General features: G+C 62.0%; 70 protein-coding genes, 1 tRNA gene and 1 other RNA gene. 27 read left to right on the forward strand and 45 right to left on the reverse strand.

Annotated features, from left to right (window positions below; genetic code table 11):
• Positions 1-56: 56 nt before the first annotated feature.
• Entirely contained in the window at positions 57-1,361 is a 1,305-nt protein-coding gene (locus AC1Q61_RS26465; RefSeq protein ID WP_492651245.1) for an HNH endonuclease signature motif containing protein, read from the forward strand.
• An 88-nt stretch (positions 1,362-1,449) separates the two neighbouring features.
• Here the strand turns inward: AC1Q61_RS26465 and AC1Q61_RS26470 are convergent, their stop codons facing one another.
• Together AC1Q61_RS26470 and AC1Q61_RS26475 are read right to left on the reverse strand one after the other, a co-directional pair.
• On the reverse strand, positions 1,450-2,382 hold the full coding sequence (locus tag AC1Q61_RS26470; RefSeq protein ID WP_080961232.1) for an oxygenase MpaB family protein: 933 nt from the start codon (positions 2,380-2,382) through the stop codon (positions 1,450-1,452).
• Between the two features lies 1 nt (position 2,383).
• Positions 2,384-4,165 (reverse strand): acyl-CoA dehydrogenase family protein, encoded by a 1,782-nt coding sequence (locus AC1Q61_RS26475; RefSeq protein ID WP_215515606.1) that lies wholly within the window; start codon positions 4,163-4,165, stop codon positions 2,384-2,386.
• 149 nt (positions 4,166-4,314) lie between these two features.
• Here AC1Q61_RS26475 and AC1Q61_RS26480 point away from each other — a divergent pair, with 149 nt between their 5' ends.
• Both AC1Q61_RS26480 and AC1Q61_RS26485 read left to right on the forward strand, forming a co-directional pair.
• Positions 4,315-4,965: a TetR/AcrR family transcriptional regulator gene (locus AC1Q61_RS26480; protein WP_007731498.1), complete on the forward strand. Its 651-nt coding sequence runs from the start codon at positions 4,315-4,317 to the stop codon at positions 4,963-4,965.
• Between the two features lie 43 nt (positions 4,966-5,008).
• Positions 5,009-5,350 (forward strand): Imm51 family immunity protein, encoded by a 342-nt coding sequence (locus AC1Q61_RS26485; protein ID WP_003943507.1) that lies wholly within the window; start codon positions 5,009-5,011, stop codon positions 5,348-5,350.
• Positions 5,351-5,412: 62 nt separating this feature from the next.
• On the opposite strand, the gene AC1Q61_RS26490 is transcribed toward AC1Q61_RS26485, so the two are convergent.
• Genes AC1Q61_RS26490 through AC1Q61_RS26505 form a run of 4 tightly spaced genes read right to left on the reverse strand, consistent with a single transcriptional unit; the run spans position 5,413 to position 9,087 of the window.
• Positions 5,413-6,447: an aspartate-semialdehyde dehydrogenase gene (locus AC1Q61_RS26490; RefSeq protein WP_042447794.1), complete on the reverse strand. Its 1,035-nt coding sequence runs from the start codon at positions 6,445-6,447 to the stop codon at positions 5,413-5,415.
• Positions 6,448-6,453: 6 nt separating this feature from the next.
• Complete coding sequence (locus AC1Q61_RS26495) at positions 6,454-7,719, reverse strand: aspartate kinase (protein ID WP_003943494.1); 1,266 nt, start codon at positions 7,717-7,719, stop codon at positions 6,454-6,456.
• Between the two features lie 49 nt (positions 7,720-7,768).
• Positions 7,769-8,722: a hypothetical protein gene (locus AC1Q61_RS26500; protein WP_042922811.1), complete on the reverse strand. Its 954-nt coding sequence runs from the start codon at positions 8,720-8,722 to the stop codon at positions 7,769-7,771.
• A complete protein-coding gene (locus tag AC1Q61_RS26505; protein WP_042922809.1) occupies positions 8,722-9,087 on the reverse strand; it encodes a DUF8021 domain-containing protein in 366 nt (121 codons plus the stop codon). The genes AC1Q61_RS26500 and AC1Q61_RS26505 overlap by 1 nt, the downstream gene beginning before the upstream one ends.
• Before the next feature lie 270 nt (positions 9,088-9,357).
• Between AC1Q61_RS26505 and leuA the strand changes: the two genes are divergently transcribed.
• Entirely contained in the window at positions 9,358-11,166 is a 1,809-nt protein-coding gene (leuA, locus tag AC1Q61_RS26510; RefSeq protein ID WP_003943488.1) for a 2-isopropylmalate synthase, read from the forward strand.
• A 240-nt stretch (positions 11,167-11,406) separates the two neighbouring features.
• Positions 11,407-11,784, forward strand: coding sequence for a PLDc N-terminal domain-containing protein (locus AC1Q61_RS26515; RefSeq protein ID WP_003943489.1), 378 nt, complete (start codon positions 11,407-11,409; stop codon positions 11,782-11,784).
• Between the two features lie 162 nt (positions 11,785-11,946).
• Here AC1Q61_RS26515 and AC1Q61_RS26520 read toward each other — a convergent pair whose 3' ends face one another.
• A complete protein-coding gene (locus AC1Q61_RS26520) occupies positions 11,947-12,840 on the reverse strand; it encodes a LysR family transcriptional regulator (protein WP_003943476.1) in 894 nt (297 codons plus the stop codon).
• Positions 12,841-12,929: 89 nt separating this feature from the next.
• On the opposite strand from AC1Q61_RS26520, the gene AC1Q61_RS26525 reads away from it, so the two are divergent.
• Genes AC1Q61_RS26525 through AC1Q61_RS26535 form a run of 3 tightly spaced genes read left to right on the forward strand, consistent with a single transcriptional unit; the run spans position 12,930 to position 15,856 of the window.
• Complete coding sequence (locus AC1Q61_RS26525) at positions 12,930-13,871, forward strand: EamA family transporter (protein ID WP_003943484.1); 942 nt, start codon at positions 12,930-12,932, stop codon at positions 13,869-13,871.
• A 25-nt stretch (positions 13,872-13,896) separates the two neighbouring features.
• Positions 13,897-15,150, forward strand: coding sequence for a Mur ligase family protein (locus AC1Q61_RS26530; protein ID WP_003943457.1), 1,254 nt, complete (start codon positions 13,897-13,899; stop codon positions 15,148-15,150).
• On the forward strand, positions 15,143-15,856 hold the full coding sequence (locus tag AC1Q61_RS26535) for a type 1 glutamine amidotransferase (protein ID WP_007731510.1): 714 nt from the start codon (positions 15,143-15,145) through the stop codon (positions 15,854-15,856). The genes AC1Q61_RS26530 and AC1Q61_RS26535 overlap by 8 nt, the downstream gene beginning before the upstream one ends.
• A gap of 6 nt (positions 15,857-15,862) precedes the next feature.
• Here the strand turns inward: AC1Q61_RS26535 and AC1Q61_RS26540 are convergent, their stop codons facing one another.
• The 11 genes from AC1Q61_RS26540 to AC1Q61_RS26590 all read right to left on the reverse strand — a co-directional run bounded on the left by AC1Q61_RS26540 (position 15,863) and on the right by AC1Q61_RS26590 (position 27,498).
• Positions 15,863-17,026 carry a low temperature requirement protein A gene (locus AC1Q61_RS26540; protein WP_030535704.1) on the reverse strand — a complete coding sequence of 388 codons (1,164 nt, stop codon included), beginning with the start codon at positions 17,024-17,026 and terminating at the stop codon, positions 15,863-15,865.
• Positions 17,027-17,092: 66 nt separating this feature from the next.
• Positions 17,093-18,220 carry an acyl-CoA dehydrogenase family protein gene (locus AC1Q61_RS26545; protein WP_215515605.1) on the reverse strand — a complete coding sequence of 376 codons (1,128 nt, stop codon included), beginning with the start codon at positions 18,218-18,220 and terminating at the stop codon, positions 17,093-17,095.
• A 1-nt stretch (position 18,221) separates the two neighbouring features.
• On the reverse strand, positions 18,222-19,427 hold the full coding sequence (locus AC1Q61_RS26550; protein ID WP_042922806.1) for an acyl-CoA dehydrogenase family protein: 1,206 nt from the start codon (positions 19,425-19,427) through the stop codon (positions 18,222-18,224).
• Between the two features lie 17 nt (positions 19,428-19,444).
• A complete protein-coding gene (locus AC1Q61_RS26555; RefSeq protein ID WP_215515604.1) occupies positions 19,445-21,655 on the reverse strand; it encodes an acyl-CoA dehydrogenase family protein in 2,211 nt (736 codons plus the stop codon).
• 27 nt (positions 21,656-21,682) lie between these two features.
• The gene (locus tag AC1Q61_RS26560; protein WP_042922803.1) at positions 21,683-22,813 is read right to left on the reverse strand and encodes a steroid 3-ketoacyl-CoA thiolase; all 1,131 of its coding nucleotides are present in this window, start codon (positions 22,811-22,813) and stop codon (positions 21,683-21,685) included.
• A complete protein-coding gene (locus AC1Q61_RS26565) occupies positions 22,810-23,664 on the reverse strand; it encodes an SDR family NAD(P)-dependent oxidoreductase (protein ID WP_042922802.1) in 855 nt (284 codons plus the stop codon). Before AC1Q61_RS26565 ends, AC1Q61_RS26560 begins: the two co-directional genes overlap by 4 nt.
• A gap of 1 nt (position 23,665) precedes the next feature.
• Complete coding sequence (locus tag AC1Q61_RS26570) at positions 23,666-24,874, reverse strand: DegT/DnrJ/EryC1/StrS family aminotransferase (RefSeq protein ID WP_042922800.1); 1,209 nt, start codon at positions 24,872-24,874, stop codon at positions 23,666-23,668.
• 32 nt (positions 24,875-24,906) lie between these two features.
• On the reverse strand, positions 24,907-26,088 hold the full coding sequence (locus tag AC1Q61_RS26575) for a lipid-transfer protein (RefSeq protein WP_030535711.1): 1,182 nt from the start codon (positions 26,086-26,088) through the stop codon (positions 24,907-24,909).
• Positions 26,085-26,498, reverse strand: a complete 414-nt coding sequence (locus AC1Q61_RS26580; protein WP_492651246.1) for a hotdog family protein — start codon at positions 26,496-26,498, stop codon at positions 26,085-26,087. Before AC1Q61_RS26580 ends, AC1Q61_RS26575 begins: the two co-directional genes overlap by 4 nt.
• Complete coding sequence (locus AC1Q61_RS26585; protein WP_030535713.1) at positions 26,495-26,923, reverse strand: Zn-ribbon domain-containing OB-fold protein; 429 nt, start codon at positions 26,921-26,923, stop codon at positions 26,495-26,497. The genes AC1Q61_RS26580 and AC1Q61_RS26585 overlap by 4 nt, the downstream gene beginning before the upstream one ends.
• Positions 26,920-27,498: an FAS1-like dehydratase domain-containing protein gene (locus AC1Q61_RS26590; RefSeq protein WP_030535714.1), complete on the reverse strand. Its 579-nt coding sequence runs from the start codon at positions 27,496-27,498 to the stop codon at positions 26,920-26,922. Before AC1Q61_RS26590 ends, AC1Q61_RS26585 begins: the two co-directional genes overlap by 4 nt.
• Before the next feature lie 65 nt (positions 27,499-27,563).
• Between AC1Q61_RS26590 and AC1Q61_RS26595 the strand changes: the two genes are divergently transcribed.
• On the forward strand, positions 27,564-28,277 hold the full coding sequence (locus AC1Q61_RS26595; protein ID WP_181991975.1) for a TetR/AcrR family transcriptional regulator: 714 nt from the start codon (positions 27,564-27,566) through the stop codon (positions 28,275-28,277).
• On the opposite strand, the gene AC1Q61_RS26600 is transcribed toward AC1Q61_RS26595, so the two are convergent.
• From AC1Q61_RS26600 to AC1Q61_RS26615, 4 genes are all read right to left on the reverse strand, one after another.
• Positions 28,264-29,736 carry an MFS transporter gene (locus AC1Q61_RS26600; RefSeq protein ID WP_007731537.1) on the reverse strand — a complete coding sequence of 491 codons (1,473 nt, stop codon included), beginning with the start codon at positions 29,734-29,736 and terminating at the stop codon, positions 28,264-28,266. The genes AC1Q61_RS26595 and AC1Q61_RS26600 overlap by 14 nt on opposite strands.
• An 86-nt stretch (positions 29,737-29,822) precedes the next feature.
• Positions 29,823-30,392, reverse strand: a complete 570-nt coding sequence (locus AC1Q61_RS26605) for a TetR/AcrR family transcriptional regulator (RefSeq protein ID WP_042447770.1) — start codon at positions 30,390-30,392, stop codon at positions 29,823-29,825.
• Positions 30,392-31,012 (reverse strand): recombination mediator RecR, encoded by a 621-nt coding sequence (gene recR, locus AC1Q61_RS26610; protein WP_003943917.1) that lies wholly within the window; start codon positions 31,010-31,012, stop codon positions 30,392-30,394. Before recR ends, AC1Q61_RS26605 begins: the two co-directional genes overlap by 1 nt.
• A 12-nt stretch (positions 31,013-31,024) precedes the next feature.
• Entirely contained in the window at positions 31,025-31,363 is a 339-nt protein-coding gene (locus AC1Q61_RS26615) for a YbaB/EbfC family nucleoid-associated protein (protein ID WP_003943929.1), read from the reverse strand.
• 109 nt (positions 31,364-31,472) lie between these two features.
• Between AC1Q61_RS26615 and AC1Q61_RS26620 the strand changes: the two genes are divergently transcribed.
• The 3 genes from AC1Q61_RS26620 (at position 31,473) to AC1Q61_RS26630 (ending at position 34,165) form a co-directional block, all read left to right on the forward strand.
• The gene (locus tag AC1Q61_RS26620; protein ID WP_030535716.1) at positions 31,473-32,273 is read left to right on the forward strand and encodes an Rv3717 family N-acetylmuramoyl-L-alanine amidase; all 801 of its coding nucleotides are present in this window, start codon (positions 31,473-31,475) and stop codon (positions 32,271-32,273) included.
• A gap of 84 nt (positions 32,274-32,357) precedes the next feature.
• A complete protein-coding gene (locus AC1Q61_RS26625) occupies positions 32,358-32,654 on the forward strand; it encodes a hypothetical protein (protein WP_030535717.1) in 297 nt (98 codons plus the stop codon).
• A complete protein-coding gene (locus tag AC1Q61_RS26630; protein WP_215515602.1) occupies positions 32,654-34,165 on the forward strand; it encodes an alpha/beta hydrolase in 1,512 nt (503 codons plus the stop codon). Before AC1Q61_RS26625 ends, AC1Q61_RS26630 begins: the two co-directional genes overlap by 1 nt.
• Before the next feature lie 54 nt (positions 34,166-34,219).
• Here AC1Q61_RS26630 and AC1Q61_RS26635 read toward each other — a convergent pair whose 3' ends face one another.
• Positions 34,220-34,654 carry an SRPBCC family protein gene (locus AC1Q61_RS26635; protein WP_003943959.1) on the reverse strand — a complete coding sequence of 145 codons (435 nt, stop codon included), beginning with the start codon at positions 34,652-34,654 and terminating at the stop codon, positions 34,220-34,222.
• Between the two features lie 338 nt (positions 34,655-34,992).
• Between AC1Q61_RS26635 and AC1Q61_RS26640 the strand changes: the two genes are divergently transcribed.
• Complete coding sequence (locus AC1Q61_RS26640) at positions 34,993-36,396, forward strand: FAD-binding oxidoreductase (protein ID WP_042447764.1); 1,404 nt, start codon at positions 34,993-34,995, stop codon at positions 36,394-36,396.
• Complete coding sequence (locus AC1Q61_RS26645; RefSeq protein WP_003943932.1) at positions 36,393-37,694, forward strand: class I SAM-dependent methyltransferase; 1,302 nt, start codon at positions 36,393-36,395, stop codon at positions 37,692-37,694. The genes AC1Q61_RS26640 and AC1Q61_RS26645 overlap by 4 nt, the downstream gene beginning before the upstream one ends.
• Before the next feature lie 36 nt (positions 37,695-37,730).
• Here the strand turns inward: AC1Q61_RS26645 and AC1Q61_RS26650 are convergent, their stop codons facing one another.
• The 7 genes from AC1Q61_RS26650 to AC1Q61_RS26680 all read right to left on the reverse strand — a co-directional run bounded on the left by AC1Q61_RS26650 (position 37,731) and on the right by AC1Q61_RS26680 (position 54,993).
• Entirely contained in the window at positions 37,731-38,768 is a 1,038-nt protein-coding gene (locus AC1Q61_RS26650; protein WP_064111960.1) for a type IV toxin-antitoxin system AbiEi family antitoxin domain-containing protein, read from the reverse strand.
• A 140-nt stretch (positions 38,769-38,908) separates the two neighbouring features.
• Positions 38,909-41,050, reverse strand: a complete 2,142-nt coding sequence (locus AC1Q61_RS26655; RefSeq protein WP_003943799.1) for a 3-hydroxyacyl-CoA dehydrogenase NAD-binding domain-containing protein — start codon at positions 41,048-41,050, stop codon at positions 38,909-38,911.
• Positions 41,051-41,095: 45 nt separating this feature from the next.
• Complete coding sequence (locus AC1Q61_RS26660; protein ID WP_007731553.1) at positions 41,096-42,310, reverse strand: acetyl-CoA C-acetyltransferase; 1,215 nt, start codon at positions 42,308-42,310, stop codon at positions 41,096-41,098.
• 222 nt (positions 42,311-42,532) lie between these two features.
• Positions 42,533-44,344: a multicopper oxidase family protein gene (locus AC1Q61_RS26665; protein WP_073512838.1), complete on the reverse strand. Its 1,812-nt coding sequence runs from the start codon at positions 44,342-44,344 to the stop codon at positions 42,533-42,535.
• An 88-nt stretch (positions 44,345-44,432) separates the two neighbouring features.
• Positions 44,433-45,989 carry a hypothetical protein gene (locus tag AC1Q61_RS26670; RefSeq protein WP_042922793.1) on the reverse strand — a complete coding sequence of 519 codons (1,557 nt, stop codon included), beginning with the start codon at positions 45,987-45,989 and terminating at the stop codon, positions 44,433-44,435.
• On the reverse strand, positions 45,986-52,096 hold the full coding sequence (locus AC1Q61_RS26675) for an SDR family NAD(P)-dependent oxidoreductase (protein ID WP_492651247.1): 6,111 nt from the start codon (positions 52,094-52,096) through the stop codon (positions 45,986-45,988). Before AC1Q61_RS26675 ends, AC1Q61_RS26670 begins: the two co-directional genes overlap by 4 nt.
• 677 nt (positions 52,097-52,773) lie before the next feature.
• Positions 52,774-54,993 (reverse strand): DNA polymerase III subunit gamma and tau, encoded by a 2,220-nt coding sequence (locus AC1Q61_RS26680; RefSeq protein ID WP_042926501.1) that lies wholly within the window; start codon positions 54,991-54,993, stop codon positions 52,774-52,776.
• A gap of 162 nt (positions 54,994-55,155) precedes the next feature.
• On the opposite strand from AC1Q61_RS26680, the gene AC1Q61_RS26685 reads away from it, so the two are divergent.
• Positions 55,156-56,469 carry an ammonium transporter gene (locus AC1Q61_RS26685; RefSeq protein ID WP_003943791.1) on the forward strand — a complete coding sequence of 438 codons (1,314 nt, stop codon included), beginning with the start codon at positions 55,156-55,158 and terminating at the stop codon, positions 56,467-56,469.
• A 6-nt stretch (positions 56,470-56,475) separates the two neighbouring features.
• Here the strand turns inward: AC1Q61_RS26685 and AC1Q61_RS26690 are convergent, their stop codons facing one another.
• The 7 genes from AC1Q61_RS26690 to AC1Q61_RS26720 form a co-directional block, all read right to left on the reverse strand.
• Positions 56,476-56,847 (reverse strand): carboxymuconolactone decarboxylase family protein, encoded by a 372-nt coding sequence (locus tag AC1Q61_RS26690; protein WP_020905896.1) that lies wholly within the window; start codon positions 56,845-56,847, stop codon positions 56,476-56,478.
• Between the two features lie 8 nt (positions 56,848-56,855).
• Positions 56,856-58,445 (reverse strand): long-chain-fatty-acid--CoA ligase, encoded by a 1,590-nt coding sequence (locus AC1Q61_RS26695; RefSeq protein ID WP_042447746.1) that lies wholly within the window; start codon positions 58,443-58,445, stop codon positions 56,856-56,858.
• On the reverse strand, positions 58,438-59,061 hold the full coding sequence (locus AC1Q61_RS26700; RefSeq protein ID WP_042926504.1) for an RBBP9/YdeN family alpha/beta hydrolase: 624 nt from the start codon (positions 59,059-59,061) through the stop codon (positions 58,438-58,440). Before AC1Q61_RS26700 ends, AC1Q61_RS26695 begins: the two co-directional genes overlap by 8 nt.
• A complete protein-coding gene (locus AC1Q61_RS26705; RefSeq protein ID WP_007731563.1) occupies positions 59,061-60,422 on the reverse strand; it encodes an MFS transporter in 1,362 nt (453 codons plus the stop codon). Before AC1Q61_RS26705 ends, AC1Q61_RS26700 begins: the two co-directional genes overlap by 1 nt.
• 97 nt (positions 60,423-60,519) lie before the next feature.
• The gene (locus tag AC1Q61_RS26710; protein WP_042926507.1) at positions 60,520-61,572 is read right to left on the reverse strand and encodes a beta-keto acid cleavage family enzyme; all 1,053 of its coding nucleotides are present in this window, start codon (positions 61,570-61,572) and stop codon (positions 60,520-60,522) included.
• 52 nt (positions 61,573-61,624) lie between these two features.
• Positions 61,625-62,524 carry a TauD/TfdA dioxygenase family protein gene (locus AC1Q61_RS26715; RefSeq protein WP_007731564.1) on the reverse strand — a complete coding sequence of 300 codons (900 nt, stop codon included), beginning with the start codon at positions 62,522-62,524 and terminating at the stop codon, positions 61,625-61,627.
• A gap of 30 nt (positions 62,525-62,554) precedes the next feature.
• Positions 62,555-63,529, reverse strand: a complete 975-nt coding sequence (locus AC1Q61_RS26720) for a quinone oxidoreductase family protein (RefSeq protein ID WP_003943928.1) — start codon at positions 63,527-63,529, stop codon at positions 62,555-62,557.
• A 200-nt stretch (positions 63,530-63,729) separates the two neighbouring features.
• On the opposite strand from AC1Q61_RS26720, the gene AC1Q61_RS26725 reads away from it, so the two are divergent.
• Positions 63,730-64,734 (forward strand): AraC family transcriptional regulator, encoded by a 1,005-nt coding sequence (locus AC1Q61_RS26725; RefSeq protein WP_007731570.1) that lies wholly within the window; start codon positions 63,730-63,732, stop codon positions 64,732-64,734.
• Here AC1Q61_RS26725 and AC1Q61_RS26730 read toward each other — a convergent pair.
• On the reverse strand, positions 64,727-65,773 hold the full coding sequence (locus AC1Q61_RS26730; RefSeq protein WP_128637875.1) for a YeiH family protein: 1,047 nt from the start codon (positions 65,771-65,773) through the stop codon (positions 64,727-64,729). The genes AC1Q61_RS26725 and AC1Q61_RS26730 overlap by 8 nt on opposite strands.
• Positions 65,774-65,874: 101 nt before the next feature.
• On the opposite strand from AC1Q61_RS26730, the gene AC1Q61_RS26735 reads away from it, so the two are divergent.
• Positions 65,875-66,783 carry a LysR family transcriptional regulator gene (locus tag AC1Q61_RS26735; protein ID WP_042921100.1) on the forward strand — a complete coding sequence of 303 codons (909 nt, stop codon included), beginning with the start codon at positions 65,875-65,877 and terminating at the stop codon, positions 66,781-66,783.
• A gap of 7 nt (positions 66,784-66,790) precedes the next feature.
• On the opposite strand, the gene AC1Q61_RS26740 is transcribed toward AC1Q61_RS26735, so the two are convergent.
• From AC1Q61_RS26740 to ffs, 4 genes are all read right to left on the reverse strand, one after another.
• Positions 66,791-67,372, reverse strand: a complete 582-nt coding sequence (locus AC1Q61_RS26740; protein WP_003943868.1) for an HhH-GPD-type base excision DNA repair protein — start codon at positions 67,370-67,372, stop codon at positions 66,791-66,793.
• A gap of 18 nt (positions 67,373-67,390) precedes the next feature.
• Positions 67,391-68,746: a glycosyltransferase 87 family protein gene (locus AC1Q61_RS26745; protein ID WP_125050222.1), complete on the reverse strand. Its 1,356-nt coding sequence runs from the start codon at positions 68,744-68,746 to the stop codon at positions 67,391-67,393.
• A 98-nt stretch (positions 68,747-68,844) separates the two neighbouring features.
• Positions 68,845-70,137 carry an aspartate aminotransferase type Ic gene (locus AC1Q61_RS26750; protein WP_003943985.1) on the reverse strand — a complete coding sequence of 431 codons (1,293 nt, stop codon included), beginning with the start codon at positions 70,135-70,137 and terminating at the stop codon, positions 68,845-68,847.
• Positions 70,138-70,178: 41 nt separating this feature from the next.
• Positions 70,179-70,278, reverse strand: an RNA gene (ffs, locus tag AC1Q61_RS26755) — signal recognition particle sRNA small type.
• A gap of 136 nt (positions 70,279-70,414) precedes the next feature.
• Between ffs and AC1Q61_RS26760 the strand changes: the two genes are divergently transcribed.
• From AC1Q61_RS26760 to AC1Q61_RS26770, 3 genes are all read left to right on the forward strand, one after another.
• Positions 70,415-70,502: transfer RNA gene (locus AC1Q61_RS26760), tRNA-Ser, on the forward strand.
• Between the two features lie 358 nt (positions 70,503-70,860).
• Positions 70,861-72,126: a Fic family protein gene (locus tag AC1Q61_RS26765; RefSeq protein WP_042921104.1), complete on the forward strand. Its 1,266-nt coding sequence runs from the start codon at positions 70,861-70,863 to the stop codon at positions 72,124-72,126.
• Positions 72,127-72,354: 228 nt separating this feature from the next.
• Positions 72,355-73,173 (forward strand): pentapeptide repeat-containing protein, encoded by an 819-nt coding sequence (locus AC1Q61_RS26770; protein WP_042921106.1) that lies wholly within the window; start codon positions 72,355-72,357, stop codon positions 73,171-73,173.
• A 61-nt stretch (positions 73,174-73,234) separates the two neighbouring features.
• On the opposite strand, the gene AC1Q61_RS26775 is transcribed toward AC1Q61_RS26770, so the two are convergent.
• Positions 73,235-73,543 carry a DUF6191 domain-containing protein gene (locus tag AC1Q61_RS26775; protein ID WP_007731580.1) on the reverse strand — a complete coding sequence of 103 codons (309 nt, stop codon included), beginning with the start codon at positions 73,541-73,543 and terminating at the stop codon, positions 73,235-73,237.
• A 134-nt stretch (positions 73,544-73,677) separates the two neighbouring features.
• Between AC1Q61_RS26775 and AC1Q61_RS26780 the strand changes: the two genes are divergently transcribed.
• Both AC1Q61_RS26780 and AC1Q61_RS26785 read left to right on the forward strand, forming a co-directional pair.
• On the forward strand, positions 73,678-74,349 hold the full coding sequence (locus tag AC1Q61_RS26780; RefSeq protein WP_042921108.1) for a response regulator transcription factor: 672 nt from the start codon (positions 73,678-73,680) through the stop codon (positions 74,347-74,349).
• Between the two features lie 39 nt (positions 74,350-74,388).
• Positions 74,389-75,168 carry a helix-turn-helix domain-containing protein gene (locus tag AC1Q61_RS26785; protein ID WP_042921109.1) on the forward strand — a complete coding sequence of 260 codons (780 nt, stop codon included), beginning with the start codon at positions 74,389-74,391 and terminating at the stop codon, positions 75,166-75,168.
• Positions 75,169-75,190: 22 nt separating this feature from the next.
• Here the strand turns inward: AC1Q61_RS26785 and AC1Q61_RS26790 are convergent, their stop codons facing one another.
• The gene (locus tag AC1Q61_RS26790; RefSeq protein WP_003943831.1) at positions 75,191-76,480 is read right to left on the reverse strand and encodes an MFS transporter; all 1,290 of its coding nucleotides are present in this window, start codon (positions 76,478-76,480) and stop codon (positions 75,191-75,193) included.
• A gap of 27 nt (positions 76,481-76,507) precedes the next feature.
• A complete protein-coding gene (gene argE, locus AC1Q61_RS26795) occupies positions 76,508-77,695 on the reverse strand; it encodes an acetylornithine deacetylase (protein WP_215515599.1) in 1,188 nt (395 codons plus the stop codon).
• A 111-nt stretch (positions 77,696-77,806) separates the two neighbouring features.
• On the opposite strand from argE, the gene AC1Q61_RS26800 reads away from it, so the two are divergent.
• From AC1Q61_RS26800 to AC1Q61_RS26820, 5 genes are all read left to right on the forward strand, one after another.
• Positions 77,807-78,874: an Lrp/AsnC family transcriptional regulator gene (locus tag AC1Q61_RS26800; protein WP_064073653.1), complete on the forward strand. Its 1,068-nt coding sequence runs from the start codon at positions 77,807-77,809 to the stop codon at positions 78,872-78,874.
• Positions 78,875-78,925: 51 nt separating this feature from the next.
• Positions 78,926-79,486 carry a TIGR03086 family metal-binding protein gene (locus AC1Q61_RS26805; protein WP_050656464.1) on the forward strand — a complete coding sequence of 187 codons (561 nt, stop codon included), beginning with the start codon at positions 78,926-78,928 and terminating at the stop codon, positions 79,484-79,486.
• A gap of 51 nt (positions 79,487-79,537) precedes the next feature.
• Positions 79,538-80,146 carry a TetR/AcrR family transcriptional regulator gene (locus AC1Q61_RS26810; protein ID WP_019746515.1) on the forward strand — a complete coding sequence of 203 codons (609 nt, stop codon included), beginning with the start codon at positions 79,538-79,540 and terminating at the stop codon, positions 80,144-80,146.
• A gap of 1 nt (position 80,147) precedes the next feature.
• Positions 80,148-81,044 carry a tRNA glutamyl-Q(34) synthetase GluQRS gene (gene gluQRS / locus AC1Q61_RS26815; protein WP_042921113.1) on the forward strand — a complete coding sequence of 299 codons (897 nt, stop codon included), beginning with the start codon at positions 80,148-80,150 and terminating at the stop codon, positions 81,042-81,044.
• Between the two features lie 255 nt (positions 81,045-81,299).
• Positions 81,300-81,437: an EAL domain-containing protein gene (locus tag AC1Q61_RS26820; RefSeq protein WP_492651248.1), complete on the forward strand. Its 138-nt coding sequence runs from the start codon at positions 81,300-81,302 to the stop codon at positions 81,435-81,437.
• Positions 81,438-81,496: the final 59 nt, after the last annotated feature.

Genomic DNA, 81,496 nt, shown 5'->3' on the forward strand with positions numbered 1-81,496 from the left:
CTCTTGACTCGAACGCATGTTCGAGTATGATTTGGGGAGGGGATCGGGGGGGTTCAATGAGCGTCTTGTTGTCGGATGTGGTGTCGGGTTCTGCGGTGGGGTTACGCGGACGTCTGTGGCGGTTACCTGCTTCTGAGTTACGTGCGGCTGCGGTGTCGGCGAGCGCGGAGATTCTGCGCCTGGAAGCCGTTCGAGTGGCCGTGGTCGACGAACTCTCGTTGCGTTCCGATGATCAGGTGATTGCCAGCCGCGGTGTGGGGTCCTGGTTGGCGGCCAACACGATGCTGCAGGTTCGGGACGGGAAGAAGATCGCCGCGCTGGGTGCAGCTTTGCGGCCGTTTCCGGCGGTGGCGGCTCGGTTCGATGGCGGGGACTGTTCGTTCGAGCATGCGGTGTTGATCGTGGCGTTCTGTGAGTCACCGCCGAAAGGCATGCCAGACGCCGCGCTCCCTCGTTGTATCGACCTACTGCTTGCGGCTGCGTCGGGCGTGGAAGCGACGACCACGAAAGTGCGGAACGTGATCGCGACCTTGGAGCGAATCTTCGAATCCGATGAAATTCCACCCGCCGAAGACGTCGACCGGAATGAGCTGCGGATCGCGTCGACATTGAACGGTCGAGTGGTGGTGCGCGGCGATTTCGACGCCCTCACCGGCGAAATGCTGCTGTCGGCGTTGTCGAATCTGACGATGCCCACCCCGGCACCCGATGGAACCCCGGATGCTCGGTCGGCAGCGAAACGAACTGCCGACGGGTTCACCGAACTGATCCGCCGCTATCTCGACTGCGCCAAAACAGGCACCGACGGTGGTCAACGCCCGCACGTGAACGTGCACATCAATGCTCGCGATCTCGCCGAGCACCGGGACTGCGCCGCAACACCCTCCACTGCTGATGACGGAATGGCTGTATCGGATCTCGATGTCGGGCACATGCCCTGGCTGGGCCCGCTGTCGGTGTCGCAGACCAGGCTCCTCGGGTGTGATTGTTTCCTGTCCACCGTCCTGCTCGACGATCACGGCGCACCGCTCGATGCGAAACCCGGAAAACGATTGGTCACCCCCGAACAGCGAGTGGCGTTGATCGCCCGAGACAAGGGCTGCGCCTTCCCCGGCTGCACGTGCGTACCCGCCTGGACCGATGCGCACCACATTAAGCACTGGGCCAACGGTGGCCCGACGGTGATGAACAACCTGGTCCTGCTGTGCCGTTCACACCACCGACTGATGCACCGAAAATCAGGGTTCGTCGGGAAATGGGAAATCCGAATAGGAGTCGACAACAAACCCTGGTTCATCCCGCCGCCCTCGATCGACCCCGGGCAGCAACCGCGCCCAGCGAACACCACATTCAAAACCTGAGAACGAACCTCAGGCACAACAGAACACGGCCGAGCACCGCATCGAAGGGATCCCCCCGATGCGGTGCCAACAGACCGTGGCGAACCCGTCAGACGGCCTGCGCAACCTTGGCGGCTCGCGGGAATCGCTCCCGAATCTCCGCTGGCGTGACAACTCTCGGGTCCAGGGGTTGCTCGTCACGCAGGTGGCGCTCCAACACCTTGCCCGTCATCGGCGCAATGACTTTCAGAGCAGTGGTCATGTTCTTCGGTGAACTACCCAACCGGACTGCCGTTCGCACCGCGGGCGCAATTGCTCTGTCCAACAACGCTGGCTGATCGAACCCACCCATCGTTCGCATCCAGCCGGGCAAAGTCGCGATAGTGGCCGGCGCGACCAATCGGCTGAATGTCGCGAACTTCGTCTTCCCCTGCGCTCTCGGTGTTCTCAACAAGTAGTGCATCGCCCGGTTGGCACGCTCGGAGGTACACAATCTGGGCCTGACTTCAGCGAAGTACTCACGTACCTCGTCTCGGGAGCGTGGAACGTCGGAGGTCTTGCATGTCTGTAGTTCGGCAGCGATCACGCATTCTTCCCAGTACCGCTGCTCTTCGACAGCTGAAAGCGGGCCCGGCCCATACATCTCGTAGCACTTGAGCACCGAATGCCAACCCGTCACGTGGATCCAGAGTTGTGACGCCGGATTGTTTGCGCTGTAACGAGTTCCGGTGATCGGTTCGATGCCCGTAGCCTGAGCATGAACTGTCATGAGGTGGTCGGACAGCGCCAGTGCTGTCCGCCCGTCGGCAGTGGCGACGGTCAGGAAGTACGCCAAGGTTCGGTCGAGTCGCCCGGCCGGATCGCTGTAAATCCCGCTCATGTCTGCCACTGCGGCAGCCAAGAAGGGGTCGAAGTGCTCGAGCACCACCGACCGCTGGAACCCGATCAGCGCTGTCGGCGCGGCCCAGATCTTCCAACTGGGTGATCCTGGGCCGAAGAAGCCGTAATCCTCACGCGGTCGATTCATCGTCAGTTCAGACATTTCATTCCTCCCCGTTCGTTGAGCCGGCACCGTTCATTTCGTAGGCACCAGACAAGGCGACTACTTGCTGCCAGACGTACTCGAATCGCTCCGCCGCGAACGTGGGGCGCCGAATAGATGCGAGTGCCAACCGTTGCTGATCTTCACTGGCGCTGGGTTTTCCGTACAACTCCACCGCTGCAGCACTGAAGTCGCGGACCAGGACATCGAAGATCTGATCCAGCACCCCACCGCTCCGCTGTCCCTCGTCCAATCCCAAGATCTCGGCTTGTTCGAGGATCAGCTCGCCGTAGACGACGAGGGTGAAGAGTTCGGTGATCGCAAGGCCGAAGTCCAAGTCGACCTGCTGCGCCGCATCCGGTGCAGCTTCGGCTAGAAGGGTCACGAGCGCTTCTGCCTGCTCCACGAACAGTGCAACGTTGGGAACATCCGCAAACTTCGCGTATACCGCTCGCCAGTCGTCGAATCGAACCTTGGACAACCCCCGTGCCGGGCCCTGACGGAACAGGAACTCGTCGTCGGCTGCGTCGTTACGCGTCGGAATCGCCGGAAATGACTCGGGGGCAAAGAGGTACGCCGGCATGAACTTGGCGATCAGGGCGAGATTGACGGCGACGGTCCCCTCGAGCTTGGGCAGCCCGTCGACATCCATCTTGGCCACCGCGAGGTAGCTGTCCTTCTCGAAGCCCTTTGCCGCAGCGATGTCGGAGAGCAGTCCGATCACCTTCTGTGCCTCGGTTGTCACCTTCATCTTGGTGACAGGATTGAACAAGAGGTAGCGGCGGTCCTCGGGCGATGCGGTGCGGAAATAGTCCACCGCACGATCCGAGAAGAGCCTCATCGCCAGCAGGCGCGCGTACGCGTCGACGAATTCACGTCGTACGTGTGGGAACGCCGTGACGGGATTGCCGAACAGGATTCGATTGTGCGCGTGGGTAATCGTCTCGTACAAGGCATGAGTCGACATACCGATTCCGCCGAAACACAGGTTGAATTTTCCGATGTTCACGGTGTTGAGTGCGGCACTGAATGCTGCCTCGCCGGTATGCAGGATATCCTCTGCCGCAACGGGATAGTCGACGAGTGAGAACTCCGCTACGTACATCTGGGCCGGAACGATGTTCTTCACCACGGTGAATGCCGGATGGTCCGAGTCGGCGTAAAAGAAGACGTACTGATCAGTGCCCTCCACTCCGTCGACACGGCCGAAGACAGAGACCGTGTTGGCGCAGTTGCCATTTCCGATGTAGTACTTCGAACCGCTGGCCAGGTACCCGCCGCTGCCGTTGGGCGTCAAGACCATGTCCGTGGAGTAGACGTCCGCGCCATGCTCTTTCTCGGACAGTCCGAATGCCGCAACGCCTCCGGAAGCCAAAGCGGAAGCTGCTCGCGCCCTTGCCGTCTCGTTGTCGCTCTGCCACACCGGCCCGAGACCGAGGATGGTCACCTGCCACGGGTACCAGTAGTTGAGTCCGTAGAAGCCGAGGATCTCGGACAGCGCGGCGATACGACTGGTATCCCAGCGCTTGTCAGAGTCGCCACCACTGTCGCGGGCGGGCGTCAGAAATGTGGCGAACAGACCTTCCTTCGCCGCGAAATCGAGGAAATCGGAGTAGAAGATCTTGTCGTGATAGTCGGCCAGGAGTCGGTTCTTTCCACGCGCCTCGAACCAGTCGACGGTCGCGCCCAGCAGTCTCCGCGTGGTCGCGTCGAACTCCGGCCGATCGTACGTGGAGGGATGGAGCAGCAGATCATTCGGCACTAAAGAGGTCGACGCTGTCATAGCGGTTGTTCTCCTCGAGATCTCGGCAGAGGCGCCTCACTGAGCACCATTCGAATACAACGCCACCGTAACAATTGCAGACGATGAATACAACGGTTGCGTATTATTCACGAAGAAGTGGCAGGCAGATTAGGGTGAGAGCGGAGGTGATGCACACGATGACCAGGTCACAAGCTGACGCAACGGATACACCGCGGCGCAAGTACGCCCCTCGCATGGCGCCCGAGCAACGTCGCGAGCAGCTCCTCGACGCAGCATTCGAGGTCACCGGCCGCGTTGGCCTGCACAACCTCAGCATGGAATCCGTCGCTGCCGAAGCCGGTGTCGGCAAGCCCGTCCTCTACACGATTTTCGATACCAGGACCGATCTCGTCGCTGCACTGCTGCGCCGCGAGCACGAGCGAGCCATCGCTCAGGTGCTCGAAACCATGCCGACAGATCTGAGCGAACTCGGCCCAGCGGCGTCGTACACCGGGACCGTCGGCGCCTTCGTCGACGCCGTACTGGAGAACCCGACGCGCTGGCGCCTGATTCTGACGTCTGTCGAGAACGCCCCCAGCGAGTATCACGGCTTGTTGAAGCTCTCTCGCGGAGCTGTCTTCGCCCGCGCCGAAGAACTGGCCCGCGCCGGGATTGCCCTCGAGTCGAAGCTCGAAGGCCTTGATCCGGTTCTCCTCGCACACACCATGATGTCGTTCGCCGAAATGCTCGGACGACTGGCCGTCAGTGATCCCGAAACCTATACCCGAGAACGACTTTCCAGTTTTGCCGTGGCTCTCGCACAATCGGTCGGGCGTTAGCGGCCGACTGAAACCTGTCGGTCGGATCTGCTTCAATACACGCATGACATCACCATCGATCGAACCGCTACAGCTTTTCGAAACGTCTCCGGGCAACTGGTCACTGATGCTCACCGACCAGCATTTCGGCAAGGTGGCATCGATATTCGAGCAGGTAGAGGGTTTCGAAGGCTCCGGTTACGACTGGGCGTCGGTCGCCCACGCAGTGGTAGGCCGCGATGCACCGCATCTGGAGGGCCGCTTCGGCACCGATCCCGAAGCGGGCATGTTTGTTGCGTACGGCAGCGACAACGGAGCTCTCGGTGAGCTCGGAGCGCTACTCGCCAAAGCGTATTCGGATGCCGAGTACCTCGGTGGCCTGGTCGCCATTTCCGAACTCGACTAGAGCGCCTGTCGAAACGACACCGGCCCCACACCTAGGTGCGGGGCCGGTACCGAACGAAAGATCTAGCCGACCAACAGCTCGGCAATCTGAATCGTGTTGAGCGCGGCACCCTTACGCAGGTTGTCGCCCGAAACGAAGAGCGCGAGTCCGCGTCCCTCCGGGACACCCGGATCCTGACGGATACGACCGACCAGCGACGCGTTGCCACCGGCAGCGGCCAGCGGCGTCGGAACCTCGACCAGCTCGACGCCCGGAGCGTCGGCGAGGATCTCCTTGGCGCGAGCAACCGAGAGCGGGTTGGCGAACTCTGCGTTGATCGCGAGCGAGTGCCCGGTCACGACGGGAACGCGCACGCACGTACCCGAAACCAACAGATCGGGAAGTCCGAGGATCTTGCGGCTCTCGTTGCGGAGCTTCTGATCCTCGTCGGTCTCGCCGCTTCCGTCGTCGACCAGCGAACCTGCCAGCGGCAGGACGTTGAACGCGATGGGGGCGACGTAGTTGTTCGGGGCCGGGAAGTCGACGGCACTGCCGTCGTGAACCAGCTTCTCCGCGTCTCCGACTACGGCGCGCACCTGGCCGAGGAGTTCCTCGACGCCGGCGATGCCGCTACCGGACACGGCCTGGTAGCTGGAGACGATCAGACGCTGCAGACCCGCTTCGTCGTGCAGAACCTTCAGCACCGGCATCGCTGCCATGGTGGTGCAGTTGGGGTTCGCGATAATGCCCTTGACCAGGTTCTTCGTGTCCTGCGGGTTGACCTCGCTGACCACGAGGGGAACCTCGGGATCCTTGCGCCATGCCGAAGAGTTGTCGACAACGGTCGCGCCGGCAGCAGCGAAGCGCGGAGCCTGGGCGCGCGAGAGCGTCGCACCGGCTGAGAACAGGGCGATGTCGATGCCCTTCAGGTCCTCATCCGATGTGGCGGCCGCATCCTCGACGATGATCTCTTCGCCGCGGAAGGGCAGCTTCTTACCGGCGGAGCGTGCAGATGCGAAGAACCGCACCTTGTCCGCGGGGAAGTTCCGCTCTTCGAGCAAAGTGCGCATGACGATGCCGACCTGACCGGTCGCACCGACAACAGCGATAGTCGTCATGAGAAATTACCGTCCCGTTCCAGCGTGTACTACTGCTTCTTCTTCGCCACCGAGCCCGAAAGCGTCGTGGATGACACGTACAGCGTCGTCCAATTCGGTGTCCTTGACCAGCACTGAGATGCGGATCTCAGAGGTCGAGATGAGGTCGATGTTGATGTCTGCCTTGGCCAGCGCCTCGCAGAACGTGGCGGTGACGCCCGGGTGGCTCCGCATTCCGGCGCCGACCAGGGAAACCTTGCCGATGTGGTCGTCGAACAAGATCTGCGTGAAGCCGATGTCTTCCTGACGCTTGGTCAGGATCTCGACGGCGCGGGGGCCGTCGGCCGTCGGAAGCGTGAAGGTGATGTCCGTCTTGTTGGTCTCCACCTTGGAGATGTTCTGCAGCACCATGTCGATGTTGATCTCGGCATCGGAGACTGCGCGGAACACCTTGGCAGCGTGTCCCGGTGTGTCCGGCAATCCGACAACGGTGATCTTGGCTTCGCCGCGATCGTGCGCGACTCCGGTGATCAGGGCCTCTTCCACAGGAATGTCCTCCATCGATCCGGACACGATTGTTCCGGGCTTGGTGGTGTATGACGAACGGACGTGCACAGGCACGTTGTAACGACGGGCGTACTCGACGCACCGGAGCATGAGCACCTTGGCACCACACGCTGCGAGTTCGAGCATTTCCTCGAAGGAAACCGTCTCGAGGCGGTGAGCGTCGGGGACGATGCGCGGATCGGCGGAGAAAACGCCGTCGACGTCGGTGTAGATCTCGCAGACGTCGGCGTTGAGTGCAGCTGCCAACGCCACGGCAGTGGTGTCCGAGCCACCGCGTCCGAGCGTCGTGATGTCCTTGCTGTCCTGGCTGACGCCTTGGAATCCGGCGACCAGAACGATCGAGCCTTCGTCCAGCGCAGTGCGAACACGGCCCGGCGTGACGTCGATGATCTTGGCGTTTCCGTGGCTGCCGGTCGTGATGACTCCGGCTTGTGAGCCCGAGAACGAACGAGCTTCGGCGCCGAGGGAGTGAATTGCCATCGCTACCAAGGAGTTGGAGATGCGCTCACCCGAGGTCAGCAGCATGTCCATTTCACGGGCCGGCGGGGAAGGGCACACCTGCTGAGCCAGATCGAGCAGCTCATCGGTGGTATCGCCCATCGCTGACACCACGACGACGACATCATTGCCGGCCTTCTTGGTCTCGACGATCCGTTCAGCGACTCGTCGGATGCGCTCGGCGGTTGCCACCGAGGATCCGCCGTACTTCTGGACGACGAGAGCCACGCGTTTCTACCTCCAGGTCGAAATTGTTTACAGATACCAGAGGTCGAGCTTACCGAGGTGGTCCTGGGACTTCCCGATGCGTACTGCTGTTCGCCTCAGATCCGCGCGGGATCAGTTGCGAGATCCGCGATCGCATCAACGTCGCAGAACGCGAGCCACCGGCAACGTAACCGACCACCGCGACGGCAACTCCGCAGGCGAGAAGCACGCGAATACTGCTGACCAGCGAAACTGCCAGCGCGTCGTACACCGCGACTGCCGCCTCAGATGACGGTATGTCTGAATTCTGTAAATAGACCCGCCGCACGACGGCCAACGCCACCAACAGGGCGATCATCGCCACCGCCGTCGCCAGCCCGACCAGGGACAGTGCGCGCATTCTCCTCGGCGCAACTGCGACGGCCGCGATCGCACAGGCCAGCGACACCCACGGCAGCCAGGCCGCTGCCCGGTCGAGAGTGTTCGAGAGGTCCTGGGCCCGCACCAGCTCGTCGGATTGCAGGATCTCGAACTGCGGATCGAACGTCGGAAGACGATCGACGACGGTGAATCCGCGATCGCGGAGGTTCGTCCGCAGTTCTGTCATGATCGGCTCGAGGGACAAGGTGACTGTTCCGCTGTCGTCGGACCGAACGATGCCGTCGGTGGCTCTGCCGGTCACCATCGCAGCAAGTTGCGCGTGCGCCTGACGGTTGGCCGCGGTCCAGAGCGTCGCGAACTGGTCGCTGGAGACCAACGACTGAGCCGCCTCCCGAACAAGTTTCTCGGCTTGTCTCGTCACCACCTGCGGAAACCGGTCCAACCGCTGCGTCAGTTCCTCGGTCAGCCGATCAACGACAGCCGCTTGGACAGCAGGTTCGGAAGCCAACGGGGCAACCGTCTCGACGTAACTGTCGGTGTCGTTCACCTGGGTGTGGACGAACAGCGCGAGCACCGAGCCGGCAGCACCGAGACCAGCGAGAACGATCAGCAGTGAACAGACGATCCAACGGATCGAGCGCATCACGTGTGCTTGGCGCGCGCCGGTCGAATCTTCGCGGTGATGTGGTGAATGCGGTGATCGTCAGCGGGTATCCGGAAGGTCTCGGTAACCCGAACGGTCATCAGGTTCCGCCCGAACAACCCGGCGTCGAGGAGGTAGTCAGCCGTCAGGTCGTCCCCGTCGACCGTCCACTCCACCTCACGAATGTCGCGGATCACGCGATACTGAGGACCTCCGGAAAGGCTGCGCCGCAAATGATTCCCCGAAAATCCGGTCTTGAGCCCGACCTCGTGGCGTACCGCGTCCGGAGCCAGCGGTACGGAACTGCCATCGTGACTGCGGAGCGCGTCGAGGTACGTGCGCGCCACGGCGATTCGGGGATCCATGGACGACAGTCCACCATTTTCGGGGCCGAAACGGCAGCACAATTCGGCGACAAATTGGACATGAGGGCGAACCCCACCGATTTCTCGCGAAATCCAGGAGTAGAGTGCTGTGCATGCAGCGCGCACTCCTTCTTGGTTGCCGCGACGGGGTCTGATCCAGACTGGCCTCCCGCCGCGGGGTTTTTGTGCGCCGGTCGACCAAGCCTTCCGGACTCATGGTCTTGACCAACAGGTCAACAGGCCGGGTCCACAATCCTGGAGATCACACCCATGTCCCCCGCTGACGCATTCACCACCGGCACTCGCACCATCACCCCGCCCACGAAGCCGGCACCGTCCGACCAGCCTGCGTGGAACACGCAGAAGAACTCGTCGATGCCGACGTTCCGCTACCGCCCGTTCGCCGAAGAGGTCGAGACGGTCACGCTGCCCGACCGCACCTGGCCGGACAAGATCATCGACCGAGCACCCCAGTGGTGTGCCGTTGACCTGCGCGACGGCAACCAGGCGCTGATCGATCCGATGAGCCCGGCGCGCAAGCGTCGTATGTTCGATCTCCTGGTTCGTATGGGCTACAAGGAGATCGAGGTCGGCTTCCCGTCCGCGAGCCAGACGGACTTCGATTTCGTTCGCGAGATCATCGAGGACGGCGCCATCCCGTCCGACGTCACCATCCAGGTGCTGACGCAGTCGCGTCCCGAGCTGATCAAGCGCACGTTCGAGGCCTGTGAAGGTGCCGAGAACGCGATCGTGCACTTCTACAACTCCACCTCGATTCTGCAGCGCCGCGTCGTGTTCCGCGCCGACAAGGACACGATCAAGAAGATCGCCACCGACGCCGCCGAACTGGTCCTCGCCGAGTCGAAGAAGTACCCGGACACGAACTGGCGCTGGGAATACTCGCCCGAGTCCTACACCGGCACCGAGCTCGAGTACGCCAAGGAAGTATGTGACGCCGTCACCGAAACCCTGGGTGCGACGCCGGCGAACCCGGTCATCCTGAACCTGCCCGCCACCGTCGAGATGGCTACACCCAACGTGTATGCCGACTCCATCGAGTGGATGCACCGCAACCTGGCCCGCCGCGATTCGGTCATCCTGTCGCTGCACCCCCACAACGACCGCGGCACGGGTGTCGCTGCAGCCGAGCTGGGCTACCAGGCCGGCGCGGACCGCATCGAAGGCTGCCTGTTCGGCAACGGTGAGCGCACCGGCAACGTCTGCCTGGTCACTCTCGCTCTGAACATGTTCACGCGCGGCGTCGACCCGCAGATCGATTTCTCGAACATCGACGAGATCCGTCGCACGGTCGAGTACTGCAACCAGCTGCCCGTCCACGAGCGTCATCCGTACGGCGGCGACCTGGTCTACACCGCGTTCTCCGGCAGCCACCAGGACGCGATCAACAAGGGCCTCGACGCCATGAAGGTCGACGCCGACAGCCAGAACTCCGACGTCGACGACATTCTCTGGCAGGTCCCCTACCTGCCGATCGACCCGAAGGACGTCGGCCGCAGCTACGAGGCCGTCATCCGTGTGAACTCGCAGTCCGGCAAGGGCGGCGTCGCATACATCATGAAGGCCGATCACGGTCTGGTGCTGCCGCGTCGTCTGCAGGTCGAGTTCTCGCAGTCGGTCCAGAAGATCACCGACGGCGAGGGCGGCGAGGTCTCGCCGAAGGAAATGTGGGATGTCTTCCACGAGGAGTACCTCGCTCCCATCACCCCGCTCGAGCGCATGAAGCAGAAGGTCACCGCGTCCGAGGAGGACGGCGGCACCGATGCGATCACCGCGATCGTCAAGGTGAACGGCAAGGAGCAGGAGATCTCGGGTACCGGCAACGGCCCACTCGCTGCCTTCGTCGACGCGCTGGGAAGCATCAACTTCGACGTTCGTGTCCTCGACTACTCCGAGCACGCGATGTCCGCCGGTGACGACGCCCAGGCCGCGGCCTACGTCGAGTGCGCCGTGACGGGCCCGGAGGGTCAGAGCACCGTCGTCTGGGGTGTGGGTATCGCCACGTCGATCACGACGGCCTCGCTGCGCGCTGTGGTCTCGGCAGTGAACCGCGCCAGCTGACACTCAGCTCCTGACTCGTGAACAATCCCTGGTCTCACCCGATTTTCGGGTGGGGCCAGGGTCGTTTTCAGAGCACTGAAGATTTTCGGTCGATGTTTTCGATTCGGCATGACATTGGTCCCGAAAGAGTCGGTTAGCGAAGTTAACAAAAAGAATTCACCCATCGAGGATGATGCAGACGCCACGTGCGCGTGAGATAGTCAGCTCAGACAAATCCGACTTGTGAAATGGAGCTCGACAATGGATTCCTTTTGGGACTTCCTCTGGCTGATCATCATCAGCTTCGCGTTCATCGCGTACTTGATCCTGCTCTTCTCGATCATCACCGACCTGTTCCGCGATCACAAGACCTCCGGCTGGGTGAAGGCAATCTGGATCGTCTTCCTGTTCTTCATTCCGCTGCTCACCTCGCTCGTCTACCTGATCGTTCGCAGTGACGGAATGGCACAGCGGTCCCTCGAGGCTGCGCAGCAGGTCAAGAACGCACAGGACAGCTACATCCGTGAGGTTGCCGGAAAGTCCCCGGCCGAATCCATCGCAGATGCAAAGGCACTTCTCGACGCCGGCACCATCAGTGAAGAAGAATTCGCAGCACTGAAGGCCAAGGCTCTCGCCTGATACCGGCCCTCACTAAGCGACCCTCACTAAACCGTGAGGATTGCACTACCGAAACGGGAGCGACACTAATCGTGTCGCTCCCGTTTTGTGTTCATTCACCAACAGCTGCCCATTCACCGACAGCCGTTCATTCACCAACGGCCCTTCATTCACCGACAGCCTTCATTCACCGACAGCACGCGCGACGTCACGAAAGGCGTCGAGCACGACTCCGATAGCCGGACTGCGGTTGGCGTGTAACCGAGTTGCCAATTCATAAACTCGTGCAGCGCGCACTCCCGCCACCGGTTTCCTCGACACTCCGGGATGCGTGATCGCGTATCGCGGCATCAAAGCCACGCCGTGGCCCGCCGCCACCAGTTCTTCGATGACGCGGAAATCGTTGATCCGATGAGCGACGCGAGGCTGGACGCCGGTTACCGACGCAACCGACAGCAGAACGTCGTCGACCGGAAACCCGCCGCGCACGCTTATCCAGTTCTCGTCGGCCAATTGTTCCAGCCGGACCGAATCCTGCTCGGCGAGTGGATGATCAGGCCGCAGCACCAGATCGATCGGTTCACGCATCAGCGGTTGCACGCTGACCCGGGGAAACGACGTCTCGGCTCCGCGTTCGTCACGGTGAGTGAGGATCACATCGTGATCGGCCAACAGCCCAGGGACGGCCGACGCCGGTTTGTCGACGTCGTAGGCGTCGATGTCCACGTCCGAGTTCTTCAGCGCCGTCAGGACACCGGGCAGCAGGAGCGCCGCGCCGGAGGGAAAGAACGCGACTCGCACCTTTCCCCGCGGCGAGCCTCGGTACGACGCCATCTCGTCCGCCGCCCGGTCTAGCGCCGCCACCACGTCGTCGGCGCGAAGCACCAGCGCTCTGCCCGCGTCGGTGAGGCGCAGCGTGCGCCCGTCCGGTTCGAGGAGCGAGACCCCCGCTTCTCGTCCGAGGATCTTGAGTTGTTGCGAGACGGCGGACGGCGTCATCGAGAGGGCGAGAGCAGTAGCGCCGACGGTTCCTCGGTCGGCGAGCTCGCGGAGGATTCGCAGGCGCGTGGCATCCATACGGTGACGAATATCCATGTAGCAAAACTACATGGATAGTGCATCTATATTCGCTTGTTCTGATGCTTCGTACGGCTCACGATTAACGCATGACTCCCCGCGACCGTCTCCTCGGCCTGACCGTGATCGTCTTGTGGGGTCTGAACTTCCTGGCCATTCGCGTCGGCCTGGATCATTTCCCGCCGTTCTTCTTCGCAGCGCTGCGGTTTCTGATCATCGCGATTCCGGTGGTCATCTTCGTGCCGCGTCCACAGGTGCCGCTCCGCTGGCTGCTGCTCTACGGATTCGGTTTCGGATTCGGCCAGTTCGTCTTCCTCTTCTGGGCGATGCATTCGGGGATGCCGACGGGCCTTGCATCACTTGTCCTGCAGTCGTCAGCACCGTTCACCGTCCTACTCGGCGCTTTCCTGCTCCGCGAGAAGCTCAGCGTCTGGCAGGTCTCCGGTATCGCCGTCGCCGTTGGCGGGATGTCCTTGATCGGCTGGGACCGCTCGCACCACGCGGCACTGCTGCCCGTCGTCCTCACACTCCTCGGCGGCCTGTCCTGGGCGTTCGGCAATCTCGGCAGCCGCTTGGCTGCGGCGAACACCGTCGGCGAGCCTGCACCGATGCGCTTGATGTTGTGGATGTGTGTCATCCCGCCGTTACCGATGCTCGCACTGTCAGCCGTGGTCGAAGGCCCCACAGTCGGCTGGCACGCACTCGGCACCGCATTCAGCGCCGACGCCTGGCCGTCGCTGGTCGGACTGGCCTACATCATTCTGCTCGGCACCATCGCCGGATCCGGGCTCTGGACGATGCTCATGGGCCGCTATCCCGCCGGCATGGTGGCGCCGCTCTCCTTGCTGGTGCCAGTCGTGGGAATCGGCGCGTCCTGGCTGTTCCTGCACGAGGATCCGAGCCCGTTGTCACTGGTCGGGGCGGTCATCGTGATCGCCGGAGCGAGTGCCGCACAGATGAGGCGTAAGCCCGCGAACACTGTTTTCTCGGACACACCTGCAGCCTCACCACCGGCGCGACTCGGCGTCTGACGACGCCCTGTGCCAAACTCGGGCCGTGGGAACTGGACTATCGATCACAGCGCGCGGAAAGCTCGCCATGCGAGCTGCCGCAGCAGCATCTTGGGCATCGCAGAAGGCCGGTCGCGGCAAGGGTTCGATGATCGGCGGGCTGATCGCCCTCAAGATCGACCCGACGCTCATGACTCAGCTCGGACGCGGCAAGCGCACCGTCGTGGTCACCGGCACCAACGGCAAGTCGACGACCACACGTATGACCGCCGCAGCGCTCGCGACACTCGGTGACGTCGCCACGCAGGCCGACGGCGCCAACATGGATGCCGGGATCGTGGCCGCCCTGGCCGCGCGTACCGATGCGACGCTGGCGGCACTCGAGGTCGACGAACTGCACGTCCCCCACGTAGCCGACGCCGTGAACCCGGAAGTGATCGTGCTGCTGAATCTCAGCCGCGATCAGCTCGACCGGGTCGGCGAGATCAACATGATCGAACGGAAACTGCGCGCGTGCGTCAACGCGCATCCGAATGCGGTGATCGTCGCCAACTGCGACGACGTACTGGTCACCTCCGTGGCATACGACGCCACCAACGTCGTGTGGGTTGCTGCCGGCGGCGGTTGGGCCGGCGATTCCGTCAGCTGCCCGCGCACCGGCGAACCCATCGTGTGGGAGGGAAAGCACTGGCGCAGTACCGGTTCCGACTTCGCGCGGCCCGAGCCGACCTGGTGGCTCGACGACGACAATCTCTACGGCCCCGACGGCCTGAAGATTCCGATGACGTTGACCCTCCCCGGAAAAGCCAACCGCGGCAACGCAGCTCAGGCCGTAGCGGCTGCAGCGGCTTTGGGTGCAGATCCGGTCGGGGCAGTTGCCGCCGCATCGACGGTTCAAGAAGTCGCAGGTCGATACAGCACCGTCGAGGTCGGACCGCACTCCGTTCACATGCTGCTCGCGAAGAATCCCGCCGGCTGGCAGGAAGCGCTGTCGATGATCGATCCCACGGTGGACGGTCTGGTCATCGCGGTGAACGGTCAGGTGCCGGACGGCGAGGACCTCTCCTGGCTGTGGGACGTGAAGTTCGAGCACTTCGAAGGTGTCAAGGTAGTGGCCGCCGGTGAACGCGGAACAGATCTGGCAGTTCGCCTCACGTACGCGGGCGTCGAGCACACTCTCGACCCGGACCCGTTGCGCGCCATCGCTTCCTGCCCTCCCGGACGTGTGGAGGTACTGGCGAACTACACGGCCTTCCGTGACCTCAACACTGCCATCGCGAAGGAGTCTCGCAATGTCTGACTCGACAGTTCGCATCGGTCTGGTACTCCCCGACGTCATGGGCACCTACGGCGACGGCGGCAATGCCCTGATCCTGCGTCAGCGTCTGCGGATGCGCGGCTACGACGCCGAAATCGTGGACATCACCCTCAGCGATCCGGTCCCCGATTCGCTCGACGTGTACACGTTGGGTGGCGCCGAGGATTCCGCTCAGCGCCTCGCAACGCGTCACCTCGCGAAATACCCTGGTCTGCAACGCGCCGCAGAGCGTGGCGCACCGGTTCTGGCGATCTGCGCTGCCATTCAGGTGCTCGGCAACTGGTACGAAACCTCCAGCGGCGAACGCGTCGACGGTGTCTCGATGCTCGACGTCACAACCTCGCCGCAGGAGAAGCGTTCCATCGGCGAAGTCATCACGAAGCCGCTGATCGACGGACTCACCGCGCCCCTCTCAGGTTTCGAGAATCACCGCGGCGGAACAACTCTGGGTAGCTCAGCCTCTGGATTCGCACGTGTCACCCATGGTGTCGGAAACGGCGTCGGCGACGGATTCGAAGGCGTCGTGCAGGGTTCGGTGATCGGGACGTACATGCACGGACCCGCTTTGGCTCGCAACCCCGAACTCGCGGACCTCCTGCTCATGCGCGCCTTGGGTGTGAACGAGCTTGAACCCCTGCATCTGCCCGAGGTCGACAAGCTCCGCAAGGAGCGACTCGCGATTCGCTGACCCGGTTCAGACGGTTTCGGATTTGCCCTCGGTCAGAATCAGTTCCACGGCTAACAGCGCGGCGCAGGCCAGTCCCGCGACCAGTTCGGGCACCGCGGTGTAGGTACCACCGAGCACGACGACTATCGCGACCGAGAACGGCACGAGGGTGCGTACCGAGGAGTCGTGTAGTCGAATGTGGATGAACCACAAGGCGGCAAGGATGACCGCGACCGGAACGGTGACGGCAGCACCCGTCACCAACGCGCTGCCGTCACCGTGATGAGTCCAGAAGTCGACGCGCGAGGCCAACCCCGCACCGATGGCGGCAGCGGCGGCGAAGATGAAGTAGTGACCGAACCCCCAGACGAAGGGTGAGACGTTGTCACCGCCGATCACTTCGCCTGCATTGCGTTGGAAGTACAACCACCACAGGCTGAAGACAATCAGAATGCCGCCGATCACGACGTAGGTGACCTGCGCTGCCGGATGCTCACCGTCGACCGCGTCCTGAATCGCGATGGTGGTCGAAAGGATCGTCTCGCCCAGAACGATGATGAAGAACAACGAGTACCGCTCCGCGATGTGATGCGGGTGCCACGGCGTCATGCCCGGCTTCTCCGACCAGATCGGTACCGCGAATTCGCACAGAACCAACACCAGGAACGTCGGGACGTAAACGGCGGACGGCACGAAGTAGAAACCGATCCAACCGATCTGGACCAACACTATTCCGAGAGCGTATCGACGCGCCGTGAGCGCATGCTCGGGGTCGTTCCGCGAGACCCTGAGCCATTGGATGACCAGTGCTATTCGCATGATGACGTAGCCGACGATGATCAGCAGGGCGTCGTCGTTGAAGAAGCGGACGATGCCGGCTGCAAGGACCAGCGATCCGAGGATCTGGAATATGGTCAGCAGCCGGGCGATTCCGTCGTCGTTGTCGTACGCCGAGGTGAACCACGTGAAATTCAGCCACGTCCACCAGATCGCGAAAAACGCCATCGCGAAGTGCCCGACGCCCGAAGCCACGTGCCCTTCGCTGATCGCGTGGTGCAGACCGGTGGCCGCTTGAGCGACCGCCACGACGAAGCAGAGGTCGGTGAGCAGTTCGAGCGGCGTCGCCACCCGGTGCGGCTCGTGCGGGTCCCGCGGAACCAACGGCCTGATGAACGAACTGGTGCGATTCACGAAGGGCAGAGTAGCGCGATGATTGCCGACGCGCTGCCCGTGACTGGAACCTGTCGTCTCAGATATTCACGCCGACGCCCCGATCTGGGCTCGGATCTCCAACTGATCGGCGAGTTCGGCGCCTATCGCCCCCGCGCTCCCCAAAGTGAAGGCGATCTGCCGTCCCCACAGGAAATAGCGGTGAATCGGATAGTCGACATCCGCGCCGATTCCGCCGTGCATGTGCTGGGTCGCGTGCACCACGCGCAAACCGCCGCGCGACGCCCACCATTTGGCGACCAGCGCAGCCGCTTCCGCTTCACTCTCGACTCCGCTGTCCATCAGCCAGGCAGCGCGGTGGGTGGTCAATCTTGTGCTCTCGGTGTCGAGGTACGCGTCGGCGGCCCGGACGGCAACTGCCTGGTTGGTCGAGAGTGGACGACCGAATTGCACTCGCTCGGAGGTGTATTTGGCCGTCATCCCCAGCGCTTCCTCGCACACGCCGGTAGACAGGGCCGCCAGAGCGACCCGCGCACGTCGTAACGTCCAGTCTCGAACCACCGCGCCGTCCGCGGGAAGTGCGTCAGCTGCAGTAACCGCAACCCCGTCGAACTGCACAGCGCTGTTGCTCTCGCGGTTCGTCACCGCAAGCGGTGTACGCACCAGCGCGTCCCGGTCCGTCGGCACGATCATCACGGTGACACTGCCGTCCGGCATCGTCACCGGAACCACCAGTGCGGCAGCGAACTCGGCGGCCGGTACGGAGTCGACGTGGCCCGACAGAACCCAGCCGTCAGGAGCCGGCTCGGCGCGAACTGCCGTCTCGGTGTTGTAGCCGGTGTCGAAGGCGCCGGTGACGATCACCGAGCCGTCGAGCAGTCCCGGAAGCCACGACGCTTTCTGCTCCGTACTGCCGAACTCGGCAATCGGCAGCGCTGCCGTCGAAATCACCGACCAGAGCGGCACCTGGGCGACCCGGCGGCCTTGTTGTTCGAGCACCGCTGCCAGGCCTAGCATTCCGAGTCCCGCTCCCCCGACTTCCTCTGGCAGAGGAATTCCCAGAACGTCGGAGTCGGCGAGGAGCTTCCACAGTTCGGCGTCGAAACCGCCGGCGCCCTCCACTTCCCGCAGTCGGTCCACTCCGGACTTCGCCGAGAAGATCGATTCACTCAGATCCCGCACGGCGGACAAGTTGTCGTCGAATTCGAATTCCATGTCAGCTCTTTTCGTTCTGTGCAGCGGGCCGGCGACGCGCAGCAAGCGCCATGCCCAGACATTTTGCGGCGACAATTTCACGCATCACTTCGTTGGTACCACCGCCGAAGGTGTTGTTCTGGGCGCGTCGACCCAGGTTCTCGACCCGCCCTTCCAGTACCGCTCCGGGTGTGCCGGGGCGCAGTAAGCCCTTGGCGCCCAGCACTTCCTGCAGCATGCCGTACGCACTGACGACGGCTTCGGTACCGAAGATCTTGGCCGCGGCCGAATCCCCGCCGCCCAAGGTGTTGGCGGCGACGTCCGCCACCAGTCGCAGGTTCATCAGGTCGGCAGCACTGAGCAGCGCGTAGACTTCCGCCAATTTCTCACGTACCCAGCCGATGTCGTAGACGTGGCCGTCACCGGCGGGTTCCGTCTTTGCCCACTCGACCACCTCGGCGAAGAGTTCGTTGGCGATGCCACCGCGTGCGGCCAGGGCAACACGTTCGTGGTTGAGCTGGTTGGTGATGAGCTTCCACCCTTGATTGAGCTCACCGACGACATTGGTGATCGGTACCCGAACATCTTCGTAATAGGTTGCCGAAGTGCTGATTCCACCCACGGTGTGAATTTCGGTGACCGAGAAACCCGGCGAGCTGGTCGGCACCAGGACCACGGAAATACCCTGATGCGCAGGCGCGTCAGGATCAGTACGAACGGCAAGCCAGACCCAGTCGGCAAACACACCGGCACTGGTGAAGATCTTGTTGCCGTTGATGACAAGCTCGTCACCCTCGATGCGGGCGCGTGTTTCGAGTGCCGCGAGGTCGGTGCCCGCATTGGGTTCGGTGTAGCCGATGGCAAAGATCAACTCGCCCGCCAGGATCGGACGCAGGAAGAAGTCCTTCTGAGCTTGCGTCCCGTGCTTGATCAGAGCGGGTCCGACGGTGTTCAGCGTGACCAGCGACAGCGGCGCATTGGCGCGAATCACCTCGTCGTAGAACACGTACAGAGCTTCGGGGTTCTCGCCCCGACCGCCGAATTCCTCCGGCCACCCCAAGCCCAGCCAACCGTCTTTACCCATTCGGCGCAGAATGCGATCGAAGACGGGGCCGCCTTCGGTCTGATCCACGAGAGCACGGCGGTCTTCGTCGTTGATGATCTCCGCGAAGTACGCCCGCAATTCCTTGCGCAGAGTCTTCGACTCCTCCGACAAATCCAAGTACATGGTGAAACTCCTAAGATCTACGAACGCGGCAGGCCGAGTACGCGCTGCGCGATGACGTTGAGTTGAATTTCGACGGTTCCGCCGCCGAACAGAATCGAGGGAAGTCCGATGTGGTCTATCGCGTAATTCGCCGACGGGTCGACAACGGCGGCGCGCGGTCCGAGCAGTCGCAACAGGTCCCGCGAGCCCTCGCGCTGCGCCAGGGCGTTGTACACCTTCGACACGCTGATCTCGGCGCCCGGTTCCTGACCCGCCAGCCGCGCCGACACCCCGCGCAGATTCATCGCGGACAGTGCCAACTCACGAGAGAGACTGCGGCCGAGGCCCTCCACTGCATCTTCGCGGGGGCAGTCGTGGCTCGCGTCGGCAATCACCTGACGGAACAGTCGACTCGAACCGTGGTGCAGCGTGCTGCCCATGCTCAAGCGTTCGTTGGACAGCGTTGTCGCAGCCAGTTTCCACCCTTGCCCCGGTTCGGCCACCAGGCAGTCGTCCGGGACGAAGACGTCGTCGAGGAATACCTCGTTGAATTCCGACTTGCCGGTGGCTTGTTTCAGCGGACGTACGTCGATACCTTTCGAGGTCATGTCGACCAGGAAGTACGACAGCCCACGATGTTTCGGAGCGTCGGCGTCGGAACGCGCCAGGCATACTCCCCAATCGGCCTCGTGCGCGCCCGAGTTCCACACTTTCTGACCCGACAGGACCCAGCCACCGTCGACCTTGCGCGCTTTCGTGCTCAGGCCGGCCAGGTCTGATCCCGCGCCAGGCTCACTGAACAGCTGGCACCAGATGATGTCGGCACGCAGCGAAGGCTCGACGAACCTGTCCTGCTGCTCGGCGTTGCCGTGTTCGAGAATCGTGGGCAGCACCCATTCCCCGATCACCGTGGACGGTTGAGCCCAACCTCGCATCGCGAATTCGTGTGCGATGACGGCCTGTTCTCTCGGTCCTGCTCCCAGCCCGTACGGCGCCCGATAGTGCGGGGCTACCAGTTTGGCGTCGGCAAATCGGGCGCGTCGAGCGCTCCCCTTGGCCGGCGCCCAACTGGCGCTGGTGGTTCCGTCGTCGGGCAGCAGCGCAACCTCGTCCAGAACCCTGCGAACCTGCTCTCGTAATTCAGGCAGCATGTCCGGGTCTACAAAGGAGAAATCCCGTTCCGAATCGGCGGACCGGTCTCCCAACGTGTGTGCCCACTTCACCTCGGAACCCGCCACCGCAGCGATACTGATTGCCCGGCGCCAGTACAGATGCGCGTCATGTTCCCAGGTGAATCCGATTCCGCCGAGCAACGTGACACATTCGAGGGCGTTCTCGATGCCGACCGGCAAAGCGGCCAACGCTGCTTGAGCCGAGACAAGTCTGTGCTGATCCTCGCCGTGCTCTTCGGACCGAGCCGCGTCCCACGCTGCGGCACAGGCAATCTCGGAGCGGACCAGCATCATGGCCGCCTTGTGCTGAACTGCCTGGAAGCTTCCGACCGGACGGCCGAACTGCTGCCGGGACTTCACGTAGTCGACCGCGGTGCGTAGCGCCCACCCGGCGATACCGCTCGCCTCCGCAGCCAACACCGTGTTGACGATCAGTTCGACTCGGTGCGCCTGGAGACCTTCGACGATCAGCCCAGCGTCGACCTTGTGGTCGGTCAACGTCAGTGTCCCGATCGAGCGTGTCAGATCCACTCCGTCTTCGACCTCCACCGCAGCGGAAGACGACTGCTCGAGCCGGAACCACAACTCGCCGTCTTCGCTGTTCGCTTGCACGAGAACGACATCGGCTCCGGGTAGACCTAGAGCCGGGTCGGCAGAACCGCTCACGGTCCACCCTGCATCGCTGCGAGCCGCGCGCAATCCCACGCCGGTGCAGACTGCTCCGGTTGCACCGGCAGCCAATTCGGTCAGCATTGATTCCGCAGCCGGGCCGGCAGCTTTTGCGAGGATCCCACTGGCGATGACCGTCGGAACGTACGGTCCCGGGTAAAGCGCATCACCCAATTGCTCGACTACCACCGCCAGTTCGGCAAGACCTGCCCCGTCACCGCCGTACTGCTCCGGCAGGTGCACTGCGTGCAGTCCCTGACGGACCAATCCATCCCACGAGTCCGGCCGATCACCGGCGGCGTACCGCTTGACGTTGCTGCGCGTGTCGGCGATTCCACCGAAGCGGTTCGCGAATGCGGCTACCGCTTCCGCCAGGTCACGGTGATCTTCGAGCAGGGGCAGTGCCATGGCAGGTTCCTCAATCTTCGGTTCTTGTCAGATGCGTTCGAGAATCAGGCAGGTGGTTGCGGCGGACGCGCAGATCGCGATCAGTGCGATGGACTTGTCCCGGCGCTCCAGTTCGTCGATGACATTGGCCAACAGTCTGATTCCGGTTGCACCGGCCGGATGGCCCAGTGCGATTGCACCACCGTTGACGTTCAGCAATTCGGGATCGACGCCGTGAACCTGCGCGAACGACATCGGTACCGAAGCAAATGCCTCGTTGACCTCGAACAGGTCGATGTCGTCGATCGTCAGACCGGTGCGGCCGAGCACGATGTTTGCCGCGTCCACGGGACCGTCGAGCATGAACTCGATGTCTCCGCCGATGACGCACTGCGCCAATATCTTTGCCCGCGGCCGCACGCCGAGCATCCTGGCTCGATCCTCGGACATCAGCAGAGCGGCACTCGCACCGTCCGAGACCTGCGAAGACGTTCCAGCGGTGTGCAATCCGCCCTCTTGAACGGTACGCAGTTTCGCGAGTCCTTCGAGACTCGATTCGCGCAGACCCTGATCCCGATGAACCGGAACGTCAGAGCCCGGGGCGACCACATCGATGATGTGTGAGTCGAAGCGTCCTGCCTCCCATGCTGCTGCGGCTCGCTGCTGCGAGCGCAGCCCGAAGGAGTCGAGATCCTCGCGGCTGAAACCGCGCTTGACAGCAATCCGATCGGCCGCGGTGTACTGGTCGACGGTATCGAGTGACCACGACTCCGGACGTGGTGTTCCGAGGCCGGTACCCACCTTGTACGTCAACGGAGCGCGGGACATCAGTTCCACACCGCACGCCACACCCACGTCGACTGCACCGATGGCAATCTGCCCGGCAATCAACTGCACCGATTGCTGCGCGGTTCCGCACTGCGCGTCGATCGTGGTGCAGCCCGCTTTCAACGGAAGGCCCGCATGCATCCAGGACGTACGCACGATGTTTCCGAACTGCTCACCGAGAGGCGTCACACAGCCGCCGATGACCTGGTCGACCGCGCCAGGATCCACGCCCACCCGATCCAGCACGCCTTTCTGCGCATAACCCAACAGTTCCGCCGCGTGGACTCCGGACAGCCAACCCTCACGCTTGCCGAACGGCGTTCGTGCTGCGTCCACGATGACGGGCTTCATGCCAACTCCTCGGTTCGTAATGCCGGGTTCTCCGGTAATGCCGTTCCGTCCAGACCACGCACGGTCAGGGACCACTCGTCGATCAGGTCCAAGCTGACGCTCGAGCGCGCGGTGAACTCGGTGTCGCAATCACACAGCGCTGTGACCGCTTCCACCATTTCTTCCATAGATTCGACCTGATCCGGCCGGATAGTCTCACCGACCAGGACCCTGGCGCCCTCACTGAGCACCGCTGCCCGCGGTTGAACCGTGTTGACGCGAACCCCCTGGCCGTAGAGTTCCACGCCCATGCCGTTGCTCATCCTGTTGAGCGCTGCTTTGGAGGCGCCGTACACGGTCATGGCAGTTCCCGGTTCGACCCACGTGAACGGCGGGCCATGCCACGGTTTGACGGTGCCACTGGACACGTTCACGATCCAGCCGTGTCCGTTTGCCACCATCCCCGGCACCACGGCTTGCATCAGATCGAGCGGTGCATGGACATTTGCCTCGAACATCAACCGTCGCCGCCGCAGTGGGTAATCCGAGAGCGGCTGATAGATCGCCGCTGCCGCGTTGTTCACCAGGATGTCGATCGTCCCGCCAAGCTTCTCGATCGCCAGCGGTACAACGGTGTCGCGCTGCTGCTCGTCCGTCAGATCTGCGACAACTATCTCGACTTTGTTTCCGTACTTGGCAATTCGAGCCGCAGTCTCTTCGAGACTGCCCGGCAGGGTTGCGTGTGCACCGAGCGTCCGGGCCACGAGAGCGACGTCAGCGCCTTCCGCTGCAAGCCTCTCTGCGACGCCCGCACCGATTCCGCGGCTGGAACCGGTGACAAGCGCTCGGCGTCCTTCGAAGCGATCGGTCATGCTACTTCCACTTCGCGGCGAAGCGATTGATGCTCTCCGCAATCCGAGCAACTTCGTCGTCACGCAAACCGTGGCTCATGCCGAGTGTCATGCCGCGGGCAAAAACTGCGTCCGCTTCCGGCAAACCTTCGGCCGGCTGGCGAAATTCGATGTTGTTCATCATGGGGTGACGAGTGACGTTGCCGCTCCACACGGTTCGGGTGTCGATGCCGTCGGCCTCGATGGCTTCCTGCAGGTCGCTGCGCGTGAAGGGGGCGTTCTCGTTGATCATCACCGGGTAACACAGCCACGCCGTGTCGAGACCGTCGAGTTCTACCGGCGTCGTGAAGAATTCGGGGTGGGCGCCGTATGCCGTCGTGAAGGCCGCAAATGTGGCCTTACGCGTCTTGTAGTTCTGTTCCAGCTTGTCGAGCTGCACGACGCCGTAAGCTGCGCCGAGTTCGGAGGGCTCGAAGTTCCACGACATGAGCTCGAAGATGAAGTCGTTGTCGTAGTCGACGCCGTCGAGTTCTTCACGGAAGACTCGGCCGGACTTGGTACTGCCGAACAGGTTCGGCTCGCTACGACGGCCCCAGCGGCGAAGCAGCAAAGCCTTGTCACGGCTGGCTTCGTCGTCGACGCACACCATTCCACCGGTTCCCGCGCACGTGATGATGTGTGCCATCGAGAAACTGGTGACGACGATGTCCGCCCGAGACCCGGTGGGAGTACCGCGGAGCGTGGCGCCGATCGCGTCACACGAATCCTCGATCACCTTGAGTCCATGGCGATCAGCGATATCACGAATGACGTCCCAGTCCGGGCAGTTGCCGGCGAGGTTCGGCATCAGGATGGCACCGGTCTTCTCGGTGACCATTGCCTCGATCTTGGTGACGTCGACGTTGAACGTGTTGGGTTCCACGTCCACGAACACCGGCACCAGACCGGCACGCACGATCGGTGCGATATCGGTGGAGAACGTCAACGGCGACGTGATGATCTCGCTTCCCGCAGGCAGTCCAAGCAGCTCGACTGCCAAGTACAAACCCGAGGATCCCGAGTTGCACATGACGCCGAACTTCTTGCCGGCCAAGGCCGCGATACGTTCTTCCATCTCGAAGACGTTCTTGCCGATGCGCAATCCTTGATGCCCGCTGCGCAAGACGTCGACAACAGCCTGTATTTCTTCCTCGCCGTGGGTGGCCCTGGCGTAGGTGATCCGCTCGCTCATCTTGTTCCTGCTTTCTCGAATAGGCGGCAGATTCAGCGATCTGCCGAGAGGACGAGCGCACTGTGCGGGACGGGAGAGCCGCCGGTCACGAGCACGTTGTCCAGAGTTTTGGTGGGTTGATTGGTGGAGGTGCCGCGGATCAGGCGTACACCTTCGGCAATGCCGTTGACGCCGTGGATGTATCCCTCACCGAGTTGGCCACCGTGGGTGTTGATCGGCAGGCGACCGTCCAGCTCGAGATTGCCGTCGGCGATGAAGTCTTTGGCCTCGCCCCGACCGCAGAATCCGTACTCCTCGAGTTGAAGCAGGACCATCGGGGTGAAAGCGTCGTAGAGAATTGCGGCATCGATGTCGTCCGGGCCGATACCGGCCTGGTCCCACAGTTGGCGCGCCACGAGTTCGACTTCCGGCATGCTGTCGATGTCGTCGCGGTAGTAGCTGCTCATCGAAATCTGTTGCGGACCTACACCTTGCGCAGCGCCACTGATGACCGCAGGTTTGTGCGGCAGGTCGCGGGCGCGCTCCGCACTGACGATCACCAGCGCCTGTCCGCCGTCACTTTCCTGGCAGCAGTCGAGCAGGCGGATGGGATCGGCGATCATGCGTGAGTTCTGATGGTCCTCGATAGTGATCGGGCGTTCGTAGAACCAGGCCTTGGGGTTGTTCGCCGCATGCTTGCGTGAGAGGACCGAGATCTGGCCGAAGTCGGCGCTTGTTGCCCCGTACTTGTGCATGTACAGCTTGGCGAGGAAGGCTTCCTGCTGCGCCGGGGTCAGAAGCCCGTACGGGTTGATCCAGTTCCGATACTCCTGGTCCGTCGACGCGTTGTACGCAAAAGGTGGCGGGCCGGCGCCGAATCGGTGACCTGATCTTTCGTTGAAGGCACGGTAGACGACCACAACGTCGGCAACTCCGCTGGAGACGGCAAGCGCTGCTTGTTGAACCGGTGCGCAGGCACCGCCGCCGCCGTGTGGAATTCGACTGAAGAACGTCAATTCCGGGATCCCGAGGGCGCGTGCGACCGCAATCTCAGGATTGTTCTCCATGGTGAACAGCGCAAATCCGTTCACCTCTTCTGCCTCGATGTGAGCGTCGTCGAGTGCGGCGATCACGGATTCGCACGCCAACTGCCATTCGCTACGGCCGGAGTTCTTGGAGAACTCGGTTGCGCCGATTCCGGCGATGGCTGCTTGCCTCGAAAATCCTCGTGTCATGCGATTACCCTTTCCACCGGTTCGAGAGTCACGTCGGCCGTCACGTGTGTTCCACGGGCGTTTTTCCCGAGAACCGTCACGGTGAGCGCCCGGCCGTCTGTGGCGGTGACCTTGCCGGTGAATGTCATGGTGTCTCCGGGGAAGTTCGGAACACCAAGCCGTAGTGATGTTTTGACGATCCGTGACGCCGGGCCGGACCAGTCGGTGATGTAGCGGTCGATGAGCCCGTTGGTGGTGTTGATGCTCATGAAGATGTCGGGAGTTCCGCGATCCTGTGACTTGCCCGGATCGTGATGCACGTCCTCGAAATCCTGAGAAGAGATCGCGGTGGCGACGATCAGCGTTCGATCCAACGGCAATTCGAGGCTGGGGAGGACCGAACCCACTTCGCAGTCAATCAATTTCGTCATTGCACCGAACCCCGTCGCCTCAGTTGCGGCAGCATCTCGCCGTGAGCGTGCTCGGAGAAGGTCACTTCGAGTTCCATGCCGAAGTCGAGTTCCTCGTGATCGATCCCCGCGATGTCGGCAACCAGACGCGTGCCTTCTTCGAGATCGACGAGTCCGACGGCGAGTGGGTACTCGAAAGCAGGATCCTTCGGGTGATGGATGACCGTGAAGCTGTGCAGCGTGCATCGTCGCGTGGATTCGACTGTGTCCCAACTGAACGAGCGGCATTCCGGGCACGCGGGTGCGGGTGGGTGGCGCAGTGTCTTGCAATCCGCACACCGTTGGATCTCGAGGCGACCCTCTTTGGCCGCAGAGAAGAAGAAATCGTTGTCGTCGGTGACGGTCAGTCTCGGAACAGCGGTGTTGCGGGAGCCAGTCTCGCTCATGCGATTACCTCCTGGACTTCGAGTTGAGTATCTGTCTGGGCATCTGGTTTGAACCTGAGCAATCGAAAACGCTCTTCGACCAGCGTCTTTCCGCCCTGGTCGACGTACTTCTTGAACAGAGTGATGAAGCACCCGTGACCGAGAGCCGTCTGTTTGAACGGCGAGATCGCTTCGATGATGAAATGCGCGGTGACGTGGTCACCGGGGCTCAGCTCCGCGAAATACTCCTGCTCGACGTTGGTCGCGACAACGGAGGTGTATCCGGCCTCGTCCAACAGCGCCAGCAGTCGTGAATAGGCGAAGTCCTCGGAGACTCCGTCGGCACGAAGTTGCTGGACCTGCCGATAACGTCGGTAACCCGCCATCACCCAGGTCGAGATCATGGCGGGCGGACAGACGACGTCTCGACGACCGGTACTGCGGGCGGCCTCGGCGTCGACGTAGATCGGGTTGCGGTCGTCGTGCGCCTCGACCCAGTTGCGGATCATCGCCTCGTTGACGGCGTAGCGGGCGACGCGGGGTGGTTCGGCCTCTGTGCCGATGAAATTCGGAAACTGCGTCTGCAGGCTCTGCACTGAAATCCTCCGTGAACGAAAGTTGAGCAAGCGCTTGATTCTGAAGCTAGCATAGGAATCCGGAAGTGGAAACACGCGATCTCACCGACGAATTGGTTCGAGCCGGAGCTATCGGGCAGGATTGCGCTACGTTCGACGCCGGCAGCCCGGCACCCCCGAAACCCTGCCCTGAGCAGGACCGACAACCAGTGGAGATTTCAGTGGCATCACCAGATCGTCGGGAGAAGATCCTGGAGAGCTCAGCCGAGCTGTTTGCCAGAAAGGGTGTCGCCACCACGACCGTTCGCGAGATCGGCGACGCCGCCGGTGTGTTCTCGGGCAGCCTCTACCACTACTTCAAGTCGAAGAATGCGATAGTTGCCGAGCTCATGCGCGGCTTCATCACCGACATTCAGCTCCGCTTCGATCAGGTGGAGAAGACGGCAAACGACCCCGAGGAAGTCCTGCGCGGCTTGATCCGCGAGACGCTGGTCGTCATCGAACTACACCCGCACCCGACGGCGATCTACCAGAACGATCGGGCTTATCTTCGCGACAACGATCTCCTGCAATCCGTCGACGGGCCTTCCCGCCAAGTCCGCGAGCATTGGATGAAAGCGATTGCCGAAGGCGTCGATCAGGGAATCTTCCGCAAAGACGTGGCACCGGAAATTTTCTATCGATCGGTACGAGACACCTTGTGGTCGACAACGCATTGGCCGGATCGCCAGAAGTACACCACCGACGAGTTCGCGGATCTGATGATCATGCTCTTCCTCTCGGGATTCAGGGTCGCCTGACCAGATCCGGCAAATCCAGATGTTTCGGGGTTCGTCCCTGCGGCAACAGGATCGACACCGCGAACACGACCACCGCGCAGCCCGCGCACACCAGGTAGGCGACGGAGAATCCGGTCCACGATGTGGAATGTTCCGAACCGCTGATCACGAATGCAGCGAGAATGGTTGCCACCGTCGCACTGCAGATCGTGCTTCCGGACGTCCGCAGAAGTGAGTTCACCCCGTTGGCAGCCGCCAGTCGCTGACGAGGCACGGCAACCAGAATCAGCAGCGAGAGCGTGCTGTACACGATGGCAGTCCCGACCGCTGTGATACCCAGTGCTGCAACCACTCCCCACAGCGGCTTACCGGCAACGGCGTGAATCCCGTACCCGCCGGCGAGGAACACGGCGCCGGTCAACATCGCGGTCCGTGAACCGAAGCGGTCGGTGATACGCACCGCAACCGGTGAGAACAGCACCATCGCGATACTCGCCGGAATCTGGCAGAGCGCTGCCGCGATGATCGACAGGCCGTACCCGGCACCCGGCCCCTTCATCCCCTGCAGCAGTTGTGTGGTGATCAGTGTGTTCCCGAAAAACGCGAACCCGACCAGCAGAGCCGCCAGATGCGGGATCAACACCGCACGTTTCACGAGAGCACGGACGTCGACCAGCGGATTGACGTTGCGCCGCTGTTGAATTACCCAGAGCGTGAACAGCACCGCCGACGCGGCCAGCATGGAGATCACCGCTCCACTGGTCCACCCCCAACTCGACCCCTGAGTGATCGGCACAAGCAGAGCAATCATCGCGGCGCTCAGACCAACCGCCCCGACGCCGTCGAATCTTCCCGACGGATTCGGCTCGGACTCTCGAATGAACAGCACCGCAGCAAGAGTCACGGACAGCCCGATGGCGGTGGTTACCCAGAACAGGACGTGCCAGTTCGAGTACTGCGCGATCATCGCGGAAAACGGTATGCCCAAAGCGGTTCCGACGCCGAGCGTCGAACTCATCATGGCCACTGCGCCGTTGACCTTGTTGCGTGGCAATTCGTCACGGAGCATGGAGATTCCGATGGGGATGACTGCCGACCCGGCCCCCTGCAACGCTCTCGCGAAGATGAGGACAGCGATGTCCGACGACAGCGCACACAACATCGAGCCGAGAGTCATCATCGAGAAAGCAACCAGAAGCATCTTCTTCTTGCCGAACATGTCGGCGAGTCGACCGAAGATGGGAGTGACGACAGCGCCGACCAGCAGCGTGACGGTCACCAGCCAGGACACGGCCGTGCGTCCAGCGCCGGTGAAGTGCGGCAACTCCGGCAGCAGTGGAACGATGACCGTCTGCAGAACAGCCTGGAACACTGCGGCGGCGACAACGATGGGGAACAGGAAGCGGGAGCGCGGCTGCGCGAGTCCCGCATCGGAGGTGGTGACTGCAGGCGTGCCCGGCGGACGGTCGAGCGTCGTCACCCCACACCGCCTGTTCTCACTAGGTAAATATCCGTTCACCTACATTAGGTGAACGGATATTTACCTAGCAAGAATTGTGACGCCGCTCACCCGTCGAGCAGCTTTTGCACCAGCGGTGCGTACAGCGCAACCACCTCGTCCTGGGTGCCGGTGGCATGGCCGGCCATCATCCGTCGGCGCATGATCGCCACTCCGACCACCATCGACATCGCCAGTTCCGCGCGCAATCTCGCGTCGGGGCCGGACAGGCGACCGGCGAGGGTGTCGATCATCTGCGTCGAATAGTTCTCGCGCAGCTTGCGGTTGCTCTCTTCACTGACGCCGCTCATGAACAACAAGCTCATGGACAGCGGCTTGTACGACTCCAGCGGCTTGGTGAACAGCGAGACCATGCGCTCGCCGAGCGAGTCGTTCGGGGCGTCGAAGACCGTGACCGCCGCTGCCCGGAAGTCGACCAACTCGTCGTACAACTGCTCTTTGGAACCGAAGTACTTGATGATCAGAGGCGCGCTGACGCCTGCGTCTTCGGCGATGTCCTTGAGCGTGATTTCGCGGTACGGCCGAGTCGCGAATGCTTTCCCGGCCGACGCGATGATCTGCGCACGCGTCTGCTCGGACGTACGACGCACCTGCTGACCTTGCTCCGTGCCGCTCATCAAGCGTTCCGCGACAATTCACGACGGCCGGACAATGCCCGACCCAGCGTCAACTCGTCTGCGAATTCGAGATCGCCACCCATCGGAAGACCCGAAGCCAACCGAGACACCGTCAGCCCCGGAATGTCTCGCATCATGCGAACGAGATAGGTAGCTGTCGCCTCACCCTCCGTGTTGGGGTCGGTGGCGATGATGACCTCGGACACGTCGACGCCGTCCTCCTGATTTGCGATGCGAGCCAACAACTCCCGGATACGCAACTGGTCAGGCCCGATCCCCGAGAGCGGATTGAGCGCACCGCCGAGCACGTGATAGCGACCCTTGAACTCACGGGTGCGCTCGACGGCCTGGACGTCCTTCGGTTCCTCCACGACGCAGATCACCGTGCGATCGCGACGTGCGTCGGCGCAGATGCGGCACTTCTCCTGATCGGAGACAGTTCCGCACACCGTGCAGAACTGAACGCCGTCACGGATGCGCTGCAATGCATTTTTCAAACGGTCGATCTCGGGAGGCTCCACGGAGAGCAGGTGAAAAGCGATGCGTTGAGCGCTCTTCGGCCCGACTCCGGGAAGCTTCCCGAGTTCGTCGATCAGATCCTGAACCGGACCTTCGTACACGCGTTCTCGTTTCTAGAAGCCGGGGAGACCGGGAAGGCCTCCGCCGAGTCCGCCGGCCAACGGGCCGAGCTTCTCAGCAGCGACTTCCTGTGCCTTGCGCGAAGCGTCCTCGATCGCGCCGATCACCAGATCCTGCAGCGTCTCGACATCTTCGGGGTCGACGACCTTGGGATCGATCTGCAGACCGACAACCTCGCCGGTGCCCTTGACAGTGGCGACAACCAGTCCGCCACCGGCCTGACCGGTCACTTCGGCCTGAGCCATTTCCTGCTGCGCCGCCATCAATTGCTGCTGCATCTGCTGAGCCTGAGCCAACAGAGCAGACATGTCGGGTGCTCCACCTGGTTGCACGAGCGGTCCTTTCTACAGAGTTATCCCCACCAGCGTAGTCGGTGCGCGCTACCGTGAGCGGGTGCGCCGGAACCAGTCAGACACCGTAAAACCATCAAGAGGGTCAAACATGGCATCACGTGTGTTCCGCTCCACTGCCCTGATCGCCGTGGTCGGGGCCGGGCTTCTGAGCGCTGCGTGCACGATTCCGACCGAGACTGCCGAGGCCACGACTTCGGTCGAGGTGTCTCCGCTGAGCACTGTCGCCGCTGACGTCCCCGCTGCGCTCACCGGCAAGGTCGTCTTCCTCGATCCCGGGCACAGCGGGGCGAACGACGACAGCATCAACACCCAGGTCCCCACGGGCCGCGGCGGCACCAAGAACTGCCAGACCACCGGCACCAACACCGATGCCGGGTTCCCCGAGCACACCTTCAACTGGGAAGTCGCGAGCCTGGTCAAGAGCGAACTCGAAGGCCAAGGCGCCACAGTGGTCCTGAGTCGACCGGACGACATCAGCGTCGGATCTTGCGTCGACGCACGCGCCGAAGCTGCCAATTCCTCCGGCGCCGACGTAGTGGTGAGCATTCACGCGGACGGCGCAGCAGCCGGAGCCGAGGGCTTCCACGTCTGCTACTCCGCGCCCCCGCTGAACACGGTGCAGGCCGGCCCGTCCGTCGCCTTTGCCGAAACCATGCGCGACTCACTCGTCACCGCCGGGCTCACCCCGTCGACCTACATCGGTGACGACGGGCTGGCACCACGCGCCGATCTGACGGGACTCAATCTGTCGCAGCGGCCGTCGATTCTGGTCGAACTCGGCAACATGCGAAATGCCGACGAGGCAGCGCGCATGACGAGCCCGGACGGTCAGCAGGAATATGCGTCCGCCGTCACCAGCGGAGTCACCGCCTTCCTCACAACCCCCTGACCTGTCTTCTGTGGAGAAATTCCACTTGTCCACAGGTATGTCGGCACCGCCGAGGTAGCCCGCTCACCTGGATACGGTTCTGCCATGGGGCCGATACTTCAGGTAGATTTCGCTGCTCTGCAGCAACTTTCAGCTGATCTGTCTCGAATTGCGGATCAGATCTCGGGGATCGATTCCGCCGGCCCGATTTTCGAAGCCGCGGCGGCCCTGAACTCGTCCGCTGTCGCGGCTGTGTCGACTGGGAATGCCGGCATCATCGCCGACGCGTACCGGCACCTGGCTACGCAATTGGGACTCATGGCGTCGGGAACCGCTGCCGCAGCACGTCTGTACGACGCTGCCGAGGGCGAAGTGGTGTCCGAACTGCGCGGAGCCTACTGATGCAGCCCACCGTCTCTCAGCTTCGAACGTGGTCACCGGAGAAATTGCGCACAAGCGCTTCGGAACTGATCGACATCGACCGGCAGATCGAAGTCCTCGGCAATGACGCCGGACGCAGCATCGACGCCGTCCGCGAATTCTGGCAGGGACAAGCGTCGAGCGCAGCCGCAGTGCAGTGGTCTGGCATCTCGCTTTCCTCGTCGCGGCTGTCGATTGCAGTTCGCGTAGTTGCGGATCTGTATGCCGGAGCGTCCAATACGATCGGTGCGGCGCGAAAATCAGTTCTGGACCTGGTCGAGGAGGCGACTCTCGAACACGGCTTGACGGTGTCAGACAGTGGAGCGGTATCGGCACCTGAGACGAAGCAGCCGTGGAATCTGGCCGACGCCATGCAAGATTCCGAAAACGACACGGCTGCAAAGGTTTTTCAGCAGAAGATCTCCACTGCATTGACGGCACTCGACGACGAAGACAACCGGGCCGCGACTGCTCTGGGTGCGGCATTCCGAGAGATCGGATCACTCCTTGGCAATCAGCCTGATCGCCTCGACCGCACTGTCCTCGACATCCTCGACGGGAGGTCGACACTCCCCGGGACACCAACGGAGCTACACCGACTCTGGGAATCGCTCACGCCCAACGAGAAAGACGCGTTGGCGAGGTGGGATCCGTCCATCGGTAGCCGGGACGGCCTTCCCGCTCTGGACCGGGACTACTACAACCGGCGGTACCTCTCTGCGCTCGAGCAGTTGCCGGATCGAACGGTAGCTGCCGGATACACGGCCGTGCGCGGCGAACTTCGACCGGACACGTTCCTTCTCTCGGTCACGGATGGGCATGCCGTCGTGGCAGTCGGTAATCCCGATGCCGCCGGCAACGTCGCAACACTGGTTCCCGGAACCGGCTCCGGGCTGTCGGGCGTCGGCGGAGACCTGCAACGAACCAAGGCCATGTACGACGCGGCGGTCAGGGCGGCGCCAACGGAAGCCACATCAGTGATCCTGTGGTCCGGATACGACGCTCCCCCAGGCATTCCCGACGCAGCCTCGGATCGGTACGCCACCTCCGCAGCGCCGAGGCTCGACAGCTTCCAGGACGGGTTACGAACCTCGCATGACGGCCCGCCTTCGCACAACGTGGTGATCGGTCATTCCTACGGCAGCACCGTCATCGGTGCTGCGACTACCCGTGGCGCTTCTCTCGACGTCGACGAACTGGTTTTTGTCGCAAGCCCCGGCGTCGATGCCGAGCGCGTGAACGAACTGAGCCTGGACGGCGTCGACTCGGACGAGGTGGCTCACCATGTTCATTCGACGACGGCCTTCTGGGATCCGGTCCAATTGATCCCCAAGATCCTCGGAGTCCACGGGTTCGACCCGTCGGATCCGGAATTCGGCGCGCAGGTATTCACCGGATCTCCCGGGGAGCCTGGGTTCGGAGTTCACAGCGATTACTGGGAAAGCGGAAACCCCGCACTCACCGAATTGGGGCGGATCATTACCGGCCCGTGAAAGAAGGCGCCGTACCGGTGAAGGTACGACGCCATCTCGGTGATGCAGGATCGGTTAGACGAGTTCGCGCTTGAGGTTGTCCAGGACCTGGGCCTGGATGCGCTGCAGACCCTTCGGAGCGAACGTGCGCTCGAAGAAGCCGCCGATACCGGTGGCACCCTGCCACTGGGTGAGCGTCGTCACCGTCGTTCCGGTGCCGTTGGGGGCAACGGTCCAGGTGGTGACGAGGCTGGAGTTCGCGTCCTTCTCGGTGATGACGTTGCCGTCGACCGTCACTGTCGCCTTGACGTTGCGCGAGCGCTTTTCCGTCGCCTTGAGCGTCCACTGCGCGACGGTTCCGTCACCCTGGCCACCTTCGACGACCTTGTAGTCGAGGTACTGCTCGGACAGGATTCGCGGGCGAACCGTCTCGTAGTCCGAGAGCGCCGCGAGCACCTTGTCGGGTGCTGCTGTGACGACTGTCGAACTCATTGCATTGACCTGACCCATATGCCCTACGTCTCCTTGCTCGACCAACGCGGCTCGATACCGCGAATGACTACCCGAATCCGCACCTCGAACTGCGCAGATATTCCTTTCCATACTGCCTGCTGCGCCCGGGTATCTCGACCATCTACCCATTCCGTGTGAGCTGGTTCACCACTCGGAGCATTTACCGAGTTCGATTGCAACAACTCGATCAAATTCGGGCATTAATACCCCTCCGGATAGCTTGCACACGCAACTACCGATAGCGTCAGGGTGTGACTCTCTCGTTCAATGGGGTAGTTCAGAAGTTAGATCGAATCCGGACAAAGCAAGGCCCGGGTTCCGATGCTGCGCGTGAAATGGGGTTCGAGCAGCACAGAGAAGGCGTCGAACGCCTACTCGCGTCATACCGCGCCATTCCCGCCGATGCTTCTGTACGCCTGGCAAAGAAGACATCCAATCTGTTCCGCGCTCGCGCCAAGACGTCGGCCCCCGGCCTCGACGTCAGCGGTCTGGCAGGTGTCATCGCCGTCGATGCGCAGGCGCGCACAGCCGACGTCGCCGGCATGTGCACGTACGAGGACCTCGTCGACGCGACGCTGCCCTACGGGCTGGCGCCCCTGGTCGTGCCTCAACTCAAGACCATCACCCTGGGCGGTGCGGTGACCGGCCTGGGCATCGAGTCCACCTCGTTCCGCAACGGCCTGCCGCACGAGTCGGTACTCGAAATCGACGTACTGACCGGAAGCGGCGAGATCATCACCGCAACACCGGACGGCGAACACGCCGAACTGTTCTTCGGTTTCCCCAATTCCTACGGCACCCTTGGCTATTCGACGCGATTGAAGATCGCACTCGAACCCGTCAAGAAGTACGTCGCCTTGCGCCACGTGCGCTTCGATTCGTTGAAGAAACTCGAAGAAACGATGGATCGCATCGTCACCGAGCGCGAGTACGACGGGATCGCCGTCGACTATCTCGACGGGGTGGTCTTCACCGATTCCGAGAGCTACCTCACACTCGGCGCGCAAACCGACGAGGAAGGCCCGGTCAGCGATTACACCGACCAGGACATCTTCTACCGGTCGATCCAGCATTCGTCACTCACCCAGCCCAAGACGGATCGCTTGACCATTCGCGACTACCTGTGGCGCTGGGACACCGACTGGTTCTGGTGCTCACGAGCTTTCGGTGCACAGAACCCGAAGATCCGGCGCTTCTGGCCCAAGCAGTACCTGCGCAGCAGCTTCTACTGGAAGCTGATCGCCCTCGACCACAAGTACGACATCGGAGATCGCCTCGAAAAGCGCAAGGGCAAGCCCCCGCGCGAACGCGTCGTCCAGGACGTCGAGGTACCCATCGAACGAACCGCGGACTTCGTCTCGTGGTTCCTCGAGGAAATCCCGATCGAACCACTGTGGTTGTGCCCGTTGCGTCTTCGCGAGCCAAGCCCTGCCGCCGCTTCTGCATCACGGCCGTGGCCCCTCTACCCCCTCGAACCCAAGCGCACCTACGTCAACATCGGCTTCTGGTCTTCGGTGCCGATCGTTCCCGGTGAGCGCGAGGGGGCAGCAAATCGACTGATCGAAGAAAAGGTCAGCGATTTCGACGGACACAAATCGCTCTACTCCGACTCCTACTACTCGAAGGAAGACTTCGAGGAGCTGTACTACGGCGGCGACCGGTACATCGGACTCAAGGAACGCTACGACCCGAAATCCCGTTTATTGGATCTATTCTCTAAGGCGGTGCAACGTAAATGACCACGTTCAAAGACTCCAAAAGCCAGGACAAGCTCTCTATTGCCGAGATTCTCGAGACGCTTTCCGACGGCATGCTGCCGCTTCGATTCACCGCGTACGACGGCAGCACCGCCGGCCCCGAAGATGCCGACTACGGACTGCACCTCAAGTCGACTCGCGGAACCACTTATCTCGCAACAGCTCCCGGCGACCTCGGCATGGCCCGCGCGTACGTCTCCGGCGATCTCGAAGCCGAGGGCGTCCACCCCGGTGATCCGTACGAGATCCTGCGCATCATGGGTGACGAACTCCACCTCAAGCGCCCGTCCGCACTGACGCTCGCCAGCATCACGCGCTCCCTGGGCTGGGATCTGTTGCGGCCCATCGCCCCGCCGCCCCAGGAACATCTCCCTCGGTGGCGTCGCGTCGCAGAAGGACTGCGTCACTCCAAGACTCGTGACGCCGAAGTCATCCATCACCACTACGACGTCTCCAACACCTTCTACGAGTACGTCCTCGGCCCGTCCATGACGTACACCTGTGCCGCTTACGACAATGCGGAACAGACGCTCGAAGAAGCCCAGGAGAACAAGTACCGCCTGGTGTTCGAGAAGCTCGGACTCCAGAAGGGCGATCGACTTCTCGACATCGGCTGTGGCTGGGGCTCGATGGTCCGCTACGCGGCCAGGCGCGGCGTCAAGGTGATCGGCGTGACTCTCTCTCGCGAGCAAGCGGATTGGGCACAGAAGGCCATCGAGGACGAGGGCCTCGCCGATCTCGCCCAGGTCCGTTTCTCCGACTACCGCGACGTGGCCGAGACCGGATTCGACGCAGTGTCCTCCATCGGCCTGACCGAGCACATCGGCGTCGGAAACTACCCGGCGTACTTCGAGTTCCTCAAGGGCAAGCTGCGTGAGGGTGGGCGTCTGCTCAACCACTGCATCACCCGTCCGGACAACCGAAGCAGCGCCAAAGCAGGCGGATTCATCGACCGGTACGTCTTCCCTGACGGGGAGCTCACCGGTTCGGGTCGCATCATCTCCGAGATCCAGAACGTCGGCCTCGAGGTGCGTCACGAAGAGAACCTTCGCGAGCATTACGCACTGACGCTCGCCGGATGGTGCCAGAATCTCGTCGACAACTGGGACGCGTGCGTCGCCGAGGTCGGCGAAGGAACCGCCCGCGTCTGGGGCCTGTACATGGCCGGCTCACGACTCGGGTTCGAGCGCAATGTCGTTCAGCTGCACCAGGTTCTGGCCGTGAAGCTCGGCCCCAAGGGTGAGGCGCATGTGCCGCTTCGCCCGTGGTGGAAGGCCTAGGGGCAAAGCCCCTGTGCGCCTTTTTGGTAGTCGGCACTACCAAAAAGGCGCACAGGTGCCGCAGGCACCCGACTGCGTCCTCACCCAGCCTCCGCGCCGCAAGACCGTCTCCACTTCATGTGCAACCTGGCACGGGGTCTTCATCACCTCGTCGAATCCGTAGACCAACCGCGGACGACCTGCCAGCTCTGCCGCATTGTCACGGCGGCGATCACGAAATGCCACTTCTGCCATGGAATGCGCCCACCGACCGTCGAGACGCACGATCAGCGGCACATTGACTTCGCTGTAATCGCAGTCCTCGTACAGCGTGCGGCCGTCGACGCGGACCGGAGACTGGCGTCTGGCCGACGGCAACCCGTGCGCCTGCTCCACGTCGACCGCATAGTGGTATTCGAGCGTTGACTGCACCCCGTCTGCCAGGAGTCGTACCGCATCGGAAAGCGCGCCCTTGAATCGATGTGGTGTTCGTTCGTCAATCCGACGACGCACATCGTTCAACGGAATTCGCGCATTTGTCACCGTGGTGATGAGTGAAACGTAGGCGCTTCGCGCTGTGGATTCGGCGGTCGCAAGATCAATCGCGGTATCCGCCCGCGACGTTCGAGGTATGACTGACGGCACGCCGATGTATCGGTGGGCTCGGGAGCGGTGGACGACTACCCCGGGGTGAACCACGCCACCCACTCTGACAAGTGCACCCGACGTTCGCGCTGGAACTCGGCGGATTGTCGCGGACTGACAGCGAGCGGACTTGCCGTAGGGCACGGTGACATGGACTGGCTTGTCTGCGTCGATGCGACGCATTCCCCATTCCTCAGCTGCAGTGTCGTGGCTCAGAATCGCTTGCGCGCCACCATAAAGCCAAGCGGCGTTCAAGATCATTTCTCTGGTGAGCGGGCCAGCGGTCACTGCATACACGCCTTGTAGAACGCGCTGCCATTCGCCGCGGTCCAGAAAGTTCCGCAGCATCCCTCGGTTGTATCCGAATGACGAGAGTTGCTGTTGCCGTACCAGACCGGATTGCGCATCGAGAATCCGGAGAAACTCGCTTCCACCATGAGACGTAGTCATGGCACCAAGCGTCAGGCCGAACTCCGACAGGACTGACGTGAAATTCGCTGTCGGAGTTCGTCTGTGGATATCTCACAAGCTGGGGATAAACCCCTGTGCGCCTTTTTGGTAGCCGTAACTACCAAAAAGGCCCACGGGGGCTATGCCCCTAGCGAAGCCGGCGGGGTGAACCGCGGGCCGTACTGCGCAGCGAGTTCCTTTGCACGAGCGACGAAGCCGGCCGTGCCGCCCTCGTAACCGACGATGAACTGGTGAACGCCACCGGTCCAGGCCGGGAATCCGATGCCCATGATGGAGCCGATGTTGGCGTCCGCCGTGGTGATCAGGACGTTCTCGTCGAAGCACTTCTGCGTCTCGATCGCCTCGATGAACAGCATGCGGTCGATGAGGTCCTGGATCGGGGCGTCGGAGGTTCCGGAGTTGAAGTTCTCGCGGAGTCCGGACCACAGGCCGGTGCGCTTGCCCTCGGCGTAATCGTAGAAGCCGGCTCCACCGAGCTTGCCCTTACGATCGAACTTCTCGACGAGGGTGTTGATGACCTCGCCGGCCGGATCTGCCGGCAGTTCCTTGCCTTCGGCCTTGGCGGCGTCGGCAGATTCCTTGCGGATCTTTTGCATGAGGGTGAGGTTGAGCTCGTCCGAAAGCTGAAGCGGCGCAGCCGGGTAACCAGCCTGCATACCGGCCTGCTCGATGGTGGCAGGCTCGACGCCCTCGGCGAGCATGCCGATGGCCTCGTTGATGAAGGTGCCGATGACACGCGAGGTGAAGAAGCCACGCGAGTCGTTGACCACGATCGGCGTCTTGCGGATCGCCTGGACGTAGTCGAACACGCGAGCCAGAGTCTCGTCGGAAGTCTTCTCACCGCGGATGATCTCCACCAGCGGCATCTTGTCGACGGGCGAGAAGAAGTGGATCCCGATGAAGTCTTCCTGACGCTTCACGCCGGTGGCGAGACCCGTGATGGGCAGCGTCGAGGTGTTCGAGCCCAGCAGTGCCTTGGGATCGACGATGTCCTCGATCTCCTGGAACACCTTGTGCTTGAGTTCCTGGCTCTCGAAGACTGCTTCGATGACGAAGTCGACGCCGGCGAAATCTGCCGGGTCAGCCGTCGGGGTGATCTTGGCGAGGAGTGCGTCGGACTTCTCCTGCGTGGTCTTGCCGCGCGAGAGTGCCTTGGCCTCAATGCCTTCGGCGTACGCCTTGCCCTTGTTGGCAGCCTCGATGCTGACGTCCTTGAGGACGACGTCGAAGCCGGCCTTCGCGGAGACGTACGCGATGCCCGCGCCCATCATGCCTGCGCCGAGGACGCCGACCTTCTTGATGGTGGACTTCTCGATGCCTGCCGGACGTGAACCGCCGCCGTTGATCGACTGCAGGTCGAAGAAGAACGCCTGGATCATGTTCTTCGCGACGCGGCCGGTCACCAGCGAGGTGAAGTAGCGAGCCTCGATGAGCAGCGCGTTGTCGATGTCGACCTGCGAGCCTTCGACGGCTGCGGCCATGATGGCGCGCGGAGCCGGCATCGGAGCGCCCTTGAGCTGCTTACGCAGGTTCGCGGGGAACGCCGGAAGGTTGGCAGCGAATGCCGGAGTGGACGGAGTTCCGCCAGGGATCTTGTAGCCCTTGACATCCCACGGCTGAACGCCGCCTTCGGGGTTGGCCTTGATCCATGCCTTCGCAGCCGGAACCAGTTCTTCTACCGAGCCGACGACCTCGTCGATGAGGCCGACTTCCTTGGCCTGAACGGGTCCACGCTGCTGCCCCTGGAGCAGGACGCCCATGAGCGCGTTCTGCAGGCCGAGCATCCGCACGGTGCGCACGACGCCGCCGCCGCCGGGCAGCAGGCCGAGGGTGACCTCGGGCAGGCCGATCTTGACTCCCTTGACGTCTGCCGCGATGCGGTGGTGGGTCGCGAGAGCGATCTCGAGGCCGCCGCCGAGTGCCGCGCCGTTGATGGCGGCGACGACCGGCTTGCCGAGAGTTTCGAGGCGACGCAGGTCTGCCTTGATCTCGACGCTGTGGTTGTAGATCTCCTCGGCCTGCTCGGGGCCGACCTTGATCATGTTCTTGAGGTCGCCACCGGCGAAGAAGGTCTTCTTGCCGGAAGTGATGACGGCACCGGTGATGGAGTCCTTCTCGGCGACCAGACGGTCGACGGTGGCCTTCATCGACGCGATGTACGCGTCGTTCATGGTGTTTGCGCCCTGGTTGGGATCATTGATGGTGAGCACGACGATGCCGTCGGCGTCCTGGTCCCAGTTGATGATGTTCTGATCAGTCACTTTGCTTGACTCCTGGTAAGCCTCGTTGGAAGGACGGACGCCGCGTCAGACGCGCTCGATGATGGTGGCAACGCCCATACCGCCGCCGATGCACAGGGTGATGAGGGCGCGCTTGCCGCCACGACGCTCGAGCTCGTCGACCATCGTTCCGGTGATCATCGCGCCGGTTGCACCGAGGGGGTGGCCCATGGCGATAGCGCCGCCGTTGACGTTGAGCTTCTCGTCCGGGATGTTCAGGTCCTTCTGGAACTTCAGGACGACGGAAGCGAATGCCTCGTTGATCTCGAAGAGGTCGATGTCGTCGACCGTCAGGCCGGCAGCTGCCAGAACCTTCTTCGACGCCGGCGTCGGGCCGGTGAGCATGATGGTGGAGTCGGCGCCGCTGGTGGCGGTGGCGACGACGCGAGCGCGCGGCGTCAGACCCATGTCCTTGCCGGCCTGCTCGCTACCGACGAGCACGAGGGCAGCGCCGTCGACGATTCCCGAGCTGTTGCCGCCGTGGTGAACGTGGTTGATCTTCTCGACCCAGTGGTACTTCTGCAGCGACACGGCGTCGAATCCGCCGATTTCACCGATCACACCGAACGCGGGAGCCAAGCCGGCGAGGTTCTCTGCCGTGGTGCCCGGACGCATGTGCTCGTCGTTGTCGAGGATGGTGATGCCGTTGATGTCCTTGACCGGCACTACCGACTTGGCGAAGTATCCGCCGGTCCACGCCTTGGCGGCGAGGTCCTGCGAGCGCACGGCGTATGCGTCGACGTCGTCACGCGAGAAGCCCTCGATGGTGGCGATGAGGTCTGCGCCGACGCCCTGCGGCACGAAGTAGTTGTCGTAGTTGGTGGCGGGGTCGAGTGCCCACGGTCCACCGTCGGATCCCATCGGAACGCGGGACATCGACTCGACGCCACCGGCAATCACCAGTTCGTCCCAGCCGGACCGAACCTTCTGAGCAGCCATGTTCACGGCCTCGAGGCCGGAAGCGCAGAAACGGTTGAGCTGAACGCCACCGACGGTGTCGGGCAGTCCTGCATCGTTGACTGCAACGCGGGCGATGTCCATTCCCTGATCGCCAACGGGGGTGACGACGCCCAGGATGAGGTCGGAGATCCGGTCCTCGTCGAGGTCGGGAAAGCGCACGCGCAGTTCCTGGATCAGACCCGTGACCAGCGAGATCGGCTTGACCGAGTGCAACGACCCGGTCTTCTTGCCGCGGCCTCGCGGGGTACGGATGGCTTCATAAATGAATGCCTCTGTGGTCACTGTGAGGTGTTCCTTCCGTGTAATTCGTCGAACCGGTCTGCAGATCGTCCGCGCCACCTTCGGTGGTGACGCATGGCCGAGGTACAGACCTCAGCCCTTTCACTGTAGAACGTGTTCCAAATTCATGGGAAGGACCGAAGCGATCCTGCTAGGTGACCGAGGTGATCAGGTGCGCGAACGCCTGCCCGCTTCGGTTCATTTCGGGTGCGCCCCCGGAAGCACTCACGGCACGATGCGATACGGCAACATCATGTCGTGATCTTCGTGATCGAGTAGATGGCAATGCCACACGTATCCCTGGAGTCGACCAGAATCAGCCATATCGTGGCGCCCACCGCCCGTCATCCCACTACCCGTCATCACACCGCTCGGAAGACGATCGAACATCGCGTCGGGATCGAAACCCAGCTCATCCGCGGTGGGGAATCGCACGATGATCCGGGTGACAGTGCCGCCGTCCACCCTCACGGTGTCCTTCATCCCCGCTTCCCACGGCGCCGGCGCGATCATCGGCCCCGCCTCGAACCCGTCGGGCGACGGAGTCCACTTGTTGCCGATCACCGGCTGCGGATGGCGGATCAAGTACTCCAGCGTCCGCATCGGTGTTCTGCCGAGAATCCGGAAATTCACCAGGTGCAGGTGTATCGGATGCGGGTCCGGCGTGGTGTTGACGATGTTCCACTGCTCGACGGTGCCTTGCCGCGGCCTCTCGACGTCCGTGGTGCTGAACGTCAGGTTGTTCAGCGTCATCTGAGCCGGTGGATTCCGCAGTTCCAGTTGCTGGCTCACCGTCACCGTGCGAATTACCGTCGGCTGCTCCAACGGGGCGAGAACGTCACGTTGCCGGCGCCCACCGCGCAGTTGCGACGGAACACCACCGGTGAATCCGCGCCTGGCGTCACCGCGGAACCGGCAGAACAGCGGCATCGTCACTTCACCGATGACAGCGGCGGGTAGCGGGGGCGCCTCGTCGTTGCGAAGCTCCACCGTCGAACCCTCCGACAGTCCGGTGAAATCGACGAGGAGGTCGTACCGCTCCCCCGGTGCGCAGCGGAAGGCATTGACCGCGACGGGCGCGTCGAGCATTCCGGCGTCGTTGCCGATGACCCAGAACGTCATCATGTTCGAGAAGTGAAGATTCCACACACTTGCCGACGACGCATTGACGATGCGGAAGCGGTAAAGGCCCCGAGCCACAGCCAGTTCCGGCCACACCTTGCCGTTGACCAAGCCGACGTCGCCCACCGCGCCGCCTTCCCACGATCCTTCCGGGATCAAGATGGTGGATCGGCCGTTCTGGGCGCCTGTCGGCGTGAAGATCTTCTCCTGCAGGATCAACGGGATCTCGAATTCCTCGGCCGGCAACCCCAACGGATTTCCCAGTTTGCCGGTGTCGAATTCATCCCTGATCAGATAGTTGCCGATCAGACCGGCGTAGACGTTGAGCCGGGTGATGCCCATCGCGTGATCGTGATACCAGAGGTGGGCGGCTTCCTGACCGTGCAAAAAGTGATGCATCGCAGCCTGTCCCGGCATCACCAGCAGCTCCGGATGGCCGTCGCTCTCAGGTGAAGTGACTCCTCCGTGCAAGTGCAACGACGTCGGCGGGTTAGCGCGAAAGTCTGCCTGCATTCCATGCAGCGTCATATCCATGTCCGCTGCCAACGGATGTCCGGTCAGATCGTTCTCGAACGTCAACATGATCGGCTCGCCGGAATGCGCCTCGACGGTAGGGCCCAGATAACCGCCACCGATCTCTCCGCTGCGGTACGACAGTGCTGGGGACGAGGGAAAATCCCGATGAAAGGCATGTTGCCCCACTTGCGCTGTCAGTGTGATCTCGTTTCCGGAAAGCGTTGACAACGAATGTAGTTCGTCACAGAACGGCTCGAACTCCGGCGAATGAAAAATCAACGGAGACTCGATATCCACACTCCCCGCCGGAGCAGCACCTGCCTTTGCACCCAAAGCAACAGCCGCTGTGCCGACTACCGACCCTTTCAGAACCGATCTTCTGGAAACCCCGATACCCATACATTCCCCTCCCCATCGAAACGGGTTGCGTTCTCCCGCAAGGAAAACGCAACCCGTCTCTCCACTTCGATCTCGGAAAATCCCCCGCCTACTTTCCGTCGATCGCCTCCAGCACCGAATCGATCAGCGACTGTGGAAGTTTCGACGGCGGAGAGATTTCCAGTTCTCCCGGAGCGCCCGGCATCGTCCAGACAGTTCTGTGCCGAGCGATCGCGAGCTTCTCCCGTGATCCGTCCTCATTGACCTTGAAGTACTCGAACTCGAGGTCGATCCCCCTCTCGTAGAGGGCAGACAAGGACATCGTGACCAGGACGTCGTCGAACGGCATGACCTCGCGCAGATGCTCAACCCTGGTGTGCACACAACGAAGTTCCCCGAGAGCGCCTCTGGCCGCCATGGCCTCACGCTGAGAACGGACCAGGAACTTGTCCCGAACCCTCGACTGCCAGATGTAATAGTTGCCGAAGTAGATGTTGCCCACGACGTTTCCGTCCTGCAACGTCGTCGAGAACACCTCGGATTCGAGCAGGTACGGATTGCGCGGCACCATCGGAGCCGAGCGGATCACGGAACCACGATCGACGTTCTTCGGTTCGGTGGGAACAGCGATGTTCTTCGTCCCCGTCGGAATCGTCATCGGCTCGATGAAATCGTGGAAGTACTGCGGCATCGGCCGTGCCGCCACCACACCGTGGGAGAGGATTTCCACCCACGTCGTCTGCATCGCACTCCACCCGATGTGAGTGCGCGTCTCGCCGTCGACCCGGCACCATTCGACATGCAGATTGGTGGTTGCCCGATCCGGACCGGTGAGCTCGGTGATCCAGATCGTCCCCTCGACAATGTCGTCGGTGTACAGGTTCGCATCGATGAACACCTCGGAGTTGTTGGTCACCATGCCCCAACGACCCGTCGCCATGTCCTCCACGATCTGCTTCGAGATCGGTCCGGTTCCCCTCTCTCGCAAAGCGCCCAACCACAGCGCGAAGCTCGCGAACCCCACTGATCCACCGACGTTGCACGCGTCCCGGAACCCGACGGGGAACCGGATCGACACCGCCGGATAGCCGCTCCGGGCCACCACATGCACGTCGGAGCCGTAGGCCATCGGATCGAACTGCGCGAGAGACTTCGCCGACAACGGTCCGGAGTCGAACTGCGGTGCCGGGTCCTGCGCCGGTTCCTCCGCATCCTCCTCATGAGTCACAAACGCGAGAATCCGCTCCTCGTTGTCCGTCAACAGAGCTGGAAAAGTCAGAACCACCACGCTTCCCTCTGCGCCGCCGCGGAAGGTCACTGCGTCGTCCTCCCTGGCGCCCATCGCCAGAGAAACCGACATCTGCCCCGTGGCCTTTCGGATCGCCTCGGCCGCCGCCCACAGCCTGGTTCCCGCACGATCGAGTGATTCGCCGCCTGCGATCAACTCGTCCAGCAGCGGAATCCGCGCCGAACCCAGAAGCGCCTTCCACTGCACGGCGGTTCGGGAGCGAATCGGTTCGATGTCACACCCCTGAGGCCAGTCGCCGGCCGAACTGAGTGACTTGCTGCCGTCGTGCGAGAGCGAGACATCCACAGAGGGCGGAATATCACCGACGACGACGGGCTTTCCGGTTTCCTGCCATTCGATGGCAAAGGCATTACTCATTTGATCACCACATCCTCATCGAGATGAATGTTCACGGCCGCCTCGGCGATCGGTTTCTCCTGCTCGTGGCGTTCCGACTTGGTCAACTCGTGAATCCCCGGGGTATGCGCGACCACAACCCGCGGGCTCTTCACTCCCAACGCCCGGCTGTGTTGCGCGAGCTTGTCGAGAATGATCTGTGCGTCGCGCGCAGTCGGATCCGCGATTTCCTCAGCCGTAGGACGGCTTTCGTCGTGGGAGAGAATCTGGGAGCGATATCCCTCGAGCTGCATCACCACTCGTCCGTCCTTCACCACCGCCACGTCGGCTTGCATGTGGGTCTCTGTCTGCACCTTGTCGTAGGCGTACGCGGTGAACGAACGAGCCTCGAATCGTCCGTCGTACATGTCGATTCGCGCAATGTTGACCGGAAGGCAGATCTCCCGCGGAACCATGATCTGACCCGATTGGAGCAGGGAATCGAGGAAGTAGGGATCACCGAGGAGGTGCTGCTTACGGTCGGCTCGCGAAATAGCGCTGAAGAGAATGTGCTCGGAATCGAGGCTCGAGATCTCTTCGAGTCGGCGGAAATCGCCCTCCTGGAACAGCAACCACGAGTAGAGATCGTCCAACGGATCGATGTCGAGCACCGGTCGCGGCAACTCCTTCTCGAACTCCGGCAGTGTTTCGTCCAGCCCGAAGATGAAGTCGGCCGAGAAATGGGGCCGTCCGTACCCGGTCCGTTCGGTGCCGATCGTGACATGCACCCGCGTTCCTGCAGCATCACGATCCTGCTCCACGACGCTTGCCTTGATCTCGACTCTGGTGCCCTCGACCGTGTCGACGACGATCGGTCGATCCAGCTTGATGTCGTCGATGCGGACGCGGCCCAGAGTCACGCGTCCGGTGACATAGGCCGCCGCCTGCGACATCGCCTCGAGTCCGAACACCGTCGGAAGCAGCGCCGATCCTTTCCAGACATGGTCGAGGACAAAAGGATCTGCCGAGGTGGACAACGTCGTCCGGGTAACCAGTTCTACCTGCGGCTCGAAGGTCACCACTTGGTCGATGTACCGCGACACCGCCGGCAGAGCCGGTGCTGCCGGCGCCCAGGTGTCCAGACCGCCGAGTCGACTGGTCACGACGATACGACTTGTCTCGGGTCCGCTGTCGACCAGGCGAAGGAAATGATCCACTCCCGCAGCCGTGGAAATCGGCATGACACCCATCTTCGCGAGGTGGTTGACACTGCCCATGCGGGCGCCCATGCCGATCTCCCCCCACACGCTGTACGCGAGCGAGAACGTCCGAGTCTTCGGGTGCCCGGCGGCATACCGCATCACCATTTCGTCGAGAAGCTCGTTTCCGTATGCATACCAGCTGTTTCCGGGCATACCTGTGAATCCGATGATGGAGGAGAAGCCCACGAACAGCTTCAAGTCGCGATCAGCGAGCGCTTCGACAAAGTTGGCTGCGCCCAGGACCTTAGGTGCGACCTCCTTGAAAGCCGCAGCGCTGTCGACTCTCTCGAACCGCCGCGGAACATTCGCCCCCGCACCGTGGACAAACCCGGTGATCGGCCCAACCTCGACCTCGATCTGGGCGACGACGCCGGCCACCGCCGCAGCATCCGTGACGTTGCAGCGATAGTAGTGAGCGCTCAATCCGGCAGACGTGAAGTCCGCAAGAGTGGAAGCGATTTCGTCACCCGCTTGTCGCTGAGAGCTTCCGATCAGCACTAGTTCGGCGCCTGTCTTTCGGCCGAGAGCCAGAGCGCATTGCGCCATGATGCCTTTCGCGCCACCGGTCACGACCACTACATCCGAACTTCCCAACCCGCTCTCGCGGACGGTGTAGTCGCTCGAGGCGAGAACCCGCGGTTGCAGTGCCGTGCGTCCCATCTCGGTGTCGTGAGTCGCGAACACATAGGATGCAACCGAATCCAACTCGGAGACGACGGTGGTTGCCACCACCGCGTCCGCAGTCGAGCCGTCGAATCCTATGACGCGGACATCCAGTTCGGGGCGCTCGTGATGCACCGAAGCGGCAAAAGCCGCCGCACTCGATACCGGCGCCGGATTGCCCAACTCGACATCGGTGAACTGAATCACTGCCAATGTGGTTCGTGCGCCTCCACTTTGCTGCGCCGGAACCATCTTGTACATGTGTTCGATCCCACGGCGCAAGCCGATTTCGGTGACGGAATCATCGGTCACACGCGGCATTACGGCAACCACGTGCTGTGCATTCGCAGGAGCGCCGTCGGAGAATGTGCGAATGTCGACCTGAGCACCACGCCCTCGCAGTTCGGATTCCAACCTTCCGACCAAACCGGCGTCGTCACCGATGACGACAAACGTCGTGTCCGTGAGGTCTCGGACTCCGTGCAACGCTGTCTCGCTCCGAACCTTTTCCAGGGTGTAATCGCGAACCCAGGTGAAGCTGTCGGCTGATAGGCCCTTTGCCTTCACCGGCAGCGCCCGCGCAACCGGCTGTTGCTGCCCCGACTTCTCTTTCGCGGATCGATCGAGCACTTCGATGAGTTCACCCAGGCTGACGTTGACGAGTTCGGCCGGATCCAGATCACCCTGAACACCCAATCGCGTTGCCACAGTTGCTATCGCATCGGCAGCCTTGATCGAGTCCATGTTCAGGTCGTCGAGCAGGTGGAGATCCACATCGAGAGACTCCACCGGAAATCCGGTGTCCTCCGCGATTACCTCGAGCAGTATTCGCGACACGTCCGACTGCACCGAACTCGCTGCTGGAACGGCAGAACCGGGATTCGGTGATGCCGCAAGGATCAGCGATGCTGCTTCTCCGATCGTGGCATTGGCCAACTCGGCAGGGTCGAGGTCGACAACCTCGAACTGATGCGCAACCTTCGAAATAGCCTCTGCCGCACTGATCGAGTCGAGATTCAGATCATCGAGCAGACGCAGATCCGTCGTGATCGACTCGGCGGGGAATCCCGTCGTATCGGCGAGGATCCTGATCAGCTCACTTTCCACGGACCCAGCGCCCGCGTCAGCCGGCTCTTCGACTACCGGAGCCGAAACCGGCGAAGGAGCTTTCGCTGCCACGGATTCGTGGCCGTTGGTGACTGCCCGCGAAGTCGGAGCAGATGGAGAAGACGGAGAAGTCGCTCCACTGCCTACATCAGCACGAATCACGTCGACGAGGAAGGTCCCGCGTCGGCTCAGGTAATCGGCCAGCGCCGCAGCCGGATCCCCGCCGGACGTACCAAGTGCGAGCGGTTCGGGAGCAGAGGTAACCGTCAGCTTCGCCTCGGCCAGGTTCTCGATGAACACCTTCTGATCGGCAGGAACGAATTCGCGCACGAACCGGCCGTCGAAAAGTTCGTTCCATCGGACCTGAGCGCCGTGTACGTACACCGCGGCCAGTGCGACATTGAAGTCCTCGTCGCGTCCGGACTTGGACGCAACGGGGAAGCAGCGCACGCCGTCGGTCCCATTGATCGCCTTGGTGAGCCCGGTCAGCACACGGCCGGGTCCGACCTCGACGAGCAGGTCCACGTCCTGCGAGATTCCACTTACCGTCTTGACCCAGTCGACCGGTGAGACAACCTGTTTGGTGACCAATTCGCGAAGTGCCAGTGGCGTCTGTACGCGTTCCCCTTCGACGCAGGAATACACGGGGCAAGTCAACGAATCGACTTGCTCGTCAACGGGCGCAGTGGACTTCAGCTCCCGTTCGGCCTCGTTCATCATCTCGGAGTGGAAAGCATTCGACACGGCAAGCGCCTGAGCCGACACTCCGCGCGTCTTCGCGATGGCAACCACATCGTCGACCGCGTCTTTGGTGCCCGAAACCACGGTCTGTGTAGGCGTATTCAGATTCGCGACGGTCGCGTAACCCTTTGTTTCCGCGATGATCGCCTCAGCCGTCGATCGGTCGCAGGTCAGGCTCGCCATCGCGCCGTTTCCACCACCACTGACAGCCATGGCCGCACCCTTCGCCGCAGCCAAGGTGATCAGCGTCTTCTGGTCGTAAGCTCCTGCCGCGTAGAGCGCGGTCAACTCGCCGAGACTGTGGCCGGCGACAGCACTGGGTGTGACACCCAATCGGCGGAGGTACTCGAACCAGAGCAGCGAAGCCAAAGCGACGGCAGGCTGGGTGAACTGCGTCTGGGCGAGATCCCGCTTCCACTTCGCCAATTCCGCAGCGTCAGCGCTCTTGACCGGGTTCCGCAGAATTCGAGGCGTGATCGCCTCCGCTCCAACTCCCTCCAACCAGCCGTCCGCCTGGGTCGCCAGTTCGCGTGCCCACTCGAAGCGCTCGATCAGCACGCGCGCCATCTCGAGTTGTTGGGATCCCTGTCCCGGGAACAGGAATCCGATGTCATGGTGGACGGCGTTCGAGATCGAGATCTCGTTGCTCACGACCTTCACCTGGCCGGATGCAGGAGCGGAGTTCTCGCAGATCACGGCAAGCTGACGCATGCGTTCGGCCAACTGCGCGGGACGTCCGGCCACCACTGCAGCACGGAAGGGCGCGGTCGGCGAGATCACGCGAGAGAGCTTCGCCGAAAAGTCCAGCAGCTCGGCAACACTCAACGGAACCGCCATATCTGCAACATCCCGCGCTCGGGTCGCCAAGTCCATCGCAGAATCTGCAGAAAGTACGAAAACCTCGGTGTCCTGATACGACGCCATCATCGTGCGGACGTCTTGCGAGGGTGTCAGCTTGCTGGATGGTGCATCAGCCGATTCGATCGCGACGTGGCAGTTGATACCGCCGAAACCCATGGCTTGCGCACCGGCACGCATCTTCTCGGACGGATCTCTGATCTCACCGTTGACGAGCGGAAAGAGTGCCGGCGCTTCGGTTCCGAACGCCGGGTTCGGGTCGGTGCAACCGGCGAGCGGCGGAAGGATTCGTTGATTGACGGCCATGGTCGCCTTGATCAGCGCAAGGATGCCCGACGCCGCCTTCGTGTGCCCGATCAACGACTTCAGTGACGTCATGCCGATGCTACGAGCCTCGACGGGCCCGTCCGTCTGAGCGGCCTGCTGGACGCCGGCCAGTTCGACGGGGTCTCCGACGGGAGTACCAGTTCCGTGTCCTTCGACGAAGGCAACCTCGCTGGCCGCGAATCCCGCTCGCGAGTATGCGCGACGGATCATCTCGGCCTGAGTTTCGGCGCGGGGCTTGGTGATTCCACCCTTGCCATCGGTGGAGATGCCCCAGCCGCGAATCGTCGCGTACACGTAGTCGCCGTCCGCCCTGGCGTCCTCGAGTCGTTTCAAGGCCACGAATCCGCAACCTTCACCCGGGATGAATCCGCTTCGGCTTGCGTCGTACACGTTCATGTCGCCACGGGTCAGTGCACCCAAACGGGCGAATCCCACCAGTTCCAAAGGATCCAAGCTGACGTCGACTCCCCCTGCCAAGACGAAGTCGGCCGCGCCGGACGCCAGCTTTTCGGCTGCAGTCGCCACCGCGAGCATTCCGGACGCGCACGCACCGTCCACGACGTACCCGCCGCCGTTGAAGTCGAGATAATTGCAGATCCGGCCGGCAATCGTATTCGACAACATGCCGGCGAGAGTGTCTTCACTCGGCTCCACCAATGGGCCCTTGTAGACCTCTTCCATCGTCTCGGCGAGAGCATCGGCGACGGAACTGTCCAACTGGCGCGCTTCGGCTGCGACAGCGAGTGCGCGCTTGACGTAAGGCCAACGCAAACGCATCGACCACATCCGGGATTCTTCACCGGTGAGGGAGTTGCCGACGATTGCGGCGCTGCGTCCAGTGGGTACCGATCCTCGGCTGTAGCCCGCGTCGGTCAAAGCCCCGAGTGCTGTTTCCAGAGCCAACCAGTGTGTGAGATCTGTCGACTTGAAGGTCCGCTCCGGTATCCGGCGACCGACCCAGTCGAATTCGAAACCATCCATGAACGCGCCGCGATCGGCGTATGTCTTGTCGACGTCGTCAGGGCTCGCGCTCCAGTAGTCGTCGAGGGACATCCGTGACTCCGGAAACTTTCGGAATTGCATCCGACGCGCGAGGACGTTCTCCCAAAATCCTTGCAGATCATGTGCACCGGGGGACCACATGCTCATCCCGACTATCGCAATCGCAGGATTAGTTGAATCTTCAGTCATCTTACACTTCCTATTTTCGCGCGCATCCACGGGAGACTCAATCGACCGAAGACTAACCACGCCCTCATCGGTGTGTAAAACGCAGATTCACCTCAAGGCATAAACAAATAACAAAGGTTGTTCGGCGCAATGAACGTGTTTCAGCAATTTGACAGCAATCGAGAGTTAGCTGTAACTCGGAGTTACTTATTTGCTTCGTAACCGGTCATGCTCCTGCTTGAACATCCGTACCGGATCCCGGTTTCACGGCCGCCATTTTCTCGCGATCGGCAAATATTCAGTTGAATATGCACCGAAATGCCGCAATGCCGAATATGTGGCCAATTCGCCGAATGTCCCAAATTGGTCGATCCCCGCAAATCAAACATCCGACAACTATCAATCTGAACATTCGTGACACACCGAAATTTAACAGCAGCACTCGAATGCCCATCAGACAACGAGAAATTCCAGATATTCTTCGGCGACCATCGTCCGAATCGACGTTTCGTTACACCGGAACTGAGCGAACGAATGTGCCAGCAAACCAGCCACATACAATTCAGCTTTGCGAGGCCGAGCCGGCGCGCTTTCGAGACGCGCGCGCACAAAGGGAACGGCACTTATAACAATTCGATCACACAGTGGTGCAGCTGGATTCCGACAGCTGTTTCACGCACACGGACCGACTCGGCAACTCAGCTTTCGAGGCGGCGAGCTCCGAGGACGTCCTTGAGGAGTTCCTTTGCAACATCCTCGGGATCACGTCTGGCAGTCGGATCAGCGGGCTCAGCCGCCTCCGCAAACATCTCGTCCTCGTCCTCCGGCGTTGCAGGCGGAGGAGTTGCCTCGTAGTCGACCTCAGGAGCAAGGGCCGGTCCAGGGTCTTCCGGATAGTCGGGGGCCTCGGGCGGCGGAATGTCGTCCGAATCTCCGCGCTGGGGCTGCGGGGCCTTGGGCTGCTGCGCTGCGCGCTCCTGACTGGGGCGCGAGAAGCGGGGCGCAGCGGCAGGGCGGCTCGGAGCTTCCGTCGCCTTGGTTGCGCTCGATACTGTCGGCGCTGTAGGCGCACCTTCTTGATACTCGACCTGCCAAGTGCCACCGAACATTTCGGCAAGGACCTCGCAAATGACCGCCGCGTTGTGCGGTTGCGTCACACGAGCACCCAGGACCGGTGAGCCGTGAGCGATGACAACGACATGTCCACGCACGTCGTGAACCGTCGCAGCGGACAGCATGGCTGGAAGAACCTTGTTTCGTTCACCGACCTTGTTGCGCAAGGTGTTCCACGATTCACGGAGAGTCTCGACTGTGGGGCCTGCCGAGACCGGCGCCGCTTCGGCAACCGCCGGCTCGTCGAACTCGGGCTCGGGCTCGGGCTCGTAGTCGGGTTCCGGCTCGGCAAGCCCGATCAGCTCTTCCGCCTCGACAGAAGCAGTAACCGGTGGTTCAACCACAGGAGCTTCAACTATTGGAGCTTCGGCAACCGGAGCTTCACCCACCGGAGCTTCGGCAACCGGCGGTTCCACGATCTCGACAGTGGGAGTCTCGACGACGGGAACTGCCGCTACCGGAGGTTCGACGACAGGAGCCTCCACAACCGGCGGCGCCGCAGCTGGAGCAGGCGCGGCTGGTTCCGGCCGTGCCTCAGGCTCGGCCTTGCGTTGAGAGGGCCGTTGGAACTTGGAAGCAATCTCCGGTTCGAGCGGCGGCACGGTGGGTGCCGGCGTTGCTGCCGCGCGAGGAGCAGCCGCGACTCCGGCAGCCGGAATACCTTGTTCCAGGCGCTCCAGCCGCTGCAATACAGCTGACTCGGTGTCGGAGGCCGACGGCAGCAGCATTCGCGCGCACATCACTTCGAGCAGCAGCCGCGGCGCCGTCGCACCACGCATTTCGCTGAGTCCGGCATGGACAGTCTCGGCGAAGCGGGTGAGCGTGGCCGGGCCGACTCGTTGAATCTGCTCACGCATCGTGACCAGCTCCGCTTCCGGAGCGTCGACCAATCCTCGTTCGCTGGCGTCGGAAACAGCCTGCATCAAGATGAGATCACGCAGGCGCTCGAGAAGATCGAGCGCGAATCGGCGTGGATCGTGACCGGCGTCCATCACGCGATCGACAGTGCCGAACAACGCGGCCCCGTCACTGGCAGACAGGGCGTCTACTGCTTCGTCGATGAGCGCGACGTCGGTGACTCCGAGAAGAGAGAGCGCGCGCGGATACGTGACACCTTCTTCTCCTGCGCCCGCGAGCAGCTGATCGAGGACACTCAACGAGTCACGAGGGGAACCGCCGCCGGCCTTGATGACCAGTGGATACACCGCAGGCTCGACCGGTACGCCCTCCTGGGCGCAGATCTTTTCCAGGAGTCCGCGCATGGTCGACGGCGCCAACAGGCGGAACGGGTAATGGTGCGTACGCGAACGGATGGTCGGGAGAACCTTTTCCGGTTCCGTCGTCGCAAAGATGAAGATGAGGTGTTCCGGCGGCTCTTCGACGATCTTGAGCAGCGCATTGAAACCCGCCGCCGTCACCATATGTGCCTCGTCGATGATGAAGACGCGGTAGCGAGATGCGGCGGGTGCGTGGAACGCCTTGTCTCGGAGTTCTCGGGTGTCGTCGACGCCACCGTGACTTGCGGCGTCGAGTTCCGTCACATCCAGGTTGCCTGTGCCGCCCGGGCCCAGCGAAACGCACGAGTCGCACACGTTGCACGGCGTCGACGTCGGTCCCTGCTCACAGTTCAGCGAACGCGCCAGGATTCGCGCCGACGACGTCTTTCCGCAGCCGCGCGGGCCGGAAAACAGGTAGGCATGGTTGATGCGTCCGGTGTCGAGGGCCGTGCTGAGCGGTGCGGTGACATGCTCCTGCCCCACCACCTCGGCGAAGGACGCGGGTCGATACTTCCGGTACAGGGCCACGCGCAAAGACTACCGGCGACCCACGACAGGTGGTCCGGTGCGGGTGCAACGCCGACTTCTCCCGAAACATGTTCGCAACACAATCGCAGTGCGGAGGAAACCGCACGCACTCATCGTGGGTTCCGTGCACGCGGGCTGGTCCGCGTGCGTGAGGAGAAAACTGTGCCCGCCACCATCGATGCCGGAGCGACTGCCTGGTTGCTCGTCAGTACTGCACTCGTACTTCTGATGACGCCAGGACTCGCACTGTTCTACGGCGGCATGGTCCGCTCGACGGGCGTACTCAACATGATCATGATGAGTTTCGTCTCCATCGCACTCGTCACGGTCGCGTGGTTGTTCGTGGGCTACAGCCTCGTGTTCGGCGACGATCACGGTGGCATCATCGGCGGACTCGAACACATCGGCATGGCGGGCATCGACCCGTCGACCGTGCACGGGAATGTCCCGGAAGTGTTGTTCGCAACCTTCCAATTGACGTTCGCAATCCTTACTGCAGCACTCATCAGTGGTGCGATCGCCGACCGCGCGAAGTTCTCCGCCTGGATGATCTTCGTCCCCATCTGGTCCTTGCTCGTCTATGTCCCCGTCGCTCACTGGGTGTGGAATCCGCAGGGATGGCTCGCCCAGATGGGCGCACTCGACTACGCCGGTGGCCTCGTGGTCGAAATCGTGTCCGGAGCGTCGGGTCTGGCATTGGCACTGGTCCTCGGCCAGCGGATGGGTTTCAAGGCCGAGTCGATGCGTCCGCACAATCTGCCGTTCGTCCTGCTCGGCGTAGGCCTGCTCTGGTTCGGTTGGTTCGGATTCAACGCCGGCTCGGCCCTTGCGGCCGACGGTATGGCCTCGCAGATCTTCCTCAACACACTCGTCGCCGGTTGCACCGGACTACTCGGCTGGCTGTTCGTCGAGCAGAATCGTGACGGACACCCCACGACGTTCGGCGCAGCTTCGGGCGTCGTCGCCGGTCTGGTCGCGATCACCCCGTCGTGCGGAACGGTGAACATGTTCGGTGCGCTCGTCATCGGTCTGATCGCCGGCATCGTCTGCTCGTACGCCGTGGGATGGAAGCACAAGCTCGGCTACGACGACTCCCTCGACGTCGTCGGCGTGCACCTCGTCGGTGGAATCGTCGGCTCGTTGCTGATCGGACTCCTCGCGACGGCCGTGATGACAGGCGGTCCGGAAGGTTTGTTCTTCGGCGGTGGATTCGCGCAGTTGGGCAAGCAGTTCGTCGGCGTCGTCGTGGTCGCGCTCTATGCCTTCGGTGTGACCTACGGTCTCGGAAAGCTCATCGACAAGACCTTCGGCTTCCGCATTTCGCGTGAAGACGAGGCCCGCGGAATCGACGTTGCCCTGCACGCGGAGTCGGCCTACGAGCACGGAGTCCTCGGCCACGGTCCGATCGGCGGACAGAACCCGAGCCCGTTCCTCCAGCGTCAGCGGGAGGAACGGGAGAACCGCGAGCGGGACTGACCGCCCTCACCGGTTCGCGATTTCCTCCATCAGGATCGGAACGCCGACATTGCAGGAATGAATCCCGACGACGGTGGTCAGTTTCAGCACCTCGAGAATCTCCTTCGGGGTCACTCCCATGTCGAGCGCGGCGCGAATATGGCGTCGTACGCCGGGTGCGTACATGTGTGTGCTCGCCGCATCGACGGCTATGCACAGCAACTGGATCACCTGAGGTGACAGCACCCCGCTGTTCCAGGGCTGCATCGCTGTCTTCATGTACAGCTCGGTCCACTCGGGATCCAGCTCCGAAAGTCCGTCCCACAACGGATTCCAGCCACCCGAATCCTTCATGGCCTGGGTCACGGGAAAAGCTTCACTTGCTCGAACGTCAGTCATCGATCTCCTCAGGCCATCGAAAATGCTTGATTCAGTTCACGTTTGAGAATCTTTCCGGTTGCCGTCATCGGCAGCGACGGCACGAACTCGATGCGACGCGGATATTTGTAGGCGGCCATCTGTTCCCGCGTCCATTCCACGAGATCCGATTCGGAGATCTCTTCACTCGGCTCTCGGATCACGAACGCGACAACTTCTTCGCCGAGGCTCGAGTCCGGCACCCCGACGACGGCGACGAGTGAGACGGCTGGGTGAGTGAGCAGAACCTCTTCGATTTCGCGTGGGTAGACGTTGAATCCGCCCCGCACGATCATGTCCTTCGCGCGATCGACGATGTAGTAATTTCCGTCGGTATCGACCCGTGCCAAATCCCCGGTGCGAAACCATCCGTCGCGCATGACTTCCGCCGTCGCCTCGGGTCGGTTGAAATAGCCCTTCATGACGTTGTGCCCGCGAATGGCCAACTCTCCCACTTCATCGGGGCCGGCGATCGTGTGCCAAGAGTCGTCGACAAGCCGCGCTTCGACGCCCCAGATCGGCACGCCGATCGAACCGGGCCGGGGGTCGCTCTCCGGGTCACTGAACAAGGCCAGCGGAGAGGTCTCGGACAACCCGTACCCTTCGAGGATCTGAACACCGAAGCGTTCCCTGAACTGTGTCAATATTTCCACGGGAAGCGCTGCGCCACCGGAGATCGCGCACCGCATGTTCTGTGCAACGGTCTCGATATCCACCCCGGATTTCACTACCTCGTCCAGCACGCCGAGCAGTCCCCAATACATGGTCGGGACGCCCGCGAAGACCGAGATCTTTTCGCGTTCCATGATCTCGAGTGCCGCGGTCGCATCGAAGCGCGGCATCAACACCAAAGTGGCACCGACGCAGATTCCCGCATTCATGGTCACTGTCTGGCCGAACGAGTGGAACAACGGCAAAGTCAGGAGATAACGCTCATGCATGGACGGAACGCTCTCGAACAACCGGTTGGTCGACAGTGCATTCAAGACCATGTTGCAGTGAGTGAGTTCGGCGCCCTTGGGCTTTCCGGTAGTGCCGCTGGTGTAGAGAATGACCGCGGTGTCCGTCGGTTCACGAACAACCGCGACTGCAGGCGTTTCCGTGCCGGACACGGATGCCAGTGCTTCGCCTAGAGTCTCGACTCCGAGGATCGACGACGGTGCACCCGACTCGGCGCTGATCACGATCAGGGCCGAACAGGTCTCGCTCTGCTCGAACCCGGCGATGGCGTACTCAGCGATCGGCAATTCGGGACTTCCCTCGAAACAGAAGTACAGCTTTGCTTCCGAATCAGCCAGGTGATAGGCGATTTCGCGCCCCTTGAGCAGAATGTTCAGAGGAACGACGACGCCGCCGGCCTTGAGAATGCCGTAGTAGACGATCGGGAACTCGAGAACGTTCGGGCAGGACAACGCCACCTTGTCACCTGGCTCGACACCCCGCGAGACGAGCAGATGGGCGATGCGATTCGCATAGGCGTCGAACTGCGCATACGTCAGCCTCGCTTCCCCGAGAACCAGCGCATCCCGTTCCGGGTATCGTCGGGCCGAATCTTCCAGCAGAGCAGCAAGATCAAGCATGACTGTGTTCCTCCTGCGCATCGGAATCCGTGGCATGAGACGAGGCAGCGCGCGACACCGACTCGAGCAGTTCCCGCACCAACGATTCCGCCCGCGGCCAATACCCGTATCCGGACGCCGGATTGAGGTGTCCGACCTCGCCCAGATCCAGCAACCGACTCCCCCATCCTTCAGCCAAACCCACAACTCGGCGATACCCGGCGAGCGGATCGTTCCGACTCGCCGCGACCGTGCTCGGAAACGGCAGACGCTGACGCGGTATCGGTAGCCACCCGTGTCGGTCGAGATCGTCGAGAGACGGATAAGACTCGGGCAGCGGAAGTTCGAGATCCGCCGGCGTGACCAGAAGTGCGCCCGCAACCTCTCGATGATGCGCCCTCGCCCAGTGAGCAACTGTCATGACTCCGGCGCTGTGCCCGACCAGGACCACCGGCCCGCAGACACTTGTCAGCACCTCGTTCAATGCCGCAACCCGCGCATCGCGACTGAGCTTGTCGGTCTCGAGGGGAGGAACCGTCAGAACGTTGTCGAGCCTGCGCGCGAGGTGAGTCTGCCAATGATCTTCGACATGATCCCGCAGACCGGGAACCATTACTACCGTAGTTGATTCATTCATCATGAGCTCCGAACGTCTGTTACTTCAGTGGCGCCGGGGATCTCGGGCCGATTCTGCAACGTCGCCAGCCGCCTCATCCCGGCGGGATAGGCACGCTTGCCGGCTACCAACGCGAGGGCCGCGACGACATAGACGAAGGGCGAAAGCTGTAGAGCGCCGAGAAGACCCAGGTGATCGGCGAGGATGCCGACAACGAAGGGACCGAGCGCCAGCCCGAGAAGGTTGTTGGCGACGGTGAGCGTTCCCATGGCCGACGCTCGAATCGAGTGATGGGTAAGGTTCGCGACCATCGCTGCCGTCGGCCCCGACGAACCGGCGGAGAAGAATGCACCGATACCGAGCAACACGAGTTGTGCTGTCCCCGTGCCCAACCGGAGCCCGATGCTCAGCGTCACCAACGAGATGGCGCAGTAGACGATGGCGGTGGTCCATTTTCGCGCCGAATCGTCGCGGCTGAATCTATCTGTGATGAAACCGCAGACCACCATCCCGCTTCCGACCAGGAGGACGAACACGGAAGCCGTGACGCCGGCCTTGTCCGGGGCCAAATCGTAGTAACGATTGAAGAAGCTCGGCAACCACGCCAGAAGTACAGCGGCGGTGAACATCTGGAGACCACCACCGATGTAGGCGAATAATACGGCTGGATTGGTGAACAGCGAGGACACCGGCGCACGAAAACCGTCGTGTCTCACCGCTTCCCCGGCGGCATCCGGCGCGGCCTCGACGGCGTAAGCGGTGAGCTTCTTCTCGGTGACGAGGGCACGGAAGAGCGCGACCAGAATCAGACCGAAGATCGCCATGGCGGCAAAAGACCACCGCCAACTGAACTGGACTGCGATGAACCCACCGATTGCCACACCGATGACCGAACCGAACGATCCACCGGCCATGAAGGCACCTGCAAGAGCTGCGTGCACGCGGGGCGCAAACACACTGAGGACCACGGCGATACCCACGCTGCCGTACGCCGCTTCACCGACACCGACCAGGAACCGGGCGCCCAACATCTGTTCGTAGGTCTGAGCGATTGCGCACAGCAACGTCGCGACACTCCACAACACCGCCATCAAGATCAAGCTCTTGACGCGGCCCCAGCGGTCCGCGAGCAGCGACAACGGGAACGTCAACAGCCCGACCATCAATGCCACCACGCTGCTCAGGGAGGCGAGGTGCGAATCGGAGAGATCCCAGTCCGCTTTCAGGATCGGGAAGACTGCACTGAGCACCTGCCTCGACATGTAGTCCGAGAGCAGAAGACCGAAAGCCAGGGCGAAAACGATCCACGGGTATAACTTTCGTCGTCCGCCGATTCCGAGCGCGGTGTCCACACGTGGCGTGGCGGGAGCTTGCAGTCCCATGACTCTCCTAGGAAGTACTCGAGGTAGACGGGGGGATTCGGGGGTACGAACCGTCGCGGTTCGTACCCCCGGAACTGTTGTACGAGAGGGTGCGAACTCAGGCGTGCTGCGTGAATCCCAGCTGGCCGATCCGGCGGTTGGGCGCGTAACCCAGCTTCGCCAACGTCTCGTCGGTGTCGGCATACGTCTCACCGATCCGGTAGATGTCCCGAGCTTCCTTCGCGGAAGCCACCTCGCGGCCCAATTCGCCTGCAATGCGCACCAACTGCTCGATCTGCTGCACCGACGTCATCTTCTCGCCCTTGCGGCCCCAGATGGTGTCCTCGTTGCCGCAGCGAGCGTGCAAGCCCATCGCGATGGCCATCGTGTTCACCGGCAGGACGCTACGCATCAGCGTTTCCAGCGTCAGGCACGCACCGTCGGGAACACGCTGGACGAAGTTCATCATGTTGTACGGGTTGGGTCCGTCGAAGCCGCCGCCGATTGCGACCCACGTGAGGTTGACCGGACCCGTGTAGATGCCGCGTCGGATCAACCGCTCCACCGTTTCGAGCTGCGGAATACTGGACAACTGGAAATGCGGCTGGATTCCGGCGGCCTGCAACCGGCGCAGGTGCTCTGCCACCCACTCCGGACCGGCGGGCACAGTCATTTCCCGATACGTATCGGCCAATTCCGGACGCTGCATCGACGTACCCGCGATGTCGTCGTCGGTCATCAGTTCCATGATGTTCATCTGGCTGGTATTGATCGCGATCGTCACCTGATCGGGAGCCGGCTCCAATTCCGCCAGCATGTGACGCACGTCGTCGGACAACCACTTCGCATCGGCACCTTCCCCCTCCGGGGCAAACGAAATCGACCCGCCGACCTGCAGAATCATCTCGGGAACGGCCTCACGCAAGCGACCGAGAAGCTCGTTGAACTTCGACAGACGCTTCGAGCCCTTGCCGTCGAGTTCACGCACGTGGATGTGGAGAACTGTGGCACCGGCGTTGAAACAGTCGACGGCTTGCTGGACGTGCTCGTCCATCGACAGAGGGAGGTCTTCTGCAAAATCGTCCGGCTCCCACTCCGGTCCGTAGGGAGCAACGGTGATGACAAGCTTGTCCTGGGTTTCGGGGAACAGTGAATCGTCGTGGAAATGCATAGCGTGACTCCGATCGAGTGAATGAATTTATCTTCGGGGCTGGGAAGAGAGATCAGAACGGTGCGTCGCCGATGATTCCGGCGCGCTCCATCTTTCGAACCGCGGGCCAGTAGTCCTGCACCGCGTAATGCTGTGTCGAACGGTTGTCCCAGATCGCGACGCTGTTTTCGGTCCAGCGCCACCGAACCTGGTACTCGGGAATCTGAGCCTGGCTCGCCAGGTAAGTGAGCAGATTCCCGGCGCCGGGGGCGTAATCGATTCCATAGCGGACGTTCTCGGGCGTGTGATAGTTCACGAGGTGTGTGGCGAACGAATTGACGAAGAGAATCTTCTCGCCGGTCTCCGGATGTGTTCGTACCACGGGATGTTCGGCGTCGGGAAAGCGCTCCTTCAGCTGGTGCCGCTGTTCGATCGGCATCCGAGCGCCGAAGGTCGACTCGATACTGTGCCTGGCACGCAGATCCTTGATCTGCTCCTTGACCCGCGCCGGCAGATTCTCGTAGGCGAGTGCCATGTTCACCCAAATCGTGTCGCCGCCGACAGGAGGTGTTTCCACACAACGCAATACACATCCCATGGGCGGGTTAACGCGCCAGGTGGCGTCGCAGTGATATGCATTCTCGAAATGCTCCGGCGGGCTGTCCAGATCCTTGTAGATGCGGACCAGGCCCGGGTGGTCGGGGTCGCTGCCCAGAGCCGGATGATCCTCGAGTTCACCGAATCGCTGGGCAAGTTCTACGTGCTCGGCTTTGGAGAAGGTCTGGTCGCGAAAGAACAGAACCTTGTGTTCGAGCAACAATGCCTTGATTTCGGCGAAGAGTGCATCATCTCGCGCGACCTCGCCGAGATCCACCCCGGACAACTCTGCCCCGATCGAACAGGTCAATTTCTCGACGCGGATCGTATTCCTCGACGAGGGAAGGTTTTCTGTGAGCGTTGCGGTGTTGGTCATGACAATTCCTCTGGGAAGTGCTGTTTCGGTTCAGACGGAGAAGACGGAGGAACCGATACTGCGACCGGACTCCATGTCGTGGTGCGCACGCACCGCATCTTCGAGGGGGTATCGCTGGTTGATCTCGATCTTGATTCGCCCGGACTCGACGTGTGAGAACAGTTCGCCCGCCAGTTCGGCACGTTCTTCGGGATCCGCGATGTAATCGGCGAGAGCCGGACGTGTGAGGAAGAGTGATCCCTTGACTGCCAACTGCATTGCCTGAATCGGCGGAGTCGGTCCGGACGCCGTTCCGAAGCACACCAGCAGCCCCCGCCTGGCAAGGCAATCGAGAGAGATGTCGAACGTGGATTGCCCGATACTGTCGTAGACAACCGGCACGCCGACGCCCCCGGTGATCTCCTTGACACGCGCGACGACGTCCTCGCGGGTGTAGATGACGACTTCATCGCACCCGTGAGCTCGGGCAACGCTCGCCTTCTCGTCGCTCGACACCGTTCCGATCACTTTGATTCCCAACAGTTTTGCCCACTGGGTGAAGATCAGTCCAACCCCGCCCGCCGCAGCATGTAGCAACACGGTGTCTCCCGCTTTCAACGGGTAGATGCGACGCAGAAGGTAGGCGGCAGTCAGTCCTCGCATGGTCATGGCGGCCGCGGTGTCGAAGGCGATGCCGTCGGGTAGCGCGATCAGGTCGGACGACGCCATGATCCGCTCGGTGGCGTACGCACCCAGCGGACTGCCGGTGTAGGTCACACGGTCCCCCACTGCAAAATCGACTACTCCCTCGCCGATCTCTTCGACCACACCGGCGCCCTCGACGCCCATCCCGGCAGGCAATTGCGCAGGATAGAGGCCACTTCGAAAGTAGGTGTCGGCGAAGTTCAACCCCACCGCTTCATGACGAACCCGAACCTCTCCGGCGCCCGGTCGTCCTACCTCGATCTCTTCCCAACGCATGACGGACGGTGTGCCGATCTCGTGGAACCGAATGGCGTTTGCCATCAATGCTCTCCAATTCTGTGGGCGGGCTCGACTCGATTACGGTCGAGCTGTATTCGTACGCAACAACTTCCAGAAGTCGGTGCTCGGCTTCGTGGTCGTGCCGAACTGATGTGAACAAAACTATGTGAGATCCGGCTCACATGCTTAACTTGACGAGACACACAACACAACATTTCGGGACATCGAGTAAAGGGGGCCCTATGAAGCCACTCGCCCGCTACGCGTCACTGAACCGATACGTCGACCTGTGCCGAACAGTGGACGTGGACGCTGTTGCCCTCATGAGAAGTGTCGGCCTGAGCCCGGCAAGCCTGGCGAACCCCGACCAATGGGTACCGGCCGCCTCCATCGCATCGCTCCTGGAGCGATCGGCAGCGGAGTCCGGACACGAAGACTTCGGGCTTCTACTCGCCGGCCTGCGTCGACTGTCCAATCTCGGCCCCCTCAGCTTGGTCATCAGGGAAGAACCAGACGTCAGGAGCGCACTCGACGTATTGATGCGATACGAGCACACGTACAACGAGTCATTACGCATTCGATTGAACGAGGTCAACGGACTCGCCACCCTGCGAATCTCGCTCGAGGTCGGCGAACCGGTCGACACCAGACAGAGCGTCGAACTCGCAGTCGGCGCGACACTGCAGATCCTGCGGAGTTTCCTGGGTTCTCGATGGCAACCGGTCAGCGTGGGATTCACGCACAATGCCCCGAAAGACACGAGCACGCATCGGCGAATCCTCGGCGAGACGGTGGAATTCGATCACGAGTTCACCGGCATCGTTTTCTTCGCCGCCGACCTGGATGCGGCTAACCAACTTTCCGACGAGTTACTCCGGCCGTACGCTCGCCAGTTCCTCGACTCGCTTCCCGCCTCGGAAACCTCCGATACCCTCAGCCGCACCAAGGAATTGATCGAAGTTCTGCTTCCGACCGGCCGCTGCTCTGTCGAGCAGGTGGCACGCAGTCTCGGATTCGACCGGCGGACACTGCACCGTCATCTCGCCGAATCCGGAGATACGTTCACGGCCGTTCTCAATTCGGTTCGAAGCTCCCTCGCGGAACGATTTGTCTCCAACCCTCGCTATTCGTTGACCGAAGTGGCTGTGCACCTCGGGTTTTCGACGCAGGGTAGTTTCTCGCGCTGGTTTCGCACTCAGTTCTCGATGAGCCCGAGCGCGTGGCGGACTCAGCGCTCGATCAGCTGACCAGCACGACTCCGACGTAGGCGATCGTTGCCACCCACACAGTGGAAATCGCGGCCAGCACGAATGGCCGGGCGCCAACTCCACGAATGACGCTCAACCGCACCCCCAGTCCGAGTGCGAACATCGCGGCCGCCAACAGCGCCGTCTGCACCGTCTTCGCCAGCCCCAGAAGCTCATCCGGCAAGATGCCCGTGGAGCGCAAGCCCATGCAGCCGATGAATGCCACGACGAACAACGGAATCAGCGGGGGACGCTTGGCGGCAGTGCTGTCGACCATCCTGCGTTGCCGGATACTCAGAAATGCCATGACCGGCGCCAACATCAACACGCGCGCAAGTTTCACCACGGTCGCGACACCCAACGCGGTGGCGCCGAGAGCGCTGCCGGCAGCCACCACTTGCGCCACTTCGTGGATCGACCCACCGGCCCACATGCCTGCACCGACCTCGTTCATACCGAAAGCGTTGGCCAACAGTGGGATTGTCGGAATCATCAGAGTTCCGAAGATCACCACCAACGCAACAGCGGTGAGCAACTCTTCCTCTCGCGCATTCACCACACCGTCCGCAGCAGCCACGGCGGCAGCGCCACAGATCGAGAAGCCGCAGGCAATCAGAATTCTCTGCGACCAACTCAATCCGAGAAGTTTTCCGGCATACATGGTCCCGGCGATACCGAGGAACACAATCGCCACCACAACGGCGATCACTCCCCAGCCCAAACCGACGATGTCGGAGAACATCAATTGCAGCCCGAGCAGAGCGATACCCACCCGAAGTAGCCGTTTCGCCGAGAATGCCAGGCCAGGTTGGAATTTCGCCGGCAAAGAGACGGCATTCGCCAACACCGCACCCGCCACGATCGCAATCAGCAACGGACTCACGGCGGAGGTGAACTGACCGGCTATCAGCGCGACCGTGGCCCCCAAGGCGCACAACGCAACTCCGGGCACCAATGCAGCCACACTGGACCACCGTCGTACTTCTGACGAAGGTGCGACTGCGGGTTTCTCGGCCACGGACTTCACATCACGGTTCACTCATCCAGCGTCCTTGAGCCACCATCGCTCCGGTAGGGCGATTTCTACCATCACGGCATATCAAATCGATATGAACGTGAAGTTCGGTATAGCCTGTTTGCATGACCAGACGGTGGCCCGACCTCACCACTCTCGAGCTACTCATCGGCATCGATGATCACGGAAGTCTCAGTGCGGCAAGCCGTTCAGCAAACATTGCGCAGCCGAATGCCAGCCGCGCCGTCAAAGCCCTCGAGCGGCAGCTCGGGATGCCACTCATACACCGAAGGTCGACGGGGGCGACTTTGACTCCGCAGGGGACCGTCATCGTCCACTGGGCGCGCCGCGTCCTCGCCAACTCGAGGCAGCTTCTCGACGTCGCCGAAGGGATGCGGACCGAACGATCCGCGGAATTGACCGTGTGTGCCAGCATGACCGTCGCCGAACATCTGATTCCGGCCTGGCTCGGTATCTTTCGGTCACTACATCCTGGTGTCACCGTCCACCTTCAGGTCTACAACTCGACCCGCGTCCTCGAGGCTGTCGAGGTGGGAATGTGCGACCTCGGATTCGTCGAGTCACCGACCGTTCCGAAGAGCCTGTCCAGCGTCACCGTCGCGCGTGACTCGCTGGTCGTGGTCGTTCATCCGGATCATCCATGGGCGCGTCGACGAAAGCCGCTGACCGTCGCCGAACTGGCAGCGACGCCGCTGCTGGTGCGCGAGCCCGGATCGGGAACCAGAACGACTCTCGACCTGGCGTTACACGAATACGAGCGCGGTGCACCGTTGTTGGAACTGGGTAGTTCGGCCGCGATTCGAACCAGCGTGCTCGGTGGCGTCGGCCCGGCGGTACTGAGCACGCTGGCCGTCGAGGACCAGGTGAAGCAGGGAGAACTTCGGGTGGTAGCCGTCGAAGGCTTGGAACTCGACCGATCCCTGCGCGCAGTGTGGCGTCCCCCGCGTCAGCTCGAGGGTCCCGCAGGCGCCCTGATGAAAGTAGTGCGTGCCAGCGGGTCCCGGAAGTCCTGAAAGCGGCTTACTTCTTGTCGGCCTTCGCTGCTGCCTTTGCGGCCTTCTTGAACTCGCGGACCTCGAGCAAAGACTGTTCGTCGACCACGTCTGCAATCGAGCGCCTCGAACCTTCGAGCCCGTAGTCGCCGGCCGCTTGGCGCCAACCTTTCGGCTCGACGCCGATCTGTTTTCCGAGCAACGCCAGGAAGATCCGGGCTTTCTGATCCCCGTAACCGGGTAGGGCTTTGAGCCGCTTCAGCACTTCCTTGCCGTCGGGATTTCCCGAAGTCCAGATCGCCGCGGTGTCGCCGTCGTAGTTCTCGACGATGAACTGGCACATGAGCTGGATACGCTCGCCCATCGACTTGGGGAATCGGTGCACAGCCGGAGGCTCGGCACAGACGGCGATGAACTCGTCGGTGTCCATGTCGGCGATACGCCTGACGTCGATACCGCTGAGCCGATCCGCCAGCTTCTTCGGACCGAGGAAGGCCGTTTCCATCGGAACCTGTTGATCGAGAAGCATTCCGATCAACAACGCCAACGGGTCCTCGGCGAGGAGAGCATCAGCTTCGGGGTCACCGACAAGGTTCAGTTGAAGTGCCATGAGTCCGATACTGCCACGTCAGGCGGCAGTTGTGACCGGCGCCGACGCATCCGGGGCCGGAATCTTCCACTTCTTCCAGCCGAACAGAACCACCGTCGAGACCGCGGCAAGCGTGAAGACCCAGAGGTAGACGCCGACGGTCGGAATCCGCAGATACTCGGGCGGCACGAACATGAACAGGCCCATTCCGATGAAGCGATCCGTACCCGGAATGACCGACGGGTCCCACCAGGTGTGAGACCAGTTCAAGACCGGGAGCAGGAAAACGAACGGCGCCACCCACGCCCAGCGCTTCTTCGACACCATCGCGTAGTGCGCGGCGAGGACGACCAGCGGGACGAACCACACCCAGTGATGGCCCCACGAGAACGGCGAGACAGTGGTCGCAGTCAACCCCGTCATGGTGAGGCCGAGCAATTTCTGGCCGTGCCGGTGAGCAATCCACGCGGCACCGAGTCCGAGGCATACCGCCAGCGCACTGAAGACTAGAACCAGGACCCGCGACGGCGTCGGAGTGTGAGTGAGCTGAGCGATCAGACCGGACACGGACTGGTTGCTCGGAGCATCCGTCGGTCCGACGCGTTCGCTGTCGACAAGAGTGCCGGTCCAGTACTTGTACGCATCGTTGTAGATCACGACGAAGCCGATCGCAACGGTCGCAGCGAACGTCACGACGGCCGTCACCAACGCACGCCATTGACGAGTGATGAAGAGGTACGCCCAGAAGAAGGCCGGAGTGAGCTTCACGCCGGCGGCGATGCCTGCCCCGATTCCTCGGAGCCGACTCTTCTCGTCCCGACCGAGGTCCCACACGATCAAGAGCAGCAGGAAGATGTTGATCTGCCCGAGCCAGAGCGTCGTACGTATCGGTTCCATGAACAGAAAGATCGTCGTCGCCAACGCACTCACGGCGTACGCCTTCACGTCGAGCCGATAACCGAGGTACTTCCAGCACAACACGATCACTGCGAACAGCGCAGCGATGTTCAAACCCGTCCACACGACAATCGCCTGTTTGAACGAGAGCACCGCCCACACCGTGAACAGCAAAGCCGCAAACGGGGTGTACGTGAACATCATTCCGTCCAGGACTGGCCCGTCGTACAACGGAAGGCCCTGAACCACAACGCTGCCGCCGTGGCGGTAGACGTCGAGATCGAGGAAATTTTCGAAGATCCCCCAGTACCGCGTATTCATCGGCACGGCGAAAAGAACCATCAGCACGGACGCGACTGCCAGAACACCGAGTACAGAGAATCCGAGAACACCGACACGGAGGGTGCGTCGCGGTATGTCAGCTTCGATGACCGACTCTGATTTCGCGGTGTGCGCCTCGAAAGAAGGCCCATCCGAAGCGTTGATCGCGCCCGTCACTACAACCTCCGGGATTTACACCCTATGTCGGGAATTGATGCTCCGAACGGTACAAGACAAGACCGAAAAGTACCGACCGGGCACGCCGCTTCGAGAACTCAGATCTCGGAGAGACGCGATTCGGTAGCTGCGAGCAGAACACACGTAGCCACGCCGTCCATGGCAACTTCGAGTTCAGCCTTGGACGGGAAGCTCGGGGCCAACCGGATGTTCCGGTCATCCGGATCCGTGCTGTACGGGAAAGCCGACCCGGCAGCGGTGAGCGCGATACCCGCGTTCTTCGCCAGTTCGATGACCCGCTTGGCCGTGCCGTCGACCACGTCGAGGCTGATGAAGTATCCGCCCTTCGGCTCGGTCCAAGACGCGACCTTCGATGCACCGAGACGATCCTCGAGGATCCGCAGTACGAGCTCGAACTTGGGCGCGAGGAACGCGCGATGCTTCTCCATGTGCGCACGAACGCCGTCGGCATTGCCGAAGAAACGCAGGTGGCGAAGCTGATTGACCTTGTCCGGTCCGATGCTCTTCTTGCCCAGGAACTTCTGGTACCAGGCAAGGTTTTCCGCCGAGCTACCGAAGAAGCTCACACCAGCGCCGGCGAAAGTGATCTTGGACGTCGACGCGAACACGAGCGGACGGTTGGGGTGTCCGGCCTCCGCTGCCATCGAGAGAATGTCGTAGGAAGGCGCAGTCTCGCCGACAAGCGGATGTACGGCGTACGCGTTGTCCCAGTACAGGCGGAAGTCGGGCGCGGCCGTCGGCATCGACGCGAGCGTACGGACAATTTCTTCGGAGTACACGGCACCGGTGGGGTTCGCGTAAACCGGAACCGCCCACATGCCCTTGATCTGCGGATCTGACGCAACAAGTTCGGCGATCTTGACGACATCCGGGCCGTCGTGGTTCATCGGCACCGCGATCATCTCGATGCCGAGGGACTCGGTGATCGCGAAGTGGCGGTCGTAGCCCGGTGCGGGGCAGAGAAACTTGATCTTCTCTTCCTGTGCCCACGGCCGGGCCGAATCCGGAGTGCCGTGGAGCAGTGAGAACACGACGTTGTCGTGCATGATCTCGAGGCTCGCGTTGTTGCCGGCGAGAAGGTTCGCAACGGGGATACCCAGCAGCTCACCGAAGATGGCGCGCAGTTCCGGCAGACCGGTGAGTCCGCCGTAGTTACGGCAGTCGGTGCCGCTTCCGTCACGGAAATCACCGTCGCCGGGCAGCGTCAGCAGCTCTGCGGAAAGGTCGAGTTGTTCCGGGGAAGGCTTACCGCGGGTCAGATCGAGTGCGAGCTTCTGCGCCTGGAGCTGCGTGTACTTCGCGCTCTGGCTCTCATGCTCGGAGGTGAGTTCTTCATGGCTCATCAACCCGATCTGGGTTTGGATAGGCATCCGGAGCGGCCTTTCACCGACGAGGCGGGGTCGGGTATGTGAAAAAATAGAGGACCCCGCGCACCCGGCAGAGCCCGTTGACCCTTGCTGCCTTCCGGCCCTGGGGGAGTTCACAGGATGCGCGCCGCGCGGGATCCAATGAACAGTGTAGACGGCTTTCTCCGGCCGCTGCACACCACCTACCGGGGCCGAGATGCAAACCTCGAGTTCCACCGGTTCTTCGCAGGTCAGGTACCCGTTTAACGCTTCGCGCCCGCAATTGGGTATGCTGCTCCACGGAGGATTCGCCTAGTGGCCTATGGCGCTCGCCTGGAACGCGGGTTGGGTTAACGCCCTCAGGGGTTCAAATCCCCTATCCTCCGCCAAAGGAACCCCTGTGAACTGCTGAGAAGCGGTTCACAGGGGTTCTTTTCTGTCCTCATGCAACGAGTAATGCAACAGGGTCTCGGTTCAGCTCGATGTTCTGCGAGCTCAGACGGTCTGCCGACTCGTGGTGGTTTCGATCCCGCAGCGCGCCGAATCGGAATGCTGCTGCGCGATTTCGAGTGGCCCGCCGATGGCCTGAACCCGATTCGGGAAGCTATGGCCACATCTGCTCCTGCAGCCCGCGTTGGTCATGAAATGACACCCGCGCCGCAGGTCTTATTTATCCAGATCCCATTCTGGATAAGATAGGCATGGAAAGCAAGGCCGCAATATAGCGTGGATACAGGGAGAGACCAGATGGCGTACAGGACGTTGAAATCGATCTTTCACCAACGAGATCGTGCTGGTGCCGATGCTGAGGAGCGAGCGCGACGCGATTCTCCCGCCGCCGTCCACTGGGACCTACTGATCGGCGAACACTCGACGTTCGCACTGATGACACCCGAAGTCGCAGCGCTGATCGAACGGATCATGAGCTTCGAGCCGAAGATCCGGGCTGAGTGGAACGGGCTGCCGGCCCTCGCGCGCACCCACTACCTGCATCGCATGGTGATCGACGAGATCCAGGCAACGAACGAGATCGAACAGGTCCGCTCAACCCGGAAGGAGATCAGCGAGGCAATCGAGATGGTGTGGGCGGAGCAACCCCTCGCGAACAAGCGGTTCGCCGAGATGGTGCGGCTCTATCTCAATATCGGCAACGACCAGGCCGAGAGTCCGCAGACGCTCGACGACATCCGAGACGTCTACGACGCGGTAACTCGGGGCGAGATTCGCGACGAGGACGCCCCCGATGGGAAGCGGTTCCGGCAAGGGCCAGTATCGATCACGTCAGGAATCAAGGTCGTGCACACCGGTGTGGTACCCGAGTCAGCGATCGACGACGCGCTGACCCTCATGCTGAGCCAGGGGGGCGACGACTCGATTCCACGACTGATCAGGGCAGTGGTCGCGCACTTCATCTTCGAGTACACGCACCCGTTCTACGACGGCAACGGCCGAACCGGACGCTACCTTCTCGCGCTGGACCTTCGACAGGTGTTGGCTCCGTATGCGAGCCTGGCATTGTCGGCGACCGTCGCCGACAACAAGGATCGTTACTACAAAGCATTCTCTGACGCGGAGAATCCATTGAACCGCGGAGATCTGACGCCCTACCTGATCGATATGCTGGAGATCATCGCCGAGGCGCAACATCGACTGCTGCTCGACCTCTCCGAGAGGCGGCATAAGATCGACACACTCGAGGCGCGTATCCGCGTTCTGGTGGAGGATGAGGAATTTCCGCTGAACTTGGGACTCGATCGCGAGTCGACGCCGCCGGTTGATAGCAACCACATCGGCGCAGTCCTGTTCACCCTGGGTCAGGCCCACTGCTTCGAGGCGAACCGCGCCATCAAGTTGAACACCCTGGTCGAGGTGGTGGGTCGATCCAGCCAGTTCGCCCGCCCGCGACTTCAGCGCCTGGACGATGCCGGGATCATTGAGACGGTTACGAAGAGACCGCTGCGCTTCCGGCTCACGGCACGGGGGGTATCGCTCCTCGATCTGGATGGGGAGTGATTTTCGCCAGGTCGCAGATGGGCTAGGCGAGCTGGGCCGTCCACCCGATTTTCGACCTACTTCACGAGCGTGGTCCAGAATCACGTCTGCCGGATTGGTACCCCGCAATTGCGCGGGATACGACCTCGGAACCGCTGGACTTCTTGCTGCCGAACCACGCAATTTCGTTTGACAGACTCACAAACCCGAGGACAGACTTTCCGTCCAACCCAACCATCGGGAGTACGCGTGATTGCCGGCCAGACCAATCTGCTCGCAGATTGCAGCAGTTGCTTCGGTCTGTGCTGCGTCGCACTCCCCTTTTCCAAGTCCTCCGACTTCGCGACCAACAAGAATGCCGGCGCCCCCTGCAAGAACCTGCAGCAGGATTTCCGTTGCGGCATTCACACCGGATTGCGAAAGAAGGGCTTCACCGGTTGCACCGTCTACGACTGTTTCGGTGCGGGACAGAAGGTTTCACAGCAGACCTACGACGGCATCAGCTGGCGTGATGCCCCGGAGACCGCGTCGGACATGTTCGAAACCTTCCCTGTCGTACGCCAGTTGCACGAACTCCTCTGGTATCTCGCCGAAGCCCGCTCGCTGAAGCAAACCCACTCGATACGAAAGGAACTCGACGCTGCACTCGCAGAGACGGAAAGCCTGACCAACGGCACACCTTCGCAGATTCAAACCGTCGACGTCTCAGCACACCGAGCGGCAGTCAACACACTGCTCTTGCAGACGAGTAACCTTGTGCGCTCACCGATCTCAACCAAGAAGGGTCGAAAACTCGACCACCGCGGCGCAGACCTCATCGGCGCCAAATTTCGTGGTTCCGATCTACGTGGGGCCAACTTTCGCGGGAGTTACCTGATCGGTGCAGACCTCCGCGACTGCGAACTCGATCGAGCCGATCTGATCGGTGCAGACTTACGCGGCACCGACATTCGCGGCACAAAACTCCGCGGCAGTATCTTTCTCACTCAGTTCCAGATCAACGGGGCGATCGGCGATTCGGCTACCACACTTCCCGATTCACTGACCCGCCCCAGCCACTGGGCCTGAACCCGACTGTCAACTCCGTCGTCTGTCGGCGACTGTCAACTCCGTCGACTGTCGGCGACTGTCAACTCCGTCGACGGAGAACGACCTTGTTAGCTTCCGGATCGACAGACACCCACGGCGGGTCACCGTCCGTTCCGTCCTCACGATGCATCAATGCGCTCTGACGCTGTTCGAATTCATGATGCTTGGACCCCTGAAACAGGGCAGCAACCTCTTCGAAGCCCGCGGCCGAGACCGGACGAGTCGTACGTCCCCGAGTCCACGGCAGTGCCCGGCCGCCGGTGAGCCGGTTCCAGAGAGTCTCGGCGAAAGCGAACAGGACCAGCAGCACGAGCAAGCCTGGCAGCGTCAACGCGAACAGAGTGCCCATGAAAGAAGTCTAGCGACGAACGCCCCCGGTTCCCTCGACTTCCGATCGGCCGCCCTATGTCTGGTCCCGCGGTCGATGATCTGCCAGAATGCAAGCTGTTACGACTAGTAACACCTTCGGGGGGAGGATTTCACGTGAGCTTGATACTTGCAGCTACCGACCGTTCGGAGCTTGCCCAGACACTCGGTACCGAATTAATACATTTCGGGCACCAGATACAGCTCGTCCGCACCGGGCGCCGCCTACTCGATGACCTGGACACCGACAGTTTCGATATCGCCGTGATCGATCTCCTTCTGCCGGACATCGACGGCTACGAGATCGCACGGCAGATCCGCTTGCGCAGTTCGATGCCGATCATGATGCTGGTGGATACCTACGAGGACATCGACGAAGCACCACATCGCGCTGTCTCGGACTTTGTGCTGAACCCGATCGATTCTCACGCGCTCGATCTTCGGGTCACCTCAATCCTTCGTGAAACCGCACATCCCGCCCCCGGCAAACACCAACGTCACGGTGACCTGCTCCTCGATCGACGTGCGATGACGGCGACGATGGGCGGAAAGCTGCTGGTCCTCAGCCGGACCGAATGGCGGGTACTCCTGGAGCTGTCGACCGAGCCTGGGCGCGTGTACTCACGTGATCACCTGATCCGAAACGTGTGGGGTTCCGACCACGAAAGAACGCGTGTGGTCGACGCAACCATTCTCAGCCTGCGGTCCAAACTCGAATCCGATCCCGCGAAACCGAAGTACATCAAAACCATCAGGGGATTCGGATACCGCTTCGGCCCGGTCGACTGAAGTCGCCTTCGTGTCGGTGCCGCTCGATAAGCTCTTGTCATGGGTTGGTACACACCACAATCGGTCGCCCCGGATCTCACCGACATCCTGGTGTGTGGCTGGACGGCGTGCGCAGAAGGAGAACACCTCCTCGTGCCCGATGCTTGCATGGACGTGCTGTGGATACGCGGCGTCGGCATACGCGTCTGTGGCCCCGAAACCGCTGCATGGTCATTCACTCTTCCGCCCGGAACACGCTCCGTGGGTGTTCGATTCCGCCCTGGATCGGCATCGCCGATGTTGCGAACCTCGGCGTCCGAGCTTCGGGATTCTCGCGCTGACCTCAGCGATGTAACCGACGCACGCACGGAACGAATACTGTTGAACCGCTTGGAAAATTCCGAAGACCACGAACAAGTCTCCATTCTCGAGAGCGCTGTCCGGAGTTGGGCAAGTTCGAGTTTCCGGCACGATCCGGTGATCAACCACGTTCGCGCCGCCCTGTCCGAACATGCGTGGAATGTCAGCTCTCTCGCCGACGCGGCGGCGCTGACTTCGCGCCAACTCCAACGTCGATGCAACGACGCCTTCGGATACGGCCCGGCAACGCTGCGCTCGATCCTGCGCCTCCAGCGCTTCATGGCGCTCGCTCGCAGTCGACCCGCACTGGGACTCGCTGAATCCGCCGCCCACTGCGGATTCAGCGATCAGGCCCACTTGACCCGTGAATGCCGCCGAATCTCGTCGCTGACCCCGGCGGCTCTACTCCGCACCCAAGCCCCCGACTGGCACGGGTCGGATACCGTTGTCGCGCTGGCGGAGGGAGACGCGGTCGCATGATCGCTACCGCGCTCCCCCGCCGTCACTTCTGACTGAAAAGCGTCCTGGCAGACCACAGCCCGCCGAGGGAGAGCACTGCGACCGTCATGTAGTAGTAGCTCGGGGCGTCGAGCGAGCCTGTTGTACTGATCAACCAGGTCAAGACCAACGGCGCGATTCCGCCGAGCAAAGTCACTCCGAGGTTGTACGACAATGACATGCCGGTAGCCCGGATCTCTGCCGGGAACAGCGAACTCATCAAGGCAGGCAAGGGACCGAAGGCAAACGCCATGATGACACCCAGGACCGAAACAACCAGGACGAGCGTCAGAGTCGACGGGTGATCGACCATCAATTTGAAGAGCGGCCAGGCCAAGACGATTGCCGCAACGGCGGCCCAGGTCATAACTCTCGCCGGTCCGACCCGGTCTGCAAGATGCCCGATCAACGGCACGGTGATCAAGGTGACCAGTCCGGCGACGATGCCGCCGAGATAACCGGCAGAGGCGGAAACTCCGAGGTTCTTCACGGCAAACGTCGGCATGTACAAGATGAGGTAGATCGAGATAGTCGCGACGCCCACTACGGCGGCACCGGTCAGCACCCGGCCGAGATGCCTGGTCAGCGTCGTCTTCAGCGGAGCCTTTTCCGGAACGCTCGTCTTGAAATCGTCCGTTTCGTCAAGCTTGGCACGGATGTAGAGTCCGACCGGCCCGACGATGATGCCGAAGAAGAACGGAACGCGCCAGCCCCACGAGTAGAGCGCTTCATGCGAAAGGTGAGTGTTGAGCACGTATCCGAACAGCGATGCCAGGAAAACCGAGGCACCTTGGCTGGCGACTTGCCAGGAAGAGTAGAACGCCTTCTTGTGTGGCGCAGTCTCCACGAGGAAGGTTGTAGCAGTACCGAATTCACCGCCGGCGGAGAATCCTTGAATGAGACGCGAAACAAGGATGACGACGCCCGCCCACGGTCCGATCATCGAGGTCGTCGGCGCCACGGCCATGATGAGCGTGCCGATCATCATCAGCATCATCGTCAACGTCAAGGCGTTCTTGCGCCCGCGACGGTCGGCATAGCTTCCGAGAACCATCCCGCCAAGCGGCCGGATGACGTACGAGATCGCAAACGTCGCGAACGTCAGTATCAAACCGAGCGTGTTGTCGCCGCCGGGAAAGAAATTATGGGCGATCACCACTGCGAATGATGCGTAGACGATGACGTCGAACCATTCGAGCGCAGCGCCGAGCGAACTGCTGATCACCGCCTTGCGAGCAGCGGCCAGGCGTTCCGGGGTGACTGTTCCGGAGGTTGGCGTAGTTGCCGTGGACATGGTTTTCCTTAGGGGGGTCAGGGTGGGTCAGGCGCGGGCGTGAGCGATGACGTTCCGAACGAACTGCTCGCACTGTGCCAATTGGTCAAGTGTCACGTACTCGTCAGGTGCATGCGCCTGAGTGATGCTTCCCGGCCCACACACGACAGTGGGGATACCGATAGTCGCGAACATCCCGGCCTCGGTGGCGTACGCGACCTTTTCGTCCGATGCCCGACCACCCCATTGTTCGACCAGTGCGGCCGCCGAAGCATTCGCATCCGTCTCCAGGGGAGGGACCGAGGCCGACACGTGCATCGTCACGGAGGCTGACAGGTTTTCTTCCCGCATCAGGTTCTCGATCCGATTCGTCTCGGCGGCAAAGCGTTCGAGCAAATCTGCGGCGCCAGCTGAGCTGATGCTCCTGAACTCGAAAGTGATGGAGCAATCCTCGGGGACAGTGTTCACTGCGATCCCGCCGGATACGAGATTGACCGAACACGTCGTCCAGGCCACGTCGAATGCGTCGTCGTACGGGCCGGACGCACGGAGCTCGTCGGCCGCGCTTCTGACGAATCGAATCAACTCCGCGCCGTATTCGATCGCGTTGACTCCTTGCGGAGTAAGCGACGAGTGCGCCGAAACACCATGCAGATCAACACGTATGACGTTCATCGACTTGTGTGCGCGAATGACCCGCATCTCCGACGGCTCTCCGACGACGCACACATCAGGGCGCAGGTTCCGGGAAACAACCTCCTCGACCAACCCGGCCGCACCGATGCAGCCGACTTCCTCGTCGTAGGAGAATGCAAAGTGAATCGGCTTCGCCAGCGGCCGAGCAACGATGTCGGGGATCGCAGCGACGACGATCCCGATGAACGACTTCATGTCGCACGTGCCACGTCCGTACAGGCTTCCGTCGCGAACGTCGGGCGTGAAAGGGTCGCTACTCCAGTCTTGATCGTCAACCGGCACTACGTCTGTATGGCCGGAGAACATCACACCGCCGGCAGTACTTCCGTCAGGAGGAGTGAACGTTGCCAACAAGTTGAGCTTCGTTCCCTCGTCATCGGCAACAAGTACCGGCTCGACCCCATGGCGACGTAGTTCCGCCGCAATGAGATCGATCAACGGTCGATTGCTCACGGCACTCGTCGTATCGATTCCGATGAGGCGTTGCACCCACTCGAGGCTTCTCTCTGTCGGAACAGCGGGCAACGTGGTCGATGACATCTGGTTTCTCCTTTCACAGCATGAACGCGGTGGGCACTCGCCACCGCGTTCTGCCCTTCGAGCATGAATGAAGTGATCCCAGACACAGTGAAGATGCACGATACTTGCACCATGATCGAAGAAACGCAGGATTCCGCCGTACTGGACGACGTCGACCTCGCCCTGATCAATTGCCTGCAACTCGACCCGCGAGCGTCGTGGCGCACGGTTGGCGACGCGCTCAAAGTGGATCCGGTTACCGTGGCTCGCCGCTGGCAGCGGTTACAGGATTCCGGCACCGCCTGGGTCTCTGCCAGGGCAACCGGCCATGGCCGTCCGGAGTCGTGTCTGGCTTTTGTCGAAGTCGACTGCACGACTTCGAACGCGTTGACGATTGCAGAACGACTTGCCCGCTGGCCGCACGTACTGAGCGTCGAACACACAAGCGGCCCAGGCGACTTGACACTTCTCGTCGAGGTCAGAGACATGGCTTTCCTGTCGCGCTTCCTGCTTCGGTCGCTCGCGTCGGTACCCGGGATCGTCAGTTCGCGTGCACACCTCGTCACCGAGGTCTTCGCGATCGGAGACGACTGGAAATTGCAGGTACTCGATGCCGCGCAGCGAGCGACGATGACAGACCGGCCTGTGCGATACAAATACGCGCCGACGGATCAGCGCCATCACGGGAAGACGTTCGACGCTGTCGACCGCCAATTGATATTGAAACTGGGTGAGGACGGTCGATCGTCGATTGCAGAGCTCACAGTCGGTACCGGCCTCAGCGAAAGTACGGTCAGGCGGCGACTTGCCGAATTGACGTCGCGCAACCAGATCGTGTTCCGCTGCGACGTGTCTCTGCCACTGTCCGGCTGGCCCCTCGTGACCTGGGTGTGGGGATATGTCGATCCCACGGACCGGTCGACGATTCGTGCCCTGGTGGAGCGAGTGCCGGGAACGCGGGTGTGCATGCGGATATCCGGTGGACGCGCCAACACACTGCTCGCGATCGCCGCACACTCCCTTCGCGAAACTCCCATTACCGAAGTACAACTCGCACAAGAGGCACCGGGCCTGGTGGTGCTGAACAGGTCAGTGGTGCTGCGATCGATGAAGAGGGTGGGCCGACTTCTCGACGACGAGGGCAAGAGTGCCGGGGTCGTACCGATGGACATCTGGGCGGAGGCCCCGGAGATCGAGTGAATGTCCGAAATAATCAATCATGACGCGCCGCGGTGGAGAAGGATTGCTGTCATGACTTCAACAGAGATCTCCCCCGCCCAGCGTTATCGGGATCTGGCCGCCGGATTCACGGCGCGGATCGATGCCGTACCCGCCGACCGCTGGGACGACGATTCCCCCTGCGAGGGCTGGACCGCCCGCGACGTGGTGAGACACGTACTCGACAGCGAACGAGACATGGTCAAGGTAGTCGGCCTGGAATTGGCACCCGGTCCGTCGGTCGACGACGACCCGTCGGCAGCCTGGGCGGCCGTCCGCAATTCGATGCAGGAAATTCTGGACGATCCGGCAAAGTCCACCCTGGAATACGACGGACACTTCGGCAGGACCAACCTCGGGGCCACGGTCGAGGGGTTCTTGTGTTTCGATCTGGTCATCCACGGTTGGGACCTCGCGGCCGCAACCGGCACCGATACGACGATGCGAGACGCGGACGTGGAGTGGGTGTCGGAGATCGCCGCGGGCCTGGGCGAGTCGATCCGCATGAGCGGTGTGTGCGGCCCGGAAATACAGGTTCCGGACAACGCTGACAAAGCGACGAAACTCCTTGCCTTCCTCGGCCGGAAGGCGTGAAAAAGCACCCCTGACGTGGGCATTACTTCCATACGCATGTAATGTCGCGGTATGCCGGAACGCCGAAAATCCTCCACGAGTCCAGACCTGCTTGCGGCGGCATTGTTCGATGTCGCCGCGGAATCCGGACTGGAAAATGCCAGCGTTCGCGAGGTCGCAAAACGGGCGGGTGTCTCGATCGGCGCAGTGCAACATCATTTCTCGACCAAGGACGAGATGTTCGCATTCGCACTGCGAACACTCGTCGATCGATTGTTGACGCGACTGGCCGAATCGTCCGCCGACGCAGACCCGCATACCGCCCTGTTCCAGGCGCTCTCGCAACTCCTGCCCCTCGACGAGCAACGCACGCGTGAGGCGCATGTGCTCGCAGCGTTTGCCGTGCGCGCCGCAACCAGTGAGTCACTCTCCGAAATTCGCCGGACAACCCTGTTCACAATCCGCACCGGCATCTCGACAGTTCTGATCGGCATCGGAACTCCGGAAGCGGAAACCAGAGCGGCACTTCTGCTTTCAACCGTCAATGGATTGGCACTCGACGCACTCGGAAGCCCCGCCATGTATCCGCCGCAGTACCTCGATCACGCTTTGGAAACCCAGATCCGCCTCACCCTGCACGACGCCGAGAACCCGCTCGCCTCCGTCGGGCTCGCCAGCTGACGTGGAAGGAGCAGGACGCTTCGCGCCGAGCCCGTCTGGCGATCTCCATCTGGGAAACCTCCGAACCGCCCTCTTGGCTTGGCTTTTCGCCCGCACCAGCGGGCGCGACTTCCTCATTCGGGTAGAGGATCTCGACCGTGTCCGCCCCGGCGCGATGGAACGACAACTCGACGATCTGCGCAGGCTCGGCCTCACGTGGGACGGCCCAGTCGTATTGCAGTCACACCGTCTTCCCTTGTACCACAAGGCTATCGACCAATTGCGCGAGCGTGACCTGACCTATCCCTGCTTCTGCACACGCAAGGAGATCCTGCAGGCACCGTCAGCGCCCCATGCTCCAGACGGCGCCTACCCCGGCACGTGTCGGAACCTTTCGGAGGCCGAACGCGCCGAGAAATCGGCAAGTGGCCGATCTCCCGCGCTGAGGCTACGGGCCGGCATCGACTCGTGCACCGTCCATGACGAACTGTTCGGCGAGGTGACGGGACCAGTCGACGACGTCGTCCTGCTCCGCGGAGACGGGGTGCCCGCTTACAACCTTGCCGTTGTCGTCGACGACGGTGCACAGAACATCGACCAGGTGGTTCGCGGCGACGACCTCCTGACCTCGGCTCCACGTCAGGCATACCTTGCCCGGCTGCTCGACATCGAACCACCGTCGTACGCCCACGTTCCTCTTGCCTTGAACAGTGAAGGCAAGCGACTCGCGAAGCGCGACGGCGCAGTGACTCTGGCAGATCAACTCGAGGCCGGACGCAGTGCCGAGCAGGTTCTGACGATGATCGCGTCGAGCATCGGTCTCGCCGAACCCGGCGAGGTTGTCACACCACCCCAATTGGCGGATCGATTCGACTCTCGCAAGATCCCCCGGACCCCGTGGATTTTCCCGGCGAAGTAAGTGACGTATCAATCGGTGCCTCGTCGGAACAAAACTACGATTGTCCGATATGACAAAGCCGTCCGCAATAGCTATTCGTTGGCAATTCTCGAATAGTGAAGTACGGTCGAGACTGGCGAAGGAAATTCAGGGCGAGTTGTTCCTGCAAAACCACGCCCGGGATCTGAACCTGGAATCCGACCACAGTACCCACTTGCAGCATCCACGCTGACACGCACGTGCGGCACGGGCGACTCAGGACGAAAAGGAATACGCATGGTCCGCGAGCTTCGCGAGGCACTCGACGACCATCAATTCGAGGTGTTGTATCAACCCCAGGTCAATCTGAACTCGTCAGCAATTATCAGCTATGAAGCTCTTTTGCGTTGGCGCCATTGGCATGACCCCCATTAAGTGACCCGCTGGTTATGAGAATCCTTCCCGCCCTGATCAAGGGCATGAAAGGCTACAAC

The organism is Rhodococcus sp. MPR-R1B, assembly GCF_058793255.1.

Excerpts from the sequence above, each read along its gene's own strand:
- AC1Q61_RS26465 (WP_492651245.1), top strand. The coding sequence starts at position 57 with ATGAGCGTCTTGTTGTCGGATGTGGTGTCGGGTTCTGCGGTGGGGTTA.
- AC1Q61_RS26470 (WP_080961232.1), bottom strand. The coding sequence starts at position 2,382 with ATGTCTGAACTGACGATGAATCGACCGCGTGAGGATTACGGCTTCTTC.
- AC1Q61_RS26475 (WP_215515606.1), bottom strand. The coding sequence starts at position 4,165 with ATGACAGCGTCGACCTCTTTAGTGCCGAATGATCTGCTGCTCCATCCC.
- AC1Q61_RS26480 (WP_007731498.1), top strand. The coding sequence starts at position 4,315 with ATGCACACGATGACCAGGTCACAAGCTGACGCAACGGATACACCGCGG.
- AC1Q61_RS26485 (WP_003943507.1), top strand. The coding sequence starts at position 5,009 with ATGACATCACCATCGATCGAACCGCTACAGCTTTTCGAAACGTCTCCG.
- AC1Q61_RS26490 (WP_042447794.1), bottom strand. The coding sequence starts at position 6,447 with ATGACGACTATCGCTGTTGTCGGTGCGACCGGTCAGGTCGGCATCGTC.
- AC1Q61_RS26500 (WP_042922811.1), bottom strand. The coding sequence starts at position 8,722 with ATGCGCTCGATCCGTTGGATCGTCTGTTCACTGCTGATCGTTCTCGCT.
- AC1Q61_RS26505 (WP_042922809.1), bottom strand. The coding sequence starts at position 9,087 with ATGGATCCCCGAATCGCCGTGGCGCGCACGTACCTCGACGCGCTCCGC.
- leuA (WP_003943488.1), top strand. The coding sequence starts at position 9,358 with ATGTCCCCCGCTGACGCATTCACCACCGGCACTCGCACCATCACCCCG.
- AC1Q61_RS26515 (WP_003943489.1), top strand. The coding sequence starts at position 11,407 with ATGGATTCCTTTTGGGACTTCCTCTGGCTGATCATCATCAGCTTCGCG.
- AC1Q61_RS26520 (WP_003943476.1), bottom strand. The coding sequence starts at position 12,840 with ATGGATGCCACGCGCCTGCGAATCCTCCGCGAGCTCGCCGACCGAGGA.
- AC1Q61_RS26525 (WP_003943484.1), top strand. The coding sequence starts at position 12,930 with ATGACTCCCCGCGACCGTCTCCTCGGCCTGACCGTGATCGTCTTGTGG.
- AC1Q61_RS26535 (WP_007731510.1), top strand. The coding sequence starts at position 15,143 with ATGTCTGACTCGACAGTTCGCATCGGTCTGGTACTCCCCGACGTCATG.
- AC1Q61_RS26545 (WP_215515605.1), bottom strand. The coding sequence starts at position 18,220 with ATGGAATTCGAATTCGACGACAACTTGTCCGCCGTGCGGGATCTGAGT.
- AC1Q61_RS26550 (WP_042922806.1), bottom strand. The coding sequence starts at position 19,427 with ATGTACTTGGATTTGTCGGAGGAGTCGAAGACTCTGCGCAAGGAATTG.
- AC1Q61_RS26555 (WP_215515604.1), bottom strand. The coding sequence starts at position 21,655 with ATGGCACTGCCCCTGCTCGAAGATCACCGTGACCTGGCGGAAGCGGTA.
- AC1Q61_RS26560 (WP_042922803.1), bottom strand. The coding sequence starts at position 22,813 with ATGAAGCCCGTCATCGTGGACGCAGCACGAACGCCGTTCGGCAAGCGT.
- AC1Q61_RS26565 (WP_042922802.1), bottom strand. The coding sequence starts at position 23,664 with ATGACCGATCGCTTCGAAGGACGCCGAGCGCTTGTCACCGGTTCCAGC.
- AC1Q61_RS26570 (WP_042922800.1), bottom strand. The coding sequence starts at position 24,874 with ATGAGCGAGCGGATCACCTACGCCAGGGCCACCCACGGCGAGGAAGAA.
- AC1Q61_RS26575 (WP_030535711.1), bottom strand. The coding sequence starts at position 26,088 with ATGACACGAGGATTTTCGAGGCAAGCAGCCATCGCCGGAATCGGCGCA.
- AC1Q61_RS26580 (WP_492651246.1), bottom strand. The coding sequence starts at position 26,498 with ATGACGAAATTGATTGACTGCGAAGTGGGTTCGGTCCTCCCCAGCCTC.
- AC1Q61_RS26585 (WP_030535713.1), bottom strand. The coding sequence starts at position 26,923 with ATGAGCGAGACTGGCTCCCGCAACACCGCTGTTCCGAGACTGACCGTC.
- AC1Q61_RS26605 (WP_042447770.1), bottom strand. The coding sequence starts at position 30,392 with ATGAGCGGCACGGAGCAAGGTCAGCAGGTGCGTCGTACGTCCGAGCAG.
- AC1Q61_RS26620 (WP_030535716.1), top strand. The coding sequence starts at position 31,473 with ATGGCATCACGTGTGTTCCGCTCCACTGCCCTGATCGCCGTGGTCGGG.
- AC1Q61_RS26625 (WP_030535717.1), top strand. The coding sequence starts at position 32,358 with ATGGGGCCGATACTTCAGGTAGATTTCGCTGCTCTGCAGCAACTTTCA.
- AC1Q61_RS26630 (WP_215515602.1), top strand. The coding sequence starts at position 32,654 with ATGCAGCCCACCGTCTCTCAGCTTCGAACGTGGTCACCGGAGAAATTG.
- AC1Q61_RS26635 (WP_003943959.1), bottom strand. The coding sequence starts at position 34,654 with ATGGGTCAGGTCAATGCAATGAGTTCGACAGTCGTCACAGCAGCACCC.
- AC1Q61_RS26640 (WP_042447764.1), top strand. The coding sequence starts at position 34,993 with ATGGGGTTCGAGCAGCACAGAGAAGGCGTCGAACGCCTACTCGCGTCA.
- AC1Q61_RS26645 (WP_003943932.1), top strand. The coding sequence starts at position 36,393 with ATGACCACGTTCAAAGACTCCAAAAGCCAGGACAAGCTCTCTATTGCC.
- AC1Q61_RS26650 (WP_064111960.1), bottom strand. The coding sequence starts at position 38,768 with ATGACTACGTCTCATGGTGGAAGCGAGTTTCTCCGGATTCTCGATGCG.
- AC1Q61_RS26665 (WP_073512838.1), bottom strand. The coding sequence starts at position 44,344 with ATGGGTATCGGGGTTTCCAGAAGATCGGTTCTGAAAGGGTCGGTAGTC.
- AC1Q61_RS26670 (WP_042922793.1), bottom strand. The coding sequence starts at position 45,989 with ATGAGTAATGCCTTTGCCATCGAATGGCAGGAAACCGGAAAGCCCGTC.
- AC1Q61_RS26675 (WP_492651247.1), bottom strand. The coding sequence starts at position 52,096 with ATGACTGAAGATTCAACTAATCCTGCGATTGCGATAGTCGGGATGAGC.
- AC1Q61_RS26690 (WP_020905896.1), bottom strand. The coding sequence starts at position 56,847 with ATGACTGACGTTCGAGCAAGTGAAGCTTTTCCCGTGACCCAGGCCATG.
- AC1Q61_RS26695 (WP_042447746.1), bottom strand. The coding sequence starts at position 58,445 with ATGCTTGATCTTGCTGCTCTGCTGGAAGATTCGGCCCGACGATACCCG.
- AC1Q61_RS26700 (WP_042926504.1), bottom strand. The coding sequence starts at position 59,061 with ATGAATGAATCAACTACGGTAGTAATGGTTCCCGGTCTGCGGGATCAT.
- AC1Q61_RS26705 (WP_007731563.1), bottom strand. The coding sequence starts at position 60,422 with ATGGGACTGCAAGCTCCCGCCACGCCACGTGTGGACACCGCGCTCGGA.
- AC1Q61_RS26710 (WP_042926507.1), bottom strand. The coding sequence starts at position 61,572 with ATGCATTTCCACGACGATTCACTGTTCCCCGAAACCCAGGACAAGCTT.
- AC1Q61_RS26715 (WP_007731564.1), bottom strand. The coding sequence starts at position 62,524 with ATGACCAACACCGCAACGCTCACAGAAAACCTTCCCTCGTCGAGGAAT.
- AC1Q61_RS26720 (WP_003943928.1), bottom strand. The coding sequence starts at position 63,529 with ATGGCAAACGCCATTCGGTTCCACGAGATCGGCACACCGTCCGTCATG.
- AC1Q61_RS26725 (WP_007731570.1), top strand. The coding sequence starts at position 63,730 with ATGAAGCCACTCGCCCGCTACGCGTCACTGAACCGATACGTCGACCTG.
- AC1Q61_RS26735 (WP_042921100.1), top strand. The coding sequence starts at position 65,875 with ATGACCAGACGGTGGCCCGACCTCACCACTCTCGAGCTACTCATCGGC.
- AC1Q61_RS26740 (WP_003943868.1), bottom strand. The coding sequence starts at position 67,372 with ATGGCACTTCAACTGAACCTTGTCGGTGACCCCGAAGCTGATGCTCTC.
- AC1Q61_RS26750 (WP_003943985.1), bottom strand. The coding sequence starts at position 70,137 with ATGCCTATCCAAACCCAGATCGGGTTGATGAGCCATGAAGAACTCACC.
- AC1Q61_RS26765 (WP_042921104.1), top strand. The coding sequence starts at position 70,861 with ATGGCGTACAGGACGTTGAAATCGATCTTTCACCAACGAGATCGTGCT.
- AC1Q61_RS26775 (WP_007731580.1), bottom strand. The coding sequence starts at position 73,543 with ATGGGCACTCTGTTCGCGTTGACGCTGCCAGGCTTGCTCGTGCTGCTG.
- AC1Q61_RS26785 (WP_042921109.1), top strand. The coding sequence starts at position 74,389 with ATGGGTTGGTACACACCACAATCGGTCGCCCCGGATCTCACCGACATC.
- AC1Q61_RS26790 (WP_003943831.1), bottom strand. The coding sequence starts at position 76,480 with ATGTCCACGGCAACTACGCCAACCTCCGGAACAGTCACCCCGGAACGC.
- argE (WP_215515599.1), bottom strand. The coding sequence starts at position 77,695 with ATGTCATCGACCACGTTGCCCGCTGTTCCGACAGAGAGAAGCCTCGAG.
- AC1Q61_RS26800 (WP_064073653.1), top strand. The coding sequence starts at position 77,807 with ATGATCGAAGAAACGCAGGATTCCGCCGTACTGGACGACGTCGACCTC.
- AC1Q61_RS26805 (WP_050656464.1), top strand. The coding sequence starts at position 78,926 with ATGACTTCAACAGAGATCTCCCCCGCCCAGCGTTATCGGGATCTGGCC.
- AC1Q61_RS26810 (WP_019746515.1), top strand. The coding sequence starts at position 79,538 with ATGCCGGAACGCCGAAAATCCTCCACGAGTCCAGACCTGCTTGCGGCG.
- AC1Q61_RS26820 (WP_492651248.1), top strand. The coding sequence starts at position 81,300 with ATGGTCCGCGAGCTTCGCGAGGCACTCGACGACCATCAATTCGAGGTG.